At 71.4% G+C, this 114,225-nt stretch carries 104 protein-coding genes, 4 pseudogenes and 1 riboswitch (2 of these 109 cut by a window edge); of the genes and pseudogenes, 58 read left to right on the top strand and 50 right to left on the bottom strand.

All coding sequences use genetic code 11. From position 1 onward, the window contains the following. Both BLT23_RS09315 and BLT23_RS09310 read left to right on the top strand, forming a co-directional pair. Positions 1-632, top strand: partial view of a gamma-glutamyltransferase gene (locus tag BLT23_RS09315; protein ID WP_218133688.1) — the final stretch only. It extends 721 nt beyond the left edge of the window; the window shows 632 of its 1,353 coding nt (coding positions 722-1,353); the start codon falls outside the window, past its left edge; the stop codon is at positions 630-632. A 127-nt stretch (positions 633-759) separates the two neighbouring features. Beyond that, positions 760-1,881, top strand: a complete 1,122-nt coding sequence (locus BLT23_RS09310) for a sugar efflux transporter (RefSeq protein WP_245743842.1) — start codon at positions 760-762, stop codon at positions 1,879-1,881. Here BLT23_RS09310 and BLT23_RS09305 read toward each other — a convergent pair. Then, positions 1,859-3,022, bottom strand: coding sequence for a hypothetical protein (locus BLT23_RS09305; protein ID WP_090047592.1), 1,164 nt, complete (start codon positions 3,020-3,022; stop codon positions 1,859-1,861). The genes BLT23_RS09310 and BLT23_RS09305 overlap by 23 nt on opposite strands. A 333-nt stretch (positions 3,023-3,355) precedes the next feature. On the opposite strand from BLT23_RS09305, the gene BLT23_RS09300 reads away from it, so the two are divergent. Further along, on the top strand, positions 3,356-4,237 hold the full coding sequence (locus BLT23_RS09300; protein WP_090047589.1) for a hypothetical protein: 882 nt from the start codon (positions 3,356-3,358) through the stop codon (positions 4,235-4,237). Next, the gene (locus BLT23_RS09295; RefSeq protein WP_218133687.1) at positions 4,234-4,764 is read left to right on the top strand and encodes a histidine phosphatase family protein; all 531 of its coding nucleotides are present in this window, start codon (positions 4,234-4,236) and stop codon (positions 4,762-4,764) included. The genes BLT23_RS09300 and BLT23_RS09295 overlap by 4 nt, the downstream gene beginning before the upstream one ends. Here BLT23_RS09295 and BLT23_RS09290 read toward each other — a convergent pair. Continuing rightward, on the bottom strand, positions 4,751-5,902 hold the full coding sequence (locus BLT23_RS09290) for a metallophosphoesterase (protein WP_090047587.1): 1,152 nt from the start codon (positions 5,900-5,902) through the stop codon (positions 4,751-4,753). The two genes, BLT23_RS09295 and BLT23_RS09290, sit on opposite strands and share 14 nt — an antisense overlap. 169 nt (positions 5,903-6,071) lie before the next feature. Between BLT23_RS09290 and BLT23_RS09285 the strand changes: the two genes are divergently transcribed. Continuing rightward, positions 6,072-6,461, top strand: coding sequence for a hypothetical protein (locus tag BLT23_RS09285; protein WP_090047585.1), 390 nt, complete (start codon positions 6,072-6,074; stop codon positions 6,459-6,461). 44 nt (positions 6,462-6,505) lie between these two features. On the opposite strand, the gene BLT23_RS09280 is transcribed toward BLT23_RS09285, so the two are convergent. Continuing rightward, entirely contained in the window at positions 6,506-7,021 is a 516-nt protein-coding gene (locus BLT23_RS09280; protein ID WP_090047869.1) for an EF-hand domain-containing protein, read from the bottom strand. A gap of 157 nt (positions 7,022-7,178) precedes the next feature. Between BLT23_RS09280 and BLT23_RS09275 the strand changes: the two genes are divergently transcribed. From BLT23_RS09275 to BLT23_RS09250, 6 genes are all read left to right on the top strand, one after another. After that, positions 7,179-7,460 carry a hypothetical protein gene (locus BLT23_RS09275; RefSeq protein WP_143035873.1) on the top strand — a complete coding sequence of 94 codons (282 nt, stop codon included), beginning with the start codon at positions 7,179-7,181 and terminating at the stop codon, positions 7,458-7,460. Positions 7,461-7,468: 8 nt separating this feature from the next. Continuing rightward, positions 7,469-7,693, top strand: a complete 225-nt coding sequence (locus tag BLT23_RS09270) for a hypothetical protein (RefSeq protein ID WP_090047581.1) — start codon at positions 7,469-7,471, stop codon at positions 7,691-7,693. A gap of 2 nt (positions 7,694-7,695) precedes the next feature. Next, entirely contained in the window at positions 7,696-7,953 is a 258-nt protein-coding gene (locus BLT23_RS09265) for a hypothetical protein (protein ID WP_143035872.1), read from the top strand. A gap of 142 nt (positions 7,954-8,095) precedes the next feature. Continuing rightward, entirely contained in the window at positions 8,096-8,584 is a 489-nt protein-coding gene (locus tag BLT23_RS09260) for an allene oxide cyclase barrel-like domain-containing protein (RefSeq protein ID WP_090047577.1), read from the top strand. Between the two features lie 146 nt (positions 8,585-8,730). Then, on the top strand, positions 8,731-11,721 hold the full coding sequence (locus BLT23_RS09255; protein WP_245743841.1) for a DPP IV N-terminal domain-containing protein: 2,991 nt from the start codon (positions 8,731-8,733) through the stop codon (positions 11,719-11,721). A gap of 53 nt (positions 11,722-11,774) precedes the next feature. Next, positions 11,775-12,074 carry a hypothetical protein gene (locus BLT23_RS09250; protein WP_090047575.1) on the top strand — a complete coding sequence of 100 codons (300 nt, stop codon included), beginning with the start codon at positions 11,775-11,777 and terminating at the stop codon, positions 12,072-12,074. Positions 12,075-12,318: 244 nt separating this feature from the next. Here the strand turns inward: BLT23_RS09250 and BLT23_RS09245 are convergent, their stop codons facing one another. Continuing rightward, positions 12,319-12,756: an NUDIX domain-containing protein gene (locus tag BLT23_RS09245; RefSeq protein ID WP_090047572.1), complete on the bottom strand. Its 438-nt coding sequence runs from the start codon at positions 12,754-12,756 to the stop codon at positions 12,319-12,321. Positions 12,757-12,810: 54 nt separating this feature from the next. Here BLT23_RS09245 and BLT23_RS09240 point away from each other — a divergent pair, with 54 nt between their 5' ends. Continuing rightward, complete coding sequence (locus BLT23_RS09240; RefSeq protein ID WP_090047570.1) at positions 12,811-13,746, top strand: phosphotransferase family protein; 936 nt, start codon at positions 12,811-12,813, stop codon at positions 13,744-13,746. Here BLT23_RS09240 and BLT23_RS09235 read toward each other — a convergent pair. From BLT23_RS09235 to metH, 3 genes are all read right to left on the bottom strand, one after another. Then, positions 13,737-15,659, bottom strand: coding sequence for a putative bifunctional diguanylate cyclase/phosphodiesterase (locus BLT23_RS09235; RefSeq protein ID WP_143035871.1), 1,923 nt, complete (start codon positions 15,657-15,659; stop codon positions 13,737-13,739). The genes BLT23_RS09240 and BLT23_RS09235 overlap by 10 nt on opposite strands. Then, entirely contained in the window at positions 15,656-16,693 is a 1,038-nt protein-coding gene (locus BLT23_RS09230; protein WP_090047566.1) for a sugar ABC transporter substrate-binding protein, read from the bottom strand. The genes BLT23_RS09235 and BLT23_RS09230 overlap by 4 nt, the downstream gene beginning before the upstream one ends. 115 nt (positions 16,694-16,808) lie before the next feature. Further along, positions 16,809-20,381, bottom strand: coding sequence for a methionine synthase (metH, locus tag BLT23_RS09225; protein ID WP_090047564.1), 3,573 nt, complete (start codon positions 20,379-20,381; stop codon positions 16,809-16,811). 13 nt (positions 20,382-20,394) lie between these two features. Then, a riboswitch (S-adenosyl-L-homocysteine riboswitch) is annotated at positions 20,395-20,476 on the bottom strand. Positions 20,477-20,541: 65 nt separating this feature from the next. Between metH and BLT23_RS09220 the strand changes: the two genes are divergently transcribed. Both BLT23_RS09220 and BLT23_RS09215 read left to right on the top strand, forming a co-directional pair. Beyond that, the gene (locus BLT23_RS09220; RefSeq protein ID WP_090047561.1) at positions 20,542-21,372 is read left to right on the top strand and encodes a patatin-like phospholipase family protein; all 831 of its coding nucleotides are present in this window, start codon (positions 20,542-20,544) and stop codon (positions 21,370-21,372) included. A gap of 89 nt (positions 21,373-21,461) precedes the next feature. Further along, positions 21,462-23,105: a glycosyl hydrolase family 8 gene (locus BLT23_RS09215; RefSeq protein WP_090047559.1), complete on the top strand. Its 1,644-nt coding sequence runs from the start codon at positions 21,462-21,464 to the stop codon at positions 23,103-23,105. A 40-nt stretch (positions 23,106-23,145) separates the two neighbouring features. Here BLT23_RS09215 and BLT23_RS41590 read toward each other — a convergent pair whose 3' ends face one another. The 4 genes and pseudogenes from BLT23_RS41590 to BLT23_RS09205 all read right to left on the bottom strand — a co-directional run bounded on the left by BLT23_RS41590 (position 23,146) and on the right by BLT23_RS09205 (position 25,218). Beyond that, the gene (locus BLT23_RS41590) at positions 23,146-23,469 is read right to left on the bottom strand and encodes a hypothetical protein (RefSeq protein ID WP_245743840.1); all 324 of its coding nucleotides are present in this window, start codon (positions 23,467-23,469) and stop codon (positions 23,146-23,148) included. A gap of 241 nt (positions 23,470-23,710) precedes the next feature. Further along, positions 23,711-24,034: pseudogene (locus BLT23_RS42245) on the bottom strand (toll/interleukin-1 receptor domain-containing protein); the annotation flags it as partial. A 127-nt stretch (positions 24,035-24,161) separates the two neighbouring features. Next, positions 24,162-24,323: a hypothetical protein gene (locus BLT23_RS40615; protein ID WP_176946660.1), complete on the bottom strand. Its 162-nt coding sequence runs from the start codon at positions 24,321-24,323 to the stop codon at positions 24,162-24,164. Continuing rightward, entirely contained in the window at positions 24,292-25,218 is a 927-nt protein-coding gene (locus BLT23_RS09205; protein WP_090047554.1) for a class I SAM-dependent methyltransferase, read from the bottom strand. Before BLT23_RS09205 ends, BLT23_RS40615 begins: the two co-directional genes overlap by 32 nt. A gap of 57 nt (positions 25,219-25,275) precedes the next feature. On the opposite strand from BLT23_RS09205, the gene BLT23_RS09200 reads away from it, so the two are divergent. After that, positions 25,276-26,160 (top strand): DUF5829 family protein, encoded by an 885-nt coding sequence (locus BLT23_RS09200; RefSeq protein ID WP_090047552.1) that lies wholly within the window; start codon positions 25,276-25,278, stop codon positions 26,158-26,160. A gap of 71 nt (positions 26,161-26,231) precedes the next feature. Here the strand turns inward: BLT23_RS09200 and BLT23_RS09195 are convergent, their stop codons facing one another. Both BLT23_RS09195 and BLT23_RS09190 read right to left on the bottom strand, forming a co-directional pair. Beyond that, positions 26,232-27,668: an amidohydrolase family protein gene (locus BLT23_RS09195; protein ID WP_090047550.1), complete on the bottom strand. Its 1,437-nt coding sequence runs from the start codon at positions 27,666-27,668 to the stop codon at positions 26,232-26,234. Positions 27,669-27,757: 89 nt separating this feature from the next. Continuing rightward, positions 27,758-28,825 (bottom strand): sugar ABC transporter substrate-binding protein, encoded by a 1,068-nt coding sequence (locus BLT23_RS09190; protein WP_143035870.1) that lies wholly within the window; start codon positions 28,823-28,825, stop codon positions 27,758-27,760. Positions 28,826-28,953: 128 nt separating this feature from the next. Here BLT23_RS09190 and BLT23_RS09185 point away from each other — a divergent pair, with 128 nt between their 5' ends. Beyond that, positions 28,954-30,915 (top strand): putative bifunctional diguanylate cyclase/phosphodiesterase, encoded by a 1,962-nt coding sequence (locus BLT23_RS09185; protein WP_090047546.1) that lies wholly within the window; start codon positions 28,954-28,956, stop codon positions 30,913-30,915. 10 nt (positions 30,916-30,925) lie between these two features. Here BLT23_RS09185 and BLT23_RS09180 read toward each other — a convergent pair whose 3' ends face one another. Both BLT23_RS09180 and BLT23_RS09175 read right to left on the bottom strand, forming a co-directional pair. Next, the gene (locus BLT23_RS09180; protein WP_090047543.1) at positions 30,926-32,245 is read right to left on the bottom strand and encodes a M28 family peptidase; all 1,320 of its coding nucleotides are present in this window, start codon (positions 32,243-32,245) and stop codon (positions 30,926-30,928) included. A gap of 322 nt (positions 32,246-32,567) precedes the next feature. After that, on the bottom strand, positions 32,568-33,578 hold the full coding sequence (locus BLT23_RS09175; protein WP_143035869.1) for a YbaB/EbfC family nucleoid-associated protein: 1,011 nt from the start codon (positions 33,576-33,578) through the stop codon (positions 32,568-32,570). A gap of 186 nt (positions 33,579-33,764) precedes the next feature. Between BLT23_RS09175 and BLT23_RS09170 the strand changes: the two genes are divergently transcribed. Further along, positions 33,765-34,151 (top strand): GNAT family N-acetyltransferase, encoded by a 387-nt coding sequence (locus BLT23_RS09170; protein WP_218133686.1) that lies wholly within the window; start codon positions 33,765-33,767, stop codon positions 34,149-34,151. Between the two features lie 39 nt (positions 34,152-34,190). Next, positions 34,191-35,219 (top strand): annotated as a pseudogene (locus BLT23_RS09165) (IS630 family transposase). Between the two features lie 98 nt (positions 35,220-35,317). Here the strand turns inward: BLT23_RS09165 and BLT23_RS09160 are convergent. Next, positions 35,318-35,722, bottom strand: a complete 405-nt coding sequence (locus BLT23_RS09160) for a hypothetical protein (RefSeq protein ID WP_143035868.1) — start codon at positions 35,720-35,722, stop codon at positions 35,318-35,320. 22 nt (positions 35,723-35,744) lie between these two features. Next, positions 35,745-36,071 carry a polymorphic toxin type 43 domain-containing protein gene (locus BLT23_RS42240; RefSeq protein WP_425434364.1) on the bottom strand — a complete coding sequence of 109 codons (327 nt, stop codon included), beginning with the start codon at positions 36,069-36,071 and terminating at the stop codon, positions 35,745-35,747. Between BLT23_RS42240 and BLT23_RS09150 the strand changes: the two are divergent. Next, positions 36,036-36,389: pseudogene (locus BLT23_RS09150) on the top strand (transposase); the annotation flags it as partial. The gene BLT23_RS42240 and the pseudogene BLT23_RS09150 sit on opposite strands and share 36 nt — an antisense overlap. On the opposite strand, the gene BLT23_RS09145 reads toward BLT23_RS09150, so the two are convergent. Both BLT23_RS09145 and BLT23_RS09140 read right to left on the bottom strand, forming a co-directional pair. Then, positions 36,386-36,694: a hypothetical protein gene (locus BLT23_RS09145; protein WP_090047531.1), complete on the bottom strand. Its 309-nt coding sequence runs from the start codon at positions 36,692-36,694 to the stop codon at positions 36,386-36,388. The pseudogene BLT23_RS09150 and the gene BLT23_RS09145 sit on opposite strands and share 4 nt — an antisense overlap. A 15-nt stretch (positions 36,695-36,709) precedes the next feature. Next, the gene (locus BLT23_RS09140; protein ID WP_090047529.1) at positions 36,710-37,282 is read right to left on the bottom strand and encodes a PadR family transcriptional regulator; all 573 of its coding nucleotides are present in this window, start codon (positions 37,280-37,282) and stop codon (positions 36,710-36,712) included. A gap of 58 nt (positions 37,283-37,340) precedes the next feature. Here BLT23_RS09140 and BLT23_RS09135 point away from each other — a divergent pair, with 58 nt between their 5' ends. Next, complete coding sequence (locus BLT23_RS09135) at positions 37,341-37,745, top strand: nuclear transport factor 2 family protein (protein WP_090047528.1); 405 nt, start codon at positions 37,341-37,343, stop codon at positions 37,743-37,745. Here BLT23_RS09135 and BLT23_RS09130 read toward each other — a convergent pair. Both BLT23_RS09130 and BLT23_RS09125 read right to left on the bottom strand, forming a co-directional pair. After that, positions 37,742-38,476: a class I SAM-dependent DNA methyltransferase gene (locus tag BLT23_RS09130; protein ID WP_090047527.1), complete on the bottom strand. Its 735-nt coding sequence runs from the start codon at positions 38,474-38,476 to the stop codon at positions 37,742-37,744. The genes BLT23_RS09135 and BLT23_RS09130 overlap by 4 nt on opposite strands. A 10-nt stretch (positions 38,477-38,486) precedes the next feature. Then, the gene (locus BLT23_RS09125; RefSeq protein WP_090047525.1) at positions 38,487-38,978 is read right to left on the bottom strand and encodes a nucleotidyltransferase domain-containing protein; all 492 of its coding nucleotides are present in this window, start codon (positions 38,976-38,978) and stop codon (positions 38,487-38,489) included. 184 nt (positions 38,979-39,162) lie between these two features. Here BLT23_RS09125 and add point away from each other — a divergent pair, with 184 nt between their 5' ends. The 6 genes from add (at position 39,163) to BLT23_RS09095 (ending at position 44,495) form a co-directional block, all read left to right on the top strand. Then, the gene (gene add, locus BLT23_RS09120) at positions 39,163-40,164 is read left to right on the top strand and encodes an adenosine deaminase (RefSeq protein ID WP_090047524.1); all 1,002 of its coding nucleotides are present in this window, start codon (positions 39,163-39,165) and stop codon (positions 40,162-40,164) included. Between the two features lie 151 nt (positions 40,165-40,315). Next, positions 40,316-41,185 (top strand): SGNH/GDSL hydrolase family protein, encoded by an 870-nt coding sequence (locus BLT23_RS09115; protein WP_176946659.1) that lies wholly within the window; start codon positions 40,316-40,318, stop codon positions 41,183-41,185. A 148-nt stretch (positions 41,186-41,333) separates the two neighbouring features. Then, positions 41,334-42,242, top strand: coding sequence for a helix-turn-helix transcriptional regulator (locus BLT23_RS09110; protein WP_090047520.1), 909 nt, complete (start codon positions 41,334-41,336; stop codon positions 42,240-42,242). Between the two features lie 96 nt (positions 42,243-42,338). After that, positions 42,339-42,707, top strand: coding sequence for an STAS domain-containing protein (locus tag BLT23_RS09105; RefSeq protein ID WP_176946658.1), 369 nt, complete (start codon positions 42,339-42,341; stop codon positions 42,705-42,707). Between the two features lie 11 nt (positions 42,708-42,718). Further along, on the top strand, positions 42,719-43,984 hold the full coding sequence (locus BLT23_RS09100) for a prolyl oligopeptidase family serine peptidase (protein ID WP_090047516.1): 1,266 nt from the start codon (positions 42,719-42,721) through the stop codon (positions 43,982-43,984). Positions 43,985-43,997: 13 nt separating this feature from the next. Further along, entirely contained in the window at positions 43,998-44,495 is a 498-nt protein-coding gene (locus tag BLT23_RS09095) for an O-acetyl-ADP-ribose deacetylase (protein WP_090047513.1), read from the top strand. On the opposite strand, the gene BLT23_RS09090 is transcribed toward BLT23_RS09095, so the two are convergent. Next, positions 44,496-45,485: a LacI family DNA-binding transcriptional regulator gene (locus BLT23_RS09090; protein ID WP_090047511.1), complete on the bottom strand. Its 990-nt coding sequence runs from the start codon at positions 45,483-45,485 to the stop codon at positions 44,496-44,498. Positions 45,486-45,608: 123 nt separating this feature from the next. Here BLT23_RS09090 and BLT23_RS09085 point away from each other — a divergent pair, with 123 nt between their 5' ends. From BLT23_RS09085 to BLT23_RS09065, 5 genes are read left to right on the top strand one after another with little or no spacing between them, the layout of a single operon-like run. Continuing rightward, positions 45,609-46,649 (top strand): ABC transporter substrate-binding protein, encoded by a 1,041-nt coding sequence (locus BLT23_RS09085; protein WP_090047509.1) that lies wholly within the window; start codon positions 45,609-45,611, stop codon positions 46,647-46,649. Next, complete coding sequence (locus BLT23_RS09080) at positions 46,639-48,138, top strand: sugar ABC transporter ATP-binding protein (RefSeq protein ID WP_090047507.1); 1,500 nt, start codon at positions 46,639-46,641, stop codon at positions 48,136-48,138. The genes BLT23_RS09085 and BLT23_RS09080 overlap by 11 nt, the downstream gene beginning before the upstream one ends. Further along, positions 48,110-49,063, top strand: a complete 954-nt coding sequence (locus BLT23_RS09075) for an ABC transporter permease (protein WP_090047505.1) — start codon at positions 48,110-48,112, stop codon at positions 49,061-49,063. The genes BLT23_RS09080 and BLT23_RS09075 overlap by 29 nt, the downstream gene beginning before the upstream one ends. Beyond that, positions 49,063-50,031 (top strand): ABC transporter permease, encoded by a 969-nt coding sequence (locus BLT23_RS09070; protein WP_090047502.1) that lies wholly within the window; start codon positions 49,063-49,065, stop codon positions 50,029-50,031. The genes BLT23_RS09075 and BLT23_RS09070 overlap by 1 nt, the downstream gene beginning before the upstream one ends. Before the next feature lie 7 nt (positions 50,032-50,038). Next, complete coding sequence (locus BLT23_RS09065; protein ID WP_090047500.1) at positions 50,039-52,762, top strand: AbfB domain-containing protein; 2,724 nt, start codon at positions 50,039-50,041, stop codon at positions 52,760-52,762. Positions 52,763-52,797: 35 nt separating this feature from the next. Here BLT23_RS09065 and BLT23_RS09060 read toward each other — a convergent pair whose 3' ends face one another. Then, a complete protein-coding gene (locus tag BLT23_RS09060) occupies positions 52,798-53,829 on the bottom strand; it encodes an FAD-dependent oxidoreductase (protein WP_090047498.1) in 1,032 nt (343 codons plus the stop codon). Between the two features lie 41 nt (positions 53,830-53,870). Next, positions 53,871-54,512, bottom strand: a complete 642-nt coding sequence (locus tag BLT23_RS09055; RefSeq protein WP_090047496.1) for a class I SAM-dependent methyltransferase — start codon at positions 54,510-54,512, stop codon at positions 53,871-53,873. A 79-nt stretch (positions 54,513-54,591) separates the two neighbouring features. Between BLT23_RS09055 and BLT23_RS09050 the strand changes: the two genes are divergently transcribed. Further along, on the top strand, positions 54,592-54,957 hold the full coding sequence (locus BLT23_RS09050; protein ID WP_090047494.1) for a hypothetical protein: 366 nt from the start codon (positions 54,592-54,594) through the stop codon (positions 54,955-54,957). 34 nt (positions 54,958-54,991) lie between these two features. Here the strand turns inward: BLT23_RS09050 and BLT23_RS09045 are convergent, their stop codons facing one another. Next, the gene (locus BLT23_RS09045) at positions 54,992-55,408 is read right to left on the bottom strand and encodes a hypothetical protein (RefSeq protein WP_090047492.1); all 417 of its coding nucleotides are present in this window, start codon (positions 55,406-55,408) and stop codon (positions 54,992-54,994) included. 93 nt (positions 55,409-55,501) lie between these two features. After that, on the bottom strand, positions 55,502-55,891 hold the full coding sequence (locus tag BLT23_RS09040; protein ID WP_090047490.1) for a RidA family protein: 390 nt from the start codon (positions 55,889-55,891) through the stop codon (positions 55,502-55,504). A gap of 95 nt (positions 55,892-55,986) precedes the next feature. Between BLT23_RS09040 and BLT23_RS09035 the strand changes: the two genes are divergently transcribed. Continuing rightward, positions 55,987-56,379, top strand: coding sequence for a winged helix-turn-helix transcriptional regulator (locus BLT23_RS09035; protein ID WP_245743838.1), 393 nt, complete (start codon positions 55,987-55,989; stop codon positions 56,377-56,379). An 8-nt stretch (positions 56,380-56,387) separates the two neighbouring features. Here BLT23_RS09035 and BLT23_RS09030 read toward each other — a convergent pair whose 3' ends face one another. From BLT23_RS09030 to BLT23_RS09020, 3 genes are all read right to left on the bottom strand, one after another. Further along, the gene (locus BLT23_RS09030) at positions 56,388-56,801 is read right to left on the bottom strand and encodes a hypothetical protein (RefSeq protein WP_090047488.1); all 414 of its coding nucleotides are present in this window, start codon (positions 56,799-56,801) and stop codon (positions 56,388-56,390) included. A gap of 37 nt (positions 56,802-56,838) precedes the next feature. After that, positions 56,839-57,126 carry a muconolactone Delta-isomerase gene (locus BLT23_RS09025; protein ID WP_090047860.1) on the bottom strand — a complete coding sequence of 96 codons (288 nt, stop codon included), beginning with the start codon at positions 57,124-57,126 and terminating at the stop codon, positions 56,839-56,841. Positions 57,127-57,235: 109 nt separating this feature from the next. Further along, on the bottom strand, positions 57,236-57,739 hold the full coding sequence (locus BLT23_RS09020) for a DinB family protein (RefSeq protein WP_090047858.1): 504 nt from the start codon (positions 57,737-57,739) through the stop codon (positions 57,236-57,238). 69 nt (positions 57,740-57,808) lie between these two features. Here BLT23_RS09020 and BLT23_RS09015 point away from each other — a divergent pair, with 69 nt between their 5' ends. From BLT23_RS09015 to BLT23_RS09000, 5 genes and pseudogenes are all read left to right on the top strand, one after another. Beyond that, positions 57,809-58,672 (top strand): RNA polymerase sigma-70 factor, encoded by an 864-nt coding sequence (locus BLT23_RS09015; protein WP_090047856.1) that lies wholly within the window; start codon positions 57,809-57,811, stop codon positions 58,670-58,672. 79 nt (positions 58,673-58,751) lie between these two features. Continuing rightward, positions 58,752-59,498 (top strand): SDR family oxidoreductase, encoded by a 747-nt coding sequence (locus tag BLT23_RS09010; protein ID WP_090047486.1) that lies wholly within the window; start codon positions 58,752-58,754, stop codon positions 59,496-59,498. 65 nt (positions 59,499-59,563) lie between these two features. After that, positions 59,564-59,635, top strand: a pseudogene (locus BLT23_RS41580) (hypothetical protein); the annotation flags it as partial. Between the two features lie 178 nt (positions 59,636-59,813). Continuing rightward, a complete protein-coding gene (locus BLT23_RS41275) occupies positions 59,814-60,086 on the top strand; it encodes a hypothetical protein (protein ID WP_218133707.1) in 273 nt (90 codons plus the stop codon). A gap of 41 nt (positions 60,087-60,127) precedes the next feature. Beyond that, the gene (locus BLT23_RS09000) at positions 60,128-60,544 is read left to right on the top strand and encodes a tetratricopeptide repeat protein (RefSeq protein ID WP_090047482.1); all 417 of its coding nucleotides are present in this window, start codon (positions 60,128-60,130) and stop codon (positions 60,542-60,544) included. A gap of 215 nt (positions 60,545-60,759) precedes the next feature. Here the strand turns inward: BLT23_RS09000 and BLT23_RS08995 are convergent, their stop codons facing one another. After that, positions 60,760-61,584, bottom strand: coding sequence for an alpha/beta fold hydrolase (locus BLT23_RS08995; RefSeq protein WP_218133685.1), 825 nt, complete (start codon positions 61,582-61,584; stop codon positions 60,760-60,762). 78 nt (positions 61,585-61,662) lie between these two features. Between BLT23_RS08995 and BLT23_RS08990 the strand changes: the two genes are divergently transcribed. Beyond that, entirely contained in the window at positions 61,663-62,268 is a 606-nt protein-coding gene (locus BLT23_RS08990; protein WP_090047478.1) for a TetR/AcrR family transcriptional regulator, read from the top strand. 9 nt (positions 62,269-62,277) lie between these two features. Here BLT23_RS08990 and BLT23_RS08985 read toward each other — a convergent pair whose 3' ends face one another. From BLT23_RS08985 to BLT23_RS08960, 6 genes are all read right to left on the bottom strand, one after another. Next, a complete protein-coding gene (locus tag BLT23_RS08985; protein ID WP_090047475.1) occupies positions 62,278-63,228 on the bottom strand; it encodes a class I SAM-dependent methyltransferase in 951 nt (316 codons plus the stop codon). A 130-nt stretch (positions 63,229-63,358) separates the two neighbouring features. Beyond that, positions 63,359-64,204 (bottom strand): SGNH/GDSL hydrolase family protein, encoded by an 846-nt coding sequence (locus BLT23_RS08980; RefSeq protein WP_090047473.1) that lies wholly within the window; start codon positions 64,202-64,204, stop codon positions 63,359-63,361. Positions 64,205-64,266: 62 nt separating this feature from the next. Beyond that, a complete protein-coding gene (locus tag BLT23_RS08975; protein ID WP_090047471.1) occupies positions 64,267-66,465 on the bottom strand; it encodes a heavy metal translocating P-type ATPase in 2,199 nt (732 codons plus the stop codon). Continuing rightward, positions 66,455-67,303 carry a hypothetical protein gene (locus BLT23_RS08970; RefSeq protein WP_090047468.1) on the bottom strand — a complete coding sequence of 283 codons (849 nt, stop codon included), beginning with the start codon at positions 67,301-67,303 and terminating at the stop codon, positions 66,455-66,457. The genes BLT23_RS08975 and BLT23_RS08970 overlap by 11 nt, the downstream gene beginning before the upstream one ends. A 3-nt stretch (positions 67,304-67,306) precedes the next feature. Then, a complete protein-coding gene (locus tag BLT23_RS08965; protein ID WP_090047465.1) occupies positions 67,307-67,513 on the bottom strand; it encodes a heavy-metal-associated domain-containing protein in 207 nt (68 codons plus the stop codon). 14 nt (positions 67,514-67,527) lie between these two features. Further along, positions 67,528-67,809, bottom strand: coding sequence for a metal-sensitive transcriptional regulator (locus tag BLT23_RS08960; RefSeq protein ID WP_090047463.1), 282 nt, complete (start codon positions 67,807-67,809; stop codon positions 67,528-67,530). 176 nt (positions 67,810-67,985) lie between these two features. On the opposite strand from BLT23_RS08960, the gene BLT23_RS08955 reads away from it, so the two are divergent. The 11 genes from BLT23_RS08955 to BLT23_RS08905 all read left to right on the top strand — a co-directional run bounded on the left by BLT23_RS08955 (position 67,986) and on the right by BLT23_RS08905 (position 77,960). Continuing rightward, entirely contained in the window at positions 67,986-68,789 is an 804-nt protein-coding gene (locus BLT23_RS08955) for a cellulose binding domain-containing protein (RefSeq protein WP_143035867.1), read from the top strand. Positions 68,790-69,138: 349 nt separating this feature from the next. Next, complete coding sequence (pcaH, locus tag BLT23_RS08950; protein ID WP_425434362.1) at positions 69,139-69,876, top strand: protocatechuate 3,4-dioxygenase subunit beta; 738 nt, start codon at positions 69,139-69,141, stop codon at positions 69,874-69,876. After that, positions 69,869-70,363, top strand: coding sequence for a dioxygenase family protein (locus BLT23_RS08945; protein ID WP_090047458.1), 495 nt, complete (start codon positions 69,869-69,871; stop codon positions 70,361-70,363). The genes pcaH and BLT23_RS08945 overlap by 8 nt, the downstream gene beginning before the upstream one ends. After that, positions 70,360-71,649, top strand: coding sequence for a lyase family protein (locus tag BLT23_RS42015; RefSeq protein WP_090047455.1), 1,290 nt, complete (start codon positions 70,360-70,362; stop codon positions 71,647-71,649). Before BLT23_RS08945 ends, BLT23_RS42015 begins: the two co-directional genes overlap by 4 nt. Next, entirely contained in the window at positions 71,639-72,373 is a 735-nt protein-coding gene (locus BLT23_RS08935; RefSeq protein WP_090047454.1) for an alpha/beta fold hydrolase, read from the top strand. Before BLT23_RS42015 ends, BLT23_RS08935 begins: the two co-directional genes overlap by 11 nt. Next, entirely contained in the window at positions 72,370-72,708 is a 339-nt protein-coding gene (gene pcaC / locus BLT23_RS08930) for a 4-carboxymuconolactone decarboxylase (RefSeq protein WP_090047848.1), read from the top strand. The genes BLT23_RS08935 and pcaC overlap by 4 nt, the downstream gene beginning before the upstream one ends. Before the next feature lie 44 nt (positions 72,709-72,752). Next, a complete protein-coding gene (locus tag BLT23_RS08925) occupies positions 72,753-73,874 on the top strand; it encodes a 4-hydroxybenzoate 3-monooxygenase (protein WP_090047850.1) in 1,122 nt (373 codons plus the stop codon). A 71-nt stretch (positions 73,875-73,945) separates the two neighbouring features. Next, positions 73,946-75,034, top strand: a complete 1,089-nt coding sequence (locus tag BLT23_RS08920; RefSeq protein WP_090047452.1) for a winged helix DNA-binding domain-containing protein — start codon at positions 73,946-73,948, stop codon at positions 75,032-75,034. 71 nt (positions 75,035-75,105) lie between these two features. Then, positions 75,106-75,975 carry an ABC transporter ATP-binding protein gene (locus BLT23_RS08915; RefSeq protein WP_090047450.1) on the top strand — a complete coding sequence of 290 codons (870 nt, stop codon included), beginning with the start codon at positions 75,106-75,108 and terminating at the stop codon, positions 75,973-75,975. 1 nt (position 75,976) lies between these two features. Next, positions 75,977-77,044 carry an ABC transporter permease gene (locus BLT23_RS08910; RefSeq protein ID WP_090047448.1) on the top strand — a complete coding sequence of 356 codons (1,068 nt, stop codon included), beginning with the start codon at positions 75,977-75,979 and terminating at the stop codon, positions 77,042-77,044. Positions 77,045-77,048: 4 nt separating this feature from the next. Further along, the gene (locus BLT23_RS08905; protein ID WP_090047446.1) at positions 77,049-77,960 is read left to right on the top strand and encodes a Gfo/Idh/MocA family protein; all 912 of its coding nucleotides are present in this window, start codon (positions 77,049-77,051) and stop codon (positions 77,958-77,960) included. 25 nt (positions 77,961-77,985) lie between these two features. Here the strand turns inward: BLT23_RS08905 and BLT23_RS08900 are convergent, their stop codons facing one another. Then, entirely contained in the window at positions 77,986-78,825 is an 840-nt protein-coding gene (locus BLT23_RS08900) for an alpha/beta fold hydrolase (protein ID WP_090047444.1), read from the bottom strand. Between the two features lie 38 nt (positions 78,826-78,863). Beyond that, entirely contained in the window at positions 78,864-79,463 is a 600-nt protein-coding gene (locus tag BLT23_RS08895) for a DedA family protein (protein ID WP_218133684.1), read from the bottom strand. Positions 79,464-79,567: 104 nt separating this feature from the next. On the opposite strand from BLT23_RS08895, the gene BLT23_RS08890 reads away from it, so the two are divergent. The 7 genes from BLT23_RS08890 to BLT23_RS08860 all read left to right on the top strand — a co-directional run bounded on the left by BLT23_RS08890 (position 79,568) and on the right by BLT23_RS08860 (position 85,211). Next, positions 79,568-81,676, top strand: coding sequence for a helix-turn-helix domain-containing protein (locus BLT23_RS08890; protein WP_090047442.1), 2,109 nt, complete (start codon positions 79,568-79,570; stop codon positions 81,674-81,676). Between the two features lie 73 nt (positions 81,677-81,749). Next, entirely contained in the window at positions 81,750-82,808 is a 1,059-nt protein-coding gene (locus BLT23_RS08885; protein ID WP_143035866.1) for a hypothetical protein, read from the top strand. Then, positions 82,805-83,107, top strand: coding sequence for a hypothetical protein (locus BLT23_RS08880; protein WP_090047438.1), 303 nt, complete (start codon positions 82,805-82,807; stop codon positions 83,105-83,107). The genes BLT23_RS08885 and BLT23_RS08880 overlap by 4 nt, the downstream gene beginning before the upstream one ends. Further along, positions 83,104-83,721 (top strand): ESX secretion-associated protein EspG, encoded by a 618-nt coding sequence (locus BLT23_RS08875; RefSeq protein ID WP_245743837.1) that lies wholly within the window; start codon positions 83,104-83,106, stop codon positions 83,719-83,721. Before BLT23_RS08880 ends, BLT23_RS08875 begins: the two co-directional genes overlap by 4 nt. Before the next feature lie 10 nt (positions 83,722-83,731). Then, positions 83,732-84,076 (top strand): YbaB/EbfC family nucleoid-associated protein, encoded by a 345-nt coding sequence (locus BLT23_RS08870; protein WP_090047436.1) that lies wholly within the window; start codon positions 83,732-83,734, stop codon positions 84,074-84,076. After that, a complete protein-coding gene (locus BLT23_RS08865; protein ID WP_090047434.1) occupies positions 84,073-84,381 on the top strand; it encodes a WXG100 family type VII secretion target in 309 nt (102 codons plus the stop codon). Before BLT23_RS08870 ends, BLT23_RS08865 begins: the two co-directional genes overlap by 4 nt. Continuing rightward, positions 84,378-85,211 carry a WXG100 family type VII secretion target gene (locus BLT23_RS08860; protein ID WP_090047432.1) on the top strand — a complete coding sequence of 278 codons (834 nt, stop codon included), beginning with the start codon at positions 84,378-84,380 and terminating at the stop codon, positions 85,209-85,211. The genes BLT23_RS08865 and BLT23_RS08860 overlap by 4 nt, the downstream gene beginning before the upstream one ends. 411 nt (positions 85,212-85,622) lie before the next feature. Here the strand turns inward: BLT23_RS08860 and BLT23_RS08855 are convergent, their stop codons facing one another. From BLT23_RS08855 to BLT23_RS08820, 9 genes are all read right to left on the bottom strand, one after another. After that, a complete protein-coding gene (locus BLT23_RS08855) occupies positions 85,623-87,122 on the bottom strand; it encodes a thiopeptide-type bacteriocin biosynthesis protein (protein WP_176946657.1) in 1,500 nt (499 codons plus the stop codon). Between the two features lie 16 nt (positions 87,123-87,138). Continuing rightward, positions 87,139-88,611 (bottom strand): YcaO-like family protein, encoded by a 1,473-nt coding sequence (locus BLT23_RS08850; protein WP_090047429.1) that lies wholly within the window; start codon positions 88,609-88,611, stop codon positions 87,139-87,141. Continuing rightward, complete coding sequence (locus tag BLT23_RS08845) at positions 88,608-90,020, bottom strand: hypothetical protein (RefSeq protein ID WP_218133683.1); 1,413 nt, start codon at positions 90,018-90,020, stop codon at positions 88,608-88,610. The genes BLT23_RS08850 and BLT23_RS08845 overlap by 4 nt, the downstream gene beginning before the upstream one ends. Positions 90,021-90,025: 5 nt before the next feature. After that, on the bottom strand, positions 90,026-91,102 hold the full coding sequence (locus tag BLT23_RS08840; protein ID WP_090047425.1) for a hypothetical protein: 1,077 nt from the start codon (positions 91,100-91,102) through the stop codon (positions 90,026-90,028). Next, positions 91,099-93,492 carry a lantibiotic dehydratase gene (locus BLT23_RS08835; protein WP_090047423.1) on the bottom strand — a complete coding sequence of 798 codons (2,394 nt, stop codon included), beginning with the start codon at positions 93,490-93,492 and terminating at the stop codon, positions 91,099-91,101. The genes BLT23_RS08840 and BLT23_RS08835 overlap by 4 nt, the downstream gene beginning before the upstream one ends. After that, on the bottom strand, positions 93,489-93,662 hold the full coding sequence (locus BLT23_RS39915; protein ID WP_143035865.1) for a thiazolylpeptide-type bacteriocin: 174 nt from the start codon (positions 93,660-93,662) through the stop codon (positions 93,489-93,491). Before BLT23_RS39915 ends, BLT23_RS08835 begins: the two co-directional genes overlap by 4 nt. Before the next feature lie 102 nt (positions 93,663-93,764). Then, the gene (locus tag BLT23_RS08830) at positions 93,765-96,449 is read right to left on the bottom strand and encodes an AfsR/SARP family transcriptional regulator (RefSeq protein ID WP_090047420.1); all 2,685 of its coding nucleotides are present in this window, start codon (positions 96,447-96,449) and stop codon (positions 93,765-93,767) included. Positions 96,450-96,800: 351 nt separating this feature from the next. Next, on the bottom strand, positions 96,801-99,131 hold the full coding sequence (locus BLT23_RS08825; RefSeq protein WP_245743836.1) for a glycoside hydrolase family 3 protein: 2,331 nt from the start codon (positions 99,129-99,131) through the stop codon (positions 96,801-96,803). A 45-nt stretch (positions 99,132-99,176) separates the two neighbouring features. Next, on the bottom strand, positions 99,177-100,304 hold the full coding sequence (locus BLT23_RS08820) for a PucR family transcriptional regulator (protein WP_090047416.1): 1,128 nt from the start codon (positions 100,302-100,304) through the stop codon (positions 99,177-99,179). Positions 100,305-100,410: 106 nt separating this feature from the next. Between BLT23_RS08820 and BLT23_RS08815 the strand changes: the two genes are divergently transcribed. Continuing rightward, positions 100,411-102,075 (top strand): FAD-binding dehydrogenase, encoded by a 1,665-nt coding sequence (locus BLT23_RS08815; RefSeq protein ID WP_090047414.1) that lies wholly within the window; start codon positions 100,411-100,413, stop codon positions 102,073-102,075. Between the two features lie 34 nt (positions 102,076-102,109). Here BLT23_RS08815 and BLT23_RS08810 read toward each other — a convergent pair whose 3' ends face one another. The 3 genes in view from BLT23_RS08810 to BLT23_RS08800 are tightly spaced (each overlapping or abutting the next) and all read right to left on the bottom strand, a layout consistent with a single transcriptional unit that may run on beyond the window. After that, positions 102,110-103,072 carry an alpha/beta hydrolase-fold protein gene (locus BLT23_RS08810; RefSeq protein ID WP_090047410.1) on the bottom strand — a complete coding sequence of 321 codons (963 nt, stop codon included), beginning with the start codon at positions 103,070-103,072 and terminating at the stop codon, positions 102,110-102,112. Then, positions 103,069-104,778, bottom strand: coding sequence for an ABC transporter ATP-binding protein (locus tag BLT23_RS08805; RefSeq protein ID WP_218133682.1), 1,710 nt, complete (start codon positions 104,776-104,778; stop codon positions 103,069-103,071). Before BLT23_RS08805 ends, BLT23_RS08810 begins: the two co-directional genes overlap by 4 nt. After that, positions 104,765-114,225, bottom strand: partial view of a non-ribosomal peptide synthetase gene (locus BLT23_RS08800; protein ID WP_218133681.1) — the 3' portion only. Its footprint extends 1,357 nt past the window's final position; the window shows 9,461 of its 10,818 coding nt (coding positions 1,358-10,818); its start codon lies off the right edge, out of view; its stop codon occupies positions 104,765-104,767. Before BLT23_RS08800 ends, BLT23_RS08805 begins: the two co-directional genes overlap by 14 nt.

The following is a 114,225-nucleotide window of genomic DNA, read 5'->3' as shown; positions in this document are numbered from 1 at the left end:
CCGCGATCGGCGGCGCCTTGCTCGCGCGGATGCTGGAGGCTTTGCCCGGCACCCCGACCGAGCAGGACCTCCTGCGCGCTCTGGCCCTCGGGAAGACGCACGTGAACCGGCTCGGCTCGACCACGCACATCTCGGTGCTCGACGCCGACGGCACCGCCTGCTCCGTCACCACCACCAACGGCGCGGGCTCCGGGATCTCGGTCGCGGGCGTGCACCTGAACAACATGATGGGGGAGGAGGACCTGTCCCCCGCCGGGTTCTTCAGCCACCTGCCGGGGGACCGGCTGCCGTCGATGATGGCGCCGACCGTCGTCACCCACGACGGCGGCGCGCGGCTGGTGCTCGGCAGCGCGGGCTCCAGCCGGATCTGCGGCGCCATCCTGCAGGCGCTCGTGAACGTCCTCGACCGCGGAATGCCCGCCCAGCAGGCCGTCGACGCGCCCAGGATGCACCCCGGCGCGGACCGTCTCCACGTCGAACCGGGAATTCGACCGGAAAGCGCGCTCCCGGTAGCGGAGTTTCGTGCGCCGAACATGTTCTTCGGCGGTTGCCAGCTGGTCGAAATGACCGAATCCGGCCAGCTCAGGGGTGGTGCGGATCACCGCAGGGACGGTGCCGTCGTCGTGGTGTGAGATCTTGCCCGCATCATGGGAAATCCTGTTCCTGATCAGCGGACGGGACCGGGACGATGAACGGGTGACGGTAACCAGCGAGAAAAGATCCTCGCCTCTCCTTTCCCGCACTTTCCTGCAGCTTTCCGTGGTCAGCGTCGTGGTCGGCGTCGTGGGCGCGTTCGCGTTGCCGTTCCACTCGCTGTTCCTCACCAGCGAGGTCGGGGTCACCCCGTTCCAGCTCGGCTTCTTCCTGATCGTGAGCCCCGCGGCGTCCGTCGTCGCCAGCACGGTCATGGGCAGGTTCTCCGACGGCCGCGTGCAGCGCCGGTACCTGCTCGTGATGGGCGGCATCGCCGGCGTGATCGGCTACGGCCTGTTCGCCGTGCTCCGCGACTACTGGCTCCTGCTCGGCACGTCCATCGTCTTCGTCGCGATGACGTCCTCGTTGCTGCCGCAGCTCTTCGCCTACGGCAGGCAGATCTCGCTCGGCCCGTCGATGGTCGTCAGCGTCCTGCGCACGCTGGTGTCCGTGGCCTGGGTGGCCGGACCGCCGCTCGCCGCCCTCCTCGTCGCCAAGACCGGCTGGGTGGGCCTCTTCGGCGCCACGGCGGTGCTCAGCGGCGTCGTCGCCGTCCTCGCCCTCCTGCTCCCCGTTCCCGTCGCCGAGCAGCAGGAGGAGCCCGCCACCGAGGAGGAGGCGGCGGGACCGGTGCGCGGCACCATGACCATCGTCTCCGCCGCGTTCACGTTCCTGCAGGGCTCCGTCTCGCTCGCGGTGGGCGGCCTGCCGCTGTTCGTCACGGCGGAGCTCGGCGGCACCGCTGGCGACGCCGGGCTCGCGATGGGCCTGTGCGCGGCGCTGGAGATCCCGCTGATCCTCTGGTTCGGCTCGCTCGCGAACCGGATGTCGCAGTACCGGCTGGTGCTCGTCGGCGCGGCGGTCTCGTTGAGCTACCACGGCCTGATGGTGCTCACCGACTCCGTCTGGCAGGTCATGTCCCTGCAGATCCTGCACGCCACCGTCATCTCGTTGATCATGGGCGTGGGCATCACGTACTTCCAGAGCCTCGCGCCCACGCGTCCCGGCCACGCCACGACGATCTTCAGCAACACGCAGATCGTCGGCGGCATGATCGCGGGCGCGCTGATCGGTGTCGCCCAGGGGCTCGGGTTCCGCTGGGTCTACGGCTTCAGCCTCATGATGTGCGTGTGCGGCCTGGTGCTGGTGCTCGTGGCGGGCTGGGTCAGCGGATCGTCGAAGCGGTGACCTCGGGCTTGGCGCCGGCGCCGAGGTAGAAGATCCCCTTGACCGTCTCGAAGCCGAGGCTCGGGTTGCGCCGCAACGTCGAGCCCTGCACGGACATCGAGCCGGACCTGTCGTTGCTGACGAAGAACACCGCGCCACCGCCCTCGTTGGCCTGGTTGTCCTCGACGAGCGACCCCGCGATCCGCAACGTGAACTTGTTGCCGTCGTTGTAGATGGCGCCACCGCTGCCGCCACCGGGCGTGCCGTCGCGCGCCGGGTTGGCGCCGCGGCCGACGGCCTTGTTGCCGCGGAACAGGCTGTTGAGCACGACCCACGACGTGCCGATGCTGCTGAGCGCCCCTCCGTTGGAGCACACGCCGCCCTCGAACGTGCTGCCGGTGACGTGCACGGGGCCGTCGCGGAACTGGTCGAGCACGCGGATCGCGGCGCCGCCGAGGTCGGGACCGGTGGCGTCGCACTTGTTGCCGGAGAAGCGGGCGTTCACGACCTTGAGCTGACCGCCGCGCACGAACAGCGCGCCACCGCCGCCGCCCTCTGTCTCGTCGCCGGTCGAGTTCCCGTCGGCCAGCGTGATGTTCTGGACGACGAGCTTCGGCGCGTCCTGGTCCTGGCAGTGCGACGTCGTGATGCCCAACGCGCGGTCGCAGGTGTTCTGGTAGAGCACGCGGCGCTGTCCCTGGCCGCTCAACGTGACCAGGCCACCGCCGTCGATCACGACCTTGGGTCCGGAGCTCGTGCGGACCTTCGCCGTTGCGGCCATCGGGATGGTGAGCGGGGCGGGCCCGCAGTCGAACGTGATCACCCCACCGGCGGCCACGGCGTCGACGACGGCCTGCGACGTGCAGGAGGCGGGGGTGCCGGTGCCGATCACGCGGGTGGGCTTCGAGGTGTCCTCCTCGGCGGCCTCCGGTGGCACGGCGGCGGTGCCGTCCGGGTTGCCGAACTTCGCGACGGGAGGCGGCGGGGGAGGGGTGGTCGTCGTGGGGGCCGCACTGCTCGTGGAGGACGGTGGCGTCACCACGGTCACGGTCCGCGACGGAGACGGGGGCGGCGGGGGTGCCGCGACCGGAGAGCCCTGAACCGTCGTGCCGCACCCCGCCACGAGAGCGGCCAGCAGCACGACCACCTGTCTACCTGACATGGCGGGCAACCCTAGACCCCGTGTCCGGCAGGGGAAAGGACCTGCTGAGACGTCGTGAGACCGACGTGTTTCCCAGGTGTTTCCCGACTGTGATCGACTTCGCCGCCCAAGATCGAATGGTCGCGCTCTCATGAAACGACTTCGCTGGTGCGGGGCTTGACGGGGCTGACCGAGGGGTCGGTGGCGGAGGGTGCGCCGCAGGGGTCGCCGTGACGAAATGTGGACGGAAAGTCGTGGCGGGGTGCCGGACCAGTGGTGGATTGAGGACAAACGACGCGATTGTGAAACAACCACACGTTCGAGTGACCCTCTGCCCCTGGCAGACTGCGCTGCGTGCCCGCTGAGTTCGACGACGATCGCCCCACCGAGCGTCTCTTCAGACCCGATCCCGCCCTGATGGAGGCGGCGCGGGCCCGTGGCCGCGCGCGGTGGGCGGCCGCCGGTGAGACGAAGGCCCCGCAGGAGAAACCGCCGGCGAGCACGGGCACGCCGTGGGCGGGAACAGCCGGTGCCGTCGTCGCGATGCTGGTGCTCGGCGGGGTCGCGCTCGCGACCTTCGACGGTGGTGCGGGAGGCGACGAAACAGCCCTCGCGCAGCCCTCGCACAGCTACGTGCCCGGCCTCATCACCCCGGCGGAGCTGCCCGCCGAGGCGGAGCAGCCGGCCGAGTCGTCCGAGCCCGGCCTGTCCTCGCCCGCCACGCGCAACGCCGTCCCGCCCGCGGGCGACAGCGGCAAGACCCGGTCCTACACCACGGGACCCGGCTGCGGCGGCTACACCAGCGTCGGCTCCTACCGCGACGGCAGGAAGGGCTGGGTCGACCACGGCGACGGCCGGTGCGGCACCACGTTCGTGTCGGTCCCCATGTCCGGCGACCCCCGCCGCGACGACCCCGGCAGCTACGCGCAGTGGACGTTCGCCATGACCGGCAGCTGCGAGCTGTCGGTGTTCATCCCGGACGGGGGCGTGGAGGAGGTCGGGGGTAACCCGACCGTGTACTACGTGTTCGACGGGGACGGGGTCATCCGCACCCCGACGGCGTCGTTCGCGATCAAGCAGGTCGAGAAGCGCGGCCAGTGGGTCCGCGTGGGGAGGTTCCGTGCCAGCGGAAACCTGACGGTGCAGCTGCTCAACCGAGGTCAGAACACCGACGCGGCCGGACCCACCCTCGCCCATCACGCCGCCGGGGCCGTCAAGGCAGACTGCACGGCGTGACGAGAGATCTTCATCTGGTCCGGCACGGCGAGGCGACGAAGGACGAGTCGAGGCTGACCGCGCGCGGCCGACGGCAGGTCGAGGCACTGGCGGAACGGTTGCGCGGCACGGGTTTCGCGGCCGTGCACCACGGCCCGCTGCCGCGTGCGGCGGAGACGGCGTCCATCATCGCCGCGGCGCTGCGCATCCCGTGCCGCGTCGAGGCCGCCGCCGGCGACTACGTGCCGCACTTCGTTCCCGGCCACGACGACTTCTTCGACCGGTTCCCGGAGTCCGAACGCACCCGCGGTCCCGCGCTGGCGCACGAGGCCGAGACGCGGTTCGCCCGTCCCGGTGACGGCCCGGTGCTCGTGGTGACGCACATGTACCTGATCAGCTGGCTCGTGCGGGACGCGCTGGACGCCCCGCCCGAGCGGTGGCTGACGCTGAGCCACGACAACGCGGCGCTGACGGTGATCCGCTACGAGACGGGCAGGTCACCCCGGCTCGTGCGGTTCAACGACGGCGGGCACCTCAGCGGGACCTGAGCGTCAGCAGCGTGATCTCGCTGGGCGCGAAGACGCGCATCGGCGGGCCCCAGAAGCCCGAGCCGCGGCTGGTGTAGAGCTGCGTGCGGTCGCCGTGCGCGCTCAGGCCCGCCACGACCGGCTGCTGCAGCCGCACGAGGTAGTGGAACGGCCAGATCTGCCCGCCGTGCGTGTGCCCGGACAGCTGCAGGTCCACGCCCGCCTCGACGGCCTTGCGCACCTCGGAGGGCTGGTGGGCGAGCAGCACCACGGCCGCGTCGGGCGCTCCGTCGAGGGCACGCCGCAGATCGGCGGAGTGGCCCGGCTCGCCGGAGTGGTCGGCGGTCGGGTCGTCGATGCCCGCGAACACCAGGCGCGCGTCGCCGCGGTCGAGCGTCACGTGCTCGTTGTGCAGGGCCTTCCAGCCCAGCCGGGTCATGAGGTCGATCCAGCCCTGCGCGTTCGAGTAGTACTCGTGGTTGCCGGTGATGTAGAAGCGGTGCGGTGCGGTGACGTCCCCGAGCGGCGCCGCCTGGTCCAGGCGCTGCTCGGCGGTGCCGTCCGCGATGTCGCCGACGTGCACGGCGACGTCGGCGTTCAGCCGGTTGACGGCGTCGACCATGCCGCGCGACCACTTGGCGCGGTTGATGGCGCCGTAGTGGGTGTCGGTGATGACCGCGACCGTCAGCCCGTCGAACGCCGGGTCGAGCCGCGGCAGGACGACGTCCTGGCGCTTGACCCGCGGCACCCGCATCGCCTCGTACACCCCGTGGACGGTGACGGCCACGATCAGCACGGCCAGCAGCACCGCGATGAACCGGGACCGGAACGGGTTCTCGACACCGCCGAGCGCCATGCCGAGCCGCACCAGGTCGGTGAGCAGCGTCCAGACGAACGCGATCCACACGAACCCGAGCAGGAAGTGGGACGTCCGCGCGGCCCGGTCGCTGCCGCGGCGGGTGAACAGCACGATCATCGCGACGGCCGCGGCGGCGAAGACGACGGCGGCGACCGGCCGCACCGGGTCCGGCCACTGCGCACTGGCGGCGAACAGCCCTTCGAACGGCACCCAGAACAGCAGCGTCGTCACGGTCAGCAGGACGAGCGTGAACACCACCCGCCGTACCGTGATGCGGGGCCGGGCAGCGGTGGTGGTCATGCGGGCATCCTCCAGCGGGCTTGGTCTCGACTCCTCTCAACGCGCGAGAACCGCCGTTTGTTCGCCCGACGTCCGTCACACCGGATTTCGCGGCCGGAACGCAACCGCGTCACCCGTCCGTGAGTCCTTCTGGGAAAGCGCGAGACCCTCGGACCCTAAGGTGGGCGACATGATCTTCTACAACGCAGAGGAGAGCCGGACGCTGCGCACCGCCGTGTACGGCGCGATGTTGCTGGTCTCCCACGCCGACCCCGGCCCTGTCCTGGAGGAGCGGTTCGCCGGCCTGCGCGCCCTGTCGAACCTGTCGGCGGACCTGCGCCTGGTGATGGCCGCGGCCCGCCCCTCGGTGCCCGCGGGCACCGACGAGGAGATCGAGCCGGTCATCCTGGAGGCGCTGCGGTCGTCGATGAAGGTGCTGGCCGCCAAGTCGCCGGAGGACGCCGCCGACTTCCCGCGCGCCGTGCTGGCCATCTGCCGCGAGGTGGCGGAGGCCGACGGCGTCGTGGTGGACGCGGAGGACGCGATGGTCGCCAAGATCGAGGACGCGCTCGTGCTCTGACGGGTGGCCCGTGCGCGGTGCCGGACGTTCCGGCACCGCCTCCCTCACACCTCGCCGAAGACGTACGTGCCCGGCGCGTCCTCGTCGTCGCCCGCCCAGAACTCCAGCCAGTGGCGGGCGAACTCCTGCTTCGACAGGTAGCCGTCGCCGTCCAGGTCGAGCCGGGCGAACGCGTGGACGCTCGTCCCACCGGTCCACGCCCGCACCAGCTGGGCGTACTCGGCCTCGGACACCCTGCCGTCGCCGTCGGAGTCCACGGCCTCGAACATCGCCACGGCGGTCGCGACCACCAGGTCGATCATCGTGCCGTCGCCGTCCACGGCGGACATCAGCTCGCTCGCCGTGACGCCGCCGTCCCCGTCCTGGTCGGACGTCGCGTACAACGCCTCCCACCACGCGCGCAGGGTCTCGCGCATCCGCTCCTCGTGCGCCCCGCCGCGCACGGCCGCCCAGCGGTCCGCCAGCAGGTCGAAGTCCGACCGCCGCAGGACCCCGTCGCCGTCACCGTCCATCGCGCGGAACACGAAGGAGATCTTCCTGGTCTGCAAGTCGCTCGGCACGCCTTCCAACGTCGCAGGCACCGCGGGGCGCGGCAATTGACCGATCAGGGATCGTCCGGCCACTCCCGGGTGATCACCGTGGGTGATCTCCCAGCTGAGACGGACCAGGCAACTTCGCGCGCGGCCTCCCGTGTCCTCCAAGCAGCAGTGCTGTCGCATGAAGGTGGGAAACGCGGATGAACGCCGCCTCCACCCGGTGCTGGGCTGTCTCGTCGCGCTGGCGGCCGTCCTTCCGGGGACGACCGCGGTGCGCGCGGACGAGCCGGACCGGGTGCCCGTGGAACGCCTGGCCGAGACGCTCAACGACACAGTGCTCCGCGAGGGCACCCACCTCGGGCCGGCCGGCCCGGCCACCGAGCTCGCGGTCCAGGTGTGCCTCCGGGGCGACGCCGCCGGACTGGCCGACTACGCGCGCCGGCCTTCGACCCCGGCCGCCTGACGGACGTCGTGTCGGGCTCGGTCATCGCCAGCTACACGCCCGGCAACGCACCGGAGCACATGGCGGCGTACGAACGCCTGTTCCGGGAGGCGGCCGTCGAGGGCATCACGTTCCTGTTCGCGAGCGACGGCTTCGGCGGCCAGGACGTCGAGTACCCGGCGTCCAGCCGTGGGGCACTGGGACGGGCGGCACCAGCCTCTCGTCGCCGTTGTTCGCGGGCATCGCCTCCCTGATCGTGCGGAAGAGCGGCCGGCTCGGCTTCGCGAACCCCGCCTTCTACGCGCGGCACCACGAGTTCAACCGCGCCAAGGACAACCCGCTGGGCACCCGGGACACCGTCGTGTTCGCGATCAACGACCACGAGACGGTCGAGCTCGTGACCCCTGGCCGCTGGGAGGACGCCGATCTGGTGTTCGCGCCCGGTCACAACACGGCGACCGGCCTCGGCACGCCGACCAGGAGGCTGCTCGACTCGTTTCCCCTGAAGCGGTAACGCCGCGTCAGGCGTGGCGCGCAGCGGAGTGTGCCGAAGTGGACGGTCGTCCCTCGTCGGTGACCACGCCATCGGTCGATGACCGTCACAGCACCGAGGAACTAGCTTCGAGACAACTATCCACTAAGGACGGAGTTGTGCGATGCCGGTTCAACCGTGGTTCGCCGTCGCCGCGCTCGTGGCGGCTCTCGTGGGTGCCGACCAGGTCGTGGCCGATCAGGAGAGGGACCGGACCGTGGAGGTGACGGGCAAGCAGACCTTGATCTCGGCGCCGGCGAACATCGCTGTGGGCCAGGGGTTCGTCAGCGGCGGAGAGCTGTTCGACCGGCAGAGCGGCGCCAGGGTCGGCGAAGGGCTTTCGCACTGCGGTGTCGTCAGGGTGGCCGCGGCGGTCCCTCCGGCGGTGACGGCGCTGTGCACGTCCGTCTTCCGCCTCCCGGACGGGGAGCTGCACCTGTCCGGGAGTCGCACCTACGAGTCGACCGCCACCGGCTTCGGCGACGCCGTGTGGGCGATCACCGGCGGCACCGGCGCGTACTCCTCCGCCGAGGGTGAGGTCAAGGTGGTCCGCACGAGTCCGACGACCGCGCAGGAGATCGTCCACGAGTTCGTCTTCACGATCTCGGACTGAGCCGCGTCCGGTGGCGGGCGCGGGCGAGGCACCCCGCGCCCGCCACCGGATCCCACTCCGTGGGCACTGGTCCGAACAGCGGATGCGCGGACGTGGTGCGGTGGCAGTGTGAGTTCCCTGGGGACCAACGCTCGGGGAGTGCCGCCGTGGAACTGTCTCGTCGTGAACTGCTCACCCGCACCGGCCAGGCCGCCGCTCTCGCCACCACCGCCTCCGCCCTCACCGCGGGAACAGCCGGTGCGTCGGGGGACACCGTCACCCTGACCCAGGGCACCAACATCTCGGTGTCGCGGTCGCCGGACGGGAAGTGGCTCGCCATCGACCTCGTCACGGCCATCTGGGTGCTGCCCGCCACGGGAGGTAGGGCGCGCAAGCTCACCGACGAGCTGCAGGACGCCACGCTGCCGTCGTTCGGCCCGGGCGGGCGGATCGCGTTCCAGTCCTATCGGGACGGAAACTACCACCTGTACGTGATCGGGCAGGACGGGCGCGGGCTGCGGCAGCTGACCAGCGGCCGGTACGACCACCGCGAACCCGCGTTCTCCCCGGACGGCACGAAGATCGCGTTCGTCAGCGACCGGGCGGGAAGCTACGGCGTGCACGTCCTCGACCTGGCGACGAACGAGATCACGCAACTGACCGGCACCCCCGACGACGCCGCGGCGCCGCAGTGGTCACGTGACGGCAAACGCCTCATCTACATCACCGGCACCACGTCGGTGGACGTCGTCTCGATGGACGGACGGCGGGAACGGCTCGTCACGGCACCGTCCGGCGCGCAGCTGTTCGGCGCCGCGTTCGGACCGGGGGAGCAGCCGAGCTACACGCTGGTGCGGCCGGGGCAGACCGATCTGATGCTGGGCACCACCGCCGTCGTGACGGGGGAGGACGTCTTCGGGTTCGCGGCGCTGTGGGACGGCGACAGCGTCCTCTACACCGCTGACGGCAAGATCCGCCGCCGCACCGGTCAGTCCACGAAGGACGTTCCGTTCGAGGCGACCGTGCCGGTCAAGAAGGTCGAGCGGCACCGCACGCGGAACCTCGCCGCCGGTCCCGTCAAGGGCATCGCGAGCCCTGTCGTGTCGAGCGACGGCACGATCGCGTTCCGGGCGTTGAACGCGCTCTACCTGCTGAAGAACGGCAAGGCCACGCGAATCACGGACGGCCGGTACTTCGACTCCGACCCCGACTTCTCGCCGGACGGCACGAAGCTCGTCTACGCGAGCGACCGCACCGGTGTGGCGCAGTTGTGGCTCCGCGACCTGAAGACCGGTGAGGAGAAGCTCTACTCGCCCTCACCCGGCGCGCAGACCACACCGCGGTTCTCGCCGGACGGCGGCAAGGTCGCGTACGTCGACCACGACGGCCAGGTCTGGGTCGCGGACCCGGCCGGGCGCAGGCAGATCACGCCGGCGTTGTTCCAGCCCGGCCGCCCGACCTGGCCGAAGGACGGGAACACGGTGGCGCTGGCCGCCGTCAAGCCGTTCTCGCGGCGGTTCCGCGAGGGCACGAGCCAGATCCTGTCGGTCGACCTCGTCAGCGGCGAGCTGCGGTACACCGAACCGCTGCCGTTCCGCTCGATCGCCACGCGCGGCGACGACGGACCGGTCTGGTCACCGGACGGACGGCACCTCGCGTTCGTCGTGGAGAGCGTCGCGTGGGTGGTTCCCGTGGACGCCAAGGGCGACTTCACCGGCGAACCGCGGCAGGTGACGCGGGAGGTCACCGACTCACTGGCCTGGCACGGAAACGACCTCGTGTACCTGAACAACGGACGGCTACGACGGTCTACTTTGGACGGCAAGGTCTCGACCATCCGCGTCGGCCTCGACTGGCGCAGGCCCAAGACTCCTCAGGCCACGGTCGTGCGCGTCGGCGCCTACTGGGACGGCGAGGCCCACGACCTGAGGCGGAACGTCGACATCGTCGTGGAGAACGGCGTCGTCCAGGAGATCCGGCCGCAGCGGGGACGCGCCGGCACCGACCTGTCGGACAGCACGGCCATCCCCGGCCTGATCGACGCCCACAACCACTGGCACCTGCGCGGCAGGCAGTGGGGCGCGCGGCAAGGCAACGTCTGGCTCGCCTACGGCATCACCACCGTCCGGTCGCCCGGCGACCCGGTCTACCAGATGGTCGAGACCCGCGAGGCGCTCGCCGCCGGAACCCTGACCGGGCCGCGGTTCTACGCCACCGGCGAGGCGATCGACGGCTCCCGCGTCTACTACAACTTCATGCGCCCCACGCTCTCCCGCGCCCAGCTCGACCTGGAACTGCGCCGCGCGCACGAGCTGGACTACGACATGATCAAGACCTACGTGCGCCTGCCCGTCGAGCTGCAACGCGCGGCCGTCCAGAAGACGAAGCTGCCGCTGTCGTCGCACTACCTCTACCCGGCCGCGAACATCGGCATGGACGGCATGGAACACGTCGGCGCCACCAACCGCCTCGGCTACTCCCACACCGTGACGCGGCAGGGCAAGGCGTACCAGGACGTGGTGGCGCTCTTCACCGCCTCCGGCCTGTCGATGACGCCGACCCTGTTCCACAGCCGAGCCCTCTTCGCCGAGGACAAGTCACTGGCCACCGACGAACGCACCCGCGTGCTCTTCCCGCCGTGGGAGTACGAGCGCTACCTCGCCGAGGCGAACAGCGGCGGCGCGAACTCGTCGGCCGCCATCCTGAAGAACTGGGTCGAGTTCGCCCTCGCCGTGCACCGCGGCGGCGGACTCGTGATCTGCGGCACCGATGCTCCATTGGACGCCCCGGCCACCGCCACCCACCTGAACCTGCGCGCGATGGTCAAGTACGGCTTCACCCCACGGGAAGCGCTCATCACCGCCACCCGCAACCCCGCGCGGTGGCTCGGCCTGCCGCTCGGCGCCATCCGGCCCGGCGCGCCCGCCGACATCGCGTTCGTCGGCGGAAACCCGTTGCGGGACATCAAGGCCGCGGCGAACGTCCGGCAGGTCATGCTCGGCGGCCGGTTGCACACCGTGACCGACCTGTTGGCACCCTACCGGGAGGCCGGTGAGCTCACTGCCTACACGGCAGCACTGGAACCGTTGCCTTCAGCGGAGAAACGGCATTGGTGGCACGAGCCTGAGTGGGCCTGCCACGTCTGCGAGGATCATTAGGCTGTGCGTCACCGTTCACCGGTGGTGTCCCGTTCAAGCCGAAAGACCGGACCGTGCCCGACCGCCCCGAGATCGTCTGCCTCTGCGGCTCCACCCGCTTCGCGGAGGAGATGCGCGCGGTGAACCGCGATCTGACGCTCGCAGGCGCCATCGTCGTCGCGCCGGCCGAACCGGACGGGCTGGTCACCGAGGAGCAGAAGGCCGCGCTGGGCGCCCTCCACCTGCGCAAGATCGACCCGGCCGACCGGGTGCTGGTGGTCAACCCCGGCGGGTACGTCGGCGAGTCCACGCGCCGGGAGATCGCCCACGCCCACGCCACCGGCAAGCCGGTCTCGTTCACCCACCCCGGCTGACCAGCCGCACCTGCTGTCGTGGCTTCCGCACTCCGCCAGAGGTGCTGTCCCCTTCTCCCGCCACACACCCGCCCGAGTGTCACCCAGCCAGCGATCCCGCCTGCTCCGCGTGACGTGGCTTCAGTACGCGGGGGCCCCGCGTACTAACCACGCGAACGAAAGGGCCCCGCGTGCGGTAAGGGAAACACGAAAGAGAGTCGCGAGCGGGGCGGGGCGTTACGGACAGCAGGTCTGGAAGCATGCTTCAGTCCCAGCCGTATACGGCGAACGGCGTGCGGTTCAAGTAGGCCGTGATCCCGGCGACCGAGTAGTCGAGCGTGTCGTCGGGCAGTGCGTCGAGCCGGAACCACCCGAGCTCCCAGCACTTCTCCGGCTCGCGGTTTTCCGGTTCGCCCTGCCACCGCCGCGCCTCGAAGAACAGCCCGAGCCGTGGCTCGACGCCGGACCTGGCGGCGTGCAAGGTGTGTGCGTGCCGCAGGTCGGCCTGCGCGACGACGACGCCGACCTCCTCGTGGGCTTCCCGTGCGGCGGCCGCGAGGGCCGATTCGCCCGCGTCGAGCTTGCCGGACGGCAGGTGCCAGAGGCGGTTGAACACCGGGTTGTGGTCGCGGCGTCGCGACAGCAGCACCTCGTCGTCGCGGACGAGCAGGAGATGTACGTCGATGAGGTGACGGTCGGCCATCGGGCCACCGTAAATGGTCTGCGGGGGACCGGGAGGCCATGCCACGATCTCGCCATGACCACCTTCGCGACACCTGAGGACATCGCCCGGCGCACCACCGCCGCACGGGACGCGGCCGTGGCGGCGGGGCGTGAACTCGGCCTGGAGATCACTGAGGGCAAAGTGCTCTACGAGCTGTTCTCCGTCGTGGTGCACCTGGTGCCCTCGCCTGTGGTGGTCCGCGTCCCGACCGTGCTGCCGTTCACGACCACGCCGGAGTCGCAGGCGCGGCAGCAGCGGCAGGAGCTCGCCGTGGCGCAGTGGCTGCACGAGCAGCGCGTCCCGGTGGTCCCGCCGAGTCCCCTCGTGCCGCGGGAGCCGGTGCTCGCGGACGGGTTCTCCATGACGTTCTGGCAGTTCACCGAGGAGGACAAGAGCGGCGAGCCCGACTACCTCGCGCAGTCGGAGCTGGCCGCCGACCTGCACAAGGCGCTGCGGGGCTACCCCGGCGAGCTGGAGTTCATGGCGTCGGCGGAACCGGGGTTCGTCAGCGCCGCCCTGGAACGGCTGGAAGGGCTGGACGTCGTCGCCGCGGACGACCTCGCCAGGGCGAAGCGGGAGTGGGCGGTGCTGGGGCCGCTGCTGAGCGACGAGGCCGAGTTCCGCAAGCGGTTCCCCGGGGTCGAGCTGCAGCCGATCCACGGCGACTCGCCGCCCGCGAACGTCTTCCGCAGCACCGGCGGTCTGCTGTTCGCCGACTTCGAGCTGGTCACCTACGGGCCGGTCGAGTGGGACCTCGGCGGGCTCGGGTCGGAGTACGAGGCCGCCTACAACCGCGGCGCGGAGCGCAACGGGCTGCGGACGCTGGACGAGGACGTGCTGCGGTTCGTCAACGCCGTCGCCGCGCTGCGCGTCATCGCCTACCTGTCGTGCGCGGACCAGCTGCCCGCCATGGTCGAGTTCATGGCACCGTTCCTCGACCGCTGGCGGGCCACCGACGTCTACGCGTGAGCCGCGGCCCGGTCACCCAGCCAGGCCACCACTTCCTCGGCGGGCAGCGGCTCGCTGAGGAAGTAGCCCTGCACCACGTCGCAGCCCGCCTCGGCGAGCGCCGTCCAGGTGTCCTGGTCCTCCACGCCCTCCGCCACGGCCTGGAGGCCGAAGTTGCGGGCCAGCGCCACCAGCGCGTGCACGATGGCGCTGTCGCCCGCGTCGGTGCACATGTGCGTGACGAACGACCGGTCGAGCTTCATCTCGTGCACCCGCATGCTGCGCAGGTACGAGATCGACGAGTAGCCGGTGCCGAAGTCGTCGATCGACAGCCGCACGCCCAGCTCGGTCAGGCCGCGCAGCACCTCCACCGCGCGGTCGGGGTCGGAGATGATCGCCGACTCGGTGATCTCCAGAGTCAGCAGCCTGGCGGGCAGGCCGTGCCGCTTGATCAGGTCGGCCACGTCGCCGGGGAACTCGGTGTGGTGCAGGCACGCGGCGCCCACGTTCACCGACACCGGCACCTCCCAGCCCGCGTCCGACCAGGCCCGGCACTGGCGCAGGGCCGCGTCGATCACGTACCGGGTGAGCGGCTCGATGAGGCCGTTCTCCTCCGCGACCGGGATGAACTCGTCGGGACGGACGAGGCCGCGCGTCGGGTGGTTCCAGCGGGCGAGCGCCTCGACGCCGCACACCGCGCCCGTGTCGGCCAGCGCCTTGGGCTGGTAGTGCAGGAACAGCTCGCCGCGGTCGATCGCGTGCCGCAGCTCCGTCACGGCCGTCAGGTGCGTGGCGCCGCGTTCGTGCAGGCGCGCGTCGTAGACGGCCACACCGGACTTGTCGCGCTTGGCCGCGTACATCGCGCTGTCCGCGTGCCGCAGCAGCTCGGCACCGTCGCCGGAGTCCGCGGGGCACAGCGCCACGCCGACGCTGCCCGCGACCTCCAGCTCCAGGCCCTCCAGCGTGACCGGCATGGCCAGCGCCGTCAGGATCTTCTCCGCGACCATCGTGGCGTTCTCGGCCGAGCCGACGCCGGGCAGCAGCACCGCGAACTCGTCGCCGCCCAGCCGCGCCACCAGGTCGGTGTCGCGCACGGCCCACGACAGGCGGTTCGCCACCTGGCGCAGCAGCAGGTCGCCGCTGTGGTGGCCGAGCGAGTCGTTGACCTCCTTGAACCGGTCGAGGTCGACGATCAGCAGCGCCAGCGCCTCGTCCTTCTTGCGCGCCTTCGCCACGGCCTGCTCCATCCGGCGCGCGAGCAGCGTCCGGTTGGCGAGCCCCGTGAGGGCGTCGTGGTGCGCCTCGTGCTCGTTCTTGGCGGCCTGGCGCAGCAGCTTGCGGCGGTAGCCGAGCAGCACCATGCCGAACAGCCCGACCAGGACCGCGTCGACGGCGAACGCCACGATCTGCGCGATCCGCAGCTGGGAGTTCTGCTCGTCGGCGGTGCGCAGGTACTCGGTGGTGTCGAGCCAGTTGGCGCCGATCGTCGTCGAGACCTGCCTGCGCAGCGACGAGTGGGCGAGCGCGGCCTGGTCGGCCTGCGGCGCGTCACCGGTCGCGATGAAGCCGCGCAGGGTCTCGGTCGTCTGGTCGTAGAGCGGCAGCAGCCTGCTCGCCACGGCGGCGTCCGACGGCCTGCCGTTCGCGCTCAGCCACTCCAGGTCGCCGCGCGCCGCGCCGACGGAGTTCTCGAGCGGTCTGACCGTCTGCTCGGTCCGCGCCGTCCGCAGGTCGCTCAGCGCGTTGTCGGCGACGTTGACGTGCTCCAGCACTCGGCTCCACCGCTCGCCGGCCTCGTTGAGCTGCCGGACGTACGCGGTCGTGGTCTGCGCGCTGATGCTGCTCCACAGCGCCAGCCCGGTCAGGACCAGCAGCCCGACCGTCAGCCCTGCCGTGGCCACCCGTGCGGTGCCGCGGTTCTCCCCAAAGCTCACCGTGCCTGCTCCAACGGTCGTACCCAGCTCGCCGGATCCTCGACGAAGCTGTCGATCTGCGGCTGGAAGAAGTCCCGTCGCGACCTCTCCAACGCCTGCCTGCGCAGGATCGCGTCGAGGTTCGCCGAGGTCACCGTGAGTCCCGGTGTCTCGATCCAGCCCTGCGGCAGCGCCGCCCCGTGCGCGGCGTGCCGTGCGAGCAACCAGCCTGCCACGGCACCCTTCAGGTAGTGCTCCGGTGAGACGGTCGCCACCATCACACCGTCCCTCACCGCCCGCAACGTCCTCTGGTCGACCCCGAAGGCCCCCACCAGCCACCTCGCCGACCTGTTCTCGGTCTTCAGCGCGGCGAGGCTGACCCCGTCGCAGTCACCCGTCCCGGCGAACGCGAGGGCACCGGGGTTCGCGGCGACCAGCCTGCGCCACGCGTCGCGGTTCGCTTCGTCGTCACGCTGCGTGTCGAACGGCCCCAGCACCCGCACTTCCGGCAGTCGTTCGGCGAACCGATCCCGGATCCCGTCCGCCCTGTCGTCGAAACCGGACAGCCCCGGCGCGGTGTTGCCCAGCACCACCGTTCCCTCCGCGTCGGACGGCAGCCGGCGAATCAGCTCGTCAGCAAGATTTTCGCCCAGCTCGTGGTTGTCGTTACCGATGTGCAGCCGGACCCGCGAGCTGGCGGTGAGCCGCATGTCCACCCCGATGACCGCGACGCCCCCGGCGAGCGCCTCCCCGATGGCCGGTGCCATCAGCGCGGGCTCGGACGTGGCCACGGCGATGCCGTCCGGCGCGGACCTCGTCAGCTCGCGGAACAGCGCCACCTCGCGGTGCCCGTCCTGGCCGGGAGGTCCCACCGCCGTCGCGTTCACCCCGCCGGCCCTGCCAACGCCCTCGTGGAACCCGCTCGTCATCTCCTGCGCGAACGACGCGCCCGTCCTCTTCAGCACGAACCCCACGTGCGGCGGCGGCTTCGACTGCGCCGCCGTGCCGCAGCCCGACAGCAGCACCAGTCCCAGCACCAGCGCCGCAGCTCGCATCGATGACCTCGGGCTCGACCGTGGATTGATGTCAGAGCGGCGAGCCTACAGCGCCCGATGTCGAATCGGGATGACGCACCCTGTTCCAGGTGGTGCCATTCTCGTCTCCGAGGTGTCACGCGGGTTCGTACCCGAGGTTGGGCCGCAGCCACTGCTCGACGTCCGCGACGGACCTGCCCGTGCGGCGCGCGTAGTCCTCGACCTGGTCGCGCCCGAGGCGTCCGACGGTGAAGTACTTCGCCTCCGGGTGCTGGAAGATCAGGCCGCTCACGCTCGCCGCCGGGGTCATCGCGAACGACTCGGTCAGCCCGACGCCGACCTCCTCGGCGCCGAGCAGGTCGAACAGCTGCCGCTTCACGGTGTGGTCGGGGCAGGCCGGGTAGCCGAGCGCGGGCCGGATGCCGCGGAACCGCTCCGCGTGCAGGTCCTCCAGCGCGGGCTCCGCCTCCGGCTCGAACCAGTCGCGGCGCGCCCGCAGGTGGATCCACTCGGCGAACGCCTCCGCCAGCCGGTCCGCCAGCGCTTTCACCATGATGGCGCGGTAGTCGTCGTTCTTGGCCTCGTACCGCGCCGCCAGCTCGTCGGCGCCGAGGATCGTCACCGCGAAGCCGCCGATGTGGTCGCCCTCGGGCGCGACGTAGTCCGACAGCGACCGGTTCGGGCGCGACACCTGCTTGCTCGTCTGCTGGCGCAGCATGGGCAGCAGCACGCCGTTGTCCAGCCGGATGTCGTCGCCCTCCTGCCGCGCGGGCCAGAAGCCGTAGACGCCCTTCGCCGTGAACAGCCCCTGCTCGACGATCTCGTCCAGCAACGTGGTCGCGTCGTCGAACAGCTCGCGGGCCACCGGCTGGTCGAGGATCGCCGGGAACTTGCCCTTCAGCTCCCAGGCGAGGAACAGGAACGTCCAGTCGATGAACTCGCGCAGCTCCGCCAGCGGCGGGCTGATCGTGCGGGTTCCGGTGAACGCGGGGATCGGCGGTTCGGCGAACTCGACCTTTTCCGAGTTCGCGCGCGCTTCCTCCAGGCTCAGCAACGGGAGCTGCCTGCGGTTCTCGTGCTGTTCGCGCAGCCGTGCCTGTTCCGCCCGGTTGGTGCGGTTCAGCTCGTGCGAGCGCTGGTCGTCCAGCAGGTCGGACACGACGCCCACGACCCGCGACGCGTCGAGCACGTGCACGGTCGGCTCGTCGTAGACGGGGGCGATCTTCACGGCCGTGTGCTGGCGGGACGTGGTGGCGCCGCCGATCAGCAGCGGCAGCTTCATGCCGCGCCGCTGCATCTCCTCGGCGACCGCGACCATCTCGTCCAGCGACGGCGTGATCAGACCGGACAGGCCGATGACGTCGGCGTGCTCCTTGATCGCGGTGTCGAGGATCTTCGCGGCGGGCACCATCACGCCGAGGTCGATCACGTCGTAGTTGTTGCAGCCCAGCACGACGCCGACGATGTTCTTGCCGATGTCGTGCACGTCGCCCTTGACCGTGGCGAGCACGACCTTGCCGTTGCCGCCCGCGGTCGACTTGGGCTCGGCGTCCATGAACGGCTCCAGGTAGGCGACGGCGCGCTTCATCACGCGCGCGCTCTTCACCACCTGGGGCAGGAACATCTTGCCCGCGCCGAACAGGTCGCCGACGACCTTCATGCCGTCCATCAGCGGGCCCTCGATGACGTCGAGCGGGCGCGGGAAGCCCTGGCGGGCCTCCTCGGTGTCCTCCTCGACGAAGTCGACGACGCCGTGCAGGATCGCGTGCTCCAGCCGCTTCGCGACCGGGGCCTCGCGCCACGACAGGTCGGCGACCCGCTTCTTGCCGGGCCCCTTCACGGTCTCGGCGTGGGTCACCAGGCGGTCCGTCGCGTCCTCACGGCGGTTGAAGATGACGTCCTCGACCAGTTCGAGCAGCTCGGGCGCGATGTCCTCGTAGACGACGAGCTGGCCCGCGTTGACGATGCCCATGTCCAGGCCCGCCTTGACGGCGTGGAAGAGAAACGCCGAGTGCATCGCCTCACGCACGACGTCGTTGCCGCGGAAGGAGAACGACAGGTTCGAGATGCCGCCGCTGGTGCGCGCCCCGGGACAGCGCTGCTTGATGAGCGGCAGCGCGTCGATGAACGCCTTGGCGTAGCCGTTGTGCTCCTCGATGCCGGTGGCGACCGCGAGCACGTTCGGGTCGAAGATGATGTCCTCTGCCGGGAAGCCCACCTCGTTCGTGAGCAGGTCGTACGCGCGGGCGCAGATCTCGACCTTGCGTTCGGTCGTGTCCGCCTGGCCCTGCTCGTCGAACGCCATCACGACGACGCCGGCGCCGTAGTCGCGGATCGTGCGGGCCTGCTCCAGGAACGGGCCCTCGCCTTCCTTGAGGCTGATCGAGTTGACCACGCCCTTGCCCTGCACACAGCGCAGCCCGGCCTTCAGCACGTCCCAGCGGGAGCTGTCGATCATCACCGGGACGCGGGCGATCTCCGGCTCGGTGGCGATGAGGTTGAGGAACGTCGTCATCGCCTGCTCGCCGTCGAGCAGGTCGGCGTCCATGTTGACGTCCAGCAGGTTCGCGCCGCCGCGCACCTGGTCGAGCGCCACGGCGAGCGCCGCCTGGTGGTCGTCGGCCTCGATCAGCCTGCGGAACTTCGCCGAGCCGGTGACGTTGGTGCGCTCGCCGATCATCACGAACCCGGTGTCCGCGCCGATCTCGAACGTCTCCAGGCCGCTGAACCTGGTGGTGTCACGGGGTTGCGCGACCGTGCGCGGCGTCGCTGCGCGCACCGCGTCCGCGATGGCCTTGATGTGCGCGGGGCCGGTGCCGCAGCAGCCGCCGACGACGTTGACGATGCCCTTGTCCGCGAAGTCCCGCAGCAGGGCGGCGGTCTCGTCGGGGGTCTGGTCGTAGCCGCCGAACGCGTTGGGCAGACCGGCGTTCGGGTGGCAGGCGACGTAGGTGTCCGCGAGCCGGGCGAGGTCGGTGACGTGCGGGCGCATCTCCTCGGCGCCCAGCGAGCAGTTGACGCCCACGACCAGCGGCTTCGCGTGCTCGACCGAGGTCCAGAACGCCTCGACGGTCTGGCCCGAGAGCGTGCGGCCGGACAGGTCGACGATCGTCACCGAGATCCACAGCGGGAGCTCGGGCGCCACCTCGCGGGCCGCGGTGATGGCGGCCTTCGCGTTCAGGGTGTCGAAGATCGTCTCGATCAGCAGCAGGTCGACGTCGCCCTCGCGCAGCGCGGCGATCTGCTCGGCGTAGCTCGCCTTCACCTGCTCGAAGGTGACGGCGCGGAACGCGGGGTCCTCGACCTTGGGCGAGAGGCTGAGCGTGACGTTGAGCGGCCCGACGGAGCCCGCGACGAACCGGCCGCCGAACTCGTCGGCCGCCTGCCGGGCGATCCGGGCGCCCGCGACGTTCATGTCGCGCACCCGGTGTTCGAGCCCGTAGTCGGCCTGGCCGATCGACGTGGCGGTGAACGTGTTGGTGGTCGTGATGTCCGCGCCCGCCGCCAGGTACTGCCGGTGCACGTCGAGCACCAGGTCCGGGCGCGTGAGGTTGAGCAGGTCCGGGTCGCCGGCGACGTCGGTATGGTGGTCGCCGAACTCGGTGCCGTGGTAGTCGGCGGGGGACAGCCCCGCCTGCTGGAACATCGTGCCCCAAGCGCCGTCGAGCACGACGACTCGCTGGTTCAGCAAGGACTTGAGGTCGGCCACATGCGCTCCCGAAAGGTCGGAAGCGCCCTTGTTCGTGGTCCGGCGAACCCGAGCGTGGCAGGCAACTACGGCCTGTTGCAGCGCTTCTCGGCTTCGCCGCCGAGGTTACCAAGACGGACCAGGGAGCAGGAACCCGTCCCACTCCATAGGATGGTCATCCGTGACCGGACAACGCGCATTGGTCCTGGGTGGTGGCGGTGTCACCGGGATCGCTTGGGAGATCGGGATTCTGCACGGCCTGTCTCAGCAGGGCGTCGACCTGACGAACGCGGACCTGGTGGTGGGCACGTCGGCCGGCTCCGTGGTGGCGACGCAGCTCGCGGGCGGCGTCCCGCTCGCCGGGCTGTACGAGAGCCAGCTGGAACCGCCGGACGGCGAGCTCCCGGCCCGGCTCACCCCGTGGATGCTCGTGCGGTACGCCCTTTCCTACGCGATGCCGGGCACGCCCGCGGCGAAGCGCGCGAGGCTGGGCCGTGCCGCGCTGAAGGCCCGCACGCCGTCCGAGGAGTCGCGGCTGGAGGTGTTCGACCGGCGTCTGTCCATCAAGGAATGGCCGGAGCGGCCGCTGAAGGTCACGGCCGTCGACACGGCCACCGGTAAGTTCGTCGCGTTCGACCGGGACAGCGGCGTGCCGCTGGTGAAGGCCGTGGCGTCGAGCTGCGCCGTGCCGCTGGTGTGGCCGCCCGTGACCATCGACGGCCACCGGTACATGGACGGCGGTATGCGCTCGGTGGCGAACGTCGACCTCGCGGCCGGGTGCTCACGGGTGGTCGTCGTCGCGCCGTTGACCCGGTCGGCCAACGTCGTGGCCACCCCCGCCGCGCAGGCCGCGAAGCTCGGGGTGCCGTCGATCGTCGTGAGCCCCGGGCAGGAGGAGCTGACCGCCATCGGCAAGAACGTGCTGGACCCCGCCCGGCGCAGGCCCGCCGCGGAGGCGGGGCTGCGGCAGGCGGCCTCGGTGGCCGACGCCGTGCGCGAGGTCTGGGGCTGACTCGGTCCCGCGCCTCTTGTCCGGCGGTGGGTGCCCGCCTACTGTGCCGTCATAAGGAAGGTTTGTTAACTAATTGGGCGGCGGGTGTGATGGGCGGAAGATCGAAGTTAGGCGTGCTCGGGCTGGTGCTCGGGCTGCTCGCGGCGGGGACGGTCAGCGCCACGGCGGCGGCGGACCCGCTGGTGTCGGCGGGCAAGACGACGGTGGCCTCGTCCGTCGAGGCGGCGGGCCTCGAACCGGGCAAGGCGGTGGACGGCAACCCGTCGACCAGGTGGGCGTCGCTGGAGGGGCGCGACCCGGAGTGGATCCGGGTCGACCTCGGGTCGGTGCACTCGGTGAGCCGGGTGCGGCTGAACTGGGAGACCGCCTACGCCAGGGCGTACCGGGTGCAGACGTCGCTCGACGGGTCCGCGTGGACGGACGTCTACTCGACCAGCGCCGGTGACGGCGGCATCGACGACCTCACGGTGTCCGGCAGCGGCCGGTACGTGCGCGTCTACGGCACGGCCCGCGCCACGCAGTGGGGCTACTCGCTGTGGGAGCTCGAGGTCTACGGCGCCGGTGACGGCACCCCCACACCGACCGTCGGCGTCCCGTTCGGCAGCAGGCAGCAGCCGTACGCGCAGGGCGTCCTGCGCCCGTCCGGCAGCACGTCCACTTTGGACGCCGCGGTGGTGGACTACTACCAGCGCTGGAAGTCCGCGTTCCTGCGGCAGAACTGCGGCAACGGCTGGTACCAGGTGATCTCGCCGGACGCGGACCACCCGTACGTCGCCGAGGCCCAGGGCTACGGCATGGTCGTCGTCGCGACGATGGCGGGCGCGGACCCCGACGCCCGCAGGATCTTCGACGGCCTGGTGAAGTGGAAGATCGACCACCCGTCGTCGATCAACCCGGACCTGCTCGCGGCGGAACAGGACACGAGCTGCCGCAGCGTCAACGGCGGTGACGCCGCGACGGACGGCGACCTGGACGTGGCGTACGGCCTGCTGCTCGCCGACCGCCAGTGGGGCAGCGCCGGCACGTACAACTACAAGCAGCTGGCGATCCGGCACATCAACGCCATCAAGGCCAGCGAGGTCAACCCGTCGACGAACCTGCTCAAGCTCGGCGACTGGACCGGCGCGGGCGACCGCTACTACTACCTGTCGCGGTCGTCGGACTGGATGGCCGACCACTTCCGGGCGTTCCGCAAGGCCACCGGCGACTCGGCCTGGGACACCATCCGCTCCGCCCACCAGAACCTGGTCACGCGGCTGCAACAGGACTACGCGCCGAACACCGGCCTGCTGCCGGACTTCGTCGAGAACACGAACTCCTCGCCGCGCCCGGCCTCCGGCGAGGTGCTGGAGAGCCCCAACGACGGCCAGTACTACTGGAACGCCTGCCGCGTGCCGTGGCGCATCGGCGCGGACGCGGTGACCAGCGGCGACTCGTCGTCCCTCTCCGCCGCCCGCAAGCTCAACGCGTGGGTGAAGGCGAAGACCGGCGGCAACCCGGCGAACATCGGCCTGGGCTACCGCCTCGACGGCACGCAGATCTCCGGTGGCAGCGCCGCCGCGTTCTTCGCGCCGTTCGCGGTCGTGGCCACGACCGACCCCGGCAGCCAGGCGTGGCTCGACGCGCTGTGGAACCGGATGCTGCAGACGCCGATCGACTCGAGCAGCTACTTCTCGGCGAGCATCCAGCTGCAGGTGATGATCACGGTGACCGGCAACCACTGGGTGCCGTGACGTGACGGGGTGCCGTCCCCGCGCGAGGACGGCACCCCGGTCACAGCCTCTGCCGGAACCAGCGGCGGACGAGGGTGATCGTGACGCCGAGCATCAGCAGGTAGACCACGGCCCGCAGGCCGTCGCCGGAGTCGCCCTGGTTGCCGCTGTAGGACGTGGCGCCGTAGATGAAGAACACGACGTCGGCGACGAGCATCACGAGGATCGCCCAGCCCGTCCACTTCCGCTGGTTGAGCCTGAAGTGGTTGACGGTGCTGTTGTCCTGGTGGACGTTCATCTGGCCGGAGCCCTGGTTGGCGAAGACGTTGCCACCGTGGGACGCGTTGTTGTGCTGATGCGATCCGGAGTCTCTCGGACGTTTCATCAGTTGGTCCCGGGAGTCTGGTTGATGGTGAAGCTGCCGCCCTGGTTGGCGTAGACCGATCCGCCGTGCGACGCGGTGTTGGTCTGGACGGAGCCGGTGCCCGGCACTGCCGCCTGCCCGCGTCACGGCCCCCGTCCAGCTCCGCGATCAGCCCGCGCACGTCGGACTCGAACGTCCGGTGCCGCACCTGCCAGTACATCGAATGGCTCAGCAGGGTGATGTCGTGCGGAAGCGAGTCGGGCGTCGGCAGCGGGGTGTTGTCCAGCAGCACCGGCACGACCGTCATGTCGCGCTGGAACGCCATCCGCAGCTCGGTGCGCACCCAGTCGCGTTCGTCGTCCAGACACCGTCCGCCGTTCACGCTCGTGATGGTCAGCCAGGACGGGCCGATCACCGCCAGCACGACGTCCGCGCGTTCGAGCTCGCGCCGGATCCGGCGCGGGTAGACCGAGCCGAGGGGGAGCGAGTCGCGGTCGCGGAACACGTTCTCCTCGCCGTAGTGCTGGGCGAGCAGCTTGGACAGCGACGCCGTCGCGTGGACGCTGTCCTTGATCCGGTAGCTCACGAAGATCCGTCGCACGACTCACCTTCCCGCCGGGGCCGCGATGGGGCGCGATCCTGTCCGCCTACATCGCGGCCTCCGATCAGGCTGTTAGCGGTAGTAGTGGACAGAATCTGGACAGTTGCCCGCCTCAGTAGAGCGTGCGCAGGAACGCCGGCCCGCCCTCCTCCGCATTGAGGCCCTTCTCCACGAACGCGATGTTGTGGTGGAACGCGATCCCCGTGATGCTGCGCTGCAACGGCGTGCCCTGCCCGCGCGGGTCACCGGTCTCCGCGTGGTTCAGTCCATCCACAAAGGACTTGAGCAGGCCGATCGACGTGCCGTCCGTGCCCTCCGGGTGCCCGCCCCAGGAAGGCCAGTACGCGGTCTGCAGGTCCTACCACGTACAGGCCGCCGGACCGCACGTGCGGGAACAGGGCGTGGAACGACGTCCGCACGTGGTCGTTGAGGTGGCTGCCGTCGTCGATGACGATGTCGAACGGGCCCAGCTCACGGCCGAGCCGGTCGAGGAACTCCGCGTCGGACTGGTCGCCCCGCACGGTCGTGATCCGCGGGCCGCGGACGTTCTTGTGCGCGATGTCCAGGCCGACGACGAGGCCGCGCGGGAAGAACCGCTCCCACATCCGCAGCGAGCCACCGCCGCGGTCGGGGTCGTCATACCCGCCGATGCCGATCTCCAGCAGCCGCACGGGTTCCGTGCGCAGGCGGGCGAAGTGGCGTTCGTAGTGCTGCGTGTACCAGTGCAGGTCGCCCCACTTGTCGGTGCCGAGCTCGACGGCCAGCTCGCCGAGGTCCCGCCGCTGAGGCCGCAGCGCGGACAGCAGGCCCTGCACGGCCTGCGGGACGCCCTTGCGGTCGGCGAACCAGCCTGCGATACCGCGTTCGTCCATCTCGGGGTCGGGGGTGCGCACGGAGAGGCTCGACCACGGCCGTCCGGCGTAGAGGCCGCGCACCGCGTCGGCCAGGCCGAGGGTGACGACGACGTCCGAGTCCGTCCGGAGATGGCTCGTCGTCACGCCGTCGAAGACGAGGTCCAGCCGGACGTCGTGCTCGCCGGTCTCCGCCACCACCTCCGCGGCGACCGCCTGCGGGGTGAGGCCGCGGATCGTGGCGTCGAGCAGGTCCGGACCGGCGGTCGCGGCCTGCAGCAGAGGAGCGAGAACCGTCCAGCGGGCGGTGTCGAGCACAAGGTCCCCCTCGGTGACTTGAGTCCGGCTTGAGCGCGTGCGACTTACCATCCCCGCATGGGGATCCGACGAGTTTCACACACGATCTTGGCGGTGTTGCTGGTGCTGGTGGCAGCCGCTCCGGTCCTGGCGCAGGTGCGGCAGTCGCTGCACTACAACCACGCCTGGGGAACCTTCGACCGCGCCACGGCCGACGCCGTCGAGCGGTCCGCGTACCTGCGGGAGTTCGCCGACTTCGAGGTGCGCACCACGACCGGCGCGGACGGCAGGGTCTGGACGGGCCGCTACCTGCGCGGCAGGGAGACCTACCTGGAGGTCTTCGGCGTCGGCGACGTCGACGGCAGGGACGGCGAGCTGGGCGCCGCCGCGCTCGCCCTCTCCACCGAACGCGACGGTGAGGTCGAGGACCTCGAGGACCGGCTGCGCGCGGAAGGCGTGACGCCGATCCGGTTCCTGCAGACCCGCGACTTCGGCGACGGCGTGCCGGTGCCGTGGTTCGACTCGGTCTTCCTGACCGACGCCCACGACAGGTTCGGCGCCTGGGCCATGGAGTACCGCGGCGAGTACCTGGACGACCCGCGCAGCGAGGCGGGCCCCGCACGGTTCCCCGGTGACGTCAGCCGCGAGCGCTACCTGCCCGACGACTACCGCGACAAGCTGATGCGCGACATCACGCTGATCCGCTTCGCCGTCACGGCCCCGGACCTGGCGGATGTGCTCCCGTTGCTGGAGGCGGGAGGTCTCGTGCCGAAGGCCGACGAACGCGGCGTCGTCGTGACCCGCGGTGACACGACGATGCGGTTCGACGTGGTGCCGATGGGCAGGACGGGGCTCAAGCACGTCGAGTTCGAGCTCAACCGCGCCGTCGCGCGGCACGTCGTGCGGCTCGGCACGTCGACGTTGGTCGTGGGACCCGGCAAGAGCGCCGTCTGGACCTTCTGACCCCTGCTGTTCTCACGGATGCCCCTGTGACGTGGCCCGGAACGCTCTGCCGTTCCGGGCCACGGCCTTCTCTACGCCGGCGGCGCCAGGATCCCGCCCGCCGCCGTGCGGATGCGCAGCGAGGACGCCTTCGCCTCCCGCACGATCCGGTCGACGTCGTAGGCGACCAGCCGGCCACCGCGCTTCACGATCCGGCCGTCCGAGAACACCGTGTCCACGTTGGCCGGGGTCGCCGCCTGCACCAGCGTGGTCTCGGTGAGACCGCCCGGTGCGAGGTTGATGTCGTCGCTGCGCACCAGGACGACGTCGGCGCGCTTCCCGACGGTGATCGACCCGGTGACGTCGCCGAGCCCCAGCGCACGGGCGCCGTTCAGCGTCGCCATCGTCAGCACGTCACGGAACCCGATCTCCGGCAGACCGGCGGAAGGCGTGCCCTGCCAGGGGATGCCGGTGTTCCAGACGACCCGCATGGCCTCGAACATGTCCGACGGCGCGATGGACGTAGCGTCTGACGACAGCGACACCGGCACGCCCGCCCGGCGGAACCGCAGCAGCGCGTCGCGGGGGTCGCCCGCAGCGCCGAGCCGGAACTCCGAGTGCGGCGACCAGCTCAGCGGCGTCCCGGTCCGCGCCATCACCTCCATGTCGCCGTCCAGCGCCGTGACGTAGTGCGTCAGCAACGTCTTCGGGCCCAGCCAGCCCCGCCGCTCGTAGTCCGCGGCGTCCACGATCCGCGGCGGCGACTGGCCCGCGTGGATCGCGACCGGCAGATCGCGGCCGAGAGCGGCGTCCATCTCCGCGAAGAACGCCGGCTCGTCGCTCTGGGACAGCCCGCGCACGCAGATCCCGAGATGCACCAAGCCGTCGAACGCGCTGTCGTCGGCGAAGTGCTGCTGCCGCACGCGATCGATGTCCGCGAAGTCCATCGGCACGTCACGCGGCATCTGGTCGACGTGGCCGTAGGAGAACCGGGCTCGCAGCAGTCCGTCGCGGTGGGCGCGCAGCTCGGCGTCGGCGTGCGCGGGGGAGCGGGTGTTGTTGGACCAGTTGTGCACGGTCGTCACGCCCGCGTTCGCCAGTTCGGCCAGGCCGAGCAGGACGCTGCGGTAGACGTCCTGCGGCGAGTACAGGGTGGACGTGGCGCGTTTCGCCGCGAAGTACGGGAACCCGTCGGCCACGAAGTTGCGGCCGAGCGCGCTCCACATGTGGAAGTGCGTGTTGACGAAACCGGGCATCACGATCATGCCGGTCGCGTCGACGACCGTGGCGCCGCGAGCGTCCAGCCGGGTGCCCACGGCGGCGATCCTGCCCTTGTTGATCAGGACGTCCGCCCGCGGCAGCACACCGAGCTTCTCGTCGACGGTGACGACGGCACCACCCCTCACCAGGTACCGGTCGCGACGGGCGGGGCCGGCTGGTCCGGAGGCGGCGGAGGTGGCGGGAACGGCGGTGGCCGAGACCGCGAGCGCGGCACCGACGGATTTCGCCAGTGTCCTTCGGTTGATCATGCGAGACCCTCCAATGGCGGGAAAATCCGCATGGTCGCCCACGGTCCGGCGGGTGTCACCGAGGCGCAGGACCCGCTGCGCCGGTCGGGTCAGCGGGCCTGGTCGAGTGGACGCAGGTACCTCATCGGGTTCGCCGTGAGGGCCTCGATCCGCGGCCGTGCCGCCTCCAGCCGGGCGGCCGTGCTCGCCTGACGCCGGATGATCTCGTCCACGTTCGACGACTCCACGACGAGCCCCGGCGCCACGAACCAGCCCTCCGGCAGCTTGCGGCCGCTCTTCGCGTGCTGGGCGAGCATCCACCCCGCGACCGCGCCCTTGAGGAAGTGCTCCGCCGAGATCGTCGCGAACAGGTGGCCCTCCTTGACGCCCTGCAGCGCCTTCGGGTCGATGCTGAACGACGCCGCCAGCCACTTACCGTCTTTCTCCGCGTGCACGGCGGCGAGGTTGACCGCGTCGACGTCGCCCGCGCCCAGCAGCGCGAGCGCGTCGGGGTTCGCGTCGGCGAGCCGCCGCCAGGTCGCGAGGTTCGTCGTGGCGTCGCGGCCGGTGTCGAGTGGTCCGATCACCCGCAGGTTCGGCAGCCGTTCGAGCAGCCGGGTCCGCATCCCGAGCACCCGCTGGTCGAGCGCGGGCATCGCGGGGGAGTTGCTGCCGATCACGATCTTGCCGGAGGCGCCGGGCGGCAACCGGTCCGCGGTCGCGTCGGCGAGCGTCCTGCCCAGGTCGAAGCCGTCGTTCTCGATCATGAACTCGACGCCGGTGCCCGGCGCGACCTGGCCGCCCGCGACCGCCATGACCGGAACGCCCTGCTCCACGACCCGCGCCAGCGGCTCGGCCATGATCTCCGGCGCGACCGCGGAGACCCCGATACCGCCCGTGGCCCTGGTGGCGAGGTCGCGCAGGAGCTCGATCTGCTTGAGCCCGTCGTGCGTGTCCGGTCCCGTCAGCTCGGTCCGCACGCCGCCCGCGATCTCCGCGCCCGCGCGGAAGCCGTCGCTCATCTCGCGGGAGAAGTCGCGGCTCGTGTTCTGCGCGAGGAACCCGATTGTGGGCGGGTCATCGGACGTCTGGCCGGTCCCGCACCCGCTCACCCCCGCCACGAAGACCAAAACCGCAGGCAGGACGACACGGACACCGCGCACCACGGAAACGCCCAATCAGTTGACCCCGGAAAGCCGTCAAGGCTAGTGCACGCCGCACCGCTGTGTCGGCTTGCGTGCGATCCTTTGGCTGCGTACCAATAGCTCTTTCGCCGGAAAGCCATGTCCACACGAGGCGCTCACAGATGCTGTCCAACTGGGTCGAGGCCCGCTCCACCGCGCACACGACCGTTCTCAGCCTGACGATCGGTCTCGCCGCGCTCGCGGGCCTCGCGCTGTGGACGAGCCTGAGCATGCAGCGCGCCGCCGACCACCTGCACGAGCTCAACGAGATCAGCGACCACTGGGGTCTCGTCGTGCAGAACGTCGACGTCGCCGACCACGCGCTCGCGGACTACCTCCGTTCCGGCACACCGGTGATGCGCACACCCGTGTCCAACGCGGCCGGTGCCGCAGGCGACAGCCTGAGCTGGCTGAAGGAGCACGGAGGTCCCGCCGACGTCCGGGCCGCCACGATCGTGAGCGGGCTGTACGGCGACTACTCGGCGTTGCTGCGCGAGACGGTCGCGGCCGGCGACCGCGGCGACGCCACCGCCGCGTTCCAGAAGGCCGACCAGGCCGAGCTGACCCTGGCCTCCGTGCGCAAGCAGCTCTCCACGGTGGTGCAGCTCAAACGCCTGGAGACCACCGACTACCTGCGGTCGGCCGAGGAGCGCAACGGACAGCTGCGGCTCGCCGCCGTCATCGCGTTCGCCGTCGACCTCGGCCTCGTCGCGCTGTGCGGGGCCGTCCTGATCGGACACCGGCGCAAGATCCTGCGCCAGGCCGCGAAGAGCGAGCACGAGGCGATGCACGACGCGCTCACCGGCCTCGCCAACCGCACCCTGCTCGTCCACCGCGCGGGGGAGGCGATCGAGCACGCCCGGCGCACCGGCGACCCGCTCGGCCTGTTCCTGATCGACCTCAACCGCTTCAAGCCGATCAACGACACCCTCGGCCACGCGTTCGGCGACCGGCTGCTCCAGCACGTCGCCAACCGCCTCACCGCGGCCGTCCGCGAGATCGACACGGTGGCACGCCTCGGCGGGGACGAGTTCGCCGTGCTGCTGCCGTCGGTGCTGTCCCCCGCGAACGCCCTCGTGGTGGCCGACAACGTGCACAGCGCCCTGCGCGAGTCCGTCGACCTGGACGGCCTGTCGGTCGACGTCGGTTGCAGCATCGGCGTCGCGATCTACCCGACCGACTCGGCGGACGTGCACGACCTGCTCAAGCACGCCGACATCGCCATGTACGCGGCCAAGCGCGCCCGTCTCGGCACGGCCGTGTTCGAACCCGGCGACGACCACAGCGCCGCCCAGCTGACCGTGATCAGCGACCTGCGCCGCGCGCTCGACCACGAGGAGCTGGTGCTGCACTACCAGCCCAAGGCCGACGCCCGCACCGGCGCCGTCTGCGGCGCCGAGGTGCTGTGCCGCTGGCAGCACCCGCGCCTGGGCCTGCTCGGCCCCGACCGGTTCATCCCCGCCGCCGAGGAGACCGGCCTGATCGAGCCGCTCACCCAGTACGTGCTGGACCACGCGCTGGCCCAGTGCGGCGCCTGGCACGCCGACGGCTGGGAGGTCCCCGTCTCGGTCAACGTCGGCGCCCAGTGCCTGCACGACCCCACGTTCCCCGACCAGGTCGCCGACCAGCTCAAGCGGCACGGCCGGCAGCCGGACGCGCTGACGCTGGAGATCACCGAGAGCGCGATCATCGCCGACCCGCTGCGCGCGAGCGACGTGCTGACCCGGCTGCGCGAGCTCGGCGTCCGGCTCTCCATCGACGACTTCGGCACCGGCTACTCGTCGATCGCCTACCTGCGCACGATGCCCGTGCACGAGATGAAGATCGACCGGTCGTTCACGACGAACATGCGCACGGACGCGTCCAGCGGCGCGATCACCCGCTCGTTGCTCGGGCTCGCGCACAACCTGGAGCTGGAGGTCGTGGCCGAGGGCGTCGAGGACGAGGAGACGTGGGACGTCCTCGCCGCCCTGGGCTGCGACATCGTGCAGGGCTACTGCCTGAGCCGGCCGCTGCCCGCCGGCGAGTTCGCCGCGTGGCTGAGCGCCAGGACGATGGACGAGCTGACCGCTCCCACGCCGTGACCCCGCGGCTTCAGCGTTCGGTCGCCAGCCGGTAGGCCGCCGACCCGACCAGCTCCAGCGACACCTGCAGCCGTTCCAGGCTGATGTTGTCCCTGATGGTGTCCTCCGGCGTGTGGTAGATCGGTTCCAGCTGCGCCGGTCCGCCCTCGCCACGCCAGCTGAAGTTCGCCGCCGCCAAGCCCTTCTCGTGGAACGGCACGTGGTCGCTCGAGCCGCGCGCCACCGGTCCGTGCACCCGCGGGTCGTACCCGAGCCGTCGCGCCGAGGCCCGGACGGCGGCCGTCGTCGCGTTGTCCGCGCCGTCGACCGACAGCAGCCAGTACGCCGTCGCCGGGTCGTGGCTGGTGGCGACCATGTCGTTCTGGAACACGCCCTTGATCCGCGCCAGCTCCTCCGGCGTGAGCTGCGAGACGTAGTGCCGCGACCCGAGCAGCCCCTGCTCCTCCGATCCCCACAGAGCGAACCGCAGCGTCCGGTAGGTCGGCAGGTGCCGCAGCACCCGCGCCAGCTCCAGGCACAGCACGGTGCCGCTGCCGTCGTCGTTGGCGCCCGGCGACCCCGGCACGCTGTCGTAGTGCGCGGTCACCATCACGACCCCGCCGTCCGGCCGCGGGAAGGTCGCCGGCCGTTCCGCGATCACGTTGTAGGACGTCAGGTTCGGGTGGTGCGTGGTCTTGATCGTCAACTGGCCGGAGCCCTGCGCCCGGAGCTTCTCGGTGTGCACCTGGGAAAGGCCGATCACCGGCACGGCGACGTTCTGGTCGAGGGTGGGGGAGAAGGCGCTCGACTTGGTCGCCGTGGTGGAGATCCGGCCGAGGACGACCGCCACCGCACCTCGTTCGACCGCGGCGACAGTCGGCCCGGAACCGTTGGGGGCGTTGACGTAGAACGCGATCTTGCCCGTGAGGTCCGGCAGGTCGCCGTCGGTCACCTCGACGAACGGCGCCTTGACCGTGACGCCGAGCGAGCCGGACCGCGACGCGCCCGCCTGCCAGTTCTTGTTCACCTCGGCGAGGTACTTGTCCGGCACGGAGAACGGCTGGGCCGTCACCTGGTAGCGCAACGACCGCAGCTCCCGCACCAGGTAGTCGCGGGCGCGGTGCTCCGACGCGGTGCCGCCGATGCGCGGTCCGATCTGATCGGACAGCACCCTGAGGTGCTGCAAAGCGTTGCGCGCCTTGACCCGTGCCACGACCGGGAAGTCACCCAGGCCGAGGTCGGGCAGGTGCGACGCTCCCGGCCGCTGCCCGGTCGCCGCGAGCGCGCTCGCCGGGTTGGCCACGACGGCGGCGACCCCGGCCGCCGCCGCGAGGAAGTCACGTCTGCGCATCTCGTCCCCCATCCCAAGAGGTGCCAGGCACACACCGAAACTAGGCAGGCGAGGAGACGCGGGACAACCGACGAAGGGCCTGTATCGGGACCCTCGTCCGCTCCGAGCACTCCGCCAGAGGTTCTGCCCCCTCCTCCCGCCAGCCACCCGCCCGCGCGTCACCCACCCAGCGCCCCCGCCTGCGCTGCGTGACGTGGCTTGGGAACGCGGGGGCCCTACGTTTCCGTACATGGGACGTAGGGCCCCCGCGTACTACACGGGAAACACGAAAGAGAGTCGCGAGCGGGGCGGGGGGTTACGGACCGCAGTGCTGGAAGCGTGCTTAGTGGAGCGCCTTGGCGGACGCGTGGTCGAGCACCAGGTCCTCGACCTGGCGGCGTGCGTCCGAACGGGCCTTCTGCACGCACGCCATCAGCTGAGCGGCGAGCACCTCCGGCTCGACGTCACGCACCGCCTCGCTCAGCGCGATGCCCGTTGTGACGCCGCTCGAGTCGACCGTGACGCTGACACCACCGCGCGTCGCCTCCCCGCTCACCGACGCGAGCTGCTCGACGAGGTCGAGGTAGCGGCGCTCCTCGCGCTCCACGGCGGCGTTGCGGCTCTCCTCCCACCACTCGACCCGGCGGCGCAGCAGTGCGGCGGCGGTCGCGGGGTCGGACACCGGGATGGTCCACGAGCCGGACGCGGTGTGGACGACGATCGCGTTCGCCTGGGCCGTCACGCGCTGGACGCGGGCGAACGAGACGCCGGTGTCGACGCGGCCGCCCTTCTTCGTGGTCCAGTCGACGCGGTCGGTGCCGATCACCATGCGGGCGCGCTCACCCGGCAGCACGAGCGGGAACGCGGTCGAGGCGAGCTCCAGTACGGGCGTCGCGAGCAACGAGCGGTGGGCCATCCGGGCGAGCGCGCTCGCCGAGCCCGCGCCCAGGACACCGGCCGCGCACAACGCCTTCACCGCGATGGCGGCGCCGGGGCTGAGCCGCAGCGCGATGCCGGAACCCGGCAGCACGCCGAGCACGAGCTGCGCGCCGGTCATCAGGGTGGTCGCGGGCAGCCACGAGTACGGGTCGCTCAACCCGTTGCGGCGCAACCAGGACAGCAGCGCCCACGCGCACGCCGCCGCGGCGACGGCCGGGATCGCCGCCCACCACGGGATGACGCGCTGCCCTGCCGACGTCATGCCGGCGAGCACGACGCAGACGATGCCGATGGCGACCGGCAGCACACCGGCGGAGAGGATCAGCAACAGCCTGGTGCGACGCCAGCGCGAGGCCAGCGCGTGCACCACCTGGGGGTCGTTGCTCAGGGGGATGGAGCGGGGGATAAGTGTCATCGGCGCACCCCTCGTCAACCTCCGCGATGCCACCGAGTGTGACGTGCGGGCCGACCAGGCTTCCCGGCTCACCGCACAACAATATGCCTCATATGTCCAGATCTTGCAAGTAAAGTCCACAATGGACTGTGGCGTCGCGCTTCCGTGTTTGGGGTTCGCCGTGCGGAAAGTGCTTGAATGCCAACCGTGATCACTTATGACACCGATGTCAGCGCGGTGACGGAAGAAAACCTCGCCGGGTTCTTCGTCGGCTGGCCCTCGCCGCCCTCTCCCGCTCGCCACCTCGCCGCGCTGCGTGGAAGCTATCGGGTCGTGGTCGCGTGGTCGGGGGACACCGTCGCCGGGTTCGTGAACATGATCGGCGACGGCGTGCTGACGGGGTTCGTGCCGTGGCTGGAGGTGCGGCCGGAGTTCCAGGGGCGGGGCATCGGCACCGAGCTGGTGCGCCGCATCCTCGCCGAGGGCGCCCACCTCTACTCCGTCGACCTCGTGTGCGACGACGAGCTGCGGCCGTTCTACGAGCGCCTCGGCATGACCGCGCTGACCGGAATGGGCGTGCGCAACCGCCACTAGTGTCCTGAGTCGTTAGTTCGTGTGCAGGCGTAGGGTTCGGTGGCATGCCGAACCCCGAAGCTGCCTGAGTTGGTGCTGTCCGACGACGAGGTGAGCGCGTTGCTGGGCTGGACGCGGCGCAGGAAGACGGCACAGGCGCTGGCGTTGCGGGCACAAATCGTGTTGCGGTGCGCCGAAGGCGGCTCGAACAGCGAGATCGCCGCGGAGTTGGGTGCGCAGCGGGCGACGGTGGCGAAGTGGCGGTCGCGGTTCGTGGCCGACCGGCTCGACGGGCTGCTTGACGAGGCGCGTCCCGGACGTCCGCGGACCATCTCCGACGAGCAGGTCGAGGCGGTGATCACCGCGACGCTGGAGTCCACGCCCGCGAACGCGACGCACTGGTCGACGCGGTCGATGGCGGCAGAATCCCGGGTTGACGCAGACCGCGGTGACACGGATCTGGAACGCGTTCGGTCTTCAGCCGCATCGCCGTGAGGCGTGGAAGTTGTCCAAGGACCCGTTGTTCGTGGACAAGGTCAAAGATGTCGTCGGGCTCTACCTCGCACCGCCGGAGCGGGCGGTGGTGTTGTGTGTGGACGAGAAGTCCCAGATCCAGGCCCTCAATCGCACCGCCCCGGTCCTGCCGATGCGGCCGGGAACACCGCCACCGGCAAGGTCATCGGCCGGCTGCACGCCCGGCATCGCGCGATCGAGTTGAAGAAGTTCCTGATCGCCATCGACAAAGAGGTCCCCGCCGAGCTGGCGGTGCATCTGGTGATGGACAACGTCTCGACACACAAGACCCCGGTGATCAAACGATGGCTGGCCGCGCACCCGCGCTTCACCGTGCACTTCACCCCGACGTCGAGTTCCTGGCTCAACCTCGTCGAACGCTGGTTCTCCGAGCTGACGACCAAGAAACTCCAACGCGGAAGCCATACCAGCGTCCGCGCGCTCAACCGGGACAGCCGCGCGTGGATCGAGACCTGGAACGACGAACCACGGCCCTACGTCTGGACCAAGACCGCCGACCAGATCCTCGACTCCATCGCACGCTACTGCACACGAATTGAGAACTCAGGACACTAGAACGTTGTGCGGCACCTGCCTGTCGATCACCACCCCAGTTGTGCAAGCGGCCCCGCTGGACTTCCAGCGGGGCCGCTTGCGCAACAGCAGCGATGCACCTACGAACTGGCGCGCTGTGCCTGCTCCCGCAACTCCGGAGGCAAGGCATCCGAAGCCGCCATCTCGAGCAGGAGCCCGTCAATGAACCGCCGGTCGAAATTCGGCCGACCGGCCATGTCGACGGCCCAGGAAACGGACACCTGCATCCAGTAGGAGCGGCCGGATTTCCAGGCCGACCCGACCGTCAGCTCGATGAGCTTCTCAGGAGTCGCCACGCCGCTGTCGGCGAAGTTGTCCCACACGCGGGAGAACTCGTCGAGACAAGCGGAGAGATCACGTTCCATGAACGGCCACATGGGCACGAACCCGGAACCCTCGAGGGTGGCCCTGCCCTCCGACTCGACCCCGACACCGATCCGGCCGTCGGGCATGGTTCCGATCCAGGCCCCGTTGCCGCGGTACACCACCGGAGTCCATTCGGACATGTCAACCCCACGGCCTGTAGTCGTACAGAATCCCATAGCCGTTCAAGAACTCTTGAAACTGCTGGCGAGTAGCATTGGTCCACCTGTGTCCGTAGTGACCACTGTTTTCCGTGAAAACCAGGCGACCTTTCTCGCGAAAGAGAGTACCACCCAGCACCGTGGTCTTGTCGGCACCCATTGCCTCCGCGAGCTGCTCATGTGGACTGAGCCCGTTGGGGATTCGTTCACGGTCACCGGCCAGGAACTTTCCCGCGCGGGGTTCGAAGACGCATTCGGTCTCCGGCTTCGGTGAATCGACAAAGAGGTCCCCTCGGACCTGGCCGTGCATCTGGTGATGGACAACGTCTCCACCCACAAGACCCCGGTGATCAAACGATGGCTGGCCGCACACCCACGATTCACCGTGCACTTCACCCCGACGTCGAGTTCCTGGCTCAACCTCGTCGAACGCTGGTTCTCCGAGCTGACGACCAAGAAACTCCAGCGCGCGAGTCACGCCAGCGTCCGCGCGCTCAACCGGGACATCCGCGCGTGGATCGAGACCTGGAACGACGATCCACGGCCCTACGTCTGGACCAAGACCGCCGACCAGATCCTCGACTCCATCACACGCTACTGCACACGAATTAAGAACTCAGGACACTAGACGCCGTCGAGGTCCAGCGTCTGCTGGTGCGGCCCGCCGGTGAACGAGCTGCTGTGCAGCCCGGCCGACCGGCACCGTCCGCACGTCACCGGGGAGGTCGTCGGCTTGAACCGGGTGAAGTCCCAGCTGCCGGTGCCGACGTGGCAGCCGGGGCCGGGCACCTCGAGCCCCAGCCACCCCTGCATCCGCACGGCGTGCACGACGCCCGACCCCTCCAGGTAGCCGTTGAGCCGCCCGGCGAAGCGGTTGCGCGCCTCCTCCGCGGGCGCGGTGAGGGCCTCCTGCAGCAACGAGATGCCGTTCATGACACCGATTCAACCTCACCCGGACGCGTCGAGCCGTGCACCACGCCGCTCCAGCACTGTGAGGCTGCGCGCGCACCACCGCACGTTGTCCCGCTCGAACGACAGGCCGCGCAGCAGGGCCAGGTACGGCCCGACCCGGTCGGCGGTGGCCAGGAACTCCTCCTCGGTCCTGCCGTCGAGGAGCCGGTCCCGCAGCCGTTCGTAGCGCGCCACCTTCGCCTCCGCCCACTGCCGGCGTTCCCGAATCGACGCCTTGACCGCCTCGGTGTCGCCCACGTCCGCCGCCAGCACCGCGACCAGCAGGTCGTCGCGGATCGCGGTCGGCCGGTGCTGCCGGGCCGTGAAGGCGGTCAGCGCCTCCAGCCCGGCGGGCGTGAGCGTGAACATCCGTTTGGTCGGCCGTCGTTCCTGCTCGACCGTGCGCGCCTCGACCAGCCCTTCGTCCGCCATCCGGTCCAGCTCGCGGTAGAGCTGCTGCGGGGTGCACGTCCAGAAGTTCGCCACGGACGCGTCGAACGCCTTGGCCAGGTCGTAGCCGGACGCCGCTCCGTCGAGCAGGGCCGCCAGCACGGCGTTGCGCAGGGACATAGTCGCAGGTTACGGTGCGCCTGACCTAGTCAACAAGTTGAGTATTCGGGGGTTCGTCGTGAACGCATTCCGCAAGGCGGTCGAGGCGCGCGACACCGCGGCCATGGAGGCGTGCCTGGCCGACGACGTGGTGTTCACCAGCCCTGTCGCGTTCAAGCCCTACCCCGGCAAGCCCATCACCGCCGCGATCCTGCGCGGCGTGATGCGGGTGTTCGAGAACTTCCGCTACGAGCGGGAGATCGTCGACGGCCCGAACCACGCCCTGGTGTTCCGCACCGAGGTGAACGGCAAGGAGATCCAGGGCTGCGACTTCCTGCACCTGAACGCCGACGGGCTGATCGACGAGTTCACCGTCATGGTGCGACCGCTGAACGGTGCCCAGGCGCTGGCGGAGGCCATGGGCGCCCAGTTCGAGCGCATCCAGGCCGAGGCGCTGGAAGCGTTCAACGCCCAGCGCGACTAGGCAGCCCCGAGGGCGTCACGTTCGTACACGCTCACGTGCCGCGTGCTGGACGCCGTGAACGGTTCGCCGTTCCAGCCGCCCCACCGCTCGCGCAGCCGCAGCCCGGCGATCCGCGCCATGAGGTCGAACTCGGACGGGTAGGTCAGCCGCTGCCGGATCGGGCCGAACCGGATGCCGTCCGCGCTGATCTCCACGTGGTTCTCGTCCAGGAGCTGCGTGACCGGGTCGTACCGGTTGACGTCCAAGCCGACGCGGTCGAGCTCGAGCGACTCCACGTCGATGAACTGGTGGCGTTCCCGCGCCGCCCAGCTCGGCAGACCGCACTCGATCACGAACACACCGCCCGGCGCGAGGTGGCGTGCCGCGTTCTCGAAGCACCGCACCTGGTCGTCCTGGGTGAGCAGGTTCGTGATCGTGTTGTAGACCAGGAACACCAGCGAGTACGTGCGCCCGGTGCCCACAGAGGACATGTCGCCCATCGTGACGGCGATGTCCGCGCCGCCGGGTTTCTCGCGCAGGCGCGCGACCATGTCGGGCGACAGCTCGATGCCGTCCACCGCGACACCGGTTTCCCTCAGTGGCAAGGCGATGCGTCCGGTGCCGATCGCGAGCTCGAGCGCGTCCGTGCCGAACCGGGCGAGGAACCGCACCGTCTCGTCCTCGTCACCGCGGGGTGAGTTGTCGTAGTTCTTCGCCGTCTCGGGACCGAAACTCGGGTTGAATCCCTTCACCCGTCCGACGCTAGCCCGCGTGCCAACCTGTTTTCGGCCGCAGAGCTCGGAGCAGTGCCACGTCGTGCAGATCGCGCTCCCGCGGCTGGTAGCCCTGGTGGAAGTGCAGCTGCTGTTCGACCGACAGGCATGGCACTTCCACTCCGCCGATCGTGCCGGTGACGAAGCACGAAGCTGGGTAGCGGAACGGCTCGCCGGGCGTGAGGGAGGACTGCTCCGCGCTGCCGTCCGCGGCGAACCGCAGCGGGTGCAGGTCGATCTCCCGTCCGGCCGGGTCGGTGAGCACGAACCGCACGGGCCGCCACGACAGCGTCTCCGCGAACTTCAGGCCCGCCAGCGCCGAGAGAACCCGCGGTTCCCGGTCCTCGCGGTGCAGGAGATCGAGGTCGTCGTGCGGACGGGTCTGCCTGCCCGCCAGCGCGTCCACACCCCAGCCGCCACCGATCCACACGTCGGTGCCCTCCAGCGCGGCCAGGATCTCCAGCACGTCCTCAGCGGTCATGACGTCCAGCCAACAGCGAAACGGGTGAACGTGCCACCCGGCTTCGGCCGGCCCTGCTACGTTGGCGTCGTGCCGGTCTTCAAGCTGCCACTCTACGGCGCCGACACCGAACGCGGCGACCTCGCTCCCTGAGCCGTCGTGTTCCTCACCGACACCTTCCGCCCGTATCTCAGGGAGCTTCGCCATGCGGTCGTTCATCCATGCCCTGCCCAAGGTCGAACTGCACGTCCACCTCGTCGGGTCGGCGAGCGTCGAAACGGTTCTCGAGCTGGCCCGGCGCCATCCCGAGTCCGGCGTGCCGGGCGACCGCGACGAGCTGGAGCGCTTCTACGCGTTCCGCGACTTCGACCACTTCCTCAGGGTCTTCTGGGCCGTCCAGTCGATGGTGAGGGGACGGCGGGACGTCCACACGCTCGTGGTGGGCCTCGCGCGGGACCTGGTGCGGCAGAACGTGCGCTGTGCCGAGGTGACGGTGACGCCCTACAACCACGTCACGGACGGCGTGCCGGTCGACGAGGTGTTCGCGGGTCTGCTGTCCGGGCGGGCGGAGGCCGCCGCGCTGGGCGTGGAGCTGGCGTGGTGCTTCGACATCCCGGGGGAAAAGGGACTGGAAGCCGCCCGCGAGACGCTCGCGTTCGCGCTGGAACGCCCGGAAGGGCTCGTCTCCTTCGGACTCGGCGGCCCGGAGGCGGGTGTCGGACGTGCGCAGTTCGCGCCTTTCTTCGACGCGGCGCGGGAAGCGGGTCTGCACAGCGTTCCGCACGCGGGGGAGACCACCGGACCGGAGACGATCTGGTCGGCGCTGCGCGACCTGGGCGCCCAGCGCATCGGGCACGGCACGAGCTGCGCACAGGACCCGGCGTTGCTGGACCACCTCGCGTCGAAGGGAATTCCGCTCGAAGTGTGCCCGACGTCCAACATCCGCACGCGGCAGGTGGCCTCGATCGGGACGCATCCCGTGCGCCGAATGCTCGACGCCGGTGTGATAATCACGCTGAACACCGACGACCCGCCGTTCTTCGGTGCCACGCTGGAAGGTGAGTACCTGGCGGTCGCCACTGCTCTGGGCATGGGACGCGCCGACGTCGCGCGCCTGGCCGAGAACGCCGTGCTCGCCTCGTTCCTCCCCAACGCGCGCAAAACGCCGTTATTGAAGGAGATCGCGTCCGTCCTCGCCGCGAAATGAAACGGAAGTCCATTCGGTACGGAAGTTGAAACGTGCATCGAGCCTGGTGAGCGCTCTGTCCGTGCACGAGCATCTCGTTTGGTGGCAATGCATGCCGCGATTTCGTGCACCATGGTGGTCCGGGCGCAACATCAACAAGGGGAACTATTCCGTGAAAAGATCCATTGGAGTGCTGGCGGCCGTCGTGGCCGCTTTGGGGATCGCGTCACCGGCACAGGCTTCGTACCCGACCTCGGTCGTGGTGCTGGGCGACTCCTACGCATCGGGCACGGGAGCAGGCGACTACCAGGAGGGAACCGCGGGAAACTGCTGGCGCAGCAACAACTCCTACGGTGAACAGGTGGCAGCACGCCTGCGCGCCGAGGGCAGGCTCGCATCGCTCACGAACGTGAGTTGCAGCGGTGCCGCGACGTCCGACATGGCGGTGCCGTTCAAGGGCCAGCCGGCCCAGCTCGACGCCCTCAAGTCCGACACGAAGCTGGTGCTGCTCACCGTGGGCACCAACGACATCGACTACGCCTCCTACGGTGTGGCGTGCGTGCTCGGCGACTGCACCGGAGCACCCACCGAGGCGATCCTGGCGAAGCTGCCGCAGATGACGAGCAACGTCACCGGCCTGCTCACCGAGATCGGCACGCGCAGCCCGGAGGCGCAGATCGTCCTCGTCGGCTACGGCCGCCAGCTCTCCGACTCGCCGAACCCGCCCGGCGTCGCCCTCGACGCCATCTGCGGCGACGGCCTCGTCACGGCGCAGGAACGCGTCGAGGGCAACAGGGTGACCGACGGCATCGACGCCGCCCTGCGTTCCGCCGTGGAGAACGTCCGCGGCCAGGGCGTGCACGCGACGTACGCCAGCCCGTTCGACAACCCGGACGTGTTCGCGGGCCACGCGCTCTGCGAGGCGGGCACGCCGTTCCTGCGCGGGTTCGACGCGCTGTCGCCGGGCCAGGAGGGCTTGGAGGCGGTGCTGCACCCGAACGTGCAGGGACACACGGCTCTCGCCTCGATCGTGCGGGCCTGATGTCTTGACGCCACGCTGAAAGCGCGAGCTCCTCGACCTGTGCGAGGAGCTCGCGCGGCGGCCTCCGGTGTCCACCGGGGCCGCTCCCGCCGGGAAGTCACCTTCCTGGCGATGGACAACCGCGGGGCCGATCAAGCATCGTGCTGGGGTGGAGCAGGTCGTCGAAGTGCGGGACCTGGACGCGGCGCACGAGGTGTTGTCCGCGGCCTACGCCAAGCTGAGGTTGAGCAGCACGGGCCGGCGCGCGTCCCTGCGGCTCGCCTCCCGGACCCTCGGAGCCGTCCGGTTCGACGAGCTGGACTGCCGGATCGGGTTCGAGGCCGACTGCGAGCCGAGTGACGGGTACATCTTCGGGCAGCTGGCTTGCGGCCGGGTCGTGTACTCCTCCGACGGGGAGGACCGGTTCGTGCGGGGTGGTGACGCGTTCCTGGCGGCTCCGCCGGGGCGGCCGTTCACCGCTGTGACCGGGAACCTGCACGCGTCGATCGTGGTGTTCGGCCAAGCCGTGGTGGACGAGGTCGTCGACGACGTGCGATTTGTCGGCTGCCGGCCTGTCTCGGCGCGGGCCGCCGCTGTGTGGCGGGCTACGTCGCTCCACCTGCGTGACGGGATCTTGCCCGCGTTCGCGGGGAACTCGCTGGTGCTGGCCAACGCGACGCGTCTGCTGGTGGCCACGACGCTGGCCACGTTTCCGCACGCCACCGTCTCGCGGTCGAAGGTGTGGGATCGCAGCGACGCGCATCCTCGGACCTTGAGGCGTGCCATCATGTTCATCGAGAGCAACGCGGCTATGGACATCACGGCGGCGGATATCGCGCGTGCTGCCCGTGTCTCCATCCGGGCGATCCAGTTGGCGTTCCGGCGGCACCTGGACACGACACCGATGGCCTACTTGCGGAGCGTCCGGATGTCGTGCGCTCATACCGACCTGCTTGCTGCGAACGGGTCAGTCACGGAGATCGCCGCGCGGTGGGGTTATGCGCGGCCGAGCGTGTTCGCCGCTCACTATCGTGCCGCGTACGGGGTGCCGCCGTCGCGAACGCTGTGGTCGGGCTGACGCTTTTCGCTTTCGTGGTATCGGGTTCGTTCGTGCTGCTATCGCACGGGTTCGCGGTGAGGTGCAGTGAGGGATGCGCCGATGCGAGGTTCCGCGATGACCGCTTGTGAGACGAGCCCGTTCACCGTGCGGACGTACCGGTCCGGCAACCGGTTCGTGGCCGTGTGCCGGGGTGAGATGGACGTGACCACCTGCGAGATGTTCTTCGCCTCCGTGTTGCCGGGCATCACCGACCCCGCCGTCGACGAGGTGGTGGTGGACCTCACCGACGTGACGTTCCTGGCCGCGAGCGGGCTGCGCAGCCTGTTGCTCCTGCTGTTCGCCACGCACCACACCGGCAGGACGTTCGACCTGGTCAACGCCCAGCCGCAGGTGCGGCGCGTGCTCGACCTGTTCGGGTTCACCACGGTCAAGGCCGGTCTTGTGTGGGAGACGGCCATGTCGCCGCGGGGCGGCCGTCGCTAGCTTGACCGGCTATGTTGCTCCCGCTGGTCCTCGTGCTCGCACTGACCCCGCCCGCCGGGACGATGACGGTCCCCGGCGCCGAACACCAGCAGCTCGCCCGCCTCGCCGACCTCACCACCACCGGCACGACGGCGACCGGGCACACCGACCCGGCCGACTGGGCGGGGCTCACCAGTGCCGCGCTGCCCGTGCCGGACCCGGTGGCCGGCATCCAGATCGACGGGTACTTCCCGGACACCTCGCGCACCAACACCAACCACGGCTGGCACGACTCGCAGTTCGTCGTGCGGCTCCCGGACCGGTGGAACGGCGGTCTGGTCGTCACCGGTTCGCCGGGTGTGCGGGAGCAGTACGCCAACGACCGCGCCATCTCCGACTGGGTGCTGTCCCGCGGCTACGCCTTCGCCGCGACGGACAAGGGCAACACCGGCGCGCAGTTCTACCGCGACGGCCGTGCGATGGAGGAGTGGAACCACCGCTTCACCCAGCTCACCCTCGCGGCCAAGTCCGTTGTGCGGCAAAGGTATGGCCGTTCGCCGAACCGCACGATCGCCACCGGCATCTCCAACGGCGGCTACCTCGTGCGCTGGCAGCTGGAGAACCGCCCGCACCTCTACGACGGCGGCGTGGACTGGGAAGGGACACTGTGGACGGTCGACGGCCCGAACCCGCTGACGTTCCTGCCACCCGCGCTCCGGGCATATCCGGCCTACCTCCAGGGTGAACCCGGTGCGCACGAACAGATGGTGAAGGCGGGTTTTCCCGCGGGCACGGAGTTCCTGTGGGACTACCACTACCGCTACTACTGGGACCTGACCCAGCGGATCTACCGCGAGGAGGTCGATCCCGGCTTCGACGGAGCGCTGGAGGCGGGCATCCCGTTCTGCGCACCGGGAACCGCGCTCTGCGACGCGGACTACTCATACGCCGCCCGGCGCCGCATCGCCGGGCCGCTCGTGTCGCGGATCGACCTGACCGGCAAGGTGAAACGGCCGCTGATCACCGTGCACGGGACGTACGACGTGCTGCTGCCCATCAGCCAGGACTCGGACGTGTACGCGGCCATGACGCCGGACCGGCTGCACCGGTACTACCGGGTCGAGCAGGGCACGCACGTGGACGGGCTGGTCGACGTGTACCCGGACCGGTTGCGGCCGCTCGCGCCGTGCCACCGGTCGGCGTTCGTGGCGCTGGAGCGGTGGCTCGACGGGGTGGCGCCACCGGCCTCGGCGACGCTGGCACGGCCGCACGACGTGCGGACCTGCCCGCTGGCGTGATCTCATCGGGGACGTGGCCACCATCGAGTACGTCCTCGGCGACATCACCGAGCAGGACGTGGACGTGATCGTCAACGCCGCCAACTCGTCGTTGCTCGGCGGCGGGGGAGTGGACGGCGCCATCCACCGCAAGGGTGGCCCCGAGATCCTGGCCGAGTGCCGGAAGCTGCGGGCGGGCCACCACGGCGGCGGTCTGCCGGTGGGGCAGGCCGTCGCCACGACCGCGGGCAGGTTGAAGGCCCGCTGGGTCGTGCACACCGTGGGCCCGGTCTGGTCCGCCACCGAGGACCGGTCCGAGCTCCTCGCCGACTGCCACCGCAACTCGCTGGCGGTGGCCGCGGAGCTGGGGGCGCGGAGCATCGCCTTCCCGGCCATCTCGACCGGCGTCTACCGCTGGCCGGTCGCCGACGCCGCGAAGATCGCGCGGAGGGCCGTCGAGGGCGCGGAGCTCGACCTGGTCAGGTTCGTGCTGTTCGACCAGGCCGCCTACGACGCCTTCACCACACCCTGATCACCCGGCGACGGTGCTCTCCCTGACCAGCAACGAGAACGGCGTCTCGACGTCCTCCAGGGCGTCGTCCGGCGACTCCACCCGCCGGTGCAGCAGGTCGACCGCGGCCCTGGCGATCGCTCCCTTGTCCGGGGCCACCGACGTCAGGGACGGCGAGCTGTAGACGCTCTCCTCGTTGTTGTCGAACCCGACGACGGCGAGGTCGCCGGGCACCCGCAGGGACCGTTCCGCCGCCGTGCGCATCGCGCCGATCGCGAGCAGGTCGTTGAAGCAGAACACGGCGTCCGGCGGGGTGGGCATGTCCAGCAACGACCGCATGGCCGCCGCGCCGTCCGCGCGGTGGTAGTTCAGCGCCGGCACGACCAGGTCGCCGGAGAACGGCAGGGACGCCTCGGCCAGCGCGGTGCGGTAGCCCTCCAGGCGCAGGGCCGCGGTGCCCCGGTGGGGGTGGGCGCCGATGGCGGCGATGCGGGTGCGGCCCAGCGAGATCAGGTGGCGCACGGCGGTCCGCGCGGCGGCCACGTTGTCGATGCCGACCCGCGAGATCGGCACGTCCACGGCGTGCTCGCCGAGCAGGACGGCGGGGACGCTCAGCTGGAAGTCGTCCACCAGCAGGGCCTCGGGGCTCAGGATGGCGGCGTCGACGAGGTGCGGGCCCAGTGACGCGAGCGCGGCGCGTTCACCGGCCAGCGTGCCGAAGGTCTGCTCGATGAGCACGTTCCACTCGTGCTCCTGCGCCGCCGTGATCACCAGGCCCGCCAGCTCGGCGAAGTAGGGGATCGACAGCTCGGGCAGGACCAGCGCGATGAAGCCCGTCCGGCCGCGGCGCAGGTTTCGCGCGCCGAGGTTGGGGCGGTACCCGGTCGCCTCCAGCGCCTCCTCGACGCGGCGGCGGTTGTCCGGTTTGACGAACGAGTAGCCGTTGACCACGTTCGACACGGTCTTCACCGACACGCCCGCCAGCCGGGCGACGTCCTTCAGCGTGGCCAAGAGTGCCTCCAGAAAATACCGGGAATTGTACCGGGACGGACTTGGGGCTTTACATCGTTGGAACAACGATGCAAATCTAGCGCCCGAGAGCGCCACCACGCACAGCCCGTGTAGGAGCCAAAGATGTCTCGCATCCTGCTCATCGCCGCTGCCGCCCTGCTCGTGACCGGCTGCACCGCGAGAGAGACCGAACAGACCACTACGAACGGTGGTCCTGCCGCGAGCGCCGCGGCGGACCAGAGCGCGGGGCCCGGCTGCGCGCGCGGCACGACCGGGTACCCGCAGGTCGACCTGAAGGGGGCGGTCGTCGGCTTCTCCCAGTCGGAGAAGGAGGCCAACCCGTTCCGGACCGCCGAGACCCAGTCGATCAGGGACGAGGCGGCCAAGCGCGGGGCCGAGCTGCTCTACACCAACGCGCAGAGCGACCTGAACAAGCAGATCAGCGACATCAAGTCGCTGATCGACCGCGGGGCGAAGCTGCTGATCGTGGCGCCGCTCAACTCCGACGGCCTGCAGCCCGCGTTCGACGCGGCCAAGGCCAAGCAGGTGCCGGTCGTGACGATCGACCGCAAGGTCACGTCGAAGCCGTGCACCGACTACCTGACGTTCATCGGCTCCGACTTCGTCGAGCAGGGCAAGCGCGCCGCCGAGCAGATGATCAAGGCCACCGGCGGGACCGGCAAGGTCGCCATCCTGCTCGGCGCCTCCGGCAACAACGTGACCGTCGACCGCACCAAGGGCTTCAAGGACGGCATCGCGGGCACGCCCGGCCTGACGGTCGTCGCCGAGCAGACCGGCGAGTTCGACAGGTCCAAGGGCCAGGCCGTGATGGAGCAGCTCATCCAGAGCAACCCGGACATCACCGCCGTCTACGCCGAGAACGACGAGATGGGCGTCGGCGCCGTCACCGCGCTCAAGGCCGCGGGCAAGCAGCCGGGCAAGGACGTCAAGGTCGTCTCCATCGACGGCACGCGCACGGCCGTGCAGCTGATCGCGGACGGCAGCTACAACGCCGTCATCGAGTCCAACCCGCGCTTCGGCCCGCTCGCGTTCGACACGCTGGAGAAGTTCGGCAAGGGCGACGAGATCCCGAACACCATCGTGATCTCCGACGACGAGTACGACTCCGCGAACGCCGCGCAGAAGCTGGCCAATGCCTACTGACCCGGTGATCGAGGTCGCCGGCGTCACGAAGACCTTCGCCGGCGTCCGTGCGCTCAGCGAGGTGGACTTCACCCTCCACCGGGGTGAGGTCCACGCGCTGGTCGGGGAGAACGGCGCGGGCAAGTCGACGCTCATCAAGGTCCTGACCGGCATCCACACCCCGGACTCCGGCAGGGTCGGGCGGAACGGGCGGATCTCCACGATCTACCAGGAGGTCAACCTCGTCCCGCTGATGAGCGTGTCCGCGAACCTCTTCCTCGGCAGGGAGCCGCGCACGCGGTTCGGGCTGATCGACCGCGCCCGCCGCGACGCGGAGGCGGCCGAGATCCTCAAGGGCTACGGCATCACGGCGGACGTGCGCGCCCCGCTCGGCACGCTCGCCGTCGGCGAGCAGCAGATGGTCGCGCTCGCCAGGGCGGTCGCGGCGGACGCGGACGTCGTGATCATGGACGAGCCGACGTCGTCGCTCGAACCCCGCGAGGTGGAGACGCTGCTCGGGGTCGTGGACCGGTTGCACGAGGCCGGGATCGCGATCATCTACGTCAGCCACCGGATGGACGAGCTGTATCGGATCTGTGACACCGTCACGGTGCTGCGGGACGGCCGCAACGTCCACAGTGGACCACTGGCTGACCTGCCCCGCATCGAGCTGGTGTCGCTGATGCTGGGCCGGTCGGTCAACGAGATCCGCAAGCACGGCACCACGGCGTTCGGCGAGGGCCACCACGCCGGTGCCCAGCCGGTGCTCGAAGCCGTCGGGCTGACCAGCAGGCCGCGCATCGACGGGGTCAGCGTCTCGATCCGGCCCGGTGAGGTGGTGGGCCTCGCCGGGCTGCTCGGCTCCGGCCGCACGGAGACCGCGAAGGCGATCATCGGCGCGCTGCCGCTCGACGGCGGCACCGTGCTCGTCGCGGGACAACCGGTGCCGCACAGCGTCAAGGGGTCCACCAGGGCGGGCATCAGCATGCTCGCCGAGGACCGCAAGACGGAGGGGATCATCCCGAACCTCTCGGTGCGGGAGAACATCGTGCTGGCCGCGCTGCCGCGGCTGAGCAGGTTCGGCATCACCAGCAGGGCCAGGCAGGACCGGATCGTCGACACCTTCGTGACACGGCTGCGCATCAAGGTGTCCAGCCCCGAGCAGAAGGTCGCGGAGCTGTCCGGCGGCAACCAGCAGAAGGTGCTGCTGGCCAGGTGGCTGTGCACGGAGCCGAAGATCCTGCTGCTCGACGAACCGACGCGCGGCATCGACGTCGGCGCCAAGGCGGAGGTGCAGGCGCTGATCGACGAGCTGGCGCGGGAGGGCCTGGCGGTGCTGCTGATCAGCTCCGAGCTGGACGAGCTGCTCGACGGCGCCGACCGGCTCGTCGTCCTGCGGGACGGCACCGTCGCGGGCGAGCTCGAAGGTGACCAGCTGACCCGCGAGCACGTGCTCGCGGCGATCGCCGCGGAGGTGAGGGATGACGCGGACAGCGACGGCAGCGACTAGAACAGCGGCGAGGACGCGCTGGCTGCAGGACAACGGTGTCTACGTCGCCGTCGGTGTCCTGCTGCTGTTCAACGTCCTGTTCACCGCCAACTTCCTGACGGTCGGCAACTTCACCACCCAGCTCGTGCAGGCCGCGCCGGTCCTGATCGTCGCGCTCGGCATGGCGCTCGTGATCGGCACCGAGGGCGTCGACCTGAGCGTGGGTGCCGTCATGGCGATGGCCGCGGCGATCATCCCGCTCTACCTGGGCGCGGGACCGTTCATGGCGATCGTGATGGCACTCGTCGTCGGCGTGCTCGCGGGAGCCTTCAACGGTTTCCTCGTCGCACGGGTCGGCATCCAGCCGATCGTCGCCACGCTGGCACTGCTGGTCGGCGGCAGGGGCCTGGCGCTGGTGATCGCGGACGGGCAGCTCGTGCAGCTGCACGACCCGGCGTTCCTCGCGCTCGGCACCGACAGCGTGGCGGGCGTCCCGATCAGCGTGCTGATCGCGGGCCTGCTGGCGCTGGTGGTGGCCGCGCTGATGAACCGCACGACGTTCGGCCGCCAGGTCGTCGCCGTCGGTGGCAACCGCAAGGCCGCCACCCTGGCCGGGCTGCCGGTCAACCGGGTGCTGATCGGCGTCTACGCCCTCAGCGGCGCGCTCGCGGCGGTGGCCGGTGTCCTCGCCACCTCGCGGCTGGGCGCGAGCGACCCCGCGGACATGGGGCTGCTCATGGAGCTGTCCGCGATCACCGCGGTGGTCGTCGGCGGCACGCCGCTCACCGGCGGCAAGGTCCGGGTGCTGGGCACGGTGTTCGGCGTGGTCCTCATGCAGCTCGTGCGGGCCACGCTGATCAAGCACAACCTGCCGGACTCGATCGCGCAGATGATCCAGGCCGCGATCATCATCGCAGCCGTCTACGTGGCACGGGAGCGCCGATGATGACCGCGGAACGGCCGACGGTCGTGCAGAAGACGGCGGCGCGGACGAAGGTCCTGCAACGCCAGGGCGCCGCGGTGGCGCTGGTGCTCATGGTCGCGGTGTCGTGGCTGGTGTTCCCGCGCTTCGGCAGCATCGACAACATGCGCGACCTCGCGTTGCAGGGCGCGTTCCTGGTGGTGATCGCGCTCGGCATGACGTTCGTGATCATCACGGGCGGCATCGACCTGTCCGTGGGCTCGGTCTACGCGCTGGGCGGCGTGCTCGCGGCCTGGGGCTCGCAGTACGGGTTCCTGGTGGCGTTGGTGCTGCCGCTGGTGGTCTGCGGGCTCATCGGGCTCGTCAACGGGCTGCTCATCGCCCGCACGAACATGGCGCCGTTCATCGTCACCCTGGCGTCGCTGCTGTTCGCGCGCGGCCTGCTGCTGGTCATCACCGACGAGGGCGCCACCACGTACCAGATCCCGGCGGACAGCGCGTTCGTCGAGCTGGGCCGCGGCACGGTGTCCGGGTTCGGCTACCCGATCTTCATCGCGGCCGTGCTCTGCGTCGTCGGCGGGGCGGTCCTGAACCGCACCGGCTTCGGCCAGAACGTGTTCGCGACCGGCGGCGCCGAGCAGTCGGCGATCCTCATGGGCGTCCCGATCGCCAGGACCAAGGTCCTCGTCTACACGATGAGCGGCACGCTCGCGGGTCTCGCGGGCGCCCTGACCGCGGCCTACCTGCAGTCGGGCGTCACGGTCATCGGCGTCGGCCTCGAGCTCGACGCCATCGCGGTGGTCGTGATCGGCGGCACTCTGCTCACCGGCGGCATGGGCACGGTGCTCGGCACCGTGATCGGCGTCGGCCTGATCAAGGTCATCCAGAACGTCATCAACCAGATCGGCACGCTCGACAGCAACTACCAGTCGGTGGTGAGCGGCGTGTTCCTGCTCATCGTCGTAGTCCTGCAACGAATACTCCGGAGATAGGAGCACCATGACCAGACGCGTCCTGGGCGTATTGGTCGGCATCCTCATCACGACGACGGTCATCACGCCGACAGCGGCACACGCGGTGGAGTGGGTCCCCAAGGCCCCTCCGCTGACGACACCCTGGACTTCCCAGGTGTCGCCCACCAACGCGTTGCCCGAGTACCCGCGCCCGCAGCTCCAGCGCACCGAGTGGCAGAACCTCAACGGTGTGTGGGAGTTCGCGGGCGCTCCCAACCTGTCCACCCCGCCGATCGGCAGGCCACTGGCCGAAGGCGTCCTCGTGCCTTACCCGGTCGAGTCCGCTCTGTCGGGCATCAAGCGGCACGAGGACAACATGTTCTACCGCCGCACGTTCACCGTTCCGTCGTCGTGGAACGGGCGGAACGTGAAGCTCAACTTCGGCGCCGTGACCTGGGAGACGCGGGTCTGGGTCAACGGCAGGCAGGTCGGCACCCACACCGGCGGCTTCGACGCGTTCTCGTTCGACATCACCTCCGCGCTCGTCGCGGGCACGAACGAGATCGTCGTCGGCGTCAGCTCGCCGATCGACGGCAGCCGGTACCCGATCGGCAAGCAGCGCAGGAACCCCAGCGGCATCTGGTACACCGCCGCGTCGGGGATCTGGCAGACCGTGTGGCTGGAACCCGTGCGCAGCGCGCACATCACGCGCCTCGACACCACGCCGAACGTGCCCGCGGGCGCGCTCGACCTGGTCGTGCAGGGCACCGCGGGCCAGAGCGTCACGGCGGAGGTGCGCAGCGGCGGCCAGGTCGTCGGCAGGCAGACCGGCACCACCGGAACCTCGTTGCGGGTGCCCGTCCCGAACGCCCGGCTGTGGTCGCCGGACGACCCGTTCCTCTACGACCTGCGCGTCACGCTCGGCAGCGGTGACGCCGTCACCGGCTACTTCGGCATGCGCTCGCTCGGCAAGGCGATGGTCGGCGGCGTCATGCGGCCGTTGCTGAACGGGAAGTTCGTCTTCCAGCAGGGCACGCTCGACCAGGGCTACTGGCCGGACGGCCTCTACACCGCCCCGACGGACGAGGCGCTGCGGTTCGACCTGGAACGCCAGAAGGCGCTGGGGTTCAACATGGTCCGCAAGCACATCAAGGTCGAGCCGGCGCGCTGGTTCTACCACGCGGACCGGCTCGGGCTCATGGTGTGGCAGGACATGCCGTCCGTCGACGCGGTGGACGAGGCGCCGAGCTCGCACGCGAACTTCGAGTCCGAGCTGCGCCGGATGATCGACCAGCTCAAGGGCATCACGTCGATCGTGCAGTGGGTGCCGTTCAACGAGGGCTGGGGCGAGTACGACGCGGCCAGGATCGTGAACCTGGTGCGGTCGCTCGACAACACCCGGCTGGTCAACCACAACTCCGGCGCGAACTGCTGCGTGTCGGACCCCGATCCCGGCAACGGCGACGTGATCGACGACCACCACTACCAGATCACGACGGCGACCAGGACTCCCGACGGCAACCGGATCGCTGTGCTGGGCGAGTTCGGCGGTCTCGGACGGCGGATCGCCGGGCACGAGTACCAGCCGGGCGCGGGGTTCGCGTACGGCGACCTATACCCGGACGAGCAGTCGCTGACCAAGAGGTACGAGGAGGTCGCGAAGCAGGTCGCGCGGATGGTCCACACCCGCGGGCTGTCGGCGTCGGTCTACACCGAGCCGTACGACGTGGAGAACGAGGTCAACGGCTTCTACACCTACGACCGGCGCATCCTGAAGATGACCGAGTCACGGGTGCGGGACGCGAACCTCAAGGTGCTCGCCATCGCGCGCGGCACGGCGGTCGGACCGGACGAGGTGGTGTCGTTGCGCGTTACCACGAGCGGCTACACGAACCGCTACCTGCGGCACGCGAACGGCACGACGCGCACCGACGTGATCGGTGACGACCTGGGCCGGTTGGACGCCACCTACCTGGTGCGTCCCGGGCTCGCCGACGCGTCCTGCCTGTCGTTCGAGTCGCGCAACTTCGCCGGGCAGTTCCTGCGGCACAGCAACTCCGTGGTCCGCAAGGACGCCAACGACGGCAGTGCGCTGTTCCGCGCCGACGCCACGTTCTGCCCGCGTGAAGGGGCGGGCGGCACGGCGCTGGAGTCCTACAACCAGCGCGGGGCGTTCGTGCGGCACTACAACTCGAACGTCTACTTGGCACGGTCGGGCGGCCCGAACCCGTGGGACACCGCGAACTCCTTCGCGGCCGACACGACGTGGGCGATCGGCGTCGCGTTGTGGCGCAGTGGCGCGGAACTGCCGCTGGACCAAGCCAGGTCGCTGCGGGTGACCACGCCGGGGTTCACGGACCGCTACCTGCGGCACCGCGACTCCCTGGCGCGCACGGACGTCGTGACGAGCGCGAGCGACGCCCTGACCAAGGCGGACGCGACGTTCGTCGTCCGGCGCGGGCTGGCCGAGCCGACCTGCTACTCGTTCGAGTCGCGCAACCTGCCAGGCCGGTTCCTGCGGCACGCGAACTTCCGCGTGCAGCTGGGGGCGAACGACAACACGGACATCTTCCGGCGGGACGCCACGTTCTGCGCCCAGCCGGGCACCGGCGGCGTCCGGCTGGAGTCGTTCAACGAGCTCGGGACCAGCATCCGGCACTACTCGGAGGAGGTGTGGGTCGCCTCGAACGGCGGCGCGCACGCGTACGACAACCCCAGCTCCTACAACCAGGACGTGAGCTGGGCCGTCAGCTCGCCCTGGACGCCGTGAAGCGCCGGCCGGGGCGTCCGCCGCGCCCCGGCCGGTCAGGTGAACAGGATCTTCTTCGCCACTGCCTGCCCGGGAGGAGTCCGCAGCAGGCCGAACGCCAGCTCGGCGATGCCCGGACCGCGAACGAGCGACAGCCCGCGCCGCAGCTGGGAACGGAGGAGGTAGCGGCGCCGCAACGCCGCGCCGTCGTAGTGCTCCAGCACGTGCCTGTTGCCGCTGCGCAGGTAGTCGAAGGTCACCGAGGCCGCCAGCTCGGACATCCGCATGCACGGGTCGAGCCCGCCCGCCGTCAGCGGTGAGACCGCTCCCGCCGCGTCGCCGACCAGCAGGCCCCGCGGCGACACGATCCGCCGCAGCAGGCCACCGACCGGGATCGGTCCGCCGCGCCGCCGCACGGGCCCGGCGGGCTCCGGGACGGGGAAGCTGCCGCGGAAACGTGTCAGCAGCTGGGGAAGCGGCGCGGTGAACCGGTCGGCGCGGCCCGCGAGCCCCACGTGCGCGTGCTCGCCGTCGTCGATGACCCAGGCGATGTAACCGGGTGCGAGCCGCGGGTCGACGACGCAGTGGAACGCCGGCGCCGACCCCGTCCTGACCGGGTAGACCTCCTCGATCCCGGTGATCAGCCGCCGGTTCACGTCGAGACCGAGCCTGCGCGCGACAGTGGAACGGGCGCCGTCCGCGCCGATCGTGAACCGCGCCCGTGTCGCCTTCCCCGGATAACCGGCGTTCAGGCGCACCTGAGCACCGGCGCGTTCGGCGTCCCGGACGGCCTGGGCGTAGATGGCGGCCATGTCGCCCACCCGGAACTCGTCGCGCGTGCTCACCAGCTCGACGGGCTTCTCGTGCGAGGGCGGGTAGAGCAGCACGCGGCGCACCGCCGGGCCGAGGTGCGGCAGCTCGTAGTCCTCCAGGGTGCGCCGGACGAAGATGCCGGTGGTGCGGATGCCGGTCTCCAGGCTCGTCCTGCGCTCGCACACGGCCACGTCGAGACCGGCGTCGGCGAGCAGCCGCGCGGTGTTCAGACCGGCCAGCCCGGCTCCGACGACGAGCACGTCCACGGTGTCCATGCCCGACGGTAGAACGGTTCCAGAGCCCTACCGGCAGATCTTCACGGGATCTGCACGGCATCTCCACCGTCCTTGCACACCAGCAGGTGCACGTGCTGGAACGGCCGCTCGCCCTCGTGCGGCTCGCGGCGCACCCTGGCGACCTCGCGGAAACCCGCCTGCCCCATCAAGCCCATGAGCGCGTCGGGCGACCAGCGGTAGGCGAGCGCGACCTTGTGGTCGAACGGCTCGGGCTCCGGGTCGTCACCCGCGAAGAAGCCGAGCACCGCGTGCCCGCCCGGCGCGAGCACCCGGTGGAACTCGGCGAACACCAGCGGCAGGTCGGACGGCGGCGTGTGGATCAGCGAGTACGACGAGAGAATCCCGCCCACCGAGCCGTCCGCGAGGTCGAGCGCGGTCATCGTGCCCTCGTCGAACCGCAGGTCCGGGTGGGCGCGGCGGGCCAGTGCGACCATCTCGGGGGACAGGTCGACCCCGAACGCGTCCAGGCCGAGGTCGCTCAGGTGAGCGGTGATGTGCCCGGGACCGCAGCCGAGGTCGGCCACCGGCCCGTCCACCAGTTCGGCGAACGCGCCCAGGAACGCGCGTTCCACCGGCAAGGTGCGGAGAACGTCGCTGAACAGCTCGGCGTAGATGCCGGCGACGGCGTCGTAGGCGTCGCGGGTGCTGGACTGGTCGATCACGGGCTAAAACACTAGGCGTAAGAGGATCGGAACGAACCGGGTGTTCCCCGCGGAAGGACGAGAGGCGAGAATCGTTCGCGTGCGGGACATCCACGGACGAACTGTCGAGAGCCGGGCCGGCGTCGCCGCCTTCCTGGCGGGCGTGTGGCTGGTCGCCGCACCCCCGGTCCTGCACTTCGGCGCCTCCGCGCACGCCTTCCGGCCGTACTGGGTGTCGATGGGACTGGCCGTCGTCATCATGCTGCTCGGCATGGTGCGGGCGATGGCCCCGCTGGACGTGCCGTTGCTGCGCCAGCTCACGATCGGCCTGGCGTTGTGGCTGGTCGTCGTGGCGCTGCTGCGCGAGGACGGCGGCACCGCGGTCGTCTGGCTGAACCAGCTCGTCGTCGGGATCGGCATCGCGCTGTCGGCGGCGCTCGCGTTGTTCATCAGCATGCGCGAGTGAGCCCGCCCGGCTGGGTGCCGGACGGGCTCGTGGCTCAGCAGCGCTGGCCGGTCTTCGCGAACAGGAAGTAGCTCGACCCGTTGACCTCGCCGTAGGCGCGCGTGCACCTGTCGATCGTGTTGGCGGCGTTCGACCACAGCTCGCGCTGTCCACGTGAACCGGTCTTGTAGCCGTACGTCAGGCCACCGGACTCGATGTACGTGGTGAGGACGAAGTCCCTGCCGCGGCTGGAGAGCCACGAGTCCCACACGTAGACGTAGGAGTAGTTCTTGCCGCAGCCCGCGTACTGCTTCACCGATGCGACGGTCTCGTCGTAGTTCTTGACGTACACCGTCGACCCGATCTGCTTGGCACTCGGGCAGGCGGGGTTCGTCTCGGCCTGGGCGGTGCCGGTGCCCAGCAGGCTTGCCACCGCGGCCGCGATGGCGCCCGCGGCCAGGATCTTGCGCATGGTGCTCCCCTCTCGTCCTGCGAGGAGCCTGCGCCGTCCCGGTTAGCCGCCGGTAAATCAGCTGTGCCCGGTGAACCAGCCGCGCACGGTGGGTCAGTCGATCGAGGCGACGGCCTCGATCTCGACCAGGTGCTCCGGCACGTCGAGCGCGGCGACGCCGATCAGCGTGGCGGGCGGCTGTGCGGTCTCGCCGACGCGCGCCATCGCGTTCTCCATGCCCTTGAGCAGCTCGGGCATCTTGTCGGGCGTCCAGTCGACGACGTAGACCCTGACCCGTGCGAGGTCCTGGAACGACGCGCCTGCCGCCTTCAGGGCGGTGTGCACGTTGACGTAGGCGTTCTCGACCTGCGTGGCGAGGTCGGCCGCACCGGTCCAGTCGACCTGGCCCGCCAGGTAGACCGTCTTCGAGCCGGTCGTCACCGCCACGTGGTGGTAGATGTCGACCTGCGGCAGGCCCTCGGCGTTGATGAGGGTGACGGACATGATGGGGTGTTCCTCTCTTGCGGTTACTCGGTAACCATAGGAGAGTGAGCAACGACCTGGAAGAACGCACTTTTTCGTGAGTGAGGAACCAGAAGGTGAGCAAGCAGCTCAGCAGGGACGCGGCGTTGCCGGACCGGAAGCGGGGAGACCTCGCGCGGGCCGACTCGCTGGCGCGCGAGATCTTCTCCGACATCGCGAACAAGTGGGCGCTGCTGATCGTCGAGACTATCGGCGACTCGACCAAGCGCTTCACCGAGCTGAAGACCGAGGTCGACGGCATCAGCCACAAGATGCTGACCCAGAACCTGCGCCTGCTGGAGCGCAACGGCCTGGTGCACCGCGTCGTGCACCCGACCGTGCCTCCCCGCGTCGACTACACGCTGACCGAGCCGGGACAGGCGCTGCGGGCCACCGTGGACGCGATGTGCGCGTGGACCTCGCGGTACCTCGACGAGATCGAAGAGGCGCGGCGCCGGTTCGGTTCCTAGCCCGGAGGTCAGCAGCGTTCGCCGGTCTGCGCCCAGTAGACGTTGCCGTCGCCCCACACCTCGCCGTACGCGCGGGTGCACTTGGTGAGCGAGTCGGTGCCCTTGGACCAGACGTCCTGCTTGTTGGTGCCGTTGACGTTGCTGCCGTAGTCGCGCTTGCCGCTGATGACCATCGCGGCGCTGGAGGAGAAGCTGCCGGGCTTCGAGGCGTGCGAGTCCCAGACGTAGGTGTAGGCCCAGTTCTTGCCGCAGCCCTTGAACTGCTTGACCGAGGCGATGGTCGTGCCGTTCTTCTGGATGTAGGCGGTGGCCCCGATCTGGACCGTGCCGGGGCAGGACGGCGCCGACTCGGCCTGGGCGGTGCCGGTCGCGGCGAGAGCGGACAGCAGCACGGCGGGCAGGATCAACATGACTTTGCGCATGCCCCACCGTGGGCCGCGCCGGTTAGACAGCGGTAAATCAGGGCTGGGCGTCCTGGTCGGACGAATGCGTGGCCAGCGGCGTGACCTCGACCCGCATGAACTCCCACAACGGCAACGACGACAGGAACGCGTGCAGCTCGTCGTTGGTCGGCACGTCGAGGATCCCGATCGCCCCGTACTGCCCGACCACCTGCCACAGGTGCGTCCAGACGCCCATCTTCTGCAGCTCCAGCAGCCTGTCGCGCTCGGCGTGGAGCAGCTCGGTCCGCCGGTGGGGGTCGAGGTCGTGGGGCAGCGCCACGTCCATGCGCACGTGGAAGAGCACGGTCACCTCCTGGCCGGGCCGCCCTCGGGACTAGGGCGGCGTCGTGAGGGGGTACCCGGCGCCGCCGGATCGAAGCCACGGGGCCGCTCCGGTCCACTTAGGACCGTCCTCACGCGCCGGTGACGCCGTCGATCCCCTCGCGCAGGAAGTCCGCGTGACCGTTGTGCCGCGCGTACTCGTGACACAGGTGGTGCAGGACCAGCCGGAGCGACACCTCCGCCTCCCAGCGCGGCTGGTAGCCGGTCATGTCGAGCGACTCGGCCTCGCGCTCGATGCGGCGGGAGTGCTCCACCTCGGCCTGCCACGCCTCGAACGCCTCCGCCCTGCTCGACCCGGAGGCGTCGTAGGCGACCTGGTAGTCACCGTCGTCCGACCACACCAGCGGCAGGTCCTCGCCGTTGATGACCTTGCGGAACCAGGTGCGCTCGACCTCGGCCATGTGCCGGACCAGGCCGAGCAGCGTGAGCGTGGAGGGCGGCATGGAGCGCCGGCGCAGCTCGTCGTCGGACAGCCCCTCGCACTTCATCGCGAGGGTGGAGCGGTGGAAGTCGAGGAACGCGCGCAGCGTCTCGCGTTCGCCGCCGGTCAGGGGCGGCTCCGGCCTGGTCGTCACGGCGTCAGTCTGCGGGGTCGGACCCGCGTCGCGCACGCGGATTCCGCCGCGGTCGCTACGGTGGACGCCATGATCTCTCCCGACCAGGCCGAGTCGGTGTTCGCGGCGGTCCGGCCGAGGTTGTTCGGCATCGCCTACCGGATGACCGGCGGTGTCGCCGACGCCGAGGACCTGGTGCAGGAGGTGTGGCTGCGCTGGCAGGCCGCGGACCGCGCCGCCGTGCGCAACCCCGAGGCGTACCTGGCGACGGCCGTCACCCGGCTCGCGATCAACGCGTCGCAGACCGCACGGGCGCGCCGCGAGACCTACGTCGGCCCGTGGCTGCCCGAGCCCGTCGACACCGCTGCGGACCCGCAGCTCGGCGCGGAACGGGGCGCGGTGCTGGAGCTCGCGGTGTTGCTGCTGCTGGAGAAGCTCACGCCGACCGAACGGGCCGCGTACGTGCTGCGGGAGGCGTTCGACTACCCGTACAAGGAGATCGCCGAGATCGTCCGGACCAGCGAGGCCGCCGCACGGCAGCTGGTCAGCCGGGCGCGCAAGCACCTGGCCGACGAGCGCCGCGCCCCGGTCGAACGGGCCGACCAGCGCAGGCTGCTGGAGGCGTTCGTCGCGGCGGCGCAGGTGGGTGACCTCGCGGCGCTGGAGCGGCTGTTCGCGCAGGACGTCGTGAGCTACTCCGACAGCGACGGCAAGGTGCGGGCGGCGGGCCGTCCGCTGGTCGGCGCGGCGGCGGTGGCGCGGATCTTCGCGGCCTGGGCGCCGGGGTTCTGGGCCGGCGCGGACGCCTCGTACGTGGAGGCGAACGGTCAGGCCGCCGTCCGGCTGCGCAACGGCTCCGGCACCTACGCCGTGATCACCGTGACGGCGTCCGCCGACGGCATCGACCAGGTGATGTGGCTGGTCAACCCGGAGAAGCTGCACGCGTTCCGATAGGGCTGTCACAACCGGCGGGGCTGTCCTGTCCTAGCTCGTGAACACCCGCGACGGGCGGGTTCACGAGAGGAACTGACCCATGAGGATCGTTGTCATCGGCGGCACCGGGTTGATCGGCAGGCAGGTCGTGCGGCTGCTCGGTGAGCACGGCCACGACGCCGTGCCCGCCTCGCCCGCCAGCGGCGTGGACACGGTGACCGGCGAGGGCGTCAAGGAGGTGCTGGAGGGCGCCGACGTGCTGGTCGACGTGTCGAACTCGCCGTCGTTCGCCGACGACGACGTGATGAGCTTCTTCACCGCCGCCACCACCAACCTGACCCGTGCCGCAGCGGAGGCGGGCGTCGGCCACTACGTCGCGCTGTCCGTCGTCGGCGCGGACGAGCTGCCCGAGTCCGGCTACCTGCGCGCGAAGGCGGCGCAGGAGAAGCTCGTCGCCGAGTCCGGCCTGACGTACTCGATCGTCCGCGCCACCCAGTTCTTCGAGTTCGCGGGAGCCATCGCGAACTCGGCGACCGAGGCGGGCACCGTGCGCCTCCCGCACGGCGGCGTGCAGCCGATCGCGGCGTCCGACGTGGCCGCGGTGGTGGCCAGGACCGCCGCGACCGAGCCGGTCGGCGGCGTGCTGGAGATCGGCGGGCCGGAGGAGCTCACGATGGACGGCTGGGTCAGGACCGTGCTGGCGCACCGCGGGGACGAGCGCGAGGTGGTGGGCGACCCGGAGGCCCGGTACTTCGGCACGCCGCTGACCGGCAGGCAGCTGGTGCCCGGCGAGGGAGCCTCGCCGCAGCCGACGAGCCTCGCGGACTGGCTGGCCGCGGGGAACTGAGGCCGCGCCGGGCGTCCGGCCGAAAATGCCTGGCGCCCGCGGGCGGGCCGGACGACCATCCGCGCATGGTCGAAGCGCGGGTCGGTGCCGGAACGGTGCGCGGCGCGGTGGAGGAGGGGGTCGCGGTCTTCCGCGGCATCCCGTTCGCCGCGCCCCCGGTCGGTGAGCTGCGGTTCGCCGCGCCCCACCCGGTGCGGGCGTGCGGGACGTGTCGGTGTTCGGCCCGCCGCCGCCTCAGGCCGGGATGTTCGGCATGGACGGGCTCGGTGCCGCGGCACGTTCTTCACGCCGGAGCCGGCCGCCGACATCGCGGCGGTGTGCGACGCCGAGCCCGGCTTGCGGCCCGCGGTCGCCGATCTGTCCACAGTGGAACCCGCGGTGCTGCCGATGGCCGGGGGCGAGGTGATGGCGAAGATCGGGCAGTTCGCGGGGCGGTGGGGACAGGCCGCGCACAAGGTGATCCCGTTCGCGCCCGTGGTCGGCGGCGGTGCTCGGCGAGGTCACGGCGGACACCGACGACGTCGCGGAGCAGATGCGCACTGCGTGGTCGTCGTTCGCCGGTTCGAGCCGTTGCCGCTGCTGGAATAACGCGGGCTCCCTGGCGTTGCAGTGGCCGGAAGGGAGGTTCGATGGACAACAACTTCAACGCCTACCAGCCGAACGGGGAGGTGGCGGCCGACCGCTGGGTCACCGTCCGGCACCTGTTCGACGCGGAGTACGTGGAGACCGCGGCCGACAAGTGGGAGCGGGCGAAGGCGCTGTTCGGCACCAGGGACTACGCCAAGGCCGCCGCGCTGCTGGCCGATGTCGCGGAGGAGGTGCCGTTCCAGACGGACCTCCACCTGCTGCTGGCCCGCGCGTACTACCACTCGGCGCAGCTGGGCAAGGCCGAGGCGGTGCTGCGGGTGGTCGTGGACCGCGACCCGGTCGAGCACTACGCGCACCTGCTGCTCGGCCGCACCCTGGAGCGGCTGGGCAGGGCCGAGGAGGCCGCGCCGTGGCTGCGGCTCGCGGCGGCGTTCGGCGGGGAACCGGCCGAGGTCTAAGCCTGCTCCCGGAAAGCACTCTCCGTAACACCCCTCCCCGCACCCGACTCCCCTTCGCGTTTCCCTTGCCGCACGCGGGGCCCTTTCGTTCGCCTGGACAGTACGCGGGGGCCCCGCGTACTAAAGCCGCGTCACGCGGGGGAGGCGGGGACGCTGGGGGATGACACACGGGTGGGTGGGACGGGCAAAGTCGGGCGGAGCCTTCGGCGTGGCGATCAGTCGGTCAGGTCCGTGATGAACCTGCGCACCAGGCGGGCGATCTCGGCCGGGTGGCTGAGCACGGCCCAGTGCCCGGCGGCGACGGGGGCGCGGCGCAGTGACGGCGCCCAGCGTTCGAGGTCGAGCGGGCCGGTGCGGATGTAGCGGTCCCTGAGCGGCTCGACGACCTGGACCGGCATGGTGGCGACGCGGTCGCGCGGTGCGCGCATGACCGGGCGGATGTTGGCCCGGTACAACGAGATGCCGCGCACCGCGTCGTCCGCCAGGGTCGGCGGGGGCGTCACGACGACCCCCTCCGACCGGCGCAGGACGGTCGCCCAGTTCCTGGCCAGGAACCGCCGCCACACCCACGGCCCGACGGCGGGCAGGTGGAACGCGGCGACGTACCAGGACCTCAGCGACTGCCGGACGCGCGCGACGGACAGGCCCTGCCGCGTCCAGTGCGCCAGGTGGTCGAGGCACGGTCCGGAGATCGACGTGAACGTGGCGATGCGCGCGCCGGGCGTGGTCGCCGCCTCCCACGACTGGATCGAGCCCCAGTCGTGGCCGACGAGGTGCACCGGTTCGTCCGGGCTCACGGCGTCGATCACCGCGAACAGGTCCGCCGCCAAGTGTTCGAGCCGATAGCCGTCCTCCGTGAACGGGGCGGTCGACGCGCCGGCGCCCCGCACGTCGTAGGTGACGACGCGGAAGTCCTGCTCCAGCAGGGGAGCGACCCGGTCCCACACCTCGTGCGTGTCGGGGTACCCGTGCACCAGCAGCACGACGGGTCCGGACGTGCCGCGCACCTGCACGGCGAGGTCGACTTCTCCGGAACGCACCCGCACGGTTCCTCCTCGGCCCAATTGCTACGCCGCCGTAGCTTTGTAAAAGCTACGCCACCGTAGCAATATGGCCCGGTGAGCACAACGCGCCGCAAGTACGCCCGCCGCCTGCCGCCGGAGCAGCGCCGCGAGCAGCTGCTGGACGCCGCGCTGGCCCTCATCCCCGCGGGCTTCGAGGCGGTGACGATGGAGGCCGTCGCACGGCAGGCCGAGGTCACCAAACCAGTGCTCTACGACCTCTTCGCGAACCGCGCCGCGCTGGTCGGAGCCCTGCTGGAACGCGAGGGCGCCCGCGCGACCCAACAGGTCCTCGCCGCCTTGCCCACCGGCTGCGAAGACGACGCGCGGCCGGCGGAGGACGCCTTCGTCGACGCCGTCCGCGCGTTCGTGACCGCCGTCGTCGAGGCGCCGGACCGCTGGCGGCTCGTGCTGCTGCCGCCCGAGGGCACGCCCCGCGAGTTCCGCGCCGAGGTCGAGCTGGTGCGCGCGACCGTCCTCGCCCAGGTGCAGGAGCTCGTCGCCGCACGGCTGGAGGAGGACGGTCCCGACGCCGGACTGCTCGGCCACGCGATGCTCGCGCTGGCCGAGATGTCCGGGCGGCTCGTGCTCACCGACCCGGACGGGTTCCCGCCCGAGCGGCTCGTGGCGTTCGTCGCGCGGGTCGCCCGCGGCCTGTGCTGACCGCCGGGGTCAGCGCACCCGGACGTGCGTGAGCAGCGCGAGACCGGTCTGGTCGTGGCCGGTCGACACGTCACAACCCGGCAGCAACGCGCGCACGGCCTGCTCGTCGCGTTCCACGACGGACCAGTCCATCAGGTGCTCCAACGGCCAGCGGAACTCGTTGCCGGGCACCGTCCCCGCGAAGTAGAACGTGCTCCCGGGGCGGCACAGCCTGGTCAGCACGGCCTCGGTGAGCCGCACGGCCGCGCGGTCGTTGAGGTAGCCGTACAGGCCGTTGGCGAGCACCAGGTCGTACGGGCCTAGCTCGGCGAGCTTGGGGATCGCGCGGAAGACGTTGCCGGGGACCGTCGTGGTGGCCTCGTTGAGCGGGCCGAGCCGCTTCTGCGCCAGCTCCAGCGCGTCCGGGTCGACGTCGGTGAGCACGACCCTGTCACCGGGCCGCAGGATCGAGGGCGGCAGGGCGCGCAGGTCGGGGGCGGCGCCGGAGTCGATCACCAGGACCGACCGCGGACCCGAGCGGGGCGCGGTGAGGCAGTCGCCGATCAGCCGCGTCTGGTGCGCCACGCGGTTGCGCAGCTGCTGGGCCAGCGCCGACCCCTGCAACTGGGCCTCGACGTGCCAGCCGAGCGTGCCGGGAGCGCCGCCGTTGGCCTGCGCGAGGACGTGCTCGACGAGCCGGAAGTCGCTGGGGTAGCCGCGGGCCCACTCGTTCTCGTCGCGCAGCAGCGGCGACCGCGCCAGGACGTCGCGCGCGGGCCGGACGGTGGCGGACACCTGCTCCTCGGGAACGCCCGCGAGGACGCAGGCGCCGATCTGTGTGCCGAGCGCGCGGAACCGGCCTCCGACGAGCGGGTTGACGGCCGGGTCCGCGAGGTTCAGCTCCTTCTCACTGCGCAGGAACCCGTCCACGGCATCGCTGAGCCGGTGCAGGGCATCGGTGCTGTGCGGGAGCACGGTCATCGTCACTTCCTCGCTGCGGCAACGGTTCCGAAGCCTGTCAGCTGCGGCGGCCGCAGGACAGGGTCTTTCGGGTTGTACGGACGTGATCGTGCCCCGGTTCGGGTGAAGACCACCAACCGGGGGAGCGGAGTCAGCGGAGCGCCGCCGTGACGGCGTCCGCGATGGCCCGGTGGCCCTCCGGCGTCGGGTGCACGTCCGTGCGGTCGCAGAAGTACGTCAGCGAGCAGACCTTCGCGACCGGACCGGGGATCTGCCCGTACTTGGGGTCCTGGGTCAGCTCGGTGAGCGCGCCGAAACCGCCGGTCGCGTCCGTGACGTCGGCGAACCTCACCCCGAACTTGTCGTACTGGGCCGCGATCCGCGTGTTGAAGTCCTGGAACATCGTCACGGACAGGCGGGCGAGGTTCTGGCCGTTGGGGAACGACGGGTTCACCCACGCGCCGAGGAACACGTCCGGGTAGGTCAGCCCGACGATCTTCACGTCCGGCGCCGCCGCGCGCAGCTCGGTCAGCACGCCCGCGACGTTGGTCTGGATGCCGGCCACGGTCCTGGTCGCGCACTCCACCGGGTCCTGCGCGAGCGCGCACGGCGTCAGGTCGTTGCCGCCGATCACGAGCGTGACCAGGCTGACCTTGCCGGTCTGGAGCGTCTCGACGGCCGCGTCGAGCTGGGTCTTGCCGTTCGCGGCCGGTCCGCAGGCGGGCTTGGCGGCGAGGTCGGCGGACGTGGCGCCGTCGCAGGCCAGGTTGACGAGGTCCAGCCCGGCGTCCTCGGCGACGAGCTGGGCGAAGCTGGTGCCCTTGCCGCCCGGCGCGTAGCCGGTGGCGTAGGAGTCGCCGAGCGACAGGTGGACCTGCTTCTCCTCGGCGGGCGGGGCGCTCGACTCCGGCACCGGGGCCGGGTCGGGCGCCGACGGGGTCGAGGTGCACGCCGCCAGCGCTGTCAGCAACGCCACGACCAGGGCGAACCTCGGCACGACCGCTCCTTCGCTTCGGGAACCGACGTACCGAGGTTACGAGACCACCCGTGTGGGGCGCGTCAGCGAAACGCCCGCAGCCGCAGGCTGTTGCTCACCACGAACACCGACGAGAACGCCATGGCCGCCCCCGCGATCATCGGGTTGAGCAGGCCGAGCGCGGCCAGGGGCAGCGCGGCGACGTTGTAGGCGAACGCCCAGAACAGGTTGCCCTTGATCGTGCCGAGCGTGCGCCTGGCCAGCCGGATCGCGTCCGCGGCGGCCAGCAGGTCGCCGCGCACCAGTGTGAGGTCGCTCGCCTCGATCGCGACGTCCGTGCCGGTGCCCATCGCGAGGCCCAGGTCGGCCTGCGCCAGCGCCGCCGCGTCGTTCACGCCGTCGCCGGCCATCGCGACCACGCGACCCTCGTCCTGCAGCCGCTTGACGACGTCGACCTTGTCCGCGGGCAGCACCTCCGCGATGACCTCGTCGATGCCGACCTCGGCGGCCACCGCCCGCGCCGCCGCCTCGTTGTCGCCGGTCAGCAGCACCGGGCGCAGGCCGAGCGCCCGCAGCCGGCCGACCGCCTCCCGCGACGTGGGCTTCACCGTGTCGGCGACCACGAGCACAGCCCGTGCCTGGCCGTCCCACGCGACCAGGACCGCCGTGCGCCCCTGCCGTTCGGCTTCGGCCTTGGCCTCGGCCAGGTCCTCGCCGAGCCTGATGCTCCAGTCGTCCAGCAGCCGTTCGCGGCCGACGAGCACCGCGTGGCCGTCGACGACGCCCTGCACGCCGAGCCCCTCGACGTTGCGGAAGTCCTCGACCTCGGGCACGTCGCCCGCCGCCGCCACGACCGCCTTCGCGACGGGGTGCTCGCTCGCGTTCTCCAGCGCTCCCGCCAGCCGCAGGACCTCGGCCTCGTCCTCGGCGGTGTGCACGCCGATCAGGCTCATCCGCCCGGTCGTGACGGTGCCGGTCTTGTCGAGCACGACCGTGTCCACCCGGCGGGTCGACTCCAGCACCTCCGGGCCCTTGATCAGGATACCCAGCTGGGCACCCCGGCCCGTGCCGACGAGCAGCGCCGTCGGGGTCGCGAGGCCCAGCGCGCACGGGCAGGCGATGATCAGCACCGCGACCGCGGCCGTGAACGCCGCACCGGCGCCGCCGCCCGTGCCGAGCCAGAACCCCAGCGTGCCGACGGCGAGCGCGATCACGACCGGCACGAACACCGCCGAGATCCGGTCCGCGAGGCGCTGCGCCTCGGCCTTGCCGTTCTGCGCGTCCTCGACGAGTTTCGCCATCCGCGCGAGCTGGGTGTCCGCGCCGACCCTGGTGGCCCGCACGACGAGCCGCCCGCCCGCGTTGACCGTGCCGCCGGTGACCGCGTCACCGGGACGCACCTCCACCGGCACGGACTCGCCGGTCAGCATGCTCGCGTCGACCGCGGAGGTGCCGTCCTCGACGACACCGTCCGTGGCGACCTTCTCGCCCGGCCGCACCACGAACCGGTCGTCCACGCGCAGCTCGCCGGTCGGGACCCGGACCTCGCGGCCGTCGCGCAGCACCGCCACGTCCTTCGCGCCCAGCTCCAGCAACGCCCGCAGCGCGGCTCCCGCCCGCCGCTTGGACCGGGCCTCGAAGTAGCGCCCGGCGAGGATGAACATCGTGACGCCCGCCGCGACCTCGAGGTAGACGTTGCCGCTGCCGGACATCCGCTCGACGGTGAACGTGAACCCGTGCGTCATGCCAGGCGTGCCCGCTGTACCCAGGAACAGCGCGTAGAGCGACCACAGGAACGCCGCGCCGACGCCCAGCGAGATCAGCGTGTCCATCGTGGCGGCGCCGTGCCGGAGGTTCGTCCACGCGGCCTTGTGGAACGGCCACGCGGCGTACGTGACGACCGGCCCGGCCAGTGCCAGCGACAGCCACTGCCAGTAGGTGAACTGCCACGCCGGCACCATCGCCAGCAGGATCACCGGCACGCTCAGCACCACCGAGGTGACCAGCCGGTGCCGCAACGACCGCGTCGGGCCGTCGTCCTCCTGACGGTCGGCGGGCTGGTCCGGTGGCGCGGGGAGCTCGGCGGTGTAGCCGGTGTCCTCGACGACCTTGACCAGGTCCGCGGGCGTGAGGTCGCCCGCGTAGCTGATGCGCGCCTTCTCGGTCGCGTAGTTGACCGACGCCTCGACGCCGTCCAGCTTGTTGAGCTTGCGCTCGATCCGCGCGGCGCAGGAGGCGCAGGTCATGCCGCCGATCGAGATCTCGATCGTGTCAGTGGCCATGACCGTCCTCCTCGTGCGTGGTCAGGGTGAACTCGGCCGTGCGGACGACGTCCCCGTGCCGGAAGTCGAGGAACAGCCGGTACAGCCCGGCCGTCGGCACCTCGACCGCGAACCTCACCCGGTCGCCCTCCTCCGGGTGCACGTGCAGGTAGGCCAGGTCGGCCCCCCGCAGCGCGACCAGGTGGCCCTTCGCGCCCAGGTAGTCCTGCAGGTCCGTCACCGGCCTGCCGTCCTTGGTGACGGACACGGTGACGGCCGACGCCTCACCGGTCCTCAGCTCGCCGTCCAGGGTTACCTCGTAACCGTCCGCGCTGAACGTGCGGCTGACGGCGTGCGCCACGGGCCGGTAGTCGCCGGGCACCTCGACGTCGGCGCCGAGCGTGGTCTTGGGCCCGCCCTCCGGCCGGAAGTCGGCGAACACCCGGTAGCTGCCCGCGTCCGGGAGGGACAGCGGCACCGACCAGGTGCCGTCCCGCGCCATCTCCGGGTGGACGTGCCGGAACCGCGTCCCGTCCCGCCGCGCGACGACGAGGTGCAGCCGCTTCTCGTGCTCCACCGCGAACTTCGTGACGGGCTTCCCGTCCGGTCCCGCGATGTCGAAGCTCAGCGCGCTGTCCGGCTTGAGCCGCAACGTGTAGCCGTTCTCCGACACGGACAGTCCCGGCGGGATGGCGGACGCCGCGGACTCGTGCCCGCCATGTGCCGCTTCTTCACCGTGCGCCATCTCCGCGGCGACCGGTGTGTCGCTCGGTCCGACCGCGGCGCCGGCGGCCCACGTGCCGCCGAACACGACGGCCAGGGCCACTCCGTACAGCGCGACCTTGAACCCGGTTCGCACCGCTCAGCCCACCAGTTCGTAACCGGCCTCGGCGACGGCGGCCCGCACGTCGTCGAGGGCGACCGGGGTGGCGCTGGTGATCGTGACCCGCCCGGTCGGCAGGTCGACGGCCACGTCGCTCACCCCGTCGATGCGGCTGATCTCCTCCGTCACCGCGCCGGCGCAGTGCCCGCAGGTCATGCCGGTGACGGTGTGGACGGACTCGCTCATGTCTTCTCCTCGGTTTAGGAGCGGACCAGGCGTGCGATGGCGTCACTGGCTTCCGCGATCTTCGCGCCGGCCGTGTCCCCGCCCTCGCTGATGGCCTGGCTCACGCAGTGCTTGAGGTGCTCGTCGAGCAACCCCAGTGAGACCGCCTGCAACGCCCGAGTGGCCGCGGAGATCTGGGTGAGCACGTCGATGCAGTACTCGTCGTTCTCGATCATCCGCTGCAAGCCGCGGACCTGGCCTTCGACGCGGCGGAGGCGGCGCAGGTGGGCGGTCTTGGTCTCGGCGTAGCCGTGCACGTCTCGCTCCTTCTCCGGCCACCGCGCGGCCGGCGGGTGCGCCGGGGGAGCGGTGGGCTCCTTTCCTTTATACCCTAGGGGGGTATGGGTATGTCAAAGGGTGGCCTCCGAAAGCCCGACTTGATCAACGCCGAACAGCCGATTGCGGACGCGGACGGCGGGGATAGATTCGTCCTATGGCAGCACGAAAGCACATCTTGGTGCTGTTGACCTTGCTCACGGCCTCCTGCACGGCCGAGCACGACGGCAGGCCCGTCCCCGGCGCGCGGAGCTCCGCCCCCGCCGAGGAGAGACCGCAGTCCACAAAGGTGAGTGCCGTCGTGGACGGTCGCACCGTCGAGCTGGCCAACGGCTCGCGCGTCCGCGTCTCCCTCGTCGCCGAACCCACGCCGTGCGTCGCCGCCGCAGCCCGCGAGTTCGCCACGAAGACGTTGCTGGACAAGGAGGTCGGCGTCACCAGCGTGAGCCCCGGCGAGGTGTCGCTCGCGCTGCCCGACGGCACCGACTACGCGCTCGCCGCCGTCCGCGCCGGGATGCTGCGCACCGCCGCCGGAGTCGACGGCGGCCCGCTGACCGAGGCCGAGACCGAGGCGTCACGGGCCAAGCTCGGTCTCTGGAGCTGCGGTGGACCGACGACGCAGACCTCGCTCCCGCCGTCACCGTCGTGCGTGGTCGTCTACCGGATCGGCACCCAGTGGCCCGGCGCGTTCCAGGCCGACGTGACCGTGCGCAACATCGGCAGCGTGCTGATCGACGGCTGGACGCTGCGGTGGACGTTCGCCGACGGCCAGACCGTGTCGCAGATGTGGAACGCCACGGCGGCCCAGTCCGGCGCGGACGTCACCGTCACCAACGCCGGCTACACCGCGTTGATCGTCCCCGACGGGTCCGTGACGATCGGGTTCAACGGCACGATGTCCGGCCGCAACTCGGTGCCCGAGTCGTTCACGCTCGACGGAGCGCCCTGCGCGGCGGGTTAGGCCCTGTTTCAGACGTGGCGTAGCCAGATGTTGATCGCCACGACGTGGACGATGCCCTCCCGCCCGCGGAGCCTCCGGCCTGGTGACGATGTCCGGGCCGGACGACGTCGAACGCGACCGTGAAGAAGGCGGCGAACGAGGCTCCGTCCTTGGCCTCGCGTTCGCCGACCGCGGTGGTGATGGCCGCGGCCCGTGCTCGAAACGCGGCATCGACGATCTGCTCCCGCACGCCGGCCCTCCGCATGAGCCCGATATGAGCGGCCGTCTCTCGGCGTCGAGTCAGTGCCTTTCCGTTCAGTGGAAAAGGTCTGTCGACGGCGGGGTGATCACGTCCCTAACGTCCGGTCGCGTGACGAGCAGCCAGCACGAGATCAGCGACGAGATCGCGAAGATCCAAGCCGAGTCACCGGGGCGGGCACCGCTGCTGGACTTCGCCCCCTACCGCAGCACGGCGTTGCGCCATCCGACCAAGGAGCTCCAGCTCGTCGACCCGGAGGGCGCCGAGCTGGTGGCCCCCGTGTTCGGGCACTCCGACGTGGACCCGGTCGAGGCGGACCTGACCGTCCAGCGCGGCGGCGACCCGGTCGGCGAACGCATCCGCGTCCACGGCCGCGTCCTCGACGGCGACGGACGCCCGGTGCGTCGCCAGCTCGTGGAGATCTGGCAGGCCAACGCCTCCGGCCGCTACTCCCACCAGCGCGACCAGCACCCGGCGCCGCTCGACCCGAACTTCACCGGCGTCGGCCGCTGCCTGACCGACGACGACGGCCACTACTCGTTCACCACGATCAGGCCGGGCCCCTACCCGTGGCGCAACCACCACAACGCGTGGCGGCCCGCGCACATCCACTTCTCGCTGTTCGGCACGGACTTCACCCAGCGCCTGATCACGCAGATGTACTTCCCCGGCGACCAGCTGCTGGCACTGGACCCCATCGCCCAGTCGATCACCGACCCCGCGGCACTCGCCCGCCTCGTCGCCTCCTACGACCACGACAGCTCCGAACACGAGTGGCTGCTCGGCTACCGGTGGGACATCGTGCTGACCGGAAGCCACGCCACCCACCTGGAGCCGTCCGATGACTGACACCACCCCCGGGCAGACCGTCGGCCCGTTCTTCCACCACGCGCTCGCCTACCCCGGCGACGCCGAGCTGGTGCCGTTCGGCTCGGCCGGTTCCGTGGTGCTGCACGGCCACGTCCGCGACGGCGCCGGAGACCCGGTGCCCGACGCCATGATCGAGATCCGCCAGTCCGACGCCGCCGGCACGGTGCCCCGCGAGACCGGCTCGCTGCGACGCCGCGGCGCGGCCTTCACCGGCTGGGGCCGCAGCTGCACCGACGCCGCCGGCCACTACTGGTTCAGCACGATCGAGCCTGGCCTGCCGTTCTTCGCCGTGACGATCTTCGCCCGCGGCCTGCTCGACCGCCTGTTCACCCGCATCTACCTGCCAGGAGCCGCCGACGCCCTGGACGGCCTCGAGGCCGTGCGCGAGGACGACGGCAGGCTCCGCTTCGACATCCACCTGCAAGGCCCGTCCCAGACGGCGTTCCTCCGCTACCCGAGGACGTGACGGTGCTGCACCCCGGTTCCCACCGAGCCGCCGGCCTGGCCGACGACGAGGCACTGCTGCGCGCACTGGTGGACGTCGAGGTGGCGTGGGCCCGCGTCCTCGGTTCGACGATCTCCGTGTCCGTGCCGTCACTGGACCCCGTCGACGTCGAGGCAGCGGGAAACCCCGTGCCGGCACTGGTGAAAGCGCTCCGCGCCCAGGTCTCCGTCCCCGTCCACACCGGACTGACGAGCCAGGACGTCCTCGACACGGCACTGATGCTGCTGTCCCGCGACGTGGTCCGGCGCGTGTCGGCTGATCTGGACCGCGTCGCCACCCGCTTGGCGGCTTTGGCCGAGGAACACCGGTCCAGCTTGATGGCGGGCCGGACGCTCACCCAGTTCGCTGTGCCGATCACGTTCGGCCTCAAAGCCGCCCGGTGGCTTGTCGGCGTGCTCGACGCGTTGTCCGCGTTATCCGCGCTGTCTTTCCCTGTGCAGTGCGGTGGGGCGGCTGGGACGTTGTCCCGTGCTACTGCTGTGGTGGACCCGCTTGCCGGTGCTGCTTCGTTCGCTTCGTTCTTGGGGTTGTCTTGGCCCGGACTGCCCTGGCACACGCAACGCACGCCCGTGACGCGTCTTGGTGACGCGTTGGTGGAGGTGTGCGACGCGCTCGGCGTGATCGCCGGGGACGTGTTGACGTTGGGGCGTCCCGAGATCGGTGAGCTGTCCGAGGGTGCGGTGGCCGGGCGGGGCGGGTCCTCGACCATGCCGCAGAAGCGGAACCCGGTGTTGTCGGTGCTGGTGAACAGTGCCGCGTTGCAGGCGCCGCAGCTGGGGGCGCAGCTGCACCTCTGCGCTTCGCGTGCCCGCGACGAGCGACCGGACGGGGCTTGGCACGCCGAGTGGCCGGCGCTTCGGGGGCTGCTGGAGCTGACGGCGGTGGCGGCTGCTCAGGGGGCGGAGCTGGTGGAAGGGCTGGAGGTGCACGCCGGGGTGATGGAGCGGCGGGCTGTGGAGGCGGCGGGGGAGCTGCTGGCGGAACGGGACGGGAGCGCCGGGGCGGCTTCTGGCTCTGGCGCCGCTGGTGGGGGCGCGGAGGTGACCTCCACTCCCAGCGCCACCAGCGAGACACCGGAGGCGGCCTGCACCGGCGAGCGAGCAGCCCTGACCTCCTACCTCGGCGCCACCGACGCGTTCATCGACGCCGCCCTCCATCGGAATCGATCCCGACTGGCCCCCCTCCGGGGGGAGCGCGAAGCCCCCACTCCCATGATCCCAAGGGGGTCTGACAAAAATGGCCGTTGAACTGGCCTTCACGCGCCTGACAGGCACCGAGTCCTCCGATCGGCTGACGATCGTCGGCCCGTCCCTGGGCACGTCGGCCGTCAAACTGTGGCGACAATGCGCCACCCACCTGACAGGCGAGGTGATCGCCTGGGACCTCCCGGGGCACGGCGCCAGCCCGCCAACCACCACCCCCTTCACGGTGCGGGACATCGCCGACGAGGTAGAAGCCCGCACAACCGCCCTGGCCGACAACAGACCGGTGACCTACGCGGGAGTCTCGTTCAGCGGCGCGGTCGGACTGGAGCTGGCGAGCAGGGAAACAAGGTTCGGCACCATCATCGCCATAGGGGCGGCAAAGCGAATCGGCACGCCGGACAACTGGCATGAGCGGGCCGCACTGGTGCGCAGGGCAGGGACACCGGTGATGGTCGAAGGCTCGGCCCAGAGGTGGTTCGCGCCCGGCTTCACCACCCGGGAGCCGGACACGGCGGGCGGGCTGCTGAGGGCGTTGGCGGACACCGACCGGGAGTCGTACGCGCTGGCCTGCGAAGCGCTGGCCGCCTTCGAGGCGGGAGAAGCCGTCCGGCCGGTGCACGTGGTGGTCGGGGAGCACGACGTCGTGGTGTCGCCGGACGGGGCGGATCGGAAGCTCCGCGGGTGCGGGCATCTGCCACCCGCGGAGGTTCCGGAAGTGGTGGCCGAGATGGTGGAGGAGATGCGGTGTCCTACGAGGACGGCATGAAGGTGCGGCGTGAGGTGCTGGGGGACGCGCACGTCGACCGGGTGGCGCCGGATGCGTTCACGGAGGACTTCCAGGAGTTCATCACCCGCTATGCGTGGGGTGAGGTGTGGACGCGGCCGGGGCTTGATCGGCGGATGCGTAGCGCGATGACGTTGACGGCGTTGATCGCGCTCGGGCATTGGGAGGAGCTGCGGATGCATGTGGCCGCGGCGTTGCGCAACGGGTTGACGAAGGACGAGATCGGCGAGGTGCTGTTGCAGAGCGCGATCTACTGCGGCGTGCCGGCCGCCAACCACGCGTTCGCGGTGGCGCGGGAAGTCTTGGAGGAGCGGTGAACCGGACGCAGGTCGGGATCATCGGGGCGGGGCCCGCCGGGCTGATGCTGTCACATCTGTTGTCCCGCAGCGGGATCGACAGCGTCGTGATCGACAACCGGACTCGTGAGGAGATCGAGAACACGGTCCGCGCGGGCATTCTGGAGGCGGACAGCGCTCGGCTGCTCGTCGACACGGGGGTGTCCGACCGGGTGTTGCGGGACGGGCATCCGCACGAGGGCATCGACCTGCGGTTCGGCGGGGAGAGCCACCGGGTCGACTTCCGGAAGCTGGTCGGCGAGTCGGTGTGGCTGTATCCGCAGACCGCCGTGTTCGTGGACCTCGCGAACGCGCGGGAACGCGACCACGGTGACGTCCGGTTCGGGGTGAGCGGGACGGAGGTCGACGTCACCACGCCCTCGATGCGGTTCGTCGACAGCGACGGCAGGCCGCAGGAGGTGCGGTGCGACCTGCTCGTCGGGGCGGACGGGTCCCGGTCGGTCTGCCGCAACGAGGTGCCCGAGTCCGTGCGCACGCACCGGTCGCGCGAGTACCCGTTCGCCTGGTTCGGCATCATCACCGAGGCGCCGCGCAGCGCGCCCGAGCTGGTCTACGCGCATTCGCCGCGCGGGTTCGCGCTCATCAGCCAGCGCACCGACACCCACCAGCGGATGTACTTCCAGTGCGACCCGGAGACCGACCCCTCCGAGTGGACCGACGACCGGATCTGGGAGGAGCTGCAGGCACGGGTGGCCGGGCCGGACGGGTTCACGCTCAAGGAGGGGCCCGTCACCGAGAAGACGGTGCTGCGGTTCCGGTCGTTCGTCGCGGAACCCATGCGGCACGGCAGCCTCCTGCTCGCGGGCGACGCCGCCCACACCGTGCCGCCGACCGGTGCCAAGGGGCTCAACCTGGCGCTCGCCGACGTGCGGGTGCTCAGCGAGCTGATCGAGCGGGCCCTGCGGCGCAACGACCCCGCGGCGCTGGACGAGTACGGGCCGCGGGCGCTGGACCGGGTCTGGAAGGCGCAGCACTTCTCCTACTGGATGACGACCATGCTGCACACGCTGCCCGGCGCAACGGACTTCGACGTGCGGCGCCAGCTCGGCGAGCTGGCGTCCGTCGTCGCGTCGGAGTCGGGGTCGCGGTACCTGGCGGAGGGGTACACGGGCCGCTGGCCGGCTTGAGGGGCGCCCGGACCGCTTGAGGGGCGCCGCCGCTTGAGCGGGACTGGAGCGGGACCGGTGAGACTGGGCCGATGGACATCGCGGCGCTGCGGCTCGGCAACATCGGGCGGCTCGGGTCGGCGGAGGACGTCGTCCGGTCACTGGGGGCGGTGCAGGGGCAGGACTACGGCCAGTCGTTGTGGGCGCTGGGCCTGCGCACCGCCTCCGCGCGCATCGCGGACGTCGAGGAGGCGTTGCGGACGGGCCGCGTGGTCCGCACGTGGCTCATGCGCGGCACCATCCACTACGTGCCCGCCGAGGACGTCCGGTGGATGCTCGGCCTCTTCGGCGCCCGCGACCTGGCCCGCCTGACACCGAGGGCGTGGCAGTACCACCACATGACGCCCGAGCTGATGTCGTTGGCGCGCAAGACGTTCGTCGAGGCGCTGACCGGCGGCGGCTGCCTCACCCGGCGCGAGATGATCGACCTGATGGCGGGCGTGGGCATCCCGGACGACCGGCAGCAGAGCTACTTCACGTTCATCCACCTCGCCCAGGAGGGCCTCGTCGTGCCGGGACCGCCGCGCGGCAAGGAGCAGACGTTCGTGCTGCTGGACGAGTGGGCGCCCCGGCAGCGCGAGATCGAGGGCGACGAGGCGCTGGCGCTGCTGGCGTCGCGGTTCTTCGGCAGCCACGGCCCGGCGACGCTCGCCGACTTCGCCAACTGGTGCGGCATCGGCGTGCGGGAGGCGGCCCGCGGGCTCGACCCGGTCAAGGCGTCGCTCGTGCGCGAGGAGCTCGACGGCAAGGAGTACTGGCTGCCGCCCGGCCTCGAACCCGCCTCCGGCGCGTTCCTCCTCCCCGCGTACGACGAGCTGCTGATCGGCTACAAGGACCGCGGCGCGTTCTTCACCCGCTACCCGGAGATCCCGATCTCCACCTACAACGGGATGTTCCACGCCACGATCGTCGAGGACGGACAGGTCGCGGGACTGTGGCGGCGGGTCATGAAGAAGACCTCCGTCGACGTGGAGCTGCGGCCACTGCCGGGCTTCGACACCGACGCGCTGGCGGGCCACGTCGCGCGGTTCGCCGGCTTCCTCGGCAAACCGGTGCGGGTCGTCGTGAAGGACCCGCCGGAGACGGGTTCGTCGAAGGTCAGCTGGCGCTCCCGCAAGTGACCCGGGGTCCTCCGCGAGGATGATGCCGCGCGACGGACGCGATCTTGGCCGGAGCCGCATACCTTTCTCCCATGTTGACTGTGAGGGGGATCAGCCGGAGCTTCGGCGACCACCGGGTGCTCGAGGACATCAGCTTCGATGTCAAGCCCGGCAGGATGACGGGGTTCCTCGGCGCCAACGGTTCCGGCAAGACCACCACGATGCGGATCGTGCTGGGCGTGCTCGCCGCGCACGGGGGCACGGTGAGCTGGCAGGGGACCGAGATCGGGCCGCAGCACCGGCCGGACTTCGGCTACATGCCGGAGGAACGCGGGCTCTACCCGAAGATGAAGGTGCGCGACCAGATCGCCTGGCTCGGCCGCCTGCACGGGCTCGACAGGGCGACCGCCGAGGCCAGCACCGACGCGCTGCTCGCCGACCTGGAGCTCGGCGACCGCGCCGGTGACCGGCTGGAGGAGCTGTCGCTCGGCAACCAGCAGCGCGTGCAGATCGCCGCCGCGCTGGTGCACGAACCGGACGTGCTCGTGCTCGACGAGCCGTTCTCCGGCCTCGACCCGATCGCCGTCGAGACGGTCCTCGACGTGCTGCGCAAGCGGGCGGCCAACGGCGTGCCCGTGCTGTTCTCCAGCCACCAGCTGGCGATCGTGGAACGGCTCTGCGACGACGTCGTGATCATCTCGAAGGGACGGATCGCCGCGAAGGGCTCCCGCGACCACCTGCGCCGCAGCCGCGCGGGCGAACGCTACGAGATCGTCGTCGAGGAGGACGCGGGCTGGGTCCGCGACGTGCCCGGCGTGACGCTCGTGGAGCTCGACGGGCCGCGCGCCGTGTTCGAGTCCGTGCCGCAGCAGGTGCTCAAGGCCGCAGTGGACCGCGGCGAGGTCCGTTCGTTCACCCCGGTCGTGCCGACGCTCGACGAGATCTTCAAGGAAGTGATCTGACATGGCACGGACGTCGTTCGCCCAGGCGACCTGGCTGGTCGCCGAACGCGAGATGAGGACCTTCCTCACCACGAAGGGCTTCTGGATCGGGTTCATCGTCACGATCGCGGGCCTGTTCGCGCTCACCGTGCTGCCGACGGCGTTCGGCGGCGACGACCCGAAGGTCGCCGTGGTCGGCTCGGCCTCCCGCGTCGTCGAGGGCAAACCGCTCGACGTGCGCGAGGTCGCGACCGTCGAGGAGGCCACCGAGCTGGTCCGCTCCGACGACGTCGAGGCGGCGATCGTGCCGGACGGCGCCGGGGTCAAGGTCGTCGCGCTGAACGACCCGCCCAGCGGCGTGATCAGCCAGCTCGTCGACGCGCCACCGGTCGAGCTGCTCGAACCGTCCGAGGTGAGCTCCGCGCAGCGGTCCGTCACCGTGATCGTGTTCGGCCTGGTGTTCCTGATGTTCGGCATGGGCGGCGCGGCCATCGCGCAGAGCACCGTGACCGAGAAGCAGACGCGGATCGTCGAGATCCTCGTGTCGACGGTGCCGGTGCGGGCGCTGCTGGCGGGCAAGATCCTCGGGCACGTGATCCTCACGCTCGCCCAGGTGGTGGTGCTCGCGCTCGTCGCGCCCATCGCGCTGCGCGTCGCCGGGCTCTCCGAGCTGCTGGCGGTGGTGGTGCCCGCGCTGGGCTGGTTCGTGCCGTTCCTGATGTTCGGGTTCGTGCTCGTCTCGTCGATGTGGGCGGTCGCCGGTGCGCTGGTCAGCCGCCAGGAGGACCTCGGCTCCACGATGGGCCTGGTGATGCTCGCGGTGATGGGCCCGTACTTCGCGGTGCAGATCTTCTTCGAGAACCCCGCGGTGCTCGCCGTGATGTCGTACGTGCCGTTCACGGCCGGGATCGCGATGCCGGTGCGGATGTTCGCACAGCAGGCACAGGCGTGGGAAGCGCTGGTGTCGCTGGGCATCCTCGCGGCGACCGTCGCGGTGATCCTGCTCGTCGCGTCCCGCCTCTACACCGGCTCGCTGCTGCAGACCGGCGGCAGGGTGAAGCTGTCGAAGGCGTGGGCACCGGCAGAATAGGCGCATGACCGCCGAACCGATCCGCCTCGCCGTCGTCGGCCTGGGCGCCATGGGCACCCGGATGCTGACGGCGGCGCGGGCACATCCCGACTACACCGTCGTCGCGGGCGTCGACGTCGCGCCACGCGCGCTCGACGTCCCCGTCGTCACCTCGCTCGCCGAGGTGCTGTCCGAAGTGGACGCGGTGTACGTGTCGACCCCGCCCGCCACGCACGCCGGGCTCGTGCTGGAGGCGTTCGCCGCGGGCAAGGCGGTGTTCTGCGAGAAGCCGCTCGCCGTCGACCTCGGCGAGGCGCGCGCGATGGCCGAAGCCGCGGAAGGACGGACCAGCGCCGTCAACTTCGCGCTGTCGGACATGGCCGGCACCATCGAGGTCGAACGCCGGCTGCCCGAACTGGGCGCGCTGCGGGGTGTGGAGATCCGGCTGCAGTTCCCGCGCTGGCCCAGGGCGTTCCAGGAGGGCGCGACCTGGCTCGCGCGGTCCGAGCAGGGCGGGTTCGTGCGGGAGGTCCTGTCGCACTTCGTCTACCTGACCGACCGGTTGCTCGGCCCGCTCACCGTCGAGTCGGTGTCGTCGGACTTCCCCGAGCCGGGAGCCGCCGAGGTGGCGGCACGCGGCCTGCTGCGCGGCGGCGGGGTGCCGGTGCACGTGTCGGCGTTCTCCGGGCTGGCAGGCCCCGAGGTCTACGAGTGGACGGTCTGGGGTACCGAGAGGTCGTTGCGGCTCAGCCAGTGGGCGGCGCTGTCCACGTCGGACGGTGGCGCGTGGGAGCCGGTCCCGTTGGAGCAGACCGGGTCGGACCACTCGCGGCTCACGCTCTTCGCGCGGGCGCTGCGCGGCGAGCACCCGCCGCACCTGGCGGACTTCGCGAGCGGCCTGCGGGTGGCCGAGGTGGTCGAAGCCTTCCTGCGGTGAACCACCGCGGGAAGGCACCGGGACGTCAGCCGAGGACCTCGCGGAGCTTGACGGCGAACTCCTCCGGCTTGCCCGCGTAGCCGAACTCGCCGCCGAGGAACCCGCCGTGGTGGCTGGGGAACACGACGGCCTCCTGCCCGAGCAGCTTCGCCGCGTGCACGGCGGTGCGCGCGGTGAACGCGTCGCCCGTCTCCTCACCGACCGCGATCACGACACGGGTGGACGCGGCGTTGAGCGCGCCGGCCTTCAGCTCGTAGTCGGTGACGGCGAGCGAGGCGGTGCCCAGCAACGGGTCGTCGCGCTTGCCGTCGTCCTCGGCGGGCATGCCCATCTCCGCGGGGTCCGCCGGCGGCTGCGCGAAGTACCCGTCGGTGTACTCGCCCTGGTGCGAGCTCATCCGCATGAACTCCGCCATGCCCGCGCCCCAGCCCTTGGCCTGGTACGCCTCGATGAAGGCGTCCCGGGCCCGCCGCGCGAGGGCCGCGTCCGGCAGGACGTCGATGAGCGGCGGCTCGTGCGCGACGAGCGTGACGACGTCGTCCGGGTAGGTGGCGACGAGCGCCAGCGCGGTGACGGCGCCGCCGCTGGACGCGAACAGGTCGACCGGGCCGCCGACGGCCTGGATCACCGCGTGCACGTCCGCCGCCTGCACCTCGGGGTTGTTGTCGGTGCGGCCGTCGGACCGGGTGCTCCTGCCGATGCCGCGCGGGTCGTAGGTGATCACCTTGCGGTCCGGGAACCGCGCGCGCAGGGCCGTGAAGCCGCTCGCGTCCATCGGCTGGCCGATCATCATCAGCGGACGGCCCTCGCCGCTCACGTCGTAGGTGATCGCGGCGTCGCCGGTGTCGAGAACATGCGATTCCATCGTGGTCTCCCCAGTCGGATCGGGTCGGAACAGCGTAGTCACCGGGACGACCGGCGCAGCCTGGAGCGGACGGCGAACCCCGCCGCCGCCACCAGCACCACCACCAGCGCCACCCACGAGAACTCCGCGAGGTAGTGCTCGGCCGCCTCGCCCAGCAGGTAGACGACGGCGGTCGTGCCCCCGGCCCACGCCAGCCCGCCGGTGGCGTTGGCCAGCAGGAACTTGCCGTAGTGCAGGCCCATCGTCGCCGCGAGCGGACCGGACAGGATGCGCAGCAGCGCCACGAACCGGCCGAAGAACACCGCCCAGGCGCCGAACCTGTGGAACACCCCTCTGGCGCGGTCGATCTTGGCGGGGCTGAAGTGGCGCGGGAACTTCTCGCCGGCCCAGCCGAAGATCCGCGGCCCGAAGCGCTTGCCGAGCGCATAGCCGATGCTGTCGCCGATGACCGCCCCGGCCGTGGCGGAGGCGCCGACCACCCACGGCGAGACGCCGTCGTGGTGCGAGGCCATCAACGCGGCCGTGATGAGCACGATCTCGCCGGGCACCGGGACGCCGACGCTCTCGATGCCCACCACCAGGCCCACGACGACGTAGACCAGCAGCGGTGGGACAGTGTGGAGCCACTGCGCGAGCACGACCGCGATCTTCCCCCAAACGGACGGTACCGGCCATGCGGCAAAGTGATCACGAAACAGCGTGGTCTCGGTAAGCTCGTGATCAACCGGACTAGGGGGCGGTCGTGGCGAGCCAGCTCGGCTCACTGCTGCGTCAGTGGCGGCAGCGGGCGGGATTGAGCCAGGAGGCGCTCGCGCAGCGCGCCACCGTGGGCATCCGCACGGTGCGCGGACTGGAGACCGGCGAACGGACGGACCCGCGCATGGGCACCGTGCGCGCACTGGCCGACGCGCTGGAGCTGACCGGCGCCGAACGCGCCGAGCTGTTCGCGGCGGCGGGCAGGGACGAGCCACCGGTCGCCGCACCGGCGCGGTTCGACCCGCTGCACGAGACGGTCGAGACCCTCAAGGTCGCGATCGAGGCGCGCTGGCGGCGCGAGGAGGAGCAGCGGCAGGTCCACGACCCGGTGCCGCTGCCGGTGCGGTGGGACGCGGCGCCGGAGGCGTTGCGGGACAGCTGGCTCAACATCGGCGGCGAGGCCGGCCTCGCCGGACGGCTCGACCAGGTGGTCGAGGTCTACCGGCGGGTGCCGTCGAAACGGCTCGTCGTGCTCGGCAGGGCCGGATCGGGCAAGACCGTGCTGACGACCCGGTTCGTCCTCGACCTGCTGGCGGCGCGGGACACGGCCGACCCGGTCCCGGTGATCTTCGGCCTCGGCTCGTGGCACCCCGGCCGCGTCGGGCTGCGCGACTGGCTCGCCGAGCAGCTGATCCGCGAGTACCCGTTCCTGTCGGCGCCCGGCCCCGGCGGCACCCTCGCGTCGACGCTCGTCGACTCCCAGCGGGTGCTGCCGGTGCTCGACGGGTTCGACGAGATCGCGACGGGCCTGCACCGGTCCGCGCTCCTCGCGCTGAACGCCACGACGCTGCCGTTGCTGCTGACCAGCCGCGTCGACGAGTACCGCGACGCCGTGGCCGGCACCGACGTGCTGACGTCGGCCGCCGCGGTCGTGCTCGCCGACCTCACCGCCGACGACCTCGCCGGCTACCTGCCCCGCACCACCCGCAGGACCGGGCCGGGCGGCAGCGCCTGGAAACCCGTCCTCGACGAGGTGCGCGCGGGCGGGCCGCTGGCCGAGGTGCTGACCACGCCGTTGATGGTGTCGCTGGCCCGGCGCGTCTACAGCGACACGCCCGACCACGACCCGGCGGCGCTGCTCGCGCTCGGCACACCGGACGAGATCGAACGGCACCTGCTCAGCAGCTTCGTGCCCGCCGTCTACGGGCCGGCGCGGGCCGCACGCGTGCGGCCGTGGCTCACCCACCTCGCCGAGCACCTGACCCGGCTCGGCACCCACGACATCGCCTGGTGGCAGTTCGGCACGTCGGCGCGGGTGACCGGGCTGGCGGTCGGTGTCGCGGTCGGTGTCGCGGACCTCGTGTTCGACACCCTCCTGGCAGGGCAGGTGATGCTGCAGCTGTGGCTGTTCGCGGTGATGATCGGGCTGGTCACCGGCGGGATCTTCGGGCTCGCCCACCGGTTCGTGGTGCTCAGGACCCCGCTGCAGCCCGTGCGGACCCGGCTGCGGCTGCGCGGCCGGGCCGGGAGGCGGGTGTGGTCGCGGGCGCTGCTCGGGCTGGCGTTCGGCGGTGCGGTCGGCGCGGCGTACGGGCTGGTCCGCAGGCTGGCGTACTGGATGGTCACGCCGGAGTCCGCGATGACGCGGGAGGTGTTCGTGGACGCCGGAGCGTTCGCGCTGGTGTTCGGGCTGGGCGCCGCGCTGGTGCTGGGCCTCGTCGCCGCGCTGGAGGCGCCGTTGGACGTCCGGGCGGCGCTCAGTCCCGAGGGGCTGCTGAGGTCGAACCGGCGGGCGGTGCTGCTCCTGGTGATGATGATGGTGCCGGTCTTCGCGGTGTTCGTCGTGGCCGCCACCGGGGTCGTCACGAGCGGGCTGGCCGCGTTGCGGTTCGCCGTCGTGTGGGAGCCGCCGACGGCGCTCGCGATCGGGCTCGTCGGCGGTATCGGCGGCGGGCTCGCGTACGTGCTGAGCCTGACGGCGTGGGGGCAGTGGGTGGTGTTCGCGCGCGTCTGGCTACCGCTGACCGGGCGTCTGCCGTGGCGCGTGACGGCGTTCCTCGACGACGCCTACCGGCGTGGCGTGCTGCGCCGCGCGGGTGCGGTCTACCAGTTCCGGCACGCCCGGCTCCAGGAACATTTCGCGCGTTCCCGCTGATCAGACCGACCGGCCACGAGTGGCCGGTCGGCTGGCCTGGTGACCGTGCCGCCCGGCTGTGATCGTTCGGACCGTGTCAGGCAACGAGTCACCCGGTGGGGTCAACTGGGAGGCGTACAGCCACGAAGAGCTCCACCGGATGCTGTGGCAGGACGCCGACGTAGCGGATGTGAGCACGGTCGCCGACGAGTGGACGCGGCACCGGGCTGCCCTGGACGCGCACGCGGAGGTGCTGAGGGAACAACGGGCCGCGCTCCTGGAGGGGTGGAGCGGGGCCGCCGCCGAGGAGGCGGCCGCACGCCTCGCGGCGCTCGCCGAACGGGTCGGGAAGATCAGCGAGCTGGCCGCGGCGGGACAGCGGGCCGCGCAGGACTCCGCCGACGCGCTGGCCGCGGCGCGGGCGGCGATGCCCGCGCCACCGGACACGACGACCCAGGCGTTCGCGGGGTTCCCCGTCTCGTTCGCGCCACCCCCGTCCCCGGCTTCGTACCTGCCGTCGTCCCCGGCGTCGTACCTGCCGGCCACGTCTCCGGCGTCGTACCTGCCGTCGTCGTTCATGCCCTCGTCGTTCTCGGTCCCCAGCGCGCCGACGATGCCCGCGGGGGTCACCTCGGGGTTCTACTTCTACTTCGGCGCCTCGTCGGCCGACCAGCAGAAGGCGCAGGCGGTCCGCACGATGCAGACCTACGAGTCCAGCCTCAACGGCAGCGGCCGGCTCATCGACACCGCCAAGGCGGGCGTCCCGCAGGCCGCCGCGCCGCGTCCGGCATCGTCATCGGTGGCGACCGTGCGCACACCCAGCTCCGGCGGCGTGCCGTGGCAGCAGCTCGTGGGCGGCGGAGCACGGGGCTCGGTGGCCGCTGTCGCCACACCCGCCGGCCAGCCGCAGCAGATGACCCCGGGACCGCGGACCGGCGTGATGGCCGGGCAGGCGATGGGCGCCACCACGACCGGCGCCGTCACCGCGGAGACCCGCGCCACCGCCCAGCACAACGGCATGGCCGCGGCTCCGGCCGGTGGCGCGCGCAAGGACGACGACCAGCTGCACGAGAACCAGATGCCGACGCTCGACCACGACCTGTTCGCCGTGACGGGGACCGTGGCGCCCGCTGTGATCGGGGAGGACCAGTGACCGGGTACGAGGTGTCGCCGGAGCTGCTGCAGGACCGGGTCAGGACCCTGACCAGGCTCGCGGAGCTGACCGGCGACCTGGTGGCGACCGCGAGCAGGCTGGCGGAGCGGCACCCGCTGCTCGGCACCGCGCCGCCCGCGCAAGACCTGTCGCGGCGGTTGCAGGACGCCGGGTCGGGGCTCGCGGGGGAGGTCGGTGCCGCCGAACGGGAGGTGCGCGAGTTCCGCCGGATGCTCGCCGAGATCGGCACCGCCTACACCGACACCGACGAGGAACAGGCGCGGAAGGCGGCCAGGTGATCGCGTTCGACCTGGTCGAGATGGACCTCCTCGCCACCCACGCCGGTGTGCGCTGGCCGTTCCCGCTGCGGGTGCCGTCGTTCGGGCGGCTCGCCGGCGAACGCGCGGCGCTGCTCGCCGAGGCGGGGCACGGCCTGCAGGCACGCGGCCTGGCCGAACCGCACGGGCCGGTCGGCCTGGCGGCGGAGCTGGTCACGGCGCTGCACGAGCACACCGCCGCGGTGGATCTCGTGACAGCGGACATCGGCGCCGTGGCGATGGTCCACGGCGACGACGCACTGGTGTGCACGCAGACCGGCAGCACGGTCCGCGTGACGCGGGTCGAGGCGGAGACGCTCGGCGACGAGCTGGTGGCGTTGCTGCCGGTGCTGCCGCCCGCCTCGATGATGCCGATCACCCTGCCGCCCGGCGCTCCGCTCGAACTGGAGGTCGTCGCCGCGGGTCAGGCCGGGGTGGCCGGGGGAGAACGCCGGGAGGTGTCCTGGCTGGACGGGGTGAACGGCAGGGTCGGGGTCGGGGTCGGCCACGACGGGTGGGTCAGCGTGAACCCGTTGCGACATCAGGACCTGGTTCGTGCCATCGGAGAGCTCGCCGCCGCGGCGCGGGCGCGGTAGAGGGGGAGAAGTGGATCCAGCACAGTGGCTGGCGGACTACCGGGGACGGCTGGAGCAGGTCGCGCACCAGGCGCGGCAGGCCAGCGCGGGACTCGCCGAGGCGGGCGCCAGCGCCACCTCGCCGCGCGGGGAGGTGACCGTGACGGTCAACGCGGGCGGCGTGCTCGGTGACGTCGCGCTGACGCCCGCGGCCCGCAGGCTCGACGTCGACACGCTGGCGATGCTCATCGTCAGCACGGCGCGCGAGGCGCAACGGATCGCCGGGGCGCGGATGGCCGAGGTGATGGCGGGCTACCTGGGTGAGGGCGAGGCCCTGGACGAGGTCACGAGGCACCTGCCGGAGGCCGTCCGGTGAGCACCCCTGACAACTTCACGGTCGACCACGAGCAGCTGCGCGGGCACGCCGCGACGCTCGCCGGGTACGCGGACCAGCTGTCCGCGACCGCGGCGCGGATGCCCGACCGGCTCGGCCAGGAGCTGGGGTCGTTCGCGCAGTTCCTCGCCGCCGGACTCGGTGGCGCGATGGGCCGGACCCGGACGGCGTTCGGCGATGTCGCGTCCACTTTGGACAAGGTGAGCATCGGCGTGCGGCAGACCGCCGACGCCTACCAGCGCACCGACGACGGCAACGCCGCGAGCTTCACGGGGGTGGACCGGTGACGACGACGGACGCGGGCACGATCGCCGCACTGCTCGAAGAGCTGCGCACCACCACCAGCGCCATCGCGGGCGACGAGTGGCTGTCGCAGGACCTCGCGGCCACGCCCAAGGCCCCGGTCTCCGCGCTCGGCGAGGACGGGAAACCGTTGCAGGCGCTGGACAGCGCGGGCGTCGGGTTCCTCACGCCGATGGTCTCGTTCCTGGAAGAGCCGTTGCGGCAGCTGCAAGGCGACCCCGGCGGCGTGGAGCAGGGCGCGGGTGACCTGCGGAACGCGAGCACGTCCGCCGCCGCCCTCGCGGAGAGCTACCGGGAGAAGGCGAGCAGCGAGACCAGCGGCTGGTCGGGGCAGAGCGCCACCGACTACCTCCAGACCGGTCAGCAGCTCGTCGACGGCGTGCTGTCGATCGCCGAGACCGCGCTCACCAACGCGACGGCGCTGATCAAGGCGGGCGAGGTGGTCGCCCAGGTCGCCGCCGAGGTGACGCGGCTGGTCACCGAGGCCGTCGGCAAGATCGTGCCGATCATGACGCAGGCCGTCGCGGCGGCGGCGGTGACGTTCGGGCAGAGCATCGCCGCGGCCATCCCGCAGTGCGTGCAGATCGCCGTCGACTGCGGCCTGCGGATCGCCGCCAAGCTCGGCGAGCTGCTCGCGAGCGGCGAGAACCTGATCAAGCTCGTCGAGGGTGCCGCGGCCGTGCTGACGATCGTGAAGCAGTCGATGTCGGTGATCGGGGAGCTGGCCCAGGGCGGTTCAGCCCCGAGCACCACGGCCGAGCTGCCGACCGTCTCGGAGCAGGAGGAGGACCCCGAGGAGGCGGCCGTGGTCTGAGCCGCGCAACGGCGGACAACCCGCCTACGTCCGGTCGATGCGCTGCGCCGCCGCGATGAAGATCGCGGCCGGGATTCTCCGAGAACGCACGCGCTTACTAGGCGCTGCGTCAGAGATTCTGTCCCGTCACCCGCCGCACACCTGCCCGTGTGTCACCCACCCAGTGGTTCCCGCCTCCTCCGCGTGACGTGGCTTTAGTACGCGGGGACCCCGCGTAGGCCGTGACAGGACGAAAGGGCCCCGCGTGCGGCAGGGGAAAACGCGAAAGAGAGTTGCGACTGGGGTGGGGTGTTGCGGAGAGTGCTTGTGGAGCGAGATCAGAAGGGAAAATGGTGGCTGAGGGATCTCCGTCGGTCCCTTGGGACGGTAACCGTGTGCGTTCGTCGTCGGATATGGCGGTGTCGTTCGTGTTTACGAGGCCAGGGGTAGGAAGTAGACGAGTGTGTCGTCCACGCCGTCGAGGCCGATGACGTCGTGGGCGAGGTCGTCGTAGAAGCCGCCGACCAATCCGGTGCGGATGTTTCCGTGTGCGGCGGTGACGGTGAGGTTTTGGGCCAGATGCCCGGCTTCGGTGAACGCGAACCTGAGCGCGCGCAGCCCGTAGGACTCGCGCAGCAGTCCTATTCGGACGTAGAGGGCCAGCACGGCGGGTGTCCCGGTCAGTTCGGTCCTGTCCTTGCCGAACCACATGGAGGTGGCTTCCAGGTCGTCGACCGACGGCGCGTCACCGAGGCGGATCAACGTCCGGTTCGTCTCGTCGACCTCGTACCGGCCGGGCGCCAGGCCGTCGACGTCGAGCGCGATCAGCCTGAGCCGGGCGCAGTACCGGGCGCCCGCGCTCGGGTACGGCCTCCTGCCGTCGCTGGGGGCCATCGCCGTCCACAGCATCGTGCCCAGCTGGTCGGCGGTCAGGGTGCCCTGAAGTTCGCGGCTCGTCCTGCGGGCGCGGAATGCCGACGCGAGCATCTCGTCCACAGTGGACTGAAGCGGGACGGTCGGTAGCCAGGGGGCGAACTGCGGTGCGGGCGCCGGTGTGCGGGGGAGCTGGTCGCCGAAGCCGGGCAGGAACTTGCTGGCCTCCAGGTACCGGCGGTCGGGGGCGGTGGCGCCGTCGGCGTGGAAGTCGGTGAGGCCGGTGGGGGACAGCGCCGCGGCCGCGGTGGTCCAGCAGACCAGGCGTTCCTCGTTCGGGCCGATGCCCAGGCGGTTGAGGAGCATGTGCAGCTGGGAGGCCCAGACGTGCGGGAGCCAGGTGCCCAGCTCCTCCCGTGCCGCGCGGACCTCGCCGGCCCAGTGCGCGAGGACGCCGGTCGGGTCGCGGTGCCACCGGTCGGCCAGGTCCTGGCCGCGCTGGGCGAGCAGCTGGTGCGCGGCCAGGTGGCTGCCGATCGTGGGGGCGGGGGCCCACTCGGTGACGGTGCGCCAGCCCGTGCCCAGGGTGCGCAGCCACGACGCGGCCTGCGGCAGGTCGAGGCCGAGCGCCTTGGCGGTCGTCATCGTGAGCTGGAGGGCGGCGGTGAGGCGGCCGCTCTCCGTGCGGGCCGCCTGGAGGACCGCGACGGCCACCTCGGTGCTGCGGCAGAAGAGGCGCTCGGCCACGGGAAGCGCGGCCGGGCCGCCGTACCGGGCCGTCTCCGGCACGTACTCGACCTCGCGGACGTCGCCGTGCGGCAGCCAGCCCGGTTCGTCGGCGGTGGTGGCGAAGTCCTGGGCGGCGACGAGGTCCGCCAGCTCGGACCGCAGGTCACCGGGATCGCCCTGGACCCGGACGCGCAGGTGCGGCCCGGTCTCCCAGTACCGCAGGAAGAACCACTCGCGGCCCGCCATCAGGGGCGCGAGGGAGTCGGCGACGAACGTGTCGACGTCGGCGCGCTTCCAGTTCACCCTGCAGTGCAGGCCGGTCCAGGTCACAGCTGCTCCAACGGGATCAGGGGAACGGGTGGGGGTGCGGGTTGCGCAGCTCGGGCAGTCGCGTGACACCGCGCGTGCGGCGGTGCCGGTGGCCGAACGTCATCGGCAGCGTTCCCGGCACGATCACCTTCGCCGAGTGCAGGCCCAGGCGGCTCGCCGTCACCGGGTCGGTCTGGTCGACCGCGATCACCTCCAGCCGATCGGCGTAGTGGCCGAGCAGCTCTTCGAGGCTCGTGTGGTCCCGCTCGTCCACCAGTTCGGTCGTCTCGTCGCCGACCAGGAAGTCGTGGCGGGCGGCGGCTTCCGGCAGCGTGTTGACCGCGACGTGGTCGTCCATCGACCGGACCTGGAAGGGGTCTTCGAACAGCTGCCGCAGCCGCTGCTCGGCGTAGAGGTCCGGGTTCGCGCGGACGCGGTCGGGGAACGACTCGACGTCCACGGCCACCTCGACCGCCGCCGACCGCATCGCCCGAAGCGGGTCCGGACTGGCCCCGGCGGCGAAGAACGTTCCCGCGCCCCTCGCCAGGGTGAGCACCGCGGGGATGCCGAGATCGTTGGTGGCGTTGAGGAAGAGCAGTTCGTAGCCGCGTTCTTCGAGCCGGTCCGCGAGGTGGTGCAGCAGCGGGTCGTCCGGGATCGAGAGCCGGGGCAACGGGGTCGCGGCGTACCAGGCCATCAGGAACGCGTCGCGTTCGGCCACCTCGAACAGGCCGTGCAGCACCGCTTCGGTGAGGCTGTTGCCGAGACCGCAGCCGTTGGACGTCTCGTGGACGAACCGGTGTTCCGGCGGGGTGTGGGCGCCGTAGTAGGCCACCTGCTCCGGCACCAGGACGGGCCGGTCGCCGGTGTAGGACCACGCCCGCGTCCACCGCATCCGGAGGTCCGGTGTGTAGCGCTGGTCGAAGTCGGCCAGGGCCAGGCGGCTCGGGTCCACCGCCTGGTCACCCAACTCGGCGAAGGACGCCACGGTTGTGCTCGGGTTCCTGGGACGCAGGCCGTTGAGGCGTTCCACCGCCTCGAAGATCGCCACGCGTTCGGCCTCCTCGAACGTGCTCGTGCGGCCGTAGCCCGCCGTGTGGTGGTCCAGTTCGGCGGTGACGGTGGCGAGCGGCAGGTGTCCGGTGCGGTAGAGGGCCGGGATGGGGCCGTAGCGGAAGTCCACCAACGTCCTGAGCTTGTCCACTGTGGTCAGGTCGTTGCGGGAGCGGAGCTGGTTCGGCTCGATCGACGTGTCCGGTGGCGGCACGTCCTCCGCGCAGCAGTGGAGCCGGTGCGTGGACACCATCGCCAGGTCGGTCCGGATGGCGACGACGGTGTGTTCCGCAGGTTGCAGCAACTCGACCAACGGGCGGAAGGCAGGGGCGACGAGCCCGCCGACGACGGCCTGGGGCGGTGCTCCGCTCACGGCCAGCCGCGCCTGCTCCGCCTGCCGTGCGCACTTCTCGCCAGTCGGCCCGATGACGACCAACCCTCCGTCTGTCGTCGTCATCGTTCGTCCACTGTGTACGCGACGAGTCCGGCGGCGGTCAGTTCCGGATCGAGGGAGAGCGGACTGACCCGCACCCCCGGCAGGAGTTCGAGGGCGCGCTGGAGCTTGTCCTCGTCGGGCCCGAAGCCCTGGACGTGCGCCGTGCCGTCACGGCCCGCCTGGGCGTGGGCGGCGGCTGCCAGGGCGGCGAACGCCACCGCGTCGGCGGCCGTGACCTCCACGGCCCAGGCCAGCACCCGTTGTCCCTGACGGACTTCCGCCCGGTAGGCGTCCTCGGCGAGCTTGCGGACGTCGACCACCGCAGGCCGTCCGAACCGCAGCGTCAGCGCCTTCCACCACCTGCGGGCGGTGCGGCCGGTGGTCCACTCGCCGGGCTCGGCGGGCTCACCGGGGACATACCGCGCGGCCAGCCGCAGGGCGGCGCCGCGGGCGTGGAGGTCGTCGACACCCAGCACGCCGTCGCACTTGATGGCGTTGAGCGCCGCGCGGAGCCTGGCCTCGTCGGCGGTGGTGCCGATGCCGAGGGCGTCGCCCGACAGCGCCAGGTTGACCGGGACCTGGGGGAGCGGGCCGAGCTCCGGCGTCTCGACCGGGCCCAGCTCCCGGTCGGTGAGGGCGTCCAGGCTGAACGGCCGGGGCGGTCCGGTGAGCAGCGGGTGGTAGGCCGAACGCAGCGGCCCGGTGCGGGCGACCAGCACCACCGGGAAGCCGTGGTCCTGCTCGGGCGCGTCCGCCAGGCCGGTCACCGCGCACGTGAGCCGGTGCACCGCCGCCGCCCCGACGAGAGCGGCGAGCACCTCGCCGGGGTCGCCGGTCAGCCCGAGCCGCGCGGCAATTCGGTTGATGACTTCAGTGTTGAATGAAGTGAACCCTTCGCGGGCGGGTAGCACATAACCGGCCTCCGCTCCAGAACCCGCTTGGACCACAAGGGTTCCGGTGGACAGCAAGAGTTCGTCGCTCGGACCGGCAGCACGGTGAACCCGCAGACCGACAGCTTCCGCGGAGCGCACGGCGGCGTCGGCGAGCAGCCCGTTCCCCGTCATGGTGACCACTCCGGCCCGCAGCCGTCGCCACGCGTCCACCGGGTCGGCAGCCACGGACTCCAGCCACGCGGCGACGTCCGGAGCCGGTCCGCCGGCACCCCACGGCTCCGGCATCGACACCAGCATGTCGTGGTCCCGCAACTGGTCCAGGATCGTCTCGACCGCCGCCCGGACGGCCGGTGCCGTGCCCTCGGGCACTCCCAGCGACTCCGGCGCAACGCCTTCGGACAGCCGTGGTTCGAGGCGCCGCCACAGCTCCCACAGCCCGCTGCCGCCGGTGATCGTGCAGCTCGACGCCCAGCCGCGCAGGTGCAGGCCGTCCGCGGTCCTGGTGGCCCGCACGACCGGGCGCAACCGCACCAGCACGGGCCTCACCCGGCCTTCGGCAGCGCGGCGAACTGGTCCTGCCAGGTGGTGCCGCACACCTGCTGAGCGGCGCGGCTCACCAGGTGTGCGGCGGCATAGCGCTCCATCGGCGTCACGTCGCTGATGGCGAGCAGCTGGTAGAGCACGTTGGTGCCCAGGCGGTAGACGGTCATGTTCCGCCGGATCGCGGGGTCGGTGAGGTCGGCGTTCCACAACGCGGTGTGGTAGTCGCTGAACTCGGAGCGCTCGCCGTAGTCGTAGCGGCGGACGGCGTCGGGATCGCCGATCCGGTGGGCGCGTTCGGCGTGGCGCGGGTTGACCTCGTCGAGCCGGCCCGCGTCGTACTCGGCCTCCGCGGCCAGCCGCACCGCGATCGTCCAGGTCTGCCAGGCGGCTTCCAGCCGGGAGGTGGGGTGGCCGAGCGCGACCCCGGCGACCAGCGCGCAGGCGGTCTCGGAGTGCTTGTCCCACACCGCGTCGAGCTTGCCGCGCACGGCGCCGGTCGGGTCGCTGGCCAGCAGGAAGTCCTCGACGTGGGAGAGGAACGAGTGGTAGCCGTACTGCAGGCCGCCGGGGTAACGGCTGGCGTGCACGGCCATCGCGGTCAGGGCCACGGTCGCACGGGGCGCGGCCAACGACTCGCGCAGCACGGGCACTCCCAGGCGCAGTCCCTCGAACCGCAACCTGATCTCCGCGTCCGGGAGCAGTTCGCGCAGCCGGTCGACCGACGTCGGTTCGATCCGCACGGAGTTGTTGGGGTACAACGGTGTGAACGGCGGCAGCAGCAGCTCGGCCACGGCGGCGGCACGGGCGTGGGAGAGCTGCTCGTCCTCGGACAGCTCCACTGTGGACGGATGTGCCGTCACGTAGGACCTGAGCAGGGTGGCGAGCAGCAGGGCAGCGGGCTCGGCCGACTGGCCGGACAGCCGCACCCGCACGTGCGGGCCGTGCAGCCAGTGGCGTTCGACGTGGCCCGCGACGCCGGGGAACGCCGACGTGACGGTGGCCAGGGCGGGCAGGACGCCGTCGCGCAGCAGCGGTGCCTTGACCGGGTCGTGGTAGTGGCAGACGACGTCGGTCATCCGGGCCTCCGGTAGGTCTCCGCGACCACCTCCAGCACCTGCCCCGACGGCACCGGCAGCGCCTCGGTGAGCCGCACCCGGCCGGGGTAGCGGGACAGCAGGCGCGGCAGGCAGTGCAGGTGCAGGGCGTTGGTCAGGTCGACGTACTGCGGTTTCGGGCCGTTGATCCTGGCCTCGAAGTCCTCGCGGGAGGTGATCTCGCCGCCGGTTCCCGCGAACAGCTGGGCGGGCAGGCCGTGCCGGGCGCGGAACGCCGTCACCTCGGCGACGCCGGACAACGTCAGCGCGTCGAAGTCCCACGAGCGGCGGGCCAGCAGCACGTCGCGGTAGCGCAGCTGTCCGGCGACGCGCACGCCGCCGGACTCCTCGACCGGTTGCAACGGCCGGAGGTCGGCGGCGCCGCACGTCAGGTCCGCGTGCAGGGCGGCGGACCGGTCGGGCAGCGAGATCGGCATGAGGTAGCCGAGGTAGAGGACGTCCACGACGGCGCCGGTGTCCTTGCGCCGCAACCGCAGCTCGTCGGCTTCCAGGTCGTGCACCACCTCGAACGCGTCCGGCGTGTGGTCGGCCCAGCGCGGGTCGTCGCCGATCTCCGCGCGGCCGAGCAGCGGGTGCAGGTTCGGGTTGAAGCCCTGCACCGGCCGGTACTCGGCGAACCCGCGTGGGAACACACCGTCCAAAGTGGCCCGGACCGTCGCGTACGCCTCGGGTGGCAGCAGGTCGAGGAACCGGCCGGGGAAGCGCCCGAACCCGTCGTAGACGTGGTTCACGACCAGCCCGCCGGGGAAGGGCTGGGCGAAGAACGAGTACGAGACGGGCCGGGTCTTCATCCACGACGGCAGCAGGTCGGCGGCGGCGGTGACGGCCTCGTCGGTGATCACGCCGTCCCGCACCAGGTCCGCCACCTGCGCGCGGCTGGCGCCGAGGCCGCCGGTCGGAGCGCCGGACATCGCGTCGTGCAGCAGGGGAGCGCAGGCGGCGAGCCGGGCGGTGCCGCCGCGGCCGAACTCCTTGACGAACCTGTCGCGCGCGTCCCGCCGGATCGCGAGGTGCCGGTCGAACAGCATGAGCAACGGCGTCAGCCCGGCCAGCGACCGGACGCCGTCGTAGCCGTGCGACCGGCCGAGGCGGACGGGCTCGGGCAGCACGACGTCCTCGCTCACGGGTGTCACGCCGGTCAGGTCGGCGCCGGCCAGCTCACCCAGCGACTCCCACGCGGCGAACAGCTCCGCCAGCGCTGCCGGTCGTGTGGCGGCGTCGAGATCGGCGAACTCGGCCGTGGCGCGGTGCAGGGCGAGGACCCGGTCGGCGATCGCGTTCCGTCCGGTGTCGCGCAGCCACGAGGCCAGCGCGAGGCAGGCGTGCGGGTCCTGCGGGTCCACCGGCAGCACCGGGACCAGCAGCTTGATGTCGAGCAGCAGCGCGACGTAGCCCTGTGCGCGGTCGGCCTCGCCGTCGGGCAGCCGGGTCGCGAGGGCGCTGGCCAGCTCGGACGGGCTGATGCCCTTGGGGTTCGCGGCGGTGAGGCCGACGAGGAACCGCAGCGGCGGGCTCGACGCCAGCTCGACCGTCTCCTCGACGCCGACGGACGCGCGCAGTGGCCCGGAGGCGGGGACGTCGCGGCGGAACAGCGTCCGCGCCGACTCCTCGTGCACGTCCGGTGCGAGGCGGTGCGGGTGGTCGAAGAGCAGGGCGCGGTCGGCGACGAGGGCGGCGACGAGCCGGGTCAGCAGCACCTGGCTGACGCGGGTCACGGCGACCGGTGTCCCCCACACCGGTTCCGGGGCGTCGGGGGACCAGGTCGCCCAGCCGACGGAGGCGTACCAGGACAGGGGGCTCGTCTTCGACGTCGCGCGCAGCGCGTACCGCAGCACGGACGGCTCGCCCTTGCGGGCACGGCGGCCGGTGGCCCCGGCGCGGGAGATCCCCTGCCACAGGTCACGTCCGCTCAGCGCGGCGGCACGCCGCACCGGCTCCTCGGCGCACAGCCCGGCGAGCACCTCGCGTTCGGCGGCCAGCGCCTCCGGCAGGCAGCGGCCGGCCTCGGCCGTCAGCGTGGCCCGTTCGTCCAGCAGCTCGAACCAGCGGCCGAGCCGCGGCACCCGCGCGACCAGGCCGGTGGCGGCGGCACGCAGGGCGGGACGCGGCGTCCGTCCGTTGTGGACGTCGCGGCGCAACGGCAGGAGCACCCTGCGGTCGAAGCCGCCCGCGCTGTCGTGCAGCTCCTCGCTCAGCGGACCGGCCAGTGCCAGCAGCTCGCTCTCGACGGCCGCCAGCGCCTCCACCACCCGCCGGAACGGCGCCGCACCGGCGGCGCCGTCCGGGTGCGGCAGGGCCGCCAGACGCACGAGGGCGTACGGCGCGACTTCTCCCTGCACGCGACCGGTCATGCCGGGGGGAGCTGGGGCTGGGTGCAGCTGCTGCAGGACGAGCTGCCGCAGGAACAGGACGAGGGGGCGCCGGACGCACCGGACTCGGGCAAGGCGACGGAGTCGCGCATCGAGGTGACCGCGAGCTCGCCGAGCTCCAGGTCGTCGAGGTCGAACGAAAGGTCCTTCATGCGGTGTCCTTCGCATCAAGTTGTGCCGAACCGGCCGGGGGTGGGCCGTTCCGACACGGTCGCAACGCGCGATACGGCACGGATCGCGCCTTGCTTGATCGCCTACAGGCGGTCTCTGACCTCGGCGGCCTTGGGTTCGCCCAGCTCCTCGAACAGCGCGGCCGACTCGATCCAGCACTTCTCGGCGCCGCGGCGGTCGCCGAGCCCGTGCAGCGCCAGCCCCAGGTTGTCGAGCGACTCCGCCTGCCCGTACACGTCGCCGATCTCGCGGAACGTCTCCAGGGCGCGCTCGATGTGCGCCACGGCGCTGGGGAAGTCGAGCAGACCCCGGTGGACCTCGCCGATGTTGTTGAGCAGGATCGCCTCGCTGTACGGGTCCTTGATCTCCTGCCGGATCTCCAGCGCCCGCAGGTACCGCTCCAGCGCGGCGTCGTAACGGCCGGCTTCGGCGTGCAGCAGGGCGATGTTGTTCAGCGTCACCGCTTCCGAGTGCAGGTTGCCCAGCTCGCGGGCGATCGAGGCGGCCCGTTCGAAGCACTCCAGCGCGTCGTCGGGGCGCTGCTGCACGAGGTGGACGATGCCGAGGTTGTTCCACGTCGGCTCTTCGCGTTCGCGGTCGCCGATGGCGCGGAAGATCGCCAGCGCCCGCTGGTAGCTGTCGACGGCCTCGTCGTGGCGGCGCACCTCGCGCAGCGCGATGCCCAGGGTGATCAGCATCCGGCCCTCGGCGGCGCGGTCACCGGCCGCGCGGGCGGCTCGAAGCCCGACCTCGTGGGTGTCGAGCCAGTCGGTCCAGTGCTTGCGGAGGTTGAAGAAGTCCCACAGGCACTGGGCGAGCGTCCAGGCCCGTTCCGGCAGGTCGTGCTCGGCGGCGTCGCGGACGGCGGCCACCAGGTTCGCGCGTTCGGTGTCGCACCACAGCAGGGCGGCGTCGCGGTCGGCGAACGTCCTCGGGTGCACGGCCGGGTCGCAGGTGCCGATGTCGAGCTTGCGCTGCGGGTTGAGCCGCCGCACGGCCTCCCACGACGTCCGCACGTACCAGTCCAGCACGCGGCGGCGCGCGAGTGCCCGCGCCGGTGGTGGCTCGGTGGCCGTGACCTGTTCGACGGCGTAGGCGCGCAGCAGGTCGTGCAGTCCGTACCGGCCGGGGGTGTGCTGCTGGAGCAGGTGTTCGTCGAGCAGCGTCTCCAGCAGGTCGCCCGCCTCGTACGCGGTCAGGCCGGCGAGGGCGGCGGCGGACTCGGCGGTGACGTCCTCTCCCGGGTGGAGTCCGAGGAGGCGAAACAGGCGCCTCTGGTGCTCTGGCAGGGCCTGGTACGAGAGGTCGAACACGCCCCGTGCACCGAGACCGCCCCCTCTTTCCAACTGGGACACGAGGTCCAGCACCGTCCACTGAGGACGCCGGGCGAGCCGTTTCGCGGCCAGCGCCACGGCGATCGGCAGGTGCCCGCACAGCTCGGCGACCCGTGCCGCGGCCTCGCGGTCGGCGTCGACCCGGTCGGCGCCCGCGATCCTGGCGAGCAGCGCGACGGCCTCGCCGGTCGTGAAGACGTCGAGCTGGACCGACTTCACGCCGTCCAGGTGCAGCAGGGTGCGGCGGCTGGTGATCAGCACCGTGCAGGTGGGGCTGCCCGGCAGCAGCGGCCGCACCTGGTCCTCGCCCGCGGCGTTGTCGAGCAGCACCAGCGCGCGTCTGCCCGCGAGCCGGTCGCGGTAGAGGGCGGCGCGTTCCTCCAGCGACTCGGGGATCTGCCCGCCCGGCACGCCGAGCAGGCGCAGGAAGCTCTCCAGCACCGCCGCCGGGTCGGACGGCAGCTCGTCGGGGTCGAAGCCGTGCAGGTCGGCCCACAGCTGCACGTCCGGGTACCGCTCGGCGAGCCGGTGCGCGGCCCGCACGGCGAGCTTGGTCTTGCCCACCCCGGCCATGCCCTCGATCGCGGAGATCACGACGGTGCTCCGCGGTCCCGGTTCGCAGAGAGCGCGCAGCTCGGCCTCACGCCCGGTGAACTCGGCGATGTCCATCGGCAGCTGCCGGTAGGCGTTCAGCGCCGCGGCCGAGGGCGCCCTGCTGGCCAGGATCACCTGGTGCAGCTGGCGCAGCCGCGTGCCGGGTTCCACCCCGACCTGCTCCACGACGTGCTTGCGCACCGCCGTGTACGCCTCCAGGGCCTCGCCGCGGCGGCCGGACCGGTCGAGCGCCAGCATCAGCTGCGCCCACAGCTCCTCGCGCAACGGGTGCAGCGCGGTCTCCCGGCGCAGCCGGTCGATCACGTCGTCGAACCGGCCGAGCTCCAGCGCCACCTTCGCGTACCGCTCGACGGCCGTGAGCCTGCGTTCCTGCAGCCGGGTCAGCTCGGCGCGCAGCAGGGGACCGGCGTCCAGCTCCGCGGTCGGGATGCCGCGCCAGCGGGCCAGCGCCCCGGCGAACGCCTCGGCCGCCGCCTCCACGTCGTTGCCGGCCAGCGCGGTCTCCCCGGCGCGCACCAGCTCGTCGAACGCGTCGAGGTCCAGCTCACCGGGCTCGACGACGAGCAGGTAGCCGTGGCCGGGCCTGGTGAGCAGCCGGTCGCCCAGCGACCGGCGCAGCCCGGCGACGTACGTGCGGAGGTTCGACTCGGGGGAGACCGGCGGGACGTCCCACACCGCGTCGGTCAGCTGAGCCACGCTCACCGCCTGGTTCGCGTGCAGCAGCAGCATCGTCAGCACCGCGCGCTGCCGCGGCCCTCCCAGCTCCAGCGGTGCGCCTTCCCGCCGTACCCCCAGCGGGCCGAGCAGCAGGAACTCCACAGGCGTTTCTCTCTCCTCGACGATCAAGAACTGTCGGTACGGCCATCCTCGCGCACGAACGTGCGGTCTGTGCGCCGCCTGGGCGAAATCTGTGCGGCGCCGGTGGCACCGTGGGTCACGGAGCCGGTACCTGTGCCGCCAGACCCGAGTTCACCTGGGATTGGGGGTCGGCACAGCCACCGGTTCCTCTCCCCCCAGAGCCAGGCCGGCGTGTGCACGTCACCACGCACGCCGGCCACCTCTTCCTCGAGACCGGTGGCCCGGCCGGGTCCCCAGACTGAAACCGGGCCACCACCTCGTGGCCGGTCGTGCGACTCCGACGTCACCGGCACCCGGTGCGGTTCCCCCGGCTCACGGGTGGGGCACCCGTGCCGTCGCGCGGACGTCGCCGAGCCCGCGCGCGACCAGCACGTCACCGCCCCGCAGCGGCTGCCAGCCGCCCGACCAGACCCGCTGGGTCCTGGCCGAGCACCGCACCTCGACCAGGGCGGTCTCGCCCGCCGGGACGTCCACGGCGGACCAGCCGATCAGCCGGACCGGCTCGCCGGACGGTCGCAGGTAGACCTGCACGACCTCCCGTCCCGGCCGCTGCCCGGTGTTGGTGACCGGCACCGACACCACGTCGACGACCCCGTCCACAGTGGACGCGGTGGCGGCGCCGTACTCCCAGGTCGTGTAGCCGAGGCCGTGGCCGAACCAGAACAGCGGACCGGACGCGCCCCGGTGGCCGAGCGCGGTGCCCTCGGCGTAGACCAGCTCACCGTCCACCGGCACCACGGGCGCCGCGCCGGAGTCGGTGCGCGGGAACGTGGTGACGAGCCGCCCGGCCGGTTCGACGTGCCCGAGCAGCGCGGCGGCCACGGCGTCACCGGCCTCCTGACCGGGGAGACCCGCCCACAGCACGGCGTCGACCTCCTCCAGCCACGGCATCAGCACCGGCGTCGCCGCGTTCACCACGACGACCGTGCGCCGCGCGGCCGCTGCCACCGCCGTGACCAGCGCGTCCTGCTCGCCGGGCAGCGCGAGCGTCGTCTTGTCGAAGCCCTCGGTCTCCTGTTCCTCGGTCAGCCCGACGACCACCACCGCCACGTCGGCCTCGCGTGCCGCCCGCACGGCGGTGCCGATCGCGTCGGCGGCCGGGCGGGGGACGGGCCGGGCGATCAGGCCGACCAGCGCGGCGGCCTCGCGGACCGTGGCCGTGATCCGGTCGCCGGGCGCGAGCAGCACCTCGGTGGTCCAGTGCGGCGGCTTCAGCAGCGCCTCCTCGACGACGCCGCCCGCCCAGGCGAGCCGGGTGGTGTGCGTCTGACCGGCGACCTGCACGGTCCAGGCGCCGAACCCGCGCACGCCGACGAGCATGCGCGCCGGTTCCGCCAGGACGACCTCCCCGGACACCTCGATCGCCGCGGCGCCCTGCGCCCAGCCGCCGAACGCCGACAGTTCGGCGACCTCCATCTCCCGTGACGCCAGCACCTCGCCGGACGCGTCGTAGGTCGTGGCGCGGATGTTCCGCAGCACCCCGGCCGAGGGGGCGGCGTACCGGTCCCGCACCTCCACGCCGTCCACGACGGACACCCGGTCGCCCAGCAGCGACGTCAGTCCCTCGGCGACGCTGATGACGTGCGGCGGGCGCACCCCGGCCGAACCGCCACCCTGTGCGACCGTGTCGACGGCGTGCCGTCCGATCAGCGCGACCCGCGCGGACTCGTCGAGCGGCAGCACACCGGAGTTGCGCAGCACGACCATGCCGCCCGCGGCGAACCGGCGCAACTGCTCGCGCCGGAGGTCGCTGTCCGGTGCGGGCAGGCCGGTGGGCCACGTCCGCTCGCCGCCGAACGCCCCGGTCCGCGCCGCCAGGAGCAGCAGCCGCGCCAGGTGCCCGTCGATGACGGACTCGGCGACCTCGCCCGCCTCGACCGCGGCGACGAGCCCCTCCTCCCACGGGCCGCCGGGACCGGGCATGACCAGGTCGAGACCGCCGTTCGCGCTGGCCGCCGCCGACTTCGTGGCGAGCCAGTCGGACATGACGAGGCCGTCGAAGCCCCACTCGCCCTTCAGCACGCCCTCGACGAGTTCGGTGTGCTCGGTGGCGGGGACGCCGTTGACGTTGTTGTAGGCCGCCATGACCGCCCACGGCGAGGAGTCCTCGACGACGATCTCGAACGGCAGCAGGTACAGCTCGCGCAACGTCTTCTCGTCCACCACCATGCTCGCGGTGCGCCGTTCGGTCTCGGACTCGTTGGCCACGTAGTGCTTCGGCGTCGCCGCGATGCCCTTGTCCTGCAAGCCCCGCACGTATGCGGCGGCGAGCACGCCGGTGAGCAGCGGGTCCTCGCTGTACGCCTCGAACAGGCGGCCGCCGAGCGCCGTGCGGTGCAGGTTGATCGTCGGCCCGAGCACGACGTGCACCCGTTGCGCCGCGGCCTCGTCCGCCAGCACCTCGGCGGCCTCGCGGGCCAGCGCCGGGTCCCAGTGCTGGGCGAGCAGCGTCGCGTTCGGCAGCAGGCAGGCGGTCACCCCGCCCCGCAGCTCGGCGCCGCGGACACCGGTCGGGCCGTCGGACATCCTCAGCGACGCCAGCCCGATGCGCGGCTCGTCGTGCAGCGCGAACAGCGCGGACCCGGTGAGCAGCCGCACCTTCGAGGGCAGGTCCAGACTCGCGATCGCCTTGTCGATGTCCATGACAGCGAGCAAACCACCAACGGCGCCCGGCATCCGGGTGAACGTTCAGGCCGTGGCGAGCCTGGCGCTCTGCAGCACGAACCGGTCCCACGGCCGGCGCGGGTCGCGTCCGGTCAGCGCGGTGATCCGCCGGAGCCGGTAGCGCACCGTCTGCGCGTGCACGCCGAGCCGTGCCGCGACCTCCTCGGCGCTGCCCGCCGTGAACAGGGCGTCGAGCGTCTCCAGCAGGTGCGCGTGCGCGGCCGGGGTGAGGCCGCCGAGCACGGCCGACGCGGTGCGTTCCGGGTCCGCGTCCGGCCGTCCCGCCAGCAGGGCCAGCACCTCGGCGTCGCCGCGGTCGAAGACCGTGCGGTCGGCGAGCACGGCCGCCGGAACCCGTTCCAGGCACGCCCTCGCCAGCCGGTACAACCGCGGGGCGTCGTTCGCGCCGATGCCGGTGAGCACGCAGCACTGCGCACCACGCCGTTGCAGCACGGGCCGCAGCGCCGCGACGTCCACGTGCTCGGCGACGACGATCCCGGCACCGTCGATCGCGGCGTGCATCACGGGTTCCGACGCGGCGGGCAGCACGGCGCCGGTGGCCTCGGCGGAGCGCAGCACGACGACGGTGAACCGGTGCGGCAGCCGCACCTCCAGCTCCCGCAGCCGGGCGGCGAACGCGCCCTCGTGCGAGTGCCTGCCCAGCACGAGGTCGAGGACGAGCCGGGTGAGCGCGCGGTCGCGGTCGCCGCTGATCGTGGTCCCGGCCGCCTGGTAGCCGTCCTGCAGGGCGTCGGCCAGCCGGTCGTCGGCGGCCAGCCACACCCTGGCGAGCCCCGCCATGTCCGCGGCGGTCAGCTCGTCGCCGAACCGGTCGGCGACGTACCCGATGAACGCGCGGGCGGCGACCCGGTAGGAGCGCAGGATCACCGGCAGCGGCCTGCCGTCGCGCGCCCGCACGGCGCCGACCCCGCGGAACCGCAGCGCGTCCTCCTCGGTGAGCGACGTGCCGGTCCTCCACAGCTCCAGCACCCGGCTGACGTTCCACCGGATGTTGGCGCGCACCTCCTCCAGCTGGACCGGGTCGAGCACCTGGTAGCCGGGGATCTCGGCGAGGATCACGCCCAGCAGGTGCTCGACGAGCTCGGCGTCCCTGGTCACCAGGCGACGCAGCTCGTCGTGCGAAACGGGCACGGCACACTCCTTGTCAAGGTCTGACAAATCTAGCTGTCAGGAGTTGCCAAGTCATCTGGCTCTCCGGGCGTGTGCGGGAGCACAGTTGCGCCGCAAGGTCAGACGGATGTGGAGTGTGCGCGTGGACACCGATGTGATCGTGGTCGGAGCCGGGCTGGCGGGACTCACCGCCGCGGCGGAGATCGCCGACGCCGGCAAGAAGGTGCTGCTGCTGGACCAGGAGCCCGAGCAGTCGCTCGGCGGGCAGGCGTTCTGGTCGCTCGGCGGCCTGCTCTTCGTCGACAGCCCCGAGCAGCGGCGCATGGGCATCAAGGACTCCCGCGACCTGGCCTGGCAGGACTGGCTCGGCAGCGCGCAGTTCGACCGCCCGGAGGACGAGTGGCCGCGCCGCTGGGCCGAGGCGTACGTCGACTTCGCGGCGGGCGAGAAACGCGCCTGGCTGCGCGGCATGGGCCTGAAGGTCTTCCCGATCGTCGGGTGGGCCGAACGCGGTGACGGCAGGGCCGACGGCCACGGCAACTCCGTCCCCCGCTTCCACATCACCTGGGGCACCGGACCCGGTGTCGTGGAGCTGTTCGAACGGCGGGTGCGCGCGCACGCCGCGAGCGGCCGCATCATCATGCGGTTCCGGCACCGCGTCGACGAGCTGGTCGTGGACAACGGCACCGTGACGGGAGTCCGCGGCAGCCTGCTCGCCCCGAGCACGATCGAACGCGGCCAGGCGTCGTCGCGCGACGTGGTCGGCGACTTCGAGTACCGCTCGCAGGCCGTCGTCGTCAGCTCCGGCGGCATCGGCGGCAACCACGACCTGGTCCGCGAGGTGTGGCCCGCCCGGCTCGGCACCCCGCCGAAGACGATGGTCGCGGGCGTCCCCGCCCACGTGGACGGGCGGATGATCGGCATCACCCGCGCCACCGGCGCGCGCGTGATCAACGAGGACCGCATGTGGCACTACGTGGAGGGCCTGCGGAACTGGGACCCGATCTGGGAGAACCACGGCATCCGCATCCTGCCCGGCCCGTCGAGCATGTGGCTCGACGCGACCGGCCGGCGGCTGCCCGCCCCGTACTTCCCCGGCTTCGACACCCTCGGCACCCTCAGGCACCTGCGCGGCACCGGCTACGACTACTCGTGGTTCGTCCTCACGCAGAAGGTGATCGAGAAGGAGTTCGCGCTGTCCGGGTCGGAGCAGAACCCCGATCTGACCGGCAGGGACCTGAAGCTGCTCCTCAAGCGGGCACGCGGGTACCCGACCTCGCCGATCGAGATGTTCAAGAAGCACGGCGACGACTTCGTCGTCGCGGACAACCTCACCGATCTCGTGAAGGGCATGAACAAGGTCGGCGACGGCGAGCTGATCGACGAGACCGCCCTGCGCGGGCTCCTGGAGGCCCGTGACCGCGAGCTCGGCAACCAGTTCACCAAGGACGCGCAGATCACCTACCTGCAGCAGCACCGCTCCTACCGCGGCGACCGGTTCATGCGCACCGCCAAGCCGCACCGGTTCCTCGACCCGGCGAACGGCCCGCTCATCGCCGTGCGGCTGAACATCCTCACCCGCAAGACCCTGGGCGGCCTGGAGACCGACCTGTCCGGCCGCTGCCTCGTCGACGGCACCGAGCCCGTTCCCGGCCTGTACGCGGCCGGTGAGGCCAGCGGGTTCGGCGGCGGCGGGATGATGGGCTACAACGCCCTGGAGGGCACTTTCCTCGGCGGCTGCCTGTTCTCCGGCAGGAACGCGGGACGGGCCGCGGCGGCCGCGATCGTCTGACCCGCGCCGGGCCCGGGTTCGTCCCGGGCCCGGTTCACAGGTCGTTCAGCAGCCAGCCGACGTCGCGCAGCAGCGCGTGCCGCCAGCCCGCCCGGTCGTGCCCGGCGGGCGAGCGGTTCACCCGCACGGTCGCACCGGCCCGTCCGGCCAGCTCCTCCACGGCCGCGCAGTGCCGGTGCATCCGCGGCTCGTGCTCGCCGGCGTCGAACGCGACCCGCAGGCCGCTCAGGTCCGCGTCCCGCAGCCGGACGGCGGTGTCACCGCCCGCGGGACCGTCGAGCGAGATCCCCTTGTCCGGCAGGTCGCGCGCGTACCAGAAGGAACCGGACTGGCACGCCACCCGTGACACGAGCGCCGGGAAGTCCAGCGCCGCCTGGACCGCGCTCAGCCCGCCCAGGCTCTGCCCCGCCACCACGAACCGGGCCGGGTCGACCGTCACGCCGTTCTCGTTCAGCAGCGGCAGCAGCTCGTCCCGGATCGCCTGCCACAGCGCGGGAGAGCTGTACTCGGCGTCGCGGTCGCGCGGGGTGGGCAGGAAGACCAGCGTCGCCGACGGCGTCTCGCCCGCCTTCACCGCCGACTCGAACGCGGCCGTGAACGGGTGCACGTACATCCAGTCGTCGCCGTCGAGCAGCAGCACCACCGGTTCGCCGCCCTGGTGCACGCGGACGGTCTTGCGGCCCAGCGAGCCGGTCCACCGCACGCGCAGCGACGGCACGTCGAACACCTCGTCCGGCCCGGCGACCGGCCAGTGCGGCTGGGGCTCCAGGTCCGGGGTCGTGAGGATCGACCGGTTCGGTCCTGCCGCGTCCGGGTTGAGCGGGTCGGCGTGCTCCTCGCCCTCGGCGTCCACGAAGTGGTACGTCACCCGCAGCCGTGGCGGCAGCTCGACCTCCGCCGACCACAGGTCGCCGTCCTCGCGGGTCAGCTCGACCGGGTCCAGCACGCTCTCGAACCTCAGCGTCGCGGGACCGCCGCGCCACTCGAACCTCGTCACCGGGCCACCGCCAGCTGGTAGGAGGAGTCACGGCCGAGCAGCTCGCGGTGCGTGCCCTCACCCGTGACCGCGCCGTCGTCCAGGACGATCACGCGGTCGGCGGCGTCGAGCAGCGCCGGGCTGCTGGTGATCACGACGGTCGTGCGGCCGCGGCGCAGGTCCCTGACGTTGCGTGCGATCAGCTGCTCCGTCACCGCGTCGACGGCGGTGGTCGGGTCGTGCAGCACCAGGATCTCCGGGTCGGCGGCGAGGGCGCGGGCGAGCGACAGCCGTTGCCGCTGGCCACCGGACAGGTTCGCGCCGCGGTCGCGCACGGCGTAGCCGAGGCCCTCGGCGTGCAAGGCCACCACGTCGGTCAGCATCGCCGCCGACACCGCCTCGTCCACCTTCGTGCTCGTGCCCGCGGGGTCGACGTTCTCCCGCAACGTCCCGGCGAACACCTCGTGGTGCGACGGGTTCACCAGCAGGAACGCGCGCAAGCTCTCGATCGTCAGCGACGCGAGGTCCTGCTTGCCCACCCGGACGACGCCCTCGTACGCGTCCGGCGGCGTCTCCAGGGACAGCACCGACACCAGTTCGGCCGCCGCCTGCGGCTGGTAGGCCGCGATCGCCACGAGCTCGCCGGGCCGCACCGAGAAGGTGAGGTCCCGCAACGGCCCGCACGAGACGGACTCGACCTCCAGGCCACCCTCCGGTCCGGGCACCTCGGTGCCCGGCGTCAGGCGCGGGGGAGCGGCCAGCACGAGCGCCATCCGGTCCGCCGACGCCCGCGCGATCATGATGTACTTCGGCATCTCGGAGAACAGCTTCAGCGGCTCGATCAGGAACTGCGCCAGGCCGACGGCCATCACCAGCTGACCGATCGTGATGGACCCCTGGAACGTCAGGTACCCGGCCCACAGCGTCACCGCCGCCGCCAGCAGCGAGTTCAGCGCCAGCGCCAGTCCTGCGTACACGCCGTTGACCCGCGCCACCACGATCGACTGGCGCTTCGCCTCGGTGCTCACCCGCCGGTACGACCGGAACGCCGCGTAGCTGCCGCCGAACCCGTGCAGCGGCCGCAGCCCCGCGATCAGGTCCGACACCTTCGCGCCCGCCCGGGCCACCTTCGCCTGCTGGACCTGAGTGTTCGCGCCGATCCGGCGGGACAGCACGCTCAGCACGGTCAGGATCGTCACCGTGCCCGCGAACACCAGCACGCCCAGCGGCACGCTGATCACCGCCAGCACCACGCCCGTGATCACCACCGACACCAGCGAGCTGACCAGCAGCGGCACCACCTCGATGATGTCCGCCGTCTGGTCGGCGTCCTCGGTGGCGACGGTGAGCACCTCACCGGACTTCAGGTCGATGTCGCGGGCCACCGGCTGCAGCCCGCGGTCCGCGACCGCGACCCGCCACCGGTGCGCCTCGGTGGTGTTGGCCTTCTGCAGGATCCGCATGCCGAACCGCCACGAGTACGACACGGTCGCCATGACGAGCCCCAGGCCGAGCAGCGCGAGACCGAGCGAGCCGACCTCACCGCCGCGCAGCGCGTACTCGACGATCACGCCGAGCAGGATCGGCACGGCGGTCTCCGCCGCCTGGTAGCACCCCATCAGCAGGGTGCCGGACGTCATGGCGCCGGCGTTGCGGCGCAGGGCGGTCCGCAGGATCTCCTTGCCGCAGCGGACCTCGGGGCCGGTGCGGACTTCAGTGTTCGTCAACGTGGCGCGCAATCGCTTCGGGGGTGGAGAGGGTCAGCAGGTCGCGGATGGTCACGACGGGGCCGAACTCGCGGCGCAGCAGGCCGACCAGCCGCACCGCGAGCATCGAGTGCCCGCCCAGGTCGGTGAAGCCGCTCGTCATGCCCACCTCGTCCTCGTCGAGGTCGAGCGCCTCGGCGAACAGCTCCCGGACGACGACCTCCGTCTCGGTCAGCTCCCTGACCTCCCGCCGCACCAGCGTGCCCAGCGGACGGGCCTCGGGCAAGGCCGCGGTGTCCGCCTTGCCGTTGACCGTGAGCGGGATCGCAGCCACCGCGGCGAAGTGGGTGGGCCGCAGGTAGTCCGGCATCCCGGCGCCGACCTCGGCCGCGATCGACGCGAGGTCCGCCCCGTCGCCGAGCACCAGGTACGCGGCGAGCCGGTGCGCGCCGTCGACCTGCGGGTCGGCCTGCGCGACGGCCGCGACGAACCGGACCCCCGGATGCGCCGCGAACCGCGCCTCCACCTCGCCCAGCTCCACGCGGTGCCCGCGGATCTTCACCTGCTTGTCGGTGCGGCCGAGGTAGAGCAGGTTGCCGTCGGGCCGCCGCACCACCAGGTCGCCGGTCCGGTACATGCGCTCACCCGGCACCCACGGGCACGCCACGAACCGCTCCGCCGACTGGCCGGGCTGCCCGAGGTAACCGCGTGCGATGCCCACACCGGACACGTACAGCTCGCCCGGCACGTCGTCCGGGACGGGCCGCAGCCACGCGTCGAGCACGTACACGTCGGTGTTGTCGATCGCCACGCCCACCACCGGGTCAACGCAGTCGAACGTGCCGACACCGAGCGTGTTGATCGTGTACTCCGTCGGCCCGTACAGGTTGTAGCCGACCACACCGGGAGTGTCCGCGAGCAGCTGCCACAACGCCGGCGTGACGGCCTCACCGCCCAGCAGCACCAGGGCGGGCTTGTGCGCGGCGGCCAGCAACCCCTCCGCCACCAGCTGCTGCGCGTACGTCGGCGTCACGTTGATGACGTCGATCTCGTGCTCCAGGCAGTACTCGACCAGCCCGGTCGCGTCGCGGCGCAGCTCCTCGTCGCAGATGTGCACCTCGTGGCCGTCGGCGAGCCAGAGCAGCTCCTCCCACGACATGTCGAACGCGAACGACACGGTGTGCGCGATCCGGAACGTCCGGTGCCCGTGCTCGGCCAGCACCGGCCCGAAGATCCGCCGCTGGTGGTTGACCAGCATGTTCGTCAGGCCCGCGTACTCGGTCACCACGCCCTTGGGCTTGCCGGTCGACCCGGACGTGTAGATCGTGTAGGCCGCGTGCCGCAGCCGGTCCGGGTCGTCCGGCGCGAAGGTGACGACCGGTTCCGCGTCCGGCCACGGCTCGTCCAGCGTGAACGTCTCCCCGCAGATCCGCGGCGCCACCGCGCTCGTCGTGATGACCAGCGACGGCCGGGCGTCGTCGATGATCGACGCGATCCGCTCGTCCGGGTGGTCCAGCTCCAGCGGCACGTACGCCGCGCCGCAACGCAGGATGCCGAACAGCGCGACGACCCAGTCCGGCGACCGCGGCACGGCGATCGCGACCGACGTCTCCACGCCGATCCCCTTGCCGGACAACACGCCCGCGAGGTGCCGGCTGCGGTCCCGCAGCTCGGCGAACGTCATCGTGCTGCCGTGCGACACCAGCGCGACCCGGTCCGGGGTGCGGTCGGCCGCCTCGTCGAACAGGTCCACGACCGTCTTCGTGCCGAAGTCGTTGGCGGGGTTCAGCTCCGGCTCCGGTCCGGTGCCGCGGATCGCCCCCACCGGTCCTTCGGTCCCGGCGAGCTCTCCGAGCAGCCGCAGGTACTCGTCGAACAACCGCCGCGCGAACGCGGGTTCGGTGACCTCCGGCCGGTACTCCAGCTTGACCGTGAGCTGCCTGCCCGGCGTCACGACCCAGGTGAACGGGTAGTGCGTCGAGTCCTCCGACTCGTGCGCCACGATCCCGTTCGCCGCGTTCAGCTCGTCGAACGTGTCGTCACCCAGGAAGTTCTGCAACACGAACAGACTGTCGAACAGCTGGTCGTGCCCGCTCGCGCGCTGGATCTCCCCGAGCCCCAGGTGCTCGTGCTCCATCGCCGCGACCCGCGAAGCCTGCACCTTCGCGAGGAACTCCGCCGCCGTGTCGTCCGGCCGCGCGGACACCCGCATCGGCACGGTGTTGAGCAGCACACCGACGACGTCCTCCGTGCCCTCCTCCTCACGACCGGAGACCGTGACGCCGAAGACCGCGTCACCCCGCCCCGTCTCGCTGCCCAGCAACAACCCCAGCGCCCCGGTCACCACCGAGTTGAGCGTCACGCCGTTGCGCGCCGCCGCGTCCCTGATCCTCGCGGAGTCCTCTTCGGACAACGTCTCCACGATCTTCGTCGGCAACGTGTCCGACGTGGCGCCCGGGCTGAGGACGGTCGGCCCCGGCAGATCCGCGAGGTACTCGGCCCAGAACCGTTGCGCCGCCTCGACGTCCTTGGCCGCGAGCGCCCGGCAGCAGCTCTCGAAGCTCGGCGACGCCGGAGCCGAGTCGACCGCGTCCCCCGCGAGGAACGCCTGGTAGGCCCCGAACAGGTCCCGCAACACGATCTCGCGCGACCACCCGTCCCACAGCAACAGGTGGTAGCTGAACAACAACGCGTCCCGCCCGTCCGGCAACCGCAACACCGTGAGGCGCACCAACGGCGGCCTGGTGAGGTCGAACCCGGTCGCGCGGTCCTCGGTCCGAATCGCCTCGACGGCCTCCTCGTTCAGCACGTCGACCGTGCGCACCACGACGTCACCAGCGCCACCGAGCACCTGGACCGGCGTGCCGTCCTCGTCCTCGAAACCCGCCCCCACAACGGGATGCCGCGCGATGACGTGCTTCATGGCCTTGCCGAGCGCCTCGACGTCGACCCGCCGGTCGAACGCGAAGTAGCTCTGCGCCACATAATGCCCACCGGCACTGAGCGCAGCCTGGAAGTAGAGCCCGCGCTGCAACGGCGAAACCGGCGCCTTCCGGCTCGCCGTAGCTTCCGCAACCCGTTCGAGCGCCAGCAACCACCGCGCCGCGACCTCGTCCGACACGTCCTCGCCCAGCGCGAACACAGCCCGCAGACTGCCGCCGTCCACCCAGCAGTTGACCTCGACCGCGTACGGACTCGGCCGCTGCCCGGCGTCCACGTGCAGCGCCTTGTCCTCGCTGCCCCGCCCCAGGTAGTTGAACAGCACCTGCGGCTTGGCCAGACTCGCCAGAACCGGTGCCGTCTGCGGGTTGAGGTACCGCAACTGCCCGTACCGGACATGCTCTTCCTCGTCCGGCTGGCGTTCGGCCAGCTCCCGCGCCGCCTCGACCGGATCGGTGTGCGGGCTGAGCCTCACCGGCGCGATCGACGTGAACCAGCCGACCGTGCGCGTGTAGTCGTGGTGCTCCTCGACCGGAACACGCCCGTGCCGCTCCAACTCGATCGTCAGGTCGGTGGGGGTGGCCTGGATCTCGGTGAGGGCCGTGCGGAGGGCACCGCACAGCAGTTCGGTCAGGCCCAGGTTCAGCGCCGTCGGAGCCGTGTGGACGACCTTGCCCGTGATGTCGGCGGCCAGGGTGACCGTCACCTCGCGCTGGGCGCCGACGGCGGGGGTGAGGGGCGGTGCGTCCAGGGCCTCGATCCAGTGGCGCAGGCCGGTGGCGGACTGGGCTCGGAGCGCCAGGGCGCTCGTGTAGGTGCCGAACGGGGTGGTGGGCGGGGCCAGCGGCTTGCCCTCGATGGCGGTGGCCAGGTCGTCGAGGAGGATCACCCAGGAGACGGCGTCGACCGCCAGGTGGTGGATCACCACGACCAGGGTGTCCGGTAGCCAGGTGAAGGTGGCCAGGACGCCGGACTCCGGGTCGAGGCGGGTCGCTGCCTCTTGGGCGGCGGCTCGAGGGTCTCCGGTCTCGCTGGTGGCCACCAGCGGGGCTCCGGAATTGTCAGACCCGCTTGGGACGATAGGAGTGGGGACCCGATCCCCCCAGGGGGCCTGCCAGTCCGAATCGATTCCGAACGACCACACGCCGTCCTCGACGACCAGCCGCATCCGCAGCGCCGCGTGTGCCTCCACCACGGCCCTGGCCGCGCGTTCCGCGGCTTCGAGGCTCGGGCACGGCACCTGCCGCGCCTGCGCGAACCGCCGCAGGTCGCCCCCCAGCTCGCGCTGCCGCAAAACGATCGGCGTGGGCACCACCGGACCGTCCACGGCCTCCACGACAGCCGCGGGAGCCGGAGCCACCGCGAACCGGGCCGCGAGCGCGCGGGGCGTCTTGTGCAGGAACAGGTCGCGCGGCGCGAACCGCAGCCCCTGGGCGCGGGCACGGTTCACCACCGAGATCGCGATGATGCTGTCCCCGCCCGCCGCGAAGAAGTCCGTGTCGGCGTCCACCGAGGACCCCGGCAGTGCCTCCGCGAACAAGGACACGAGCGAATCCAGCGAACCAGTCGGCTCGTCCACGCCGACCGGCTCGCTCACACGAGCCTGAGCCTCCAGAGCCTTCCGGTCCAGCTTCCCGTTGACCGTCAAAGGCAGCGCGTCCAGGAACAAAACCCGCTGCGGCACCATGTGCGCCGGCAGCCGCTGGCCCACCACCGCGAGATCGGAAGGCGTCCCCACGACGTGCGCCACCAGGTGATCGGAGGTGTCCGCCACCGTCACGGCCACGTCGACCACGCCGGGCACGGAGCGGATCGCCGCCTCCACCTCGCCCAGCTCGATCCGGAACCCCTTGAGCTGCACCTGGTCGTCGGCGCGGCCGACGAACTCCAGCGAGCCGTCCAGGCCGCGGCGGGCCAGGTCGCCCGAGTGGTACATGCGCGCGCCGTTGCCCGCGAACGGGTCCGCGACGAAACGGGTCGAGGTGAGGCCGGGACGGTTGTGGTAGCCGAGGGAGAGCTGCGGGCCGGACACGTAGATCGCGCCGACCTCGCCCACACCGACCGGGCGCAGTGACGAGTCGAGCAGGTAGGTGCGCAGGCCGGGGAGCGGGCCGCCGATCGGGCTGACGTCACGGCCTGACGCGAAGTCCGCGGCGTCGAGGACCCGGTGCGTCACGTGGACCGTGGTCTCGGTGATGCCGTACATGTTGACCAGCTCGGGGCGGTGGCCGTAGCGCTCGACCCAGCCGGAAAGACGGGACAGCTCCAGGGCTTCGCCGCCGAAGATCACCCGGCGCAGTGCCGTCAGTGGTTCGCTGTGCCGGTCGGCCTCGATGAACTGGTAGAACGCGGACGGCGTCTGGTTCAGGACCGTCACGCCGCGGGCGCGGACGAGTGCGTGGAAGTCGACCGGCGACCGGGTCAGGCCGTGGTCGGGGACGATCAGCTCGCCGCCGTGGACCAGCGCGCCCCACAGCTCCCAGACCGCGAAGTCGAACGAGTACGAGTGGAACTGCGTCCACACGTCCGACGGGCCGAAGTCCATGTCCGGCTGGGTGTTCGCGAGCAGCGTCACGACGTTCGCGTGCGAGACGACGACGCCCTTGGGCTTGCCCGTCGACCCGGACGTGTAGATCACGTACGCGGGGTTGCGCCAGTCGAACGACGGCAGCACCGCGTCGCCGGGCTCGTCCTCGCCGTGCACCAGCACCCGCGCGGTGACACCGGCCGCGGCCAGCAGGCGTTCGAAGCGGTCGCGCTGGTCGCGTTCGACGAGCACGACCTGCGGGGCCGAGTCGGCGAGGACGTACTGCAGCCGCTCGTCCGGGTAGGCGAGGTCCAGCGGCACGTAAGCGCCACCGGCCGACACGATCGCCACCAAGGAGACAACCTGCTCCAACGACCGGGGCATCGCGACCGCGACGCGCTTGTGCGGTCCCACTCCCGCGTTGACCAACGTGCGGGCGAGGGCGTCCTTCGCGTCGGCCAGCTCGCCGTACGACAGGGTCTCGGAACGCCCGTCGAGGTGGCACATCGTCACGGCTCGCGCGGACGGGTCCCGCCGGGCGGCCGTGTCGAACAGTTCGGCCAGCGTCGTCGGCGTGACCTCGGCCGCGGGGCGGGCGGACGACAGGTCCGGCACCGGCACGTCTTCCAGGCGCAGCAACGAGTCCAGCGTCTCGGTGAACGCCCGCAGGATCGTCGAGGCGTCCCGCACCACGGTGGTGTCGTGGATCAGGTTGAACCGCAACGAGCCGTCACCTCCGCGTTCGACGACGAGCGTCAACGGGTAGTGCGGCGCGCCCTCGTTGACGACCTCGGCGATCGTGAAGGAACCCTGCAACGACGTCACGTCCGTGGCGACGTCGAAGACGACCAGCGTGTCGAACGCCGAGCCGTGCGGCGCCTGCCGACCGATGCGGGTCAGCGAGACGTGTTGGTGCGGCAGCACCGCCGTCTGGTGCGCGCGCACCGAGTCCAGCAGTTCGCGGGCCGAGGTGGACCACCGCGTGCGCACGGGGATCGTGTTGATGAACAGGCCGACCATCTCGGCGATGCCCGGCACGTCCGCGTCACGACCGGACACAGTGGACCCGAACACCACGTCCCGCTTGCCCAGCAACGCACCCAGCGTCACGCCCCACGCGCTGTGCACGGCGACGCTCAACGGCACACCGGCCGCGCGCGTGCGCTCGTCCAAGTCGGGCGCCGCGTCCACGACCGCGTCGGCGAAAAGCTCGGACGGCGTGTGCTCCGGCGCCACGACCGAAGGGCCCGGCAGTCCGGCGAGTTCCGAGGCCCAGACGCGGTCGCTCTCCTCGGCGTCGGCGTTCACCAGCCAGCGCACGTAGTCGGCGTAGCTGCCGCGCACGTGCACCGAACCCGGCTTGTCGTACTCGGCGAGCAGGGCGCGCAGCATCGGCGGCACCGACCAGCCGTCCGCGATGATGTGGTGCACGGTCTGCACCAGCACGTACCGCTGAGGTGCGGTGCGGATCAGCGTGTACCGCATCAGCGGGCCGCGCGCGAGGTCGAACCCGGTGGCGCGGTCGCGTTCGGCCAGGTCGCGGATCTCCTCGCCGGTCATGCCCTGACCGTCCACAGTGGAAAAGTCCGGCCGGACGCCCGACTCCAGCACCGACACGACCCGGCCGTCCGCGAGTGAGACGAACCGGGCTGCCAGGTTCGGGAACAGCTCCAGCACGCGCGTCGCGGCGGCTTCGAGGCGGCGGGCGTCGACCGGGCCGGTCAGCGTCAGCAGCTGCTGCTCCACGTACCGGTGGGCGGAGGAGTCGTCGAAGACGGAGTGGAAGTACAGGCCCTCCTGCAACGGCGTCAGCGGCAGGACGTCGCGCAACGCGGGGGAGTCGAGCGCGTCGACGTCGGCCTGGGTGAGCGGCAGCAGGTCGAAGTCGCTGGGCGAGTGGCCGCCGAAGGTCAACGCGGCCAGCGCCTCCAGCGTCTCGGTGAAGTACCCGCCGATTCTCGCGACATCGGCGCCGGTGAACACGCCGGACGGCCACGAGATGACCGTGACCAGCTCCAGCTCGCCGTCCGCACCGGGTTCGGCCGAGGCGTTGAACTCCAGCGCCCGCGGCAGCCGCATCGCCGGGTCGCGCTTCTCGCCGAGCTGGCCCGCGTTCTCCGCGAGCTGCCAGTCGCCGGTGGCGCCACCGGCGAACCGGCCCAGGTAGTTGAACAGCACCTGCGGGCGCGGCACGTCGAACCGCTGGTCTCCCAGGTACTTCAGCGCGCCGTACGAGACACCGTTGCCCGGCACGCGCGCCAGGTCCTCCTTGACGCGCTTCAGCGCCGACGGCAGGTCGTCGACGTCGACCGGGTCCACGGTCACCGGGAACAGCGTCGTGAACCAGCCGACCGTGCGGGACAGGTCCGGGTCGAGCGGCACGAACCGGCCTTCCCGGCCATGTCCTTCCAGCTCGACGTGCGCGAACGTCTGGTCCTGGCCGTTGTCGCGCCGCCACTTCGCCAGTGCGACCGCGAGACCGGTCAGCAGCACGTCGTTGACCTTGGCGTGGAACAACGCGGGCACGTCGCCGAGCAACGCCGCGGTGGCCGCCGAGCCGACGGTGACGGTGCGGACCTGCTCGTGCGCGACGACGTCGTCGTCCGTCAGCTCGCGCCGCCCGAGCAGCTGGTCCACACCGGGCAACGGCCGTTCGTAGTAGGCGCGGTCGGCCGTGAAATCGGCCTGTTCCAGCAACTGGGTCCAGCGCCGGAACGACGTGCCGACCGGGGGCAGCTCCACCGGTCCACCGGCCGAGACCTGCTGCCAGGCCAGGGCGAGGTCGTCGAACAGGATGCGCCACGAGACGCCGTCGACCACGACGTGGTGGATCACGAGGACGAGCTGCCGGGCCTTCGGCCGCCACACCGCGCGCAGCATGATGCCCGCGTCCGGGTTCAGCCCTTCGGTCGCCGCGGCGACACATTCCTCCAGCGGCGCGTCGCACTCCTCCCACAGCGCGCGCCCGTCCGGCAGGACGTCGAACGACCACCGCGGACCCCTGACCAGCTTGGCGCGCAGCATGTCGTGCCGCGCCACGACCGCGTCGAGGATGCGCGACAACGCGTCCGCGGTCAGCTCCGCGGGGGTGTTGAGCACGACGGACTGCACGAAACCGTCGATCGCGTCGGTGGTCTCGCCCAGCCACTGCACGATCGGCAGCCCGGCGACCGGTCCGGTCGGCACGTCGTCGTGGTCGGCCACCGCGCCACCGTCCAGCGACGCGACGGCCGCCAGCTCACGGGGAGTGCGGTGCACGAAGATCTGCGTGGCCGTGACGAACACGCCTTCGGCGCGCAGCGCGGACAGCAGCGAGATCGCCAGGATGCTGTCGCCGCCCAGCTCGAAGAAGTCCTGGTCCGCGCCGACCTGCGGCAGGCCCAGCACGGACGCGACCGCGGCGCGCACAGCCGCCTCGGTGTCGTTCTCGGCGGCGGTGACGGGCCCGGTCTCGACCACCGGTTCCGGCAGGGCGCGGCGGTCGAGCTTTCCGTTGGCGGTCAACGGGAACTCGCTCATCACCACGATGTGCGCGGGCACCATGTACTCGACGAGGTTCTCCGCCGCCCACTGCTTCACGGCGTCCGCCGTCAGGTCGTCGTCGGAGGGGACGACGTAGCCGACGAGGTAGTTGCCGCCCGCCGAGTTCTTCCTGACCACGACACAGGTGTGCCGCACCCGCGGGTGCTCGGCCAGCGCGACCTCGACGTCCTCCAGCTCCAGCCGCATGCCGCGGATCTTGACCTGGTTGTCGACGCGGCCGAGGAAGTCGAGCGAGCCGTCCGGCGCGAACCGCGCCAGGTCACCGGTGCGGTACAGGCGCGAGCCGTCAGAAGCGAACGGGTTCGCCACGAACCGCGACGCCGTCAGACCAGGCGCGTTCACGTATCCGCGCCCCAGCAGGAACCCGCCGATGTACAGCTCACCGCCGACGCCGACCGGGCACGGCCGCAGCTGGTCGTCCAGCACGTACAGATCGGTGTTCGGGTTCGCCTTGCCGA

This window comes from Lentzea fradiae (assembly GCF_900100955.1).
In the GTDB taxonomy this organism is placed as follows: Bacteria; Actinomycetota; Actinomycetes; order Mycobacteriales; family Pseudonocardiaceae; genus Lentzea; species Lentzea fradiae.
The sequence above is the reverse complement of the archived record's forward strand: the minus strand, read 5'-3'. Positions and strand labels throughout refer to the sequence as shown.

What these genes read in the sequence shown, in the direction of transcription:
- BLT23_RS09305 (WP_090047592.1), bottom strand. Translation starts at nt 3,022, where the DNA reads ATGTCAGGTAGACAGGTGGTCGTGCTGCTGGCCGCTCTCGTGGCGGGG.
- BLT23_RS09290 (WP_090047587.1), bottom strand. Translation starts at nt 5,902, where the DNA reads ATGACCACCACCGCTGCCCGGCCCCGCATCACGGTACGGCGGGTGGTG.
- BLT23_RS09285 (WP_090047585.1), top strand. Translation starts at nt 6,072, where the DNA reads ATGATCTTCTACAACGCAGAGGAGAGCCGGACGCTGCGCACCGCCGTG.
- BLT23_RS09275 (WP_143035873.1), top strand. Translation starts at nt 7,179, where the DNA reads ATGAAGGTGGGAAACGCGGATGAACGCCGCCTCCACCCGGTGCTGGGC.
- BLT23_RS09260 (WP_090047577.1), top strand. Translation starts at nt 8,096, where the DNA reads ATGCCGGTTCAACCGTGGTTCGCCGTCGCCGCGCTCGTGGCGGCTCTC.
- BLT23_RS09245 (WP_090047572.1), bottom strand. Translation starts at nt 12,756, where the DNA reads ATGGCCGACCGTCACCTCATCGACGTACATCTCCTGCTCGTCCGCGAC.
- BLT23_RS09240 (WP_090047570.1), top strand. Translation starts at nt 12,811, where the DNA reads ATGACCACCTTCGCGACACCTGAGGACATCGCCCGGCGCACCACCGCC.
- BLT23_RS09230 (WP_090047566.1), bottom strand. Translation starts at nt 16,693, where the DNA reads ATGCGAGCTGCGGCGCTGGTGCTGGGACTGGTGCTGCTGTCGGGCTGC.
- BLT23_RS09215 (WP_090047559.1), top strand. Translation starts at nt 21,462, where the DNA reads ATGGGCGGAAGATCGAAGTTAGGCGTGCTCGGGCTGGTGCTCGGGCTG.
- BLT23_RS41590 (WP_245743840.1), bottom strand. Translation starts at nt 23,469, where the DNA reads ATGAAACGTCCGAGAGACTCCGGATCGCATCAGCACAACAACGCGTCC.
- BLT23_RS09200 (WP_090047552.1), top strand. Translation starts at nt 25,276, where the DNA reads ATGGGGATCCGACGAGTTTCACACACGATCTTGGCGGTGTTGCTGGTG.
- BLT23_RS09195 (WP_090047550.1), bottom strand. Translation starts at nt 27,668, where the DNA reads ATGATCAACCGAAGGACACTGGCGAAATCCGTCGGTGCCGCGCTCGCG.
- BLT23_RS09185 (WP_090047546.1), top strand. Translation starts at nt 28,954, where the DNA reads ATGCTGTCCAACTGGGTCGAGGCCCGCTCCACCGCGCACACGACCGTT.
- BLT23_RS09180 (WP_090047543.1), bottom strand. Translation starts at nt 32,245, where the DNA reads ATGCGCAGACGTGACTTCCTCGCGGCGGCGGCCGGGGTCGCCGCCGTC.
- BLT23_RS09175 (WP_143035869.1), bottom strand. Translation starts at nt 33,578, where the DNA reads ATGACACTTATCCCCCGCTCCATCCCCCTGAGCAACGACCCCCAGGTG.
- BLT23_RS42240 (WP_425434364.1), bottom strand. Translation starts at nt 36,071, where the DNA reads ATGCACGGCCAGGTCCGAGGGGACCTCTTTGTCGATTCACCGAAGCCG.
- BLT23_RS09145 (WP_090047531.1), bottom strand. Translation starts at nt 36,694, where the DNA reads ATGAACGGCATCTCGTTGCTGCAGGAGGCCCTCACCGCGCCCGCGGAG.
- BLT23_RS09140 (WP_090047529.1), bottom strand. Translation starts at nt 37,282, where the DNA reads ATGTCCCTGCGCAACGCCGTGCTGGCGGCCCTGCTCGACGGAGCGGCG.
- BLT23_RS09125 (WP_090047525.1), bottom strand. Translation starts at nt 38,978, where the DNA reads ATGACCGCTGAGGACGTGCTGGAGATCCTGGCCGCGCTGGAGGGCACC.
- add (WP_090047524.1), top strand. Translation starts at nt 39,163, where the DNA reads ATGCGGTCGTTCATCCATGCCCTGCCCAAGGTCGAACTGCACGTCCAC.
- BLT23_RS09105 (WP_176946658.1), top strand. Translation starts at nt 42,339, where the DNA reads ATGACCGCTTGTGAGACGAGCCCGTTCACCGTGCGGACGTACCGGTCC.
- BLT23_RS09100 (WP_090047516.1), top strand. Translation starts at nt 42,719, where the DNA reads ATGTTGCTCCCGCTGGTCCTCGTGCTCGCACTGACCCCGCCCGCCGGG.
- BLT23_RS09085 (WP_090047509.1), top strand. Translation starts at nt 45,609, where the DNA reads ATGTCTCGCATCCTGCTCATCGCCGCTGCCGCCCTGCTCGTGACCGGC.
- BLT23_RS09080 (WP_090047507.1), top strand. Translation starts at nt 46,639, where the DNA reads ATGCCTACTGACCCGGTGATCGAGGTCGCCGGCGTCACGAAGACCTTC.
- BLT23_RS09075 (WP_090047505.1), top strand. Translation starts at nt 48,110, where the DNA reads ATGACGCGGACAGCGACGGCAGCGACTAGAACAGCGGCGAGGACGCGC.
- BLT23_RS09070 (WP_090047502.1), top strand. Translation starts at nt 49,063, where the DNA reads ATGACCGCGGAACGGCCGACGGTCGTGCAGAAGACGGCGGCGCGGACG.
- BLT23_RS09065 (WP_090047500.1), top strand. Translation starts at nt 50,039, where the DNA reads ATGACCAGACGCGTCCTGGGCGTATTGGTCGGCATCCTCATCACGACG.
- BLT23_RS09060 (WP_090047498.1), bottom strand. Translation starts at nt 53,829, where the DNA reads ATGGACACCGTGGACGTGCTCGTCGTCGGAGCCGGGCTGGCCGGTCTG.
- BLT23_RS09045 (WP_090047492.1), bottom strand. Translation starts at nt 55,408, where the DNA reads ATGCGCAAGATCCTGGCCGCGGGCGCCATCGCGGCCGCGGTGGCAAGC.
- BLT23_RS09040 (WP_090047490.1), bottom strand. Translation starts at nt 55,891, where the DNA reads ATGTCCGTCACCCTCATCAACGCCGAGGGCCTGCCGCAGGTCGACATC.
- BLT23_RS09030 (WP_090047488.1), bottom strand. Translation starts at nt 56,801, where the DNA reads ATGCGCAAAGTCATGTTGATCCTGCCCGCCGTGCTGCTGTCCGCTCTC.
- BLT23_RS09015 (WP_090047856.1), top strand. Translation starts at nt 57,809, where the DNA reads ATGATCTCTCCCGACCAGGCCGAGTCGGTGTTCGCGGCGGTCCGGCCG.
- BLT23_RS09010 (WP_090047486.1), top strand. Translation starts at nt 58,752, where the DNA reads ATGAGGATCGTTGTCATCGGCGGCACCGGGTTGATCGGCAGGCAGGTC.
- BLT23_RS09000 (WP_090047482.1), top strand. Translation starts at nt 60,128, where the DNA reads ATGGACAACAACTTCAACGCCTACCAGCCGAACGGGGAGGTGGCGGCC.
- BLT23_RS08985 (WP_090047475.1), bottom strand. Translation starts at nt 63,228, where the DNA reads ATGACCGTGCTCCCGCACAGCACCGATGCCCTGCACCGGCTCAGCGAT.
- BLT23_RS08975 (WP_090047471.1), bottom strand. Translation starts at nt 66,465, where the DNA reads ATGGCCACTGACACGATCGAGATCTCGATCGGCGGCATGACCTGCGCC.
- BLT23_RS08965 (WP_090047465.1), bottom strand. Translation starts at nt 67,513, where the DNA reads ATGAGCGAGTCCGTCCACACCGTCACCGGCATGACCTGCGGGCACTGC.
- BLT23_RS08955 (WP_143035867.1), top strand. Translation starts at nt 67,986, where the DNA reads ATGGCAGCACGAAAGCACATCTTGGTGCTGTTGACCTTGCTCACGGCC.
- BLT23_RS08945 (WP_090047458.1), top strand. Translation starts at nt 69,869, where the DNA reads ATGACTGACACCACCCCCGGGCAGACCGTCGGCCCGTTCTTCCACCAC.
- BLT23_RS08935 (WP_090047454.1), top strand. Translation starts at nt 71,639, where the DNA reads ATGGCCGTTGAACTGGCCTTCACGCGCCTGACAGGCACCGAGTCCTCC.
- pcaC (WP_090047848.1), top strand. Translation starts at nt 72,370, where the DNA reads ATGAAGGTGCGGCGTGAGGTGCTGGGGGACGCGCACGTCGACCGGGTG.
- BLT23_RS08925 (WP_090047850.1), top strand. Translation starts at nt 72,753, where the DNA reads ATGCTGTCACATCTGTTGTCCCGCAGCGGGATCGACAGCGTCGTGATC.
- BLT23_RS08920 (WP_090047452.1), top strand. Translation starts at nt 73,946, where the DNA reads ATGGACATCGCGGCGCTGCGGCTCGGCAACATCGGGCGGCTCGGGTCG.
- BLT23_RS08915 (WP_090047450.1), top strand. Translation starts at nt 75,106, where the DNA reads ATGTTGACTGTGAGGGGGATCAGCCGGAGCTTCGGCGACCACCGGGTG.
- BLT23_RS08910 (WP_090047448.1), top strand. Translation starts at nt 75,977, where the DNA reads ATGGCACGGACGTCGTTCGCCCAGGCGACCTGGCTGGTCGCCGAACGC.
- BLT23_RS08905 (WP_090047446.1), top strand. Translation starts at nt 77,049, where the DNA reads ATGACCGCCGAACCGATCCGCCTCGCCGTCGTCGGCCTGGGCGCCATG.
- BLT23_RS08900 (WP_090047444.1), bottom strand. Translation starts at nt 78,825, where the DNA reads ATGGAATCGCATGTTCTCGACACCGGCGACGCCGCGATCACCTACGAC.
- BLT23_RS08850 (WP_090047429.1), bottom strand. Translation starts at nt 88,611, where the DNA reads ATGACGACGACAGACGGAGGGTTGGTCGTCATCGGGCCGACTGGCGAG.
- BLT23_RS08840 (WP_090047425.1), bottom strand. Translation starts at nt 91,102, where the DNA reads ATGACCGACGTCGTCTGCCACTACCACGACCCGGTCAAGGCACCGCTG.
- BLT23_RS08835 (WP_090047423.1), bottom strand. Translation starts at nt 93,492, where the DNA reads ATGACCGGTCGCGTGCAGGGAGAAGTCGCGCCGTACGCCCTCGTGCGT.
- BLT23_RS39915 (WP_143035865.1), bottom strand. Translation starts at nt 93,662, where the DNA reads ATGAAGGACCTTTCGTTCGACCTCGACGACCTGGAGCTCGGCGAGCTC.
- BLT23_RS08825 (WP_245743836.1), bottom strand. Translation starts at nt 99,131, where the DNA reads ATGGACATCGACAAGGCGATCGCGAGTCTGGACCTGCCCTCGAAGGTG.
- BLT23_RS08815 (WP_090047414.1), top strand. Translation starts at nt 100,411, where the DNA reads ATGTGGAGTGTGCGCGTGGACACCGATGTGATCGTGGTCGGAGCCGGG.